Source organism: Hydrotalea sp. (genome assembly GCF_049968455.1).
In the GTDB taxonomy this organism is placed as follows: domain Bacteria; phylum Bacteroidota; class Bacteroidia; order Chitinophagales; family Chitinophagaceae; genus Hydrotalea.
The window spans coordinates 1-115,343 of sequence record NZ_JBMFQT010000010.1; the positions used below are offsets into that span (position 1 = coordinate 1).

The window sequence follows — 115,343 nt, forward strand, 5'->3', positions numbered from 1 at the left end:
GTCTGATCTTTCAAACAACAGTAACTTTGGTATTGACTTTGGTAACTATCCTGCAAACCAAAAAAACTTCAATATCGGAGTTAATGTAACATTCTAATTGTGATTTATAATCATTTAAAAATATGAATATGAAGAAGTTTCATTATAAATACATAATACCCACTACAATCTTATTGATTGTACTACTTGTGGCTTGTAAACAAAGTTTTTTGAATAAACCACCTATAGGAACATTAAACCAAAATATCTTGGCAAACCAGTCAGGTGTTCAAGGTCTTCTAATTGGGGCTTACTCTCTATTAGATGGTGAGGGTGGTAACAATACCGGTTGGGGATCTGCTGCCAGTAACTGGGTATATGGCAGCGTTTGCGCCGATGATGCTTATAAAGGATCAGACCCTTCTGACCAAGGTGATATTCTTTCATTAGAAACGTTTACTGCAACATCTACAAATAGCTATACTGCAAATAAATGGGCTGCTTGTTATGATGGTATTCAAAGAGCTAATGAAGTTTTAAGAGTATTAAAGATAGCAACTGGTATTTCATCTGCCGATGCAACTGAATTTACTGCAGAAGCAAGATTTTTGCGTGGGCATTATCATTTTGAATTGAAAAAAGTGTTTGGCAATGTTCCTTACATTGATGAAACTGTAACTGATACAACAAGTAGAAATACAGTAAATAACATTGATGGATCTGGTAATTATGTGAACATTTGGCCACAAATTGAAGCCGATTTTCAATATGCAATGCAAAATCTACCGGCAGTTCAACCACAAATAGGTAGAGCTAATAAATATGCAGCTGAAGCTTTTTTAGCCAAAGCATATATGTTTGAAGGTAAATATGCCCAAGCTAAACCTTTATATGATGATTTAATTCAAAATGGTGTTACTGCCGGCGGCACAAAATATGCCTTAGTAAAATACTATAGCAATTTTAATCCCGCTACCAGAAATAGTGCAGAATCTGTTTTTGCTGTACAAATGGCTGTAAACGATGGTTCAGGTACAAGTGCTGGTTCACCCAATGGCAATTACGGTGATATTTTAAATTTCCCTTATGGTGGTGGTCCTGGTGCTTGTTGCGGTTTCTTTAATCCTTCTCAAACATTAGCTAATGCCTATAAAACTGATCCAGTAACTGGTTTGCCATTATTGAATACTTACTTCAATGCACCTAATGTTAGCGATTCTACCAATTTATATACCGGAACCCTTGACCCACGGATTGACTGGGCAATGGGCAGACCAAGTATTCCTTACTTAGATTGGGGACCACATCCCGGTGCAGCATGGATTAGAAACGTATCTGCGGATGGTGTTTTTAGCCCTAAAAAGAATGTTTATGCACAAAGTCAAATTGGGGTTTATACAAGTACTGAAAATTATTGGGGTGCTACAGAGTTAGTAGCCAATAATGTTAATCTAATAAGGTTTTCAGATGTGTTGTTGCTTGCAGCAGAATGTGAAGCTCAATTAGGCAACTTAGGTACTGCACTTAATTATGTTAATCAGGTACGTGCACGTGCAGCGGATCCAACCGGATGGGTTTACAAAAATGCTAGTTATGATGCCACTAGTTCAACCTATTCTCCACAAACAACACCTGCTGATAATTATAAAGTTGGGTTATATCCTGCATTTGCTAATCAGGCAGCAGCTTTGCAAGCAATACAAATGGAGCGTTATTTAGAGCTTTCAATGGAAGGTCATCGCTTCTTTGACTTGGTTCGTTGGGGAATTGCTAAAAATGTAATCAACAATTATTTTAACACCGATAGAATTGCCAAAGCAACTTTATTGCCTGTTGGAGCTCAATTTGTAGCCGGGAAATCTGAATTGTTCCCAATTCCTCAAACTCAAATTGACATTTTAAATGCGGATGGTAAAATTCACTTAAAGCAAAATCCAGGTTACTAGTATTCAGAACACTAATCTTTAACCTTTCAATATGTAACCTATTGCTATAATAATGTTTATAGCAATAGGTTTTTTTATGCAGTTTTTAATAATACAAGAAAAGAGAAATGCATTCTTTGCCGTAAATTAACAGTCGCATATTTGGATTAGTTAACCAAAACTTTTTATGAGAAAACTTTTTTATTTATTTTCTATTATTACCCTTGTTGGCCAATATGCCTGCAACAAACCTCATACCTTGTTTGTACAAATGGATGCGAAACAAACAGGTATAGATTTTTCAAATACCATTGTTGAAAATGATTCCATTAATTCTGTTGATTTAGAAAATGTTTATAACGGTGGAGGCGTTGGTGTAGGTGATTTTAATAATGATGGTTTACCAGACTTATATTTTACCGGTAATTTGGTGTCGAATAAGCTTTACTTAAATAAAGGAAATTTTTCTTTCAAAGATATTACCAATGAAGCAGGTGTAACAGGAAATGAAAGATGGTGTAGAGGTGTTGCAGTAGTAGATATTAATAATGATGGTTGGTTGGATATTTACGTATGTGCAACTTTAACGAAAGATCCTGAAAAAAGGCGTAACCTTTTATATATTAATCAAGGAGCGGATAAAAACGGTGTGCCGCATTTTAAGGAAATGGCAAAGGAATATGGGTTAGACGATACAGCTCATTCCACACAAGCTGCTTTTTTTGATTATGACAATGATGGAGATTTAGATGTTTATATCGTGAACAATGAAATTAATAAAGATAAATATCCTGATGGATTTCATGTTATTCTAAAAAATGGTGAAAACCCAAGTACTGGTCAACTATTTAGAAACGATTGGAATGATAGTTTGCACCATCCGGTTTTTACTGATGTTTCTAAACAAGCAGGTATTCAAACAGAGGGCTATGGCCACTCAGTTGCAATTGCCGATTTTAATAATGATGGATGGAAAGATATTTATGTAAGTAATGATTTCGTTACTAACGATTTGTTGTGGATTAATAATCATGATGGAACTTTCACTAATCAGCTTTCGCACTATTTTAAACACACTGCCGCTAATGCAATGGGTTGCGATGTAGCTGATATGAACAACGATGGATTGCCTGATGTGATTACGCTTGATATGAATCCTAACGATAATTACAGAAAAAAAATGATGATGAACGCTAATAATTATCAGCGTTACCAGAATAGTGATCGTTATGGCTACAATTATCAGTATGTTAGAAATGTATTACAATTGAATCAAGGTTATCGTGTTACAGGAAATGATTCAATAGGCGATCCTATTTTTGGTGATGTGGCCTATTATGCAGGTATGGCTGAAACTGATTGGAGTTGGACCCCTTTATTGGCCGATTTTGACAATGATGGCAGACGTGATATCATTATTACCAATGGTTTCCCAAAAGATGTTACCGACCATGATTTTATTGCTTATAGAACAGAAGCCTTTTTATTGGCTTCAAAAAAAGACTTATTAGCGCAAATTCCTGTAGTGAAAATTCACAACTATGCCTTCAAAAATATTGGGGAAACTAAATTTGAAAATGTAACAGATAAATGGGGCTTTCAAATGCCTACCTTTTCAAATGGGGCAGTTTATGTTGATTTAGATAATGATGGTGATTTAGATGTTGTTATTAACAACATCAATCAAAAAGCATTAGTTTATAAAAACACAACTCGCGAAACTGATAGTGTGAACACTCATTTTTTGGATGTTGTTTTTAAAGGAGATAAAAACAATGTAAACGGAATTGGAGCATCAGCTACAATTTATTACAGCAATGGCGAACAACAGCTTTGGGAAAATGCACCATATCGCGGTTATTTATCTTCTGTTCAAACCAGAGCCCATTTTGGGTTGGGAAATCTAAATACCATCGATTCCTTAAAAATTATTTGGCCCAATCATTTACAGCAAACCATTCTTAAACCCACCATTAATCAGCAATTGATTGTTTATCAAAAAAATGCTACAATGCCTGTAATGTTTGGACATCCATTTATTGCTCAAAATGCTTTCTTTAAGAATATCACAGATGCGGTTCATTTAAATTATCAGCACCAGGAGCATGATTTTATTGATTTCAATATTCAAAAGCTTTTACCACACAAGTATTCTGAATATGGTCCTGCACTAGCTGTTGGAGATATTGATGGCAATGGATTGGATGATATAATTGTTGGTGGTGCATATAAATATAGTGAAGCCATATTGTTACAACAAAGAAATGGACAGTTTATTCAAAAGAACTTATTAAATGATGCTGCGGCAGCAAATAAAGTTGCTGAAGATATGGGCTTGTTATTGTTTGACGCAGATGGGGATGGAGATTTGGATTTATACATTGCCAGTGGTGGATATGAAAATGCACCCAATACCTCTGCCTATCAAGATAGATTATACATGAATGATGGCAAAGGTAATTTTACATCAGATAGTTTAGCATTGCCTCAAAACTTTATCAGCAAATCTTGTGTTCGGGCATTTGATTATGATGGCGATGGTAAATTAGATTTATTCATTGCGGGCCGTGTTGATCCTTGGCATTATCCAAAGCCAGTAAGCAGCATCATACTACACAATGAAAGTAGCAATGGTAAAGTTTATTTTAGAGATGTAACAAAAACAGTTGCACCAGACTTGAGTAATATTGGTATGGTAAGTGATGCCATCATTACTGATTATAATAACGATGGCAAACCTGATATTGTGTTAGCCGGTGAATGGATGCCCATTACTTTTTTGGAAAATAAAAATGGTACGTTTAAAAATGTTACAACACAAACCGGGGTACAAAACAATTTGGGCTGGTGGAATAGTATTGTTCCCGGCGACTTTAATAATGATGGTTATACTGATTACATTGTTTCCAATTTGGGATTAAATTCCTATTATAAAGCCACACAACAATATCCTATGCATGTTACTGCGGGCGACTTTGATAATAATGGTACTTACGATGCCTTTGTTTCATTGTATTTACCGGATAGTACAGGCAAAATGTTAGAATATCCGGCTTTAACTCGCGATGATGCCATTAAGCAAATGATTATTATGAAAATGCGATTTAAAAACTATAAATCGTATGCTACTGCAACTATGGATCAAATTTTAACCCCTGAAGAGCGTAAAACCGCTTTACGATTAACAGCTAATTATATGCAATCTGTTGTGTTAATGAGTAATGGCAAAGGTGGTTTTAATTGTGTTCCTTTACCTATGCAGGCTCAACTATCTGCGCTAAATGGAATGTTAGTTGATGATTTTGATGGTGATGGTAACTTAGATGTATTTGTTAATACAAACGATTACGGAACAGAAGTAGGAACGGGGCGTTATGATGCATTAAACGGCTTGTTTTTAAAAGGTAATGGCAATGGCAGCTTCAATGTAAGTAGTATGTTACAAAGTGGAATATTTATACCCGGCAATGGAAAAGCGTTGGTAAAACTTAGGAATGCTGAGAATAAGTATTTAGTGGCTGCCTCTCAAAACAGAGGACCATTGTTATTGTTTGCTGCCAATCATACATTTCAAAATATACCCTTATTACCCAATGATGCCTATGCTATGGTTTATTTTAAAAATGGTCATAAGCAAAAAATTGAATGTAATTATGGAGCCTCATTTTTGTCGCAATCAGGACGTTTTATTAGTATAAGTGGCTTGGTTCAATCGGTAGATGTTTATCAAAATAATGGTGGTCACCGAACTGTAACACTTAAATAGTGAAGGTATTAATTTCATTCAATGCAAAAAGTAAGAATTAAAACTGGTTTATTTATTATTGTAACTTTTTGTTGGGGGTGTTTTAGTTGTAAACAAACTCCCCAAAAAAATGCTTACGTAAATAATTTGGGCATACCACCTGCCGAAATGGCTATACTAGATAGAATTAATTATACACAAATAAAATGGATGGATTCAGTTAAAGCTATTGGAAATGTATTTTACGGTGATACGGTTTTACTGAATTACGTTTTTAAAAATATGGGAGAAACACCATTGTTTATCGTTGAAGTTAAGCCTTCTTGCGGTTGCACGGTAGCCAGTTATCCCAAGCAGGCAATTATGCCCGGTGAAACCGGAATTTTACAGGCTAAATATACTTCAGAAGGCTTTCCTGGAAATTTTCGTAAATTCATTACCGTTAAATCGAACACAAAAAATGGTGTTTATCATAATTTGCAATTCTTTGGTATTTTAAGTAAAGACAGTTTACCACACCAAAATAAAACATATTCAAAATGATTTTTATGAAAAAAATCAAACAGTTAATTATTGGTTGTTTTGTTTTTTTTATGGTTGCCTGCAATACCATTAAAAATCAAACTCCTGAACAGGTACAACAAAATTTAACCACTGCCATGCAAAATTTTTTACAAAAAACGCAGCAGCGCGATAGTGATAAAGTAATTTTTACTGTAAAAAGTGTAGCCTATTATGAAGAGGCGCAATATTATATATGCGATTTTAAAGTGCATATGCAAAATAATCCTAAAATAATGTCTAATATGCCTAAAATAGATACCGTCGGCACTATGCATTGCCGGATTACCAAAGATTTTCAAAATGTAACAAGGGTATATTAACATTTGGCCATTACCATCATATTAGTATATTTAGCACCCTTTTTGTATGAATATGATGGAATGGCTTTTTTGGATAGCTTTTTTATTGTTGTTGTATACTTATGTATTGTATCCAATCATACTTTTATGTATTGTAAAGTTGTTTGGAAAAAAATCGCTCAAGCATAATTCGTTTCTATCTTCCAACTACCCTTCTGTTGCTTTAATAATACCGGCATACAATGAAGCTAATTGTATTCGTGAAAAAATTGAGAATTCTTTAAGCTTATTATATCCATCTCCATTATCTATTATTGTGGTAACAGACGGTTCATCAGATGGAACTGAAAGCATTGTTGCTTCCTACAATCAGGTTTTATTATTACATCAACCCACACGTTTAGGTAAAATTGAAGCAATGAAGGCAGCATTGAATAAAGCTAAAGCTGAAATATTAGTGTTTACCGATGCTAATTCGCTTTTAAATGCCAACTGTTTACAACAATTAATTCCACACTTCTCAAATTCAAGTATTGCTGCAGTTTCCGGCGAAAAGAAAATTATTTTAACGAACATTGAAGATGCAATGTTAGGCGAGGGTATTTATTGGAAATATGAATCCTTCATTAAAAAAATGGAAGCCAGGTTTAATACCGTAATTGGCATGCCGGGTGAATTGTTTGCTATTCGTTCAGATTTATTTCCGCTATTGCAACAAAATACCATTACTGAAGATTTTGCTATTGCTATGCAATTAATTGAGAATGGTTTTATTATTGCTTATGAACCGAATGCTGTAGCTGCTGAAAAACCGTCTGCTTCTATTATGGATGAGTTTAAACGGAAAAAGAGAATTGCTGCAGGTAGTATTCAAACTTTACTACGTACCCTACATTTGTGTAACCCTTTTAAATATCCGGCCATTGCATTTCAATACATTAGTCATAAAGTATTGCGTTGGTTACTCATTCCTTTATTACTGCCGATTTTATTAATTACAGCTATTTATTTATGGCAAATTGCTCATTTCGCTTTCTTTAAATGGATATCCATCCTTCAAATTATTTTTTACGTTTTAGCGCTCATAGGTTGGATTGCCGAGTTGAAACATGTTGCTTTAAAATGGCTTTACATTCCCTTTTATTACTGTTTTATGAATATTGCCATGTTGGCCGGAATGATGAATTATTTATTGGGACGTCAACCGGCTTTGTGGGAAAAAGCCATTCGTAAATAAGCATTTATAGTAAGTTTATTGGGTTTTATGGTATTTACCTATGATTTGGAGTTTATATTCTTTAAAGCACACTAGTAAGACCAAAAAAAGGTACACTTAACTGTTTCAATATTCTGTAAATCATTATTTGCTTTATCGGCAAGAACAACATTTCTTCTTTAATCATGGCTTTTTTGTTTTAGATGTTGGCAGAATAGTAAATTGTTTAAATAGCAATCCTATAAATAAAAAAAACGAAACAGTATCTGTTTCGTTTAGTGGGAGTTGACGGGTTCGAACCGCCGACCCTCTGCTTGTAAGGCAGATGCTCTAAACCAGCTGAGCTAAACTCCCTTCTTTTTTCGTTGTTTGGGAGTGCAAAAATAGGTGCTGAAAAATAACTACCAAAAAAAATTTTTTAATTTAATTGTAAAGCAGGCAAACGGTATTGTGTACTATCATATAAAATCAAGTTTTCAATACTGTATTCCCAAAACTTATTTAAAGGCATTTTATGAATATACTTTATTACTTCTTCCTTATTATCTGCATTCATAGTAATCCAAACGGTTTGAGTTTCCATACTCACAGCATAGCTTTCAATAATACCTTTATTTATTAAATAATTTATGTATGAGCGGTGTGCCGTTAATAAAGTTAAAATCTCATCATCTAAAGTAAAGTGCACAATTATTTGAAATTTATTCATAACGCAATTTTTTCATTTTCACAATTAAATTCAATACTCAAACTACAACAATATTCATGCTTTTTTTGTTTTTTATGGCAATTTGTCAATAGTAGAATGCCAATGATGGCAGAACCATTAAATTGCATTATTATTTTGATGCTTAGTAACATTTATTTACAAAAGGTTTTTACTAATAATTCTTTAAAATGAAGACGATAGGACTACTCATTGTTTCAAACATTTTTATGACGTTTGCTTGGTACTGGCATTTAAAAGCAACGGGCGTGCCTTTATGGAAGACAATTTTAATTAGCTGGTCAATTGCATTTTTTGAATATTGTTTAACAGTGCCTGCTAACCGAATTGGTTTTTTAGAAGGGTGGAATGGCTTTCAATTAAAAATTATTCAAGAAGTAATAACGCTAATAATTTTTTCTTTTTTTGCAGTGTTATATTTAAAGGAACCATTGCGTTGGAACTATGTGGTGAGTTTTGGGTTAGTATTGGGTGCTGTTTATTTTGCTTTCAAAAAATAAATTTTAACATTCATAGTTCCCCCTCTTAAAGATTTAATTGAGCAATACGGCCTTTATTCCCGGCTAAAAAAATGTTATTGTTTGGGGAAACACTAATGGTATGAAAAGATGCTGAACTAATTTTTACCCAATGCATACCATTGTCGTAACTTATATCAACACCTGAAGTACCACAACAAACCCATGTATTATTTTTTACATGTTTTACACAAGAACGGTAACCACTAGGTAATTGTTTGGGAACTATTAATTGAATGTTAGGCTTTGTTTGAATAACTACTGCATTACCTTTTGCAATAGTATCATGCATAAAATCCCCACCAACTACTATGCAAGTATGCTTAAAGCAATCAATTGAATTAGCACCCTCGGTTGCGTTCCCTTTTAGCAATGGTAATGGATAAGCTTTTTGAGGAGTATATAAAGCAGATGCCATACCTCCGGTTACCATCCAAGGTTCAAACTGATTATTCAATACAAAAAGGTTGCTGTTACTTGCTGCAAAAAAGGCTTCCCCTTTCAATAATACGGGGATATGGTCAGTTTTTATTTGCCAGTTGTTTCCACCATCGTTGGTAAAAGCTAAAAAGGGTTGATAATTATCAATGGGATCTCCAACTACCCACCCTTGCTTAGCATTGGTAAAAAATAAAGCATCTAAAAACATTCCGGGCGTATTATTCTGCCATACAATTTTCCATTCTTTTCCTCCATTATTAGTTTTTAAAATAACAGCAGGCTCACCAACTGCTGCAATTATAGCTTCATTTGCATTAATGGCATATATAGATCTAAAGTCACGATTGGCAAAATCTTTTACTGTTATCCATGCCCAATGCCGGCCACCGTCTATTGTTTTGGCAATTTGGCCATTGTTACCTGCAGCCCAAACAACATTTTTTCCAACACAGCTTAATGCCCTAATGGATGTGTTTTTATTGCTTTCAGCTATTATTTTAATTTGTTGTCCGGTAGCAATATGTAGATAAAATAAAAAACAAGTGAACAAAATCAATTTTGATAAATGCATTTTTCATTCATTTTTGCAAACGGAAATTACTTTAAAATTTTGAGTATATGTTGCCTTATTGGATGAGTAGAACGAATTTGTTATTACAAGAAGAAGCAATTAATACGTTGCAAGCAAAAAAAATATTATTATTGGGTTTAGGTGGCGTAGGTGGAATATGTGCGGAAATGTTGGTAAGAGCAGGAATTGGTAATATAACAATTGTTGATAATGATAAAGTAGATGCCAGTAATATTAACCGGCAATTAATTGCTTTGCATTCTACCATACAACAGCCTAAAGCTGAATTATGGCATAAACGGTTATTAGATATTAATCCCAATTTACAAGTTGAATATTTACAATTGTTTGCCGATAAGCAATGGATACGAACTTACATTGAACCTGAAAAATTTGATTATGTAATTGATTGTATTGATACCCTAACTCCAAAAGTATTTCTTCTGCAACATTGCGTTGAAAACAAAATTAACGTTGTTAGTTCCATGGGAGCAGGTGGAAAAATTAATCCTTTACTGGTACAAGCATGCGATATTTCAGAAACCTATGAATGCAACTTAGCCAAGTATGTTCGAAAAAAATTAAGAAAAGTACACATTCGTAAAGGTATTAAAGTAGTTTTTAGTCCCGAAGAAACTATGCCGGGTAGTATAATGGTAACAGAAAATGCAAAGCCCAAAAAATCAATAATAGGAACTATTAGTTATATGCCGGCTATTTTTGGTTGTACCATTGCAAGTGTAGTAATTACCGATTTGTTAGGGCTAAAAATCCAGGATTAGTAGAGTAAATAGGGGTGTATTGCTTGCTGCCAAGCTTTTTCAACATTTAATAAGGTGCATATTTCAGTTATGAAGTTGCTTAATGTCAAATCAAATAAACTATCCGCATTTTTAATGCCTAGCAGTTTGTCCAAATGCTCAACTCCTGATGGATTTACATTGGTAACATAATTTTCCCATGCAAAATGTGTCGGATGTAAATCTTTAATAATTTTTATAAGTAATAATCCTATGAATACAGATTGGTATTTTTCTTTATCTATTATTTCCAACTGCACGCCATAGCATTGTTGGTTAGCAAATTTTCCTTGAGTTGGTATAAAGTCAATATTGTTGGTACGTACATAATTAGGTGATAATTGTTTAAATGTATTAGCAGTTGCTTTAGCATCCATCCAAGGTGCACCGGCAATTGTAAAGGCATAAGGTGTGCCGCGTCCTTCTGAAATATTAGTGGCTTCTAACAATGCCAAGCCACCATAACATAGTGCTGATTCAAAGGTTTGAATGGCCGGGGAAGTCGGAATAAAGGGCAATCCCCAATCAGTTTGAAAACTATTTCTTTGATAATTTACAATTTTAATTACTGACAAAGGGGCATTTAAGTTCAGCTTTTGGTTAAAATAATTTGCCAATTCACCTAAAGTGCAACTATGTCTAATAGGTATTGGCCATCGTCCAATAAAAGAGGCGCAACCACTATCTAGCATAGGGCCTTCCGACAAACTGATATTGCCTGAAATAGGATTGGGTCGGTCGGCAACAATCAGGGGAATTTGATAGGTTGCACTCGCTTCCAAAACATAACTTAAAGTCCATAAATATGTATAAAATCTGACCCCAACATCCGGGATGTCAAATAATAAATAGTCAATTTCCTTTAAATCATCAGCTGACGGTTGTAATTTTTTTCCATATAAACTAATGATAGGTAATTGGGTTAATGGGTCAATACCATCATCTATGAATGCCCCATCTGCACCTTTAACATGCAAGCCATGTTCAGGCGAAAATAATAGTTGAATATTAAATTGATGTTGCAATAATGCCTGCCGACCGGGTATTCCATCCTTATTTTTGGCTGCATGATTAGTAACCAAAGCAATTTTATGTTTGTGCCAAAATGGTGGGTCAGCTAATAATACATCTATTCCTGCAATAGGTGTTGGCATGGATTATTAATCATTTACAAACTTTAATACAATTTTTAGATGTTCTACCACATTAAAAATAATAGGGCATCGGCTGTAATGCATAAAGGTATTGAATGTACGCTTGTTAAACTCCGGAATATGTAATGCAGGAAATTCTTTGCATCCCTGAAAGCGATGCTCATAAATACTACAGCTTAAATTCTTTAAAAAAGGGCAGGGTATGGTGTTGATTAATAAAGTGGATGAACTTCCTTCTTCCACGTAGGCTTCATTAAATTCTGAACGTGGAATGTTAAGGTGCTTCGAAACAGCCTCAGCTTCAGCATCTGTGACATTAATTAACAAACTTTTGCAGCAATTGCCACATTGTCTGCAATCAATATAAGGTGTAATTGCCTCGTTTAAACTTTGTACGGCAGCATCAACTTGTTCTGAAGGAATTTTTTTGAGAAATGGTATAAATGCCTCATTTTCTGCTTCATTTTGGCAGGCAAATGCAGTAATAGCCTGCAAATTGGTTTCAATATGAAAATGTGGTGTTATGGGACAAACTTACTGTAATAAACCTGCAAAAAAGAGATCTTTCTGACCAAATTTTATCCACAATTTCTTTAAAAATTAAAAACTTGCTTTGTAAAGTGCTTTGCAGGCTTAGATTTGCGGCACACAAAAGTTTCGCATTATTCAATAATGTTGATATTTTTTTTTCACTACCGCACAATGTTCACCTTTATTTTGGCTTTTGTGCATATATGCTACATTTAATGACTAAAAATTGAGACCTATGGCAGCAGAACAATTTGGAAAATATACAGAAGATGATATTAAAAGCTTGGATTGGAAAGATCATATAAGACTTCGTCCGGGTATGTATATCGGTAAATTGGGCGATGGTACTGCTCCTGATGATGGGATTTATGTGTTGTTGAAAGAAGTGATAGATAATAGTATTGATGAATTTGCAATGGGCTTTGGGAAAAATATTCAAATTCAGTTAGATGGGAAGTCTATTCATGTGCGTGACTTTGGCCGTGGTATTCCTTTAGGAAAACTGGTTGATGTAGTAAGTAAAATTAATACAGGTGCTAAATATGACAGCAAAGCTTTTCAGAAAAGCGTTGGTTTGAATGGGGTAGGTACCAAAGCAGTAAACGCATTAAGTAGTCATTTTATGGTAGCTGCTTATCGAGATGGGAAAATGAAAATGGCCGAGTTTGAGCGCGGTAAATTAATTAAAGAAACGAAAGAAGAAAAAACAACTGAGCCTAATGGTACTTTGGTAACATTTACACCTGATGAACAAATATTCAAAAATTATCATTTCAGGATTGACTTCATTGAAAATCAATTACTGAATTACTGCTACTTAAATGCGGGATTGGTAATTCAATTCAACAATAAGAAATTTGTAAGTAAAAATGGTTTGTTGGATTTATTGCAACACAAAACCAACACCGATGAATTGCGGTATCCCATTATACATTTAAAAGGTGAAGACATTGAAGTAGCACTATCACACAATAACGACTATGGTGAAGATTTATATTCATTTGTAAATGGGCAATATACTACACAGGGCGGTACACATCAGCAAGGTTTTAGGGAAGCATTTGTAAAAGTTATTCGCGATTTTTTTAAGAAAGATTATGAAGCTTCCGATATACGTACCAGCATTGTTGCAGCTATTTCAATACGTGTACAAGAGCCTGTTTTTGAAAGTCAAACCAAAACTAAATTAGGTTCACAACACATGTTTGAAGGCGGGCCATCAGTAAAAAAGTTTATTGAAGAATTTTTAGCTAAAGAATTAGATAATTTTCTACATAGGAATGCCCCCATAGCTGATGCCCTTAAAAAAAGGATTGAGCAAAGTGAAAGAGAGCGAAAAGAGTTGGCAGGTATTAAAAAAATTGCAAATGAACGTGCCAAAAAAGCCAATTTGCACAATAAAAAATTACGCGATTGCCGAATTCATTTTAACGATGAACCGCCGGTAAAAAACCGTCAGGAATACATTGAAGTGATGAACCAAACTACTTTGTTTATTACTGAGGGCGATAGTGCCAGTGGTTCCATCACAAAATCTCGTAATGTTGATACACAAGCTGTATTTAGCCTTAGGGGAAAGCCTTTAAACAGCTATGGACTTACAAAAAAAATTGTGTATGAAAATGAGGAGTTCAATTTGTTGCAACATGCATTAAACATTGAAGAGGGAATGGATGGCCTGCGTTACAAGAATATTGTAATAGCTACCGATGCCGATGTGGATGGTATGCATATTCGTTTGTTGCTAATGACTTTCTTTTTGCAATTTTTCCCCGAACTGGTGAAGCAAAACCATGTATTCATTTTAGAAACTCCTTTATTTCGTGTAAGGAATAAACAAGAAACTATTTATTGTTACGATGAAGCAGAAAAACAGGCTGCAGTAGCAAAACTGGGTAATAAACCAGAAATAACTCGCTTTAAAGGGCTGGGTGAAATTTCGCCTGAAGAGTTTGGTAAATTTATTGGTGCAGATATGCGCTTGCAACCGGTATTGCTGGAACAAGGTGATCATATTCAGCAATTGCTAGAGTATTACATGGGCAAAAACACACCACAGCGCCAGGAATTTATTATTGAAAATTTAAGAGTTGAACTAGATTTAATTGAAGAAACCGTTTAAAAAATTTTTGAAGCATGACGCATATAGTTTTTAATGCTGCCGATGCAGAAGTTTTAAAAAAAGCTATGGAGCTTGATGAGTCGCTTTTGGGTGATGTTGTTGAGATAAAAGACGACTATGCCATTGGACCTGTTATTGATATTTATGAAACTTACGGCTATCAGGCAAGGAGAAATTGGTGGCAGGAAGTAGTTGAAAACTCACCTTATACAGGCCAGCTAGATATAGTTGATGACAAGTTAGCGGTACATAATTTGTGTAATAAATTAAAAGAAGATAGTAGTCTACAGGTTTGGATTTGGATGGGGCAAAACGCACACGATGTATGTGGTTATTATTGGTTAATGTCGCAATTGGGTGCTTTTCAGGGTCAGGTATTTGTGTTGTACATGAATAATCTACCTTTTATTAATGAAAAAGGAGGCATATTTTATCCTGCATACTTGTATGAAATACAACCTAAAGAGTTTTTGAAAGCAAAAAAGTTAGCCCGTCCTATTACTTTAAGTGAATTTGAAGTGGATCCTGATGAATGGAAAAGAATAGGATTAGAAAACGGATTAGTTAGAGTTTTGGAAGGAGGAAAAAAAATTGTAAGTAAAGATGCAAGTTTTTTTGATAAAGAAATTAAGGCATTCATTCAAAACGATCCTCAAAAGCTACCCAAAATGTTGCAACAAATTGCCAACAAATCAAAATTAAAAATAAGTGATGTATTTGTAGTTTGGCGAATACGTGAAATGGCGAATTTGGGCCTAGTAACATTTAAAGGCGATTGGGCAAAAGGCTGGAAAGATATGGAGGTTATGTTGAATAACACTGCCGCAATAGAGCAGGTATCGGCCCAGTAGTTAACCAAAGCAAGGAATACATTATTTTGTTTTAATTATTTAAAAGTAAGCCAGGAATTGAAGTTATGGAAAATGATAATTTAGAAAATTCAATATATCAAAACGAAAGTGGCATTCAGGGACAATACAAGAATTGGTTTTTAGAGTATGCCTCGTATGTAATTTTAGAAAGAGCTGTACCGGCTGTTGAAGATGGTTTGAAACCGGTGCAACGCCGTATTTTACATGCTATGAAAGAAATGGATGATGGTCGCTTTAATAAAGTGGCGAACATTATTGGCCAATCCATGCAATATCATCCACATGGCGATGCTTCAATCGGCGATGCATTGGTAAACATGGGTCAGAAAGATTTATTAATTGATACGCAAGGAAACTGGGGCGATGTTCGAACAGGTGATGCAGCAGCGGCACCCCGCTATATTGAAGCCCGTTTAAGTAAATTGGCACAAGAAATTGCTTTTAATCCTAAAACAACCAATTGGCAGTTAAGCTACGATGGACGTAAACAGGAGCCCGTTACCTTACCCATGAAATTTCCACTTTTATTGGCGCAAGGTGCCGATGGAATTGCCGTAGGGCTTTCAACCAAAATATTACCCCATAATTTTTGTGAAATTTGCGATGCATCCATCAAATATTTAAAAGGGAAAAAATTTGAATTATATCCCGATTTTCAAACCGGTGGTATGATGGATGTTTCTAACTACAATGATGGAAAAAGAGGCGGTAAAATAAGGGTGCGTTGCAAAATAGAAGAACTTGATAAAAAATCACTCATTATTCGCGATGTTCCGTATGGTGTAACAGTTTCTCAATTGTGCGAAAGCATTACTAAAGCCAACGATCAGGGTAAAATAAAAATTAAAAAACTAACTGAATTTACAGGGAAGAATGTAGAAATTCAGGTTGATTTAGCCCCGGGCATTTCATCGGATATCACTATTGATGCATTATATGCATTTACTGATTGCGAAGTAAGTATTTCACCTAATGCTTGTGTAATTGTTAACCAAAAACCTATTTTTACTAACGTTACTGAATTACTGAAGATTGCCGTAAACAATACACAAAATCTTTTACAGCTGGAACTTCAAATAAAACTGGCTGAATTAAATGATAAATGGCATTACACTTCTCTTGAAAAAATATTTTTCGAACAAAAAATTTATCAAGAACTAGAAAAAAAATATCCCACTTGGGATGATGTTTTACAGGCGATTGAAGCAGCCTTCAAACCTTTCTTGAAAAATTTAAAAAGAGGCATTACACGTGAAGATGTTATAAAGCTTACTGAAAAACCGGTAAGGAGAATTTATAAGTTAGATATTGATGATTTAATTCGTCAAATTAAATCCATAGAAGAAGAAATTAATCAGGTACAATATGATTTAGACCATTTAACTGAGTTTACCATTCATTATTTTGAAAACTTGTTGAAAAAGTTTGGTAAAGGAAGAGAACGTAAAACAGAAATTAAGCCGTTCGATGTAATTAAAGTTCAGCAAGTAGCCATTGCCAATACCAAGTTGTATATGAACCGAGCCGAAGGATTTATTGGTACTTCCTTGAAAAAAGATGAGTATTTATTTGATTGTTCTGATATAGATGACATTATTGTTTTCACTCGAAGGGGTATTATGAAAGTGATAAGAGTAGGTGAAAAAAGCTTTGTTGGTAAAGATATTATTCATGTTGCCATATTCACAAAAAATGATGAACGTACTACCTATAACATGATTTATGTGGACGGTGAAACAGGAATTTCATATGCCAAAAGGTTTAACGTAACCGGCATTACACGTGATAAAGAATATGATTTAACAAAGGGTAGCGATAAAAGTAAAATACTATACTTCTCAGCCAATGCTAATGGCGAGGCTGAATCAGTTAAAGTAATATTAAGTCCAAATTGTAGTGCTCGTAACAAAGAATTTGATTTCTTTTTTGAGACTATTGAAATTAAAGGTAGAGCAAGCCAAGGCAATATTGTTACCAAATATCCTGTTCGTACCATCAAGTTCAAAGAGGCAGGTAAGAGCACATTGGAGGGAAGGAAATTATGGTACGATGCTCAATTTGGGCGTTTAAATACAGATGAAAAAGGCATTTACTTGGGTAGTTTTGAAAACGAGAATATTTTGATTGTGTATAAGGATGGTAACTATGAAATTACCAATACAGAGTTAAGTCAACGTTTTGAAGCAGAAAAAATAATTTTAATCGAAAAGTTTGATCCTGAAAAAATTGTTACGGTAGTTTACAAAGATGCCGCAAAAAATCAGTTTACAGTTAAGCGCTTTAAAATTGAAACTTCCACTTTGCAAACCAAGTTCATGTGTATTAAAGAAGGGGATGATAATTTTATTGAAGCTATTACAACTGTAAATGAACCCGTTTTAGCCGTTGAAACAGGAAAAGGAGCGTTAGTACGAAAGGCCAAATTTAAAATTTCAAACATGGTTGAAGTAACGGGATGGAAAACTGTTGGTGCCAAACTAATGGATTATGCTAAAGCTATTCAAATGCATTGGGAAACAACAACGTCTTCTGACCAGCAGCAACCCGAGTTATTTAACGAATAATTTGTCTGACATTTAGATAAAATTACTAACGCTTGTTAGTAAAATGTATCTTTGCAAAAAATTGCTTTATGGATAAAAGAGTTGTTTGCATAGTTTCGGCAGTAAGAACGCCGATTGGAAGTTTTGGTGGTAGTTTAAAATCATTTACAGCTACACAATTAGGCGCTGCTGCTATTAAAGGCGCCATAGAAAAAGCAGGTATTGATGTAAATCAGGTACAAAATGTTTACATGGGTAATGTGTTGCAGGCGAATGTAGGACAGGCACCTGCAAGACAAGCTGCTATTTTTGCAGGGTTACCTGCCAATGTAGTATGTACTACTGTAAATAAAGTTTGTGCCAGTGGTATGAAGGCAATAGCACACGGTGTACAGGATATATTGTTGGGTGATGCTGACGTGGTAGTTGCCGGTGGTATGGAAAGTATGAGCAATGTTCCATTTTATGTACCCAACATGCGTTGGGGTAACAAATATGGCGATAGCACATTAGTTGATGGCTTAGCAAAAGATGGGTTGGTAGATGTTTATCATAATTATGCAATGGGCAATGCTGCAGAATTATGTGCCAAAGAGTATAATATTTCTCGTGATGCGCAGGATAGTTATGCTATTGAAAGTTATGAACGCAGCCAAAAAGCAATTAAAGAGGGATGGTTTAAAGAAGAAATTATTCCAATTTCTATTCCGCAACGTAATGGTGATCCCGTTATGATTGATAAAGATGAAGAACCATTTAACGTTAAGTTCGATAAAATTCCTTTTTTAAAACCCGCTTTTCAGAAAGACGGTACCGTTACTGCAGCCAATGCTTCAACCATGAATGATGGTGCTGCAGCAGTTGTGTTAATGAGTAAAGAAAGGGCAGAAGCTTTAGGAATAAAACCATTAGCCATTATTCGTTCTTATGCCGATGCTGAACAGGCACCTGAATGGTTTACAACAACTCCCAGCCTGGCGGTTCCCAAAGCTATGCAAAAAGCAGGTGTTGCAATGAATGAAGTAGATTTTGTTGAGATTAATGAAGCGTTTTCAGTTGTATCACTTGTGAATATTCAAAAAATGGGATTAGATGCTGCTAAGGTAAATGTGCATGGAGGGGCTGTGTCCTTAGGTCATCCCTTAGGTTGTAGTGGTGCCAGAATTATTGTTACCTTAATTAATGTTTTAAAACAACATAAAGGTAAAATTGGTGTAGCCGGCATTTGTAATGGTGGCGGTGGTGCAAGCGCAATGGTAGTTGAATTGGCTTAAGAATTGAATCACTTTGATTGATGATAAACCCTATACACCAAAAAGTATAGGGTTTTATATTGTCCAATCTACAATGTTATTCGCCCATTCTTTTCTGTAAGGTGTTTGAATGCGAATATAATTGTCAGTATAACCTTCCATAATGCCATTTTTATTGGCATCTTCAAATAATACTTTGCGTGTTGTTCCGTTATGCTGAGCAGTGAAATATTGCAATTTCTTAAAAGATAAATTGCGAAGAATCTTATTACGTTCATTTCTTATGGAAATAGGTACCGCTCCCGGCAAGTTTACAGCTAAAGTATTTGGTCTTTCGGAATAGGTAAATACATGTAAATAACTAATATCTAATTGATGTAAAAAATCATAGGTTTCCTTAAAATACGTGTCTGTTTCTCCCGGAAAACCAACAATTACATCAACACCAATAGCACAGTGTGGAATTTGAGACTTAATGGTAGCAACTTTTTGTTGGTATAATTCTCGTTGATATCTTCTGCGCATTAACCCCAAAATAGCATTACTGCCGCTTTGTAATGGAATATGAAAATGCGGCATAAACTTATTACTGGAAGCTACAAACTGAATAATTTCGTCTGTCAATAAATTGGGTTCAATAGAAGATATTCTAAAGCGTTCTATGCCTTGTATTTGATCTAATGCTTGAATCAGTTGAAAAAAGTTTTCTTTTCTTTTCTTGCCATCAGGCCCTTTTCCAAAATCGCCCAAGTTTACACCGGTTAGTACAATTTCTTTAATGCCATTTTGGGCAATTGTTTCCGCATTGTCCACAACTGAAGTAATAGTATCACTTCTGCTTATACCACGTGCCATGGGAATTGTGCAAAATGAACAGTTATAGTCGCAGCCATCTTGTACTTTTAAAAAAGTACGAGTTCTATCATTAATGGAAAAAGCACTGTTAAAGCCTGTAACATCATCAATATCACAACTGCAAATTGTGGCATTGTCGGTTTTTTTTGTTAGTTGTTGTAGATGTTTTACGATATTAAATTTTTCAGCGGCACCTAGAACCAGGTCAACTCCGGGTATTGCTGCAATTTCATTGGGTTTTAATTGTGCATAACAGCCTGTAATTACAATAAAGCTATCGGGGGCATTGCGCTGAATTCTTCTAACAATTTGCCTGCATTCTTTATCTGCATTGTCGGTAACAGAGCAGGTATTAATTACATAAACATCTGCTAAATCATCAAATGCTTTTTTCTCAAAACCCTCTTGCTCTAACAAACGGGTTAGGGTAGAGGTTTCTGAAAAGTTTAATTTACACCCTAAGGTGTGAAGTGCTACCGTGCGCTGCTTTGTCATATTCATCATGCGGCAAAGATACATAGCCGGAAATTAAAATTATTGATGTGCTTTTAAAGCTATTGGAAGTGCTAAAATTGCAATAATAACTTTTTATTAAATGGGTTATTCTTTATTTTGCTATATTCAAATAAAAGTTTGTGAGTAATAGAGAAAAATCACCTCATATATTAAATGCTTCTTCTAATCTATTAGGAATTTGTTTTATTCTTTTGGCTTCTTTAAAAGTTATGAAAATAGCTGAAAAAACTTTTATTGATGAAGTAACAACCATGGCCATTATTTTATTCATGTGTAGTTGTATTTTGTCCTTTATTTCTATTAGAACCAATAACAGCCGTAGTCATTTTTATGAAAATATGGCTGATATTATTTTTATGATGGGTCTTTCTTTGCTTTTTATAACCACTCTTTTGTATAGTTTCAATGTTATTAAATAGTATGATGTATTTCAAGTATAATGAATTAAGTTATGAAAAAATGCAATCAACAATGAAAGCTAAACTTAGTTTTGCTGCAAAGCGTTCCAGTATAATTTTATTGAATATTGCACGTAAACAATAAAGCATTTTAAATTTTCCTATTAAAAAGTTATGTTTGCTCCGCTCTAAAAAAAATAAAACCCATGAATTTTAAGAAAACCAATAATCTGGTAGGTTGGGCCGTGGCAATAATTGCCTGTACGGTGTATATTTTAACAACAGAAGCAAATGGCAGTTTTTGGGATTGTGGTGAGTTTGTAAGTAGTAGTTTCAAATTGCAAATTCCACACCCGCCCGGTGCTCCATTATTTGTAATGTTGGGTCGTTTATTTATTATTTTATTTGGCAATAATCCTTTAACAGCAGCAAAAGCTGTTAACGTAATGAGTGCATTAGCGAGTGGATTTACCATTTTATTTCTATTCTGGACAATTACACACTTTGCCCGCAGAATTGCAAAAGTGGGTGTGAATGATACTATCACTACTGCTCAAGCTTGGACCATTATGGGAGCCGGTGTGGTAGGCGCATTAGCCTATACTTTCACTGATTCCTTCTGGTATAGTGCTGTTGAAGGTGAGGTATATGCCATGAGTTCTTTTTTTAGTGCCATTGTATTTTGGGCAATATTGAAATGGGATAATGTGGCAGACGAGCCCGGTGCTGACCGCTGGTTAGTATTGATATTCTTTTTAATAGGCTTATCAATCGGTGTACACCTTCTATGTTTATTGAATATTCCAGCAGTGGTAATGGTTTATTATTTCCGTAGGAGAGAGCAATTTAATTACAAGGAACTACGCAAGTGGTTTTTACGTATAGTAATCATTGGTGGCATTTTGGCCTTTATTGGTGCTTTAATTGGTGCATCTTCCGAAGCAACAGACAATATTCCCATGGATAATACTGTTGCTGCTTTAATGATTGTTGGTACTTTGGTAACAATTGGTATTTTATATTTAATTGAGAAAATTTACAAAGATCGGAAAGATTACTATGGTGGTATATACATATTTTTTGTAATTGGTTGTGTGCTTACCGGTATTGTTCAAATATTTGTGATTCAATATTCTATTAAATATGCCGGTGTTTTTGACAGAATTTTTGTAAACAACTTAGGTTTGCCATTCTTCAGTGGGTTCACATTTTTCTTTATTGTTTTAGCCATTTTAATTTGGATAGGTTTACGTTTTGCAAACAAGAAAAAATGGCCGTATTTACGTTTAGCCTTGTGGTGCTTCACCTTTGTATTGGTTGGCTATAGCACTTATTTAACTACCATGATTCGTAGTAATGCCAATCCCTCTATTGACATGTACAATGTAGATAATCCAATGAGCTTGGTGGGTTATTTAGGACGTGATCAATATGGTGATTTTCCACTTTTATATGGACAAAAATTCACAGCTAACCCCGTTGATTACAAGGAGGGAGCAGAACGTTATCAAAGAGGAAAAGATAAATATATTGCCATTGGACGTGAAGGACATTACGTTTATATGCCTGAAGATAAAATGGTGTTTCCACGTGTATGGGATGCTAGTAATGATCAATACCATGCAGATTATTATGCCTCTTTTTTAGGCATTCAAAAATATCGTGATAAAAATGGGCAAGTTCAATATGATAGAACCCCTAATCAATTGGATAATTTTCGATTCTTGGTACAATACCAGTTCTATTTTATGTATTTCCGATACTTTGCCTGGAATTTCATTGGAAAGCAAGATGATGTTCAGGGGGTATTTATAGGCAATGTTCGTGATGGTAACTGGATTACCGGTATTAATTTTATTGATAGTATTTTCTATGGCAATCAAAGTTTATTGCCCGATAGCATAAAAAACAGTAAAGGTCATAACACATTATTTGCATTACCATTTATATTAGGGTTAATTGGTGTATTTTATCACTTTAAAAGAAAAGGAGATGATGCGCTCAGCAATTTCTTGTTATTCTTCTTTACCGGTATTGCCATTATTATTTATCTAAACCAAGCAGGTAATCAACCACGTGAACGTGATTATGCTTATGTAGGTAGTTTTTATGCCTTTGCTGTATGGATTGGTTTAGGTGTAATGAAGGTTATTGAATGGTTCGGTAAAAAACTACCTCAATCAAGTGCAGCAATTTTAGCAACACTTTTGTGCTTAGTAGCTGTTCCTGCAGTAATGGCTCAACAAGAATGGGATGACCATGATAGAAGCAGAAAGACACTTGCACGTGATTTGGCGAAAGATTATTTAGAAAGTTGTGCTCCTAACGCCATATTATTTACGTTTGGCGATAATGACACATACCCACTTTGGTATGCACAGGAGGTTGAAGGTATTCGTCCTGATATTCGCGTAATTAACTATAGCTTGTTAGGTATTGATTGGTATATTAATGAGTTACGTTACAAAGTAAACCAAAGCGATCCGATTGATGTAATTTATACTGCAGCACAAATTGAAGGTCGCAAACGTGATTATATTGTTTATCAACCCAAACCTAATATTCCGGAAGATCGTTACTATGATTTATACGATTTAATGAAGAATTATGCAGGTAGCGATGATCCTGATAAAATGGTTGACCGTGGAGGTGGTGATGTAATTAATACATTCCCGGTTCGTAAAGTGTCTGTACCTGTTGATACTGCATTGGTTCGTAAAAATGGTACGGTTAATCCAAATGATACCATTGTTCCTGAATTACGTTTTGAAATACCGCGTGGTACATTAATGAAGAATGATATTGCTATGTTAAACATTATTGCTGCGAACAAATGGAAGCGCCCAATTTACTTCACAGGATACTTTAGTGATTTAGGTTTCCAAAAATATTTGCGTAAGGATGGTTTAACATATCGATTAGTTCCTGTAGAAAACCAATACATTAATACAGACACCATGTTAAATAATTTATTACACAAGTTCTCATTTGGAGGTGCCGACGTAAAAAATGTATATTTTGATGAGGAAAACCGTAGACACTTATTAAGCATTCGTCAGGCCTATGCAGAATTGGCTAGCGATTTAGCAGATAAAGGAAGAAAAGCGGAAGCCCGTGAAGTATTGGAAAAAGCAGATAAAGGAATGTTACAGGAAAACTTCCCTTATGGAATGGTTAGTCGTGCTAATTATCACGATAGAGTATCATTACAATTCTTAGATGCATGTTATAGATCTGGTGATACAACCTTAGCGGCCAAAGTAAGTGCTTCCGTTAAAAAAGATTTGGAACAACAAATTCGCTTTTACAATGGTCTTTCCGGTACTAATGCTGAAAATATGGCTGATGATAAACAAACAGCTGAAAGTTATTTAAAAGCATTAGAACAGCTAAAAGAAATGTACTATCCAAAAGTACCGGTAATTGAAAATGGAAAAATTCCTGGAATGGATTCCGGAAAAAGTATTCAACTAAAATCAAAAGCCAAATAATTCAATTAAATAAAAGAAAACCGGAGTAACTCTCCGGTTTTCTTTTTTAACCATATTGCGTTATGATTGTTATAATAACATTGAATGAATTGATGCAACCATCAATTTAATTAATTATTCAATAACAATTTTTTTCGTAGTTTTCGTATTATGTTAGGACATCGTTTCATAAAATTTAATCCGGCGGATAATCAGCAATCTTTATTTGAGCAATTGCTGAATATTTTTACGCAGTTACTTACTTATACAAGTGGTGATGTTGCTGAAGCTTTACAATGGATGAATGAGTTAGATAAGCAATACCAATTAACCAATCCTGAATATGGAATGGGTGATTTTATTGAAGATTTAAAACAGAATGGATATTTACAGGAAAACACTGTTACAGGCAATTTTGACCTAACCGCCAAAAGCGAACAAACCATTCGTAAAAAAAGCTTAGAGGAAATTTTTGGTAAGCTTAAAAAAACAAAATCTGGCAACCATACCACTTTTAAACCGGGACAGGGCGATGAAATAAATCCTGAAACACGTCCTTTTCAGTTTGGCGATATGTTGGAACAAATTGATTTTACCCAAAGCATTCGCAATGCCCAAATTAATCATGGTATAGAAAGTTTTTCTATGCGTGAAGATGATTTACAAATACGCGAAACAGATTTCAAAACCCAAACATCCACCGTATTAATGATAGATATTTCACACTCTATGATTTTATATGGTGAAGATAGAATTACTCCGGCAAAGAAGGTAGCAATGGCTTTAAGTGAGTTAATTACTACCAAATATCCTAAAGACACTTTAGATATTGTAGTGTTTGGAAATGATGCATGGCCGGTTGAAATAAAAGATTTACCGTATTTGCAGGTTGGGCCTTATCACACAAACACTGTAGCAGGCTTAGAATTGGCCATGGATATTCTGCGAAGAAGAAAAAATCCGAACAAACAAATTTTCATGATTACCGATGGTAAACCAACTTGTTTAAAAATTGGGAAAAGGTATTATAAAAATAGTTTTGGTATTGATAGAAAAATTTTAAATCGTTGCATTAACCTTGCAGCACAGTGCAAAAAGCTAAAAATACCCATTACAACATTTATGATTGCATCCGATCCATATTTACAGAAATTTGTGCAAGAGTTTACTGAAATGAATCAAGGCAAAGCATTTTTTGCCAGTTTAGATAAATTGGGTGCATTCATTTTTAAAGATTTTGAAAGTGGCAAAAACAAAACCGTTTATTAGTTTATAGCAAGAAATAGAAAATAATTAGCAATGACAGATTATTCAAAAATTACAACTTTAGGAGCGTTAAAAAAATCGGGTTACAAGTCTAAGTCAGTTAAAGAAGAAATTCGCGACAATTTAATTGCCAAAATTCAATCAAAAGAAAATCCCTTTAGTGGCATATATGGTTATGAAGATACAGTAATACCGGATACTGAGCGAGCTATACTTTCCCGACACAATATTTTGTTTTTAGGATTACGTGGCCAGGCTAAAACACGCATTGCACGACAAATGGTTGAACTATTGGATGAATATATACCTGTAGTTGCGGGTAGTGAAATTAACGATAATCCATTTCATCCTATTAGTAAATATGCAAAAGATCAATTGGCTGAATATGGCGATGAAATGCCGATAACCTGGCTGCATCGCTCTGATCGTTATGGAGAAAAGTTAGCTACTCCCGATGTAAGTGTTGCCGATTTAATTGGAGATATTGACCCCATTAAAGCTGCCAATCTTCGCCTAAATTTTGCTGATGAACGAGTAATACATTATGGCATTATTCCCCGCAGTAACCGCGGTATTTTTGTAATTAATGAAATACCCGATTTGCAAGCTCGGATACAAGTTTCGTTATTCAATATTTTAGAAGAAGGCGATATTCAAATAAGAGGCTTTAAACTTCGAATGCCATTAGATATATTATTTGTTTTCACGGCTAACCCCGAAGATTATACCAATCGTGGTAGCATAGTTACACCATTAAAAGATAGAATTCAAAGCCAAATATTAACACATTATCCTAAAAATATAGAAACAGCATTAACTATAACAGAACAAGAGGCAACTATATTACCACAACAAGCAGAAAAAGTGAATGTGAGCGATTTGATTAAAAGACTAATTGAACAAATTGCTTTTGAAGCACGTAACAATGAATATGTTGATAAAAAAAGTGGCGTAAGTGCCCGATTAACCATTGCTGCATTTGAAAATGCCATTAGTAGTGCAGAACGAAGGGCTATTATTTTTAAAGAAAAACAAACACAGGTTTGGATTAGTGATTTAATGGGTACCATTCCTGCCATAACCGGAAAAATTGAATTAGTGTATGAAGGAGAGCAGGAAGGGCCATATCAAGTAGCACTGCATTTAATCGATCGTGCTATTAGAGCCCAGTTTGTTCAATATTTTCCCAACCCTGAAGCATTGAAAAAGAAAAAGCCGGTAGGCAAAAAGTCAGTAGAAGAAAAGCCCGAGGATAACCCCTATAAAGCCATTATACGCTGGTTTGATGCTGGAAATCACATTGATTTGATGACTGATATGCAAGACAATGATAAGATTGCTGCTTTATATAAAGTGGATGGCTTGTATGCATTAGTAAAAAAATATTTTCATTATGCGAATGAAAAAGAAAATGCCTTATTAATGGAATTTGTTTTGCATGGATTAGCCGGTTATTCTCTTATTAGCAAAAAAATGCTTGACGGTAAAATAGAGTTCAAAGACCTAATGGGTAGCATGATGAACCTAAATGCCATGAATTTTGATGAAGAAGATGAATTAAATGAGGATGACTTCAACTAAACATAGGCTATTACCCTTATAAGCAACCATGAACAAATACCCCATTTTTTTAATTATATTATTTTTTGCATACAATAATATAGCTAAGGGACAGTTATGTTCGGGAAGTTTAGGCGATCCTGTTGTTAATATTACTTTTGGAAGTGGCGGTGGCATAGGGCCTCCATTGCCTTATGGAGTAACTAATTATACATACGTGTCCAAAGATTGCCCTCAAGATGGGGCATATACTATTGCTTCTTCAACAGGTGGTTGTTTTGGCAACACATGGTTTGTATTACCGAAAGATCATACCCCCAATAGTGTTAATGGATACATGATGCTTATCAATGCTTCGTATGAACCAAGCGATTTTTATGTTGATACCGTAAAAGGATTATGTGCCAGTACTACTTATGAATTTGCAGCATGGCTTTTGAATTTAAATACACCTTCGGCATGTAGTGGTAATCCCATCTTGGCTAACGTTACATTTAGTATTGAAACCACTTCCGGTACTGTATTACAGCAATATTCTTCCGGAAATATTCCAAAAACCTCAACACCTACTTGGCGGCAGTACGGTTTTTATTTTTCCACACCTTTAAATACCAGCGATGTTGTAATTCGTATGCGTAACAATGCCCCCGGGGGGTGCGGCAACGACCTGGCGTTAGATGACATTACTTTTCGGCCATGTGGCCCATTGATTACCGTTTCAAATAACGGGCAAACTGCGAATACTAATATTTGTGATACAGTAAAGAATACAATAATATTAGATGGGAATATTTCTTCCGGTTTTTCTAATACACAGTACCAATGGCAAACCTATGTTAATGGAGGTTGGCAAGATATTAACGGTGCCACATCTTCCATTTATAGTAGGTTAGCTACGCCGGCTGGCGATTATCAATATCGTTTAGTGGTAGCACAAGGAAACAACATATCATTACCGGCTTGTAGGGTTGCTTCTAATGCATATACTATTCATGTTGAACCAAGACCATCCATTACAATTCGAACCAATAATGCAGGTTGTATAGGTGACAACTTGCAGGTAACTGCTACAAGTAATACTGCCAATCAGTTTGAATGGTATGGCCCTGCTTCTTTCCGGAGCAATCAATCAGGGTTTTCTATTGCAAATCTTACCCAGCAAAATGAAGGAAATTATTACGTTTATGCTAAATCTGATATAGGGTGTACCAACCATGATTCTTTATTGGTAAGTGTAAATGCAATACCGTTAGCCAATGCCGGTTCTGCTCAAACAATATGTGAAGGGAGTAGTGTAGTATTGCTTGGGAGTGGAGGAGAAAAATATCAGTGGCAACCTGCCAACTCCTTAACATCTGACACGATACCACAGCCAACTGCAACTCCAACAGATAGTACACTTTACCATTTAACGGTAAGTAATGGAAATTGTATTAGAACCGACAGCGTAATGGTGAATGTTTTGCATTTACCCAAAGCGAATGCAGGTAAAAGTTTCACAATTTTCGAAGGGGATCAGGTTCAATTAAATGGAACAATCGGTGGTGATGATGTTCAGTTTTTTTGGCTTCCCAATTACAATATTTCGAATTCCAATGTCTTAAATCCAATTGTTTATCCAACTTTTGATACGACTTATTATTTACATGTAGTATCGCAACAGGGGTGTGGCGAAGCTATTAGCAAATCATTCATAAGGGTGTATAAAAAAATATCTATCCCAAATGCATTTTCACCAAATGGCGATGGTATTAATGATTATTGGGAAATTAAAGATTTATATACTTACCCAACTGCTGAAGTAAATGTTTTTGACAGAGGTGGTCAAGTGGTATTTCATTCGGTGGGTTATAGCAATCCTTGGGATGGTACTATTAATGGAAGGCCGGTTCCCATTGGTACTTACTATTATGTTATTAATTTAAAAAATGGAACACCACCGCGTACAGGTTCAATTTTGGTAATTCGATAAAACAAATGCGATACCGCTACCAAACATTAACTTCACGCTCCAATACAATTCCAAATTTTTTTTGTACAGATTGAACAATTTTCTCTGAAAATTCAAAAACTTCTTTTCCTGTAGCCCCACCGTAGTTAACTATAACCAGCGGTTGAAGCGGGTTACAGCCTACATTACCTTCACGTACGCCTTTCCACCCGCATTTTTCAATTAGCCAGGCTGCCGAAATTTTAAAATGCATATCATCTAATCCAAAGCCCGGAATATCTTCATATTGTTCGCTTAAAACGTGTAATCGAAATTTTGAAATAGTAGGATTTTTAAAAAAGCTACCAGCATTGCCAATCTTTGCCGGATCGGGTAATTTACTGGTGCGAATTATATTAACTGCTTCAGCTAACTGTTGTATAGTGGGTTTTTCAATACCCATATGTTGTAACTGGTTTTGTAAACTTCCATAACCTATAATGAGTTTGGGAGTTTTACTAAGCTTTAAAGTAATGGAAATGACAATTGCTTTATTTTTATATGTGTTTTTGAAAATACTATCCCGATATCCAAAAGCACACTCTTTATTCGAAAAATGTTTGATGGTATTTTCATGTATTAAAAATGTTTCTACATTTTCTAGCACATCTTTTAACTCAACTCCATATGCGCCAATATTTTGAATAGGCGCTGCACCAACACTTCCGGGTATTAGGCTTAAATTTTCAATACCGGCATAATTATTTTGCAAACAATATTGTACTAAATCATTCCACTTTTCACCTGCAAAGGCTTTCACCCAAACATTTTCATTATCTTCTTTAATTACTTCAATTCCTTTCAATTGGTTAATTATAGTAAGGCCTTTAATATTTCCGGTTAACAATATATTACTTCCACCTCCTAAAACATAACACGGATGAAGTTTTTCACACATTTCAGATAATTGGGTAAGCTCATCTAATGATGAAAGTACAATGAAATTTTCTGCTTCTGCTGCAATACCAAAAGTGTTATAATTTAACAATGAAACGTTGTGGGTTAATGTAAGCATGAAAGAAGTTTAAATCAAAAAAATTAAAACCATTGTTGTAAAAAGTGTTGTATTGCTTTAGCTACACCATCATTATTATTAGTATCAGTTACATATTTAGCTACAGCTTTAACAGCATCGGGTGCATTTCCCATAGCAATTCCCGTACCAGCCATCGCAATCATTTCTTTGTCATTAAAATTATCTCCAATGGTAATAATTTCCTCAGGTTTAATATGATATTGTTGAATAATTTTTTCTACTGCTTTTGCTTTTGATACATTTAATGGCATGGCTTCTAAAAAAATAGGCTTTGATTTTGCCATGTTTAGCTGATTTGCAAATTGTGGTTGAACAGTTAATTCTAATTGCTGAATTGTTGCTTCATCTCCAATCATCATAATTTTATTCGGTCCAGTATTATCTTTTTCCCATTGAAGTACTGTTTCTGCAATGGGTTGTATAATAACCGGAACATCAGAAATTTTTTGTTCATTAATACTGTACTTACTTTGCTTTTCTGCGAACCATAATTCATCTTGATAATACAATGTAGTTAATGGGTATTGTTCAACTGCATTGTGTAGTGCAATTACAGTTGAAGTAGGTATGTTAGATTTGTATAAAACCTGATTGTTTTGTGCTATATAACCGCCATTTAATCCTATTGTAGGAGCAGATTCTAATCCAACAATTTTACTTATTCTACTTATTCCATGCACAGGCCTTGCTGACACTAATACAACCAGTATATTTTTTTCCTTTAATTGTTGAATTGTTTTAATTGTTGCATCGCTAACGGTATGATCTGATTTTAGTAAAGTACCATCAATATCAATGAAAACAGCTTTTAACATAGTATAAAATTTTTTTTTAATAATTCAATTTGTAAAAGTATTGTATCACTTTAACTTTAATAATGCGTGTGTTTAAAGAATAGGCAACTTAATTATTTTTTAATTCATATTACTTTTGTCATTTTTCTTAATTTAATAAGGATCTACATCAATTACCACTTGAATGCTTTTAAAAGGCTGTTGTGCTTTTAGGTTGTTTGTATTTTGTACAATAGCTTGTTTGCATTTTTGAACCAATGCATTGTTTTTAGGAAGTTTAATCAATAATTCCCATATATATAAATTTCTTATTCGTTCAATAATGGGCACAGATGGGCCATTGATGTAAGGTTTAAATTGTGTAGATAATAGTTGCTGAAATTTAATGGCAGCCTCTTCGGCAATGTTTTTGCTTTTGTGTTTAAATGTAATTTTTATGAGTCTTGTAAAAGGCGGGTAATTATAAAGCTTTCTGCTTTCTAATTCAAAATTATATAATGCTTTGAAGTCGTGGTTTTTAATAAAATTCAATACCGGATGTTGTGTATTATTCACTTGTATAAGTACAATGCCTTTTCCGTCTTTCCTTCCTGAACGGCCACTAACTTGTTCCATTAACTGAAATGCTCTTTCATTTACTCTAAAATCGGTAAAGTTTAAAATACTATCTGCATCTATAATACCTACCAATTGTACATTTTCAAAATCTAAACCTTTTACAACCATTTGTGTGCCAACCAACACATCAATTTTATGTTGTTCAAATTGTTGAATTAGTTTGTCGTGGTCATGTTTTCCTCTAACTGCATCCAAGTCCATTCTGGCAATTTGCGCATTGGGTAATGCTTCAACTAGTAGTTCCTCAATCTTTTCCGTTCCAAAATTTTTTTGAATGAAATGTTGACTACCACATGCCATGCAAGTTTGTATTACCGGATAATTTGTTCCACAATAATGACAAATTAATGTGTTTTTTGCTTTGTGATAGGTAAGGGTAACGGCACAGTGTTTACATTGAGGAATCCACCCGCATGTTTGGCACATTAGGTAAGGGGAATATCCTCTTCTATTTTGAAATAAAATAGCTTGTTTTTTTTGTTGAATGGTTTGTTGTAATTGTTGCATTAGCGTTTCACTTACTGCAACTTTCCCTTTCTGTTTACTATGGTTTCTTTTTAAATCTACTATTTCTATTGATGGCATAGCGGCATCGCCAAATCGTTGCAATAATTCTACTAAGCCATATTTTTCTGTTTGGCAATTATAATAGGTTTCAACTGAAGGGGTAGCGCTACCTAATAACACTTTGGCATGTGTTAATGTGCCTAAATAAATAGCAGCATCTCTTGCATGGTAGCGTGGTGCAGGATCTTGTTGTTTAAAACTATTGTCTTGTTCCTCATCAATTATAATAAGTCCTAAATTTTTAAATGGCAATAGAACTGCTGAGCGAGCACCTATAATAACTGCTGATTCTCCATCCTTCACTTTGTTCCAAATCTCAACTCTTTCATTAGCATTAAATTTTGAGTGGTATACCGCAACATATCCACCTAATGAATCTTGCAACCGTCTTATAATTTGAGTAGTTAAAGCAATTTCGGGTAGCAGGTATAATACTTGTTTACCTATTTCAATAGTTTCTTTTATTAACTGAATATATAGTTGTGTTTTGCCACTGGCAGTTACTCCATGTAGCAAACAAACTTGCTTTTGTTGCCATACTGTTTTTATTTGTTGCAATGCAGCATTTTGTATGTCGGATAGTTTAAAGTTGGGTTGAATATTTTTGGGTAGTTGTTTTACTCTGTCAACTATTTTTTTTTGAGCAACAAGCACACCTTTGTCAATCAATGCTTTTAGTTGTGCTGCACTAGCCCCTGATTTTTTTAGTAATTCACTTTGTATTACTTCACCATTTGTTTTTGCAAAATGTAAATAGGCTAAAAGCAATTCTAATTGTTTGGGTGCTTTATTCCATTGGTTTAACAATTTTTCTAATTCAGTTTCATTGGTATAGGGAGTTTGTAACTGTATGAATGTTTCAGTTTTGGGTTTATATTTATCTTGTAAACTTTCCCAAATAAAACAGGCTTTTTTATCTATTAATTTTTTGATAACTGGATATACATGATTGGAAGCTAAGATTTGTTGTACTTCTGTTAAACGAAGTTCTTTTCGTATTTCTAATGCTTCAGCCAATAAAAATTCATCATCAGATAATTCCACACCATCTATAATAAACCCCTCATTCCAAATAAGTATACTTTCGCCACTTAATTTTAAATGTGCGGGAAGGGCGGCTTGCATTACTTCACCTTCACTACATAAATAATATTGTGATAACCATTCCCAAAATTGTAGTTGTGTTTCATAAATTACAGGTAATTCATCTAAAACATTAAGTATGGGTTTGGGTTGAAATAGTTCCGGCTTTTGTTGATGCACCTTTTTTACTATTCCAGCATATTTTTTGTTGCGCAAAGCTACTTCAACACGAATGCCTTTTTTTACAGCTACCTGAAATTCCGGTGGGACTTCCCATGTGTAAGTATTGGGTAATAGAATGGGTATAATTACATCGCAATAAACCGAAGTGGTGGAAGAAGTAATTGAGGGGTACGATGTGAATGCTACTAAATTCATAAATCTTTATACAGGCAATAATCCCTTCAAAATGGGATGACCATTCTAAACATTAAAGTTAAGTTATTTACTTGAGTTATTGCTTGAAATGCTATTCTGGTTGTATTGTAAAATCGCAGCCTCCATTTTTTGATAAACTAGTTGTTTTAATGTTTTTACGCTAAGGTTTTTATCATTTTGATCAAAAATAACAGGTGTTAAAAAAACAGCTTCTGTGGTTCCGGGACTTAGTTGTAAAAAATACTCCGGTGGCATACGTTGTGCGGTTTTCAAAAATATGATTGGTTGTATGGGTGTATTGGTTTCAATAGCAATTCTGAATGCACCATCGTAAAAATCTTTTAAAGGTTGCCCTGTTTCATTAAATGTTCCTTCCGGAAAAATGAAAATTGACAAACCGGTTGCAATTGTTTTTTTTAACGCCTGATAACTTTTTGCTCTTTCTTCTGCACTACTTCTTTTTACCAATATAACTGCACATTTATAAATGTAACCAAATACTGGAATTTTTACCATTTCGTATTTGCCTAAAACTCTATATGGTTGTTTTAACGAATGGATGATGGTTGGGATGTCTATATATGAAGTATGATTGGCCACAAAAATATACTGATGTGTTTTAATGGGTATGGATTCGTAAATAATTTTGTGCTTTATACCAATTAAACCATACCAAATTTTACCCCATATTCTTGCAATAGCATATACTGCATTGCCTCCTTTTACACCAAATAAAGCTACAAAAGCAATAAATGGGAATGCAATGAGCATTAATATGATAAAAATAATTAGTGCATAAACTGAATATATAGTTTGTAAAATTTTTTTCATTTGAATTTTTCTAGAGTCATTTTGATTTAAAATATAAAAATATCTCTAGTAGACTAAATTATTTTTATAGTAATATTTTTCGGAAAATTAAGATTTGTCAGTTTTCTTTTTTCAAATATGCCATATAATGTGCTACCACTACCACTCATGGCTGCATACAAAGCGCCATTTGTGTATAACTGTTCTTTTAGCTTGGCTAAATCTGGATGTTGTTTGAAAACAGGGATTTCAAAATCGTTTACCAAATTATTTTTCCATTTTGTAATATCCTGTTCTACAATATCTAATAAATTCATCTTAGGCATTGTAGGTGTAATTTGTTGAAATGCCCAAGCAGTACTTATGTGTATGGATGGAAACAAAAGAACAAATTGATATTGTTGTAATGGCAATGTTATAGGCTGTAATATTTCGCCACGTCCTTTAGCTAGTGCTGGTTCATTTAGCAAAAAAAATGGGCAATCACTACCAAGAAACAAGGCGTATTTTTGTAGTTGCTGATTTGTTAACTTCAATTGAAAATATTCATTCATTAGTTGTAATACTGCTGCAGCGTCAGAACTGCCTCCGCCCAAACCTGCGCCCATAGGAATGGCTTTGTGTAAGTGCATTTTTATGGAAGGAATATGCGGAAAATCTTTTTTCAATAATTCATATGCTCTTACACATAAATTGGAATTCGTATTCCCGGGTATTGTTAGTCCGGTGGTAGTAAATTGAATATTAATGCTTTCGTTTTTTGTGGGTATTATTTCCAAAGCATCATGCCATGCAATGGGGTAGAAGATTGAATCAATTTCATGGTAACCATCTTCCCTTTTTTTAGTAATGTGTAAGCCTAAATTTATTTTACAATTGGGAAAAACTACCATTGAATTGGAATAAGGAATAATTATATAATTATAGCAAAATCATTTTCTTCTGTTAATTTCATCGCGTATAGCAATAGCTTTTATGTAATCTTCATGCTCTAAAACATCATGTAACAAGCGTTGTAATTCTTCTAAATTCATGCTGGCCAAATCAAGTTCACCTTCTTTATGAGGTTCTTCCATACCAACGGCCTCCATTTTTTGTGGCTCACCGGAAGGTTTATCATCCATTAATATACCGGCATTTTGTAAAATATGTTCATAAGTGTAAATCGGGCAGCCAAAACGAACAGCTAAAGCCAAAGCATCACTCGTTCTGCTATCAATTTCAACCGTATCATGCTCGGAATAACATACTAGGTTTGAGTAGAAAATGCCTTCTTGCAAATCGTTAATAATTACTTCTTGTAACTCAATGTTAAAGGCGTTCATGAAGTTTTTCATTAAATCGTGGGTTAGCGGGCGACTTGGTTTCATGTGTTCCAATGCAACTGCTATTGCCTGAGCTTCAAAACCACCAATTACAATTGGTAATCTACGTAAACCATTCACTTCTCCTAATACTACTGCATAGGAGTGTGTTTGGGTTATACTATGTGAAAGGGCAACAATTTCTAACTCAATTTTTTTCATATCCCCACGAAAATAAAATAATTTTTAAAATTTATTGCAGGCATAAAAATAAAACTTCCTTTTTTAAAAGCATTGTAATTTCTTTTCTTTACAAAAAATAACTTTTTAGTCTATTTAAATCATCTTTAAAATACTTTTTTTAAAGCGCCAATTGTAATATTGCAATATTTATCACTTTTATTAAAAAAATTAAACTTTTGAATCATAAACAATGAAAAGTATTTTGTAAAAAAATAAAATACGTAAAAAGGTTGTGATTAATCTGTTTCTTTGAGCATTCTATTAAATATCCTCTTATTATCAATTTAAAATCAATTGTAATTGTATAAGATAGTAATAACTTTATATATATTCGTAACCTTTTTTTATATAGTGTTTACGCGACAGCCTGATTATTTTGATAGTGAAACTACTTATGGTACTATTAGAATGAAAGATACTGCCAACCAGTTAATTCCTTTTGCAATTTTTCATGTTGCTTCAGATAGTTTTTCTGTAAAGGCTGCTTATCCATTTTTAAATTTAGTAAGTGGGCAAAGGGTAATGATTATTTATAACACTGCTAAGCCTAATAATGCGGCAGTTTATAGGAGCTGGGGTTATTGGTTTAAATGGGATGAAATATTGGGTTCTATTTTAATTGCACTTGTTTTTTGGGGTGTTGCTGTTTTGTTGAACAAAAACCCTGTTGAAGAAAGCTTAAGGGAACAGATGACTATACAGGAAGTAACTTCAAAGCGAAAATATGATTGATGGTTGAACTGACTTATCGTTTAAGGAATCGTTTCATATCGCGTTCAGCATCTTTTTGTTTAATGGATTCTCTTTTATCATGAAGTTTTTTACCACGGGCAAGTCCAATTTCTACTTTTACTAAATTATTTTCATTAAAAAATATGCGTAAGGGTACTATGGTATAGCCTTTATCTTTTAGTTTTAGTTCCCACTTTTTTAGTTCTCTTTTTTTTAATAGTAGTTTTCTGTCTTGTACTGCAATATGATTATTGTGTGTTCCTAATTTATATTCAGCAATATAAAGGCCACGTAGCCATAGTTCACCTTTGTCAAACAAGCAAAATGCATCATTAAAGCTCACTTTACCTTCTCTAATACTTTTTACTTCGGTTCCTAATAATACAATGCCTGCTACTAATTTATTTTCAATAGCATAGTTAAAAAAAGCCTGTCTGTTGTTCATTTCTTTTGCCATACAAGTACAAATGGTGAAACTTTACTGACAATTGGCTTTATTTGAAATAATACAACCAGCCAATAGTTTAATTGCCGAATAATGTAATTAAATCTGAAATTTTGTTTTTTAATTTCTTTCTGTCGATAATAAAATCTAAGAAACCATGGTCAAGCAAAAATTCGCTTTTTTGAAATCCTTCAGGTAAATCTTTTTTGATGGTTTCTTTAATTACTCTGGGTCCGGCAAATCCAATTAATGCGCCGGGTTCAGCAATATTTAAATCGCCTAACATACCAAAGCTGGCAGAAATACCACCGAAAGTAGGATCGGTGAGTAAAGATATATAAGGAAGTTTGGCATTACTTAATTGTGATAGTTTACCACTTGTTTTTGCTAATTGCATTAGGCTAAAAGCACTTTCCATCATTCGGGCGCCACCACTTTTTGATATTACCATGTAAGGTAAACGATGTTGTATACAATAATCAACAGCTCTGCTGAATTTTTCGCCCATAACACTGCCTAATGAGCCACCAATAAACTCAAAATCCATGCATGCAATTACAATTTTTTTACCATTAATAGGGCCGACAGCTACACGCATTGAATCTTTCAAGTTGGTTTTAGACCGAATTTCGTCTAATCGCTGCTGATAATTTTTTAAATCGGTAAAGTGTAAAAAATCCTTACTAATAATTTCATCAAACAAGGTTTGATATTCCTGATTATCAAATAAAAAATCAAAATATTCCTGGCTTCCAATACGATGATGATAGTTACATTTTGGGCAAACAAACAATTCTTCTTCTAAGTCTTTCGTAGTAGATATATAATTACAGTTAGGACATTTACTCCAAAGTCCTTCAGGGGTTTCTTTTTTATCGGCTGTAGAGGTTAAAATTCCCTTTTTGCCACGCTTAAACCAACTTCTTTTCTGGCTTTCCTCTTCTTTTTGGGTTTCCTCGTCACCAGTTAAATTATGTTCTATATTTTCTTCTAATTCTTTTTTCATGCTTATCATCATTTTTCAACTTGTTAAAATGTACCTACCCATGAAACGTACATATTCCATTTGAATAAGCAGAACAAGGGGTATAGTATACTATAAACAGATTATTGAAGGTAGCAAAAATAAGGTTGTTTACCTAAACAGCACTTATTTACTGCTTAACCTACTGCAAAATAAACAGATAATACTCCAAAAAACAATAGCCACCCATTATTTTGAGTGGCTAAATGCTTATTTTAGAAAAATTATGCATTTTTATTAATGCAATTCAAATCTTCGAATGCTTCAGTTAAACGCAAAATGAAATTTTCTTCTCCTTTTCTTAACCAAACACGAGGGTCATAATGTTTTTTATTTGGCATGTCAGGACCTTCAGGGTTGCCTAATTGGCTTTGTAAATACGCTTCATTTTTTTTGTAATTATTCAACACACCTTCCCAAAAAGCCCATTGCATATCTGTATCAATGTTCATTTTGATAACTCCATATCCAATGGCTTCATGAATTTGTGCTTTAGGTGAACCGCTTCCGCCATGAAAAACAAAGTTTACAGGTTTTTCTTCAGTATTTAAATGTTGTTGAATATATACCTGGCTATTGTGTAAAATTTCAGGACGTAAATGTACATTGCCCGGACTGTAAACACCATGTACATTACCAAATGCAGCAGCTATAGTAAATAAATTACTTATTTTACTTAGGGCAACGTAAGCTTGTTGCACCTCCTCGGGTTGTGTATATAATTTGTGGTTTTCAACATCAGAATTATCAACGCCATCTTCTTCACCCCCTGTAACTCCTAGCTCAATTTCCAAACTCATGCCTAAAGGCTTCATTCTTTTTAAATATTCTACCGAAGTAGAAATATTATAGTCTAAAGCATCTTCAGAAAGGTCAAGCATATGTGAACTAAATAGCGGTTGTTTTTTTTCTTTAAAGAATTGTTCACCCGCATCAATTAAACCACTTACCCAAGGCAACCATTTTTTTGCTGCGTGGTCAGTATGTAAAACTACAGGAACACCGTAATATTTTGCCACATTGTGAACGTGTAATGCACCAGAAATAGCACCGGAAATATTGGCTTGATAATTATCGTTAGGCATGCCTTTTCCTGCAATAAATTGAGCGCCACTATTTGAAAATTGTATAATAACGGGAGAGTTAACTTTTGCTGCAGTTTCTAACACGGCATTAATTGAGTTAGTACCAATACAATTTACAGCGGGTAATGCAAATTTATTGTCTTTTGCATCTTTATACAATGCAGCTAGTTCTTCGCCAAATAATACTCCGGGTTGATACTTTTTCATGATGAATTTTTTGTTGTGGTTAAATGGTAAATTATTGTGGTGAATAGTTTTTTGCTGTTTTTTTAACAGCTAATTCATTTTCGGTTGCAAAGATACTAATAGTTGATAAAAACATTTGTTAGTATTTGTTTTTATTAACCAACGATTAATTGTTTTTTTGAATATTTTCTATTAATATTTTGAAATAAGCAACACTGTGTAATAATCTGCTTCCGTACCAACTAAACATTTCACCATCAACCAAAATAATGGTGGAATTCGGAAGCATTTGCTGAAAATAATGGATGTGTTTTTCTTGAAAAGGAAAGGGTTCTGATGATAGTAAAATGAATTCTGGTTCGGTTGTAATGAATTCTTGTTCAGTTATGGATGGATAACGTTTTTTGTTTTCAAAAACGTTTAAAAAACCACACAGCGTTAGCATTTCATGAATGAATGTTTGAGCTGCAGCCACCATTAAAGGTTGTTTCCATATTATATAAGCTGCTTTTTTGCTTGGTTGCAAAGACTTTAATAATGAAAAATTATTTTGAATATTTGTTGCGCATTGATCGGCTAACGCATTCTTCCTGCATATTTCACCCATTTGATGAATCATGCTTAAGGCATCATCTAAATTATTAATATCAGTTACCCAAACCGGTGCAATGTGGCTAAGGGTTTCTATTTGTTCACGTACATTTTCCTCTTTGTTGGCAATAATAAGATCTGGTCTTAATGCTTTAATTTTTTCAATGTGTAGTTGTTTAGTGCCGCCAACAATAGTTTTACTATGTTTCCATTCGGGTGGGTGAACACAAAATTTAGTAATACCTACTACATAGTCTTCCATTCCCAACGTGTATAGTAATTCTGTTTGAGAGGGTACTAATGAAATAATTTTTTTGGGTGGATTTGAATAAGGTAATGGTAATTTAGAATGGTTAATAAAAAAATGCATATTTCAAATGTACATCATTTGCCTATGAAAGCATGATTGCAGTAAGTAAGAATGACATTGATTTGCTAATGGTATTTATACCAGCTTCCTGTATTCACAATGCAAACATTTTCGTGGGCATCAATCCAGTTTTTTTCCGTTAATTTTTTAAATCCTGCAAATGCAGCAGCCCCTTCCGGGGAAAGTAATAGCCCTTCAGTTTTTGCTATTTCTTCAATACTTTTTTGTATTTCTACTTCGCTAACATCAATACCCGTACCGTTACTTTCAATAATTACTCGTAACATACTTTTTTCTGCAAATGGTGTGGGTACCACTAGGCCATTCGCTATGGAGTATTGGGGTTGAAAATTGTTTTGCTTTTGTCCGTTTTTAATAATCTGTATCATGGGATTACAATTTTTTGTTTGTACAATTACCATTCTTGGTTTTTTATCGAATGTTATCCAGTTTAACTCTTCTAATTCATGAAATGCTTTCCATATTCCAATTAAGCCGGTTCCACCGCCGGTTGGGAAAATAATAACATCGGGCAATTGCCAGTTAAGTTGCTCTGCAATTTCGTAGCCTAAAGTTTTTTTTCCTTCCAATCTATAGGGTTCTTTCATAGTACTTAAATTGAAGGCACCGGTTTTTTGTGCAATTTCTTCGGCAACCTTACCACATTGCTGAATAAATCCTGGAATTTGAAGTAGGGTTGCACCATAAAGTTGAACCTCCTCTTTAATAATAGAAGCACTGCTTTCAGGCATAACTATGGTAGCATTTATTTTAGCTTTAGCACAATAAGCACTTAAAGCACCACCGGCATTACCGGCTGTTGGTATAACACAATGTTCAATACCTAATTCTTTCGCTTTTGAAATGGCAACACTTAAACCTCTGGCTTTAAATGAGCCGGTAGGATTTACCCCTTCATCTTTTAAATAAACTGTATTAACCTTATAACGGTTACTTATTTTGTTAAGGGTATGTATAGGGGTAAATCCTTCATTTAAGCTTACAATATTTTGTTCATCAAAAACCGGTAACATGTTGGCATAACGCCAAAGGCTTTGTGTTTTTGAATGAATTTTTATTGCAGGTAATGCATTGCTATTGTAAACGGTAAATAATGGCTCATTGCAGCAAGTAGCAAAAGTTTGTATAGTGTGAATATTGTATTGCTTGCCGCAGTTTGGGCAGGTTAGGAGTGCGGCTGCAGATATGGTTTTACTAAGTGTTTTCACACTGTAAAACTAAGTAGGCACTATAACTAATTTGTGTGTAATGTTGTTATATACTATAACTTTTAGTGATAAGCGTTTTGTGCAGTTTTTATGAATTGTTTATTCAAATTACTGATTTCGCCTTTACGTTGAATGAAATAGAAGTTGCGAACAATATTCAATCCGTCAAAACTTACTTGTTTTAGTTCGCCATATTTTAACTCTTTAATAACAGAGCGACGGGGTAGAAATCCCAAACAATCCGAAGCAATAATAAAATTTTTAAGTGCTTCAGTTCCTCCTAATCGAACTTTTATGTTTAAGTTATTGAATAGAATTTTATGTTTTTCCAATTGCTTTTTTAGTACTGCTAATGTACCACTACCACGTTCACGGATAGCTAATGGTATTTGATATAAATCTTGTACTTGATAATTTTTCTTTTTTGCCCACTTGCTTTGACTACTGCATACTGCAATTACTTCATCGGTAATAAAGGGTAAATAGCTAACATTGGTTAATTGACCTTTTTCTTCAATAATACCCAAATTAATTTCCTTATTCAGCAAAGCATCTAAAACAATTTCTGTATTTCGGTTTAATAAACTGATATTGATATTGGGGTATTGCTTGTGAAATACAGATAAAACTTTTGGTAGAATGTACAAAGCTACGGTTGTACTTGCCCCAAGTTTTAAATTGCCTTCAGCTTCTATGGCATTTGATAGAGCAGTTATATCAAACAACGTTTGTTCTTGTATGCGTTTTACTTCGGTTAATCTTTCATATAATAAATTACCGGCAGGGGTAAGTTCAATATACATACCCCGCCGGTCGAATAATTTAGTTTTATAAAGAAATTCAAGTTGCTTAATGTTTTTACTGATAGCCGGTTGAGACATATACATTTGTTCTGCAGCCTTTGAAAAACTTTTTTGTTTGGCTACTTCCAAAAATACTTCATGTTGCGGCGAAAGCATAAACAGCAATTTATTTGATTAACGTCCCAGACTTTGTAGTACATCATATTTTGTAATAATGTGGTAGTCGCCTTTTTCATCACACGCCAATACGGCACCGTTGGTTTTATTGATTAGAGAGCCTAATTTTTCAACTGGAGATGCCATATCAACAATAGGAAAGGCAGGCTCTAAAACATGGCTAATTGCTTGTGTTTTAATTTCAGGGTTAGAAAACATTTTAATAAATAGTCCTCCTTCACTTATGGCTCCTACAATTTTATTATTTTCCATTACAGGAATATATTCAATATCGTATTTTTCCATCAAAGCTACAGCTTCGGCAACTGATTGATTAGGGGTAACGCTAATCAGTTTTTTGTGTGCACGTGCATTAATAATGTCTTTGCAGGTTTTAACTTCTAAAAATCCGCGTTCAATCATCCACTGATCGTTATAAATTTTTCCGACATAACGACTGCCATGATCGTGAAAAATACAAACCACTAAATCATCTTTTTTTAATTTGTGTTTCAATTGTATTAAACCTTGAAAGCAACTTCCTGCACTATAACCACAAAATAAGCCTTCTTCCTTAGCTAAACGCCTAGCCACAATTGCCCCGTCTTTATCTGTTACTTGTTCAAAGTGATCAATAAAGCGCATATCATAATTTTTGGGTACAAAATCTTCCCCAAATCCTTCACTGATATAAGGGTGAACATATGACATATCCACCTCACCGGTTTGGTAATAGTGTGTAAGTAATGAACCATATACATCTATTGCCCAAACTTGTATGTTCGGATTTTTTTCTTTTAAATACATGGCTGTTCCTGTAATAGTGCCACCTGTACCGGCAGTGCAAACTAAATGGGTAATTTTCCCATCGGTTTGTTCCCAAATTTCGGGGCCGGTACTTTCATAATGAGCCTGACGGTTGGCTAAATTATCGTATTGGTTCATATAACAGGAGTTGGGTATTTCCTGACTTAAACGTTTAGCAACGCTATAATAACTGCGAGGGTCATCGGGCATTACATTGGTTGGGCAAACAATAACTTCTGCACCAACTGCTTTTAAAATATCAGCCTTTTCTTTACTTTGTTTGTCGGTGGTTACAAATATGCATTTATAACCTTTTATACAAGCTGCTAAAGCAAGTCCCATGCCTGTATTACCACTGGTTCCTTCAATAATAGTTCCGCCTGGTTTTAAGCGACCTTCTTGTTCAGCAACCTCTACCATTTTTAAAGCCATACGGTCTTTAATAGAGTTTCCTGGATTAAAGTAATCCACTTTAGCTACAACTGTACAAGGAAAATCTTTTGTAACGCGGTTTAAGCGTATCATAGGAGTGTTACCTATGGTTTCTAAAATGTTGTTTTTTATTTCCATCATGGCATTTGTTATGTTGCAAATGTAGGTTTTTCGGCATTTTTAGTATTAAAGAATAATAATATTATGTTATGCAAATAACAATTGTTTATGTCAAATTAGATGATTTTATTCATCAATTCTAACCGAAGTAAAAAACGAATGTTGCTGGTTTGAAGGAATTTTATAGTTTTTCCCCCTATTTTTGTCTACTTCATTTTAAATTTTAAAAACTTAGAACCAGAACTAATGATGAACAATTTGTTTTATGCTGTACCTATCATGGGTATTATTGGTTTATTGTATACACTGATACAATTTAAATGGGTGGCCAGGCAAGATGCCGGCAACAGCAAAATGAAAGATATTAGTACCTACATTGCTGAAGGGGCTATGGCCTTTTTAAAAGCAGAGTGGAAAGTATTGGGTTATTTTGTTGTTTTAGTGGCTATTTTATTGGCTTTTATGGCACAAAGTAATGCTAATAGCCATTGGAGTATTGCTATAGCGTTTATCATTGGTGCTGTTTGCAGTGCCGTTGCCGGTTTTATTGGTATGCGTGTTGCAACTAAAGCTAATGTGCGTACAGCACAAGCAGCTCGCAGTAGTTTAGCCAAAGCATTAAAGGTTTCATTTACCGGTGGTTCGGTAATGGGCTTGGGAGTAGCTGGATTGGCTGTATTGGGTTTAGGAGCTTTATTTATTATTTTAAAACAAATATTCGCTCCAGATAGTGCTTCTACAAGCACCGAAATGATTAAAACAATTGAGGTTTTGACCGGTTTTTCATTAGGAGCTGAAAGTATTGCATTGTTTGCAAGAGTAGGTGGTGGTATTTATACTAAGGCTGCTGATGTTGGTGCCGATTTAGTGGGTAAGGTAGAAGCAGGTATTCCTGAAGATGATCCACGTAACCCTGCCACTATTGCTGATAACGTGGGTGATAATGTAGGCGATGTTGCCGGTATGGGAGCCGATTTATTTGGTTCGTATGTGGCTACAGTGTTGGCTACAATGGTATTAGGTCAGGAAACGATTTCCAACGATAATTTTGGAGGCTATGGCCCCATTTTATTACCTATGATGATTGCTGGCATTGGTATTTTATTTTCCATTATTGGAACTTTCTTTGTTAGAATTAGTGAAAATGCCGGTATTAATACATCTAACGTACAAAATGCCTTAAATCTTGGAAACTGGGGAAGTATCATATTAACTGCGTTGGCTTGCTTTGGTTTGGTTACTTACATTTTACCAGATAATATGGTTTTAAGAGGACATGAATTTTCACGTTGGGGTGTTTTAGGTGCAATTGGTGTAGGTTTATTAGTAGGTACCCTTATGAGTATAATTACTGAATATTATACCGCAATGGGTAAAAAACCTGTATTAAGTATCATTAAGCAGTCTTCAACCGGTCATGCTACCAATGTTATTGGTGGATTGGCAGTTGGTATGGAAAGTACATTTTTACCCATATTGGTTTTAGCGGGCGGTATTTGGGGCGCTTATGCTTGCGCTGGTTTATATGGTGTAGCCATTGCGGCCGCTGGTATGATGGCAACTACAGCTATGCAACTAGCTATTGATGCTTTTGGTCCTATTGCTGATAATGCCGGTGGTATAGCAGAAATGAGTGAATTGCCAGGTGATGTTCGCGAAAAAACAGATGTATTAGATGCTGTGGGTAATACTACTGCGGCCACAGGTAAAGGATTTGCTATTGCTTCTGCAGCACTTACTGCCTTGGCTTTGTTTGCTGCATATGTAGGTGTAATTAACAATAATGGTTACGCCATGCACGGTATTGATATATATAAAGCAAAGGTTTTAGCCAGTTTATTTGTTGGGGGTATGATACCTTTTATTTTTTCATCATTAGCCATTCGTGCAGTTGGTCAAGCCGCAATGTCAATGGTGGAAGAGGTTCGACGTCAATTTAAAAATATACCCGGTATAATGGAAGGAACTGGAAAACCTGAGTATGATAAATGTGTGGCTATTTCTACTGCTGCATCCATTAAAAAAATGATGTTGCCGGGTGCTATTACTATACTTGCTCCTTTATTAATTGGCTTCATATTGGGCCCAGAAGCTTTAGGTGGGTTTTTAGCGGGTGCAACAGTAAGTGGCGTTTTAATGGGTATGTTCCAAAACAATGCCGGAGGTGCTTGGGATAATGCCAAGAAATCTTTTGAAAAAGGGGTAGAAATTAATGGAGAAACATTTTATAAAAAATCAGATCCACACAAAGCCTCAGTAACCGGTGATACCGTGGGTGATCCATTTAAGGATACTTCCGGACCTTCGATGAATATCTTAATTAAATTAATGTCAATTGTTTCCTTAGTTATTGCTCCAACTTTAGCCCATATTCACAAATCTGATGACGGAGTCGTTAAAGCCCAAACCATTGAAATTTCTGTATCTGATTCTACACAAAATTTACATGGGCATGGTACTTTTTCAATTGGAGACCCATCAACCAATCAACTTTTACAAGATTTGCGTAAGGATGGCATTATTCAGACCAATGATGCTAAAATTGAAATTCGAGATAGTAAAATTTTTGTAAACGGAAAAGAACTATCTGAAGATTTACAGGAAAAATATAAAGTGAACCTAAAATAAGTTTTCACTATTGTAAGAAAAGGCTATCTCAGAAAATGCTGGGGTAGCCTTTTTCATTTAAGTAAACAAATGGAATATTAATATTTTTAATAAAATGGGCTGTTATTTTACATTTTGAATACATCCACTTTGCTTTAAAATTTGTAAATTCGGATTTATAATATTTTGCTTGTCATGCCACAGTTTCCTAACATTTTATTACATGCTGTACCGGCGTTTATTTTGTTAATTATAGTTGAGGTAGTTTATGCCTATCATATACAAAAAGATTTGTATAACATAAAAGATACAGCTACCAGTATTGCATTGGGTTTGGGGAATTTGATAACAGGTATTTTTACCAAAGGGTTGATTTTATTATTCTTTTCTTGGTTATATACATATCGTTTTTTTACTATTCCGTATACAGCATGGTGGGCTTGGATATTATTGTTTTTTGCTGACGATTTTAGTTATTATTGGTTTCACCGATGCTCGCATACTATTCGTTGGTTTTGGGCCAGCCATGTAGTGCATCATTCCTCTGAGCAATACAATTTAGCAGCAGCATTACGTCAAACCTGGACGGGGAATTTAACCGGATCATTTGTGTTTTGGTCGTGCATGCCGCTGGTCGGGTTTCATCCTGCCATGATATTGTTAATGCAATCCATTAGCTTACTCTACCAATTTTGGATACACACTCAGGCCTTACAAAAAATGCCCCGCTGGTTTGAGTATATCTTTAATACTCCTTCTCATCATCGTGTGCACCATGGAAGTGATATTTTGTATTTAGATAAAAATCATGCAGGCACTTTAATTATTTGGGATAGACTGTTTGGTACTTTTCAAGAGGAAGTCTTTACACCCACTTTTGGGTTAACTAAAAATGTAAATACTTACAATCCTATTAAAGTTGCTTTTTTTGAATGGCTTAAAATATTTAAGGATATTCGAAAATCGCCCCGCATTGCACACATTTTGAGGTATTTATTTGCACCTCCCGGATGGAGCCACGATGGCAGTAGCATTACTACGAAACAATTACGTGAAAAACTAAAGCAAGAACAACAAAAATCTGAATAATCTTTTATCATTTTATTTACAAAAACCATCGTAATTTGCTTACGAATTTAATCGTATGAAATGACGATAATGTTATTGATGTTTTTTTAATATTTTCATATTAATGAATATGCTATGAAATCAATAAAACCCACAGAAAGTGAATTGGAAATTTTGCAGGTATTGTGGCAAAAGGGGAATGCAACGGTAAGAGAAGTGCATGAAGTGTTATGCTTGCATAAAGATGCGGGATACACTACCACTTTAAAATTAATGCAAATTATGCATGAAAAAGGCTTGGTAAGTAGAAATGAACAAAGCAAAACGCATATTTATAAGGCCAATGTGTCTAAAGAAAATACTCAACAGCAATTACTTGGTAAAATGATTAATAGCTTGTTTGAGGGTTCTGCATCCGCTCTTGTTATTCAAGCTTTAGGTAATACGAAACCAAGTGCTAATGAAATTGAAGCCATTGAGCAATTATTGGATGAGCTAAAAAATGCTGAATAAAATGAGTGGTTACCAATCATTTTTAATTCACTTGGGCAATGCCATTATTTGGAATTTGTTTATAGGAGCCATTCTATGGTTTTTGTATGTGCTTATTAAACAATTGCTGCCTAATAAAGTTATATTTCATTTTAATTTTTCATTTGCCGCTTTAATTTTACTAGGACTATTTTTTATTACTGCAAGTGTATACTTTTATTTCAATTCAAAGGATTTAAATCCACCTTATTTAGATGAAATAAGTGAGTTTTCTATTGCTCAAAACCTTGCATGGCCAAAAACAGTTATTCAATCCTATATAATATATTGCCTTAGTGTTATTTATATCATTGGACTTCTTTGGCAAATTATTAAATGGCCCTTTATTTTAAAGCACAAAAAAAAGCTTTACAGTATTATCAATCATCAAGTACCTGAAACTATTCATTTGTTCATTGAAAAGCAAAAGCAAGTTTTAAATATTCAAAAAAAAGTGATAGTTTACTTGGTTCAAGAAATTGTAAGTCCTGTAACGATTGGTTTTATAAAACCCATAATTTTATTACCTGTTGCTAGTATCACAAATTTATCTACTGCAGCTATAGAAGCTATTTTGGTACATGAATTGGCACATATTCGTCGCAATGATTATTTAATCAACTTTATTGCGAAAATTCTGCAATCCATTTTGTTCTTTAATCCATTCGTAAACTTTCTCCTACGTGAAATGAATACTTCACGTGAAATTATTTGTGATCAATATGTTCTGCAACAGCAATATTCGCCTATGTTTTATGCCAATTCATTGTTACAATTATCAAAACTAAGTAATATTCAATTATCGCCTGTGTTATCAATGCCTGCTGTTCAAAACAAAGGAGTATTATTATTAAGAATTCAACATATTGTACAGTTTGATAAAATGCCAAAACCTGTTTCAATTTTGCATAATGCCAAAATTTTTATGGCTGGCTTTTATGTTTTGTTGGCAATGGCAATATTCTATTTTATCACTTTCAATGTTAGTTTTAAAAATACTGTTGATTATAGTAAAAATAAGAATAGGGAAATCCTTGCTGCTACTAATATAGCAAGTGTTATTCCACTACAATCAGCAGCAAGCAGACCAACAAAAATATTAGCTCCACAAAAGCAATTATTAGCGAGCAAAAAAAAGCCCAATCCTGTAAGACTTAAAAGTATAAATCCAATTATTGATAAAGTAATTGAATCGAATCAGGATGAAGTAAACACCAACAATAATTCTCAAGATCTTTCATTTATACCGGTTAAACAACTTTTGTCATCTGCCATAAATGAAGATGAAGCAATACAATCTTCGTTTAAAATTAAACAAATAAGCGACATTCATTATAATCATTCAACAATAGGCTATCGGATGTATTTTATTCAAAAAGTAGATAAGCAAACGCATACTACTGAGCCTTACGGTTATATTATGGAAGTACAAAAACAGTTACCGGGTATAGATGGTGAAGTACATATTGTTCGCGACTATTATTGGCATCTTTATCCTAATAACGAAATAAAACTAAAACCGATTGTACCTGTAATTACTGATTCTACTATCATGAATAATGTTTTTAATTAGCCTTACCATAAACGTTGTGGGCAACGGCTTGCATAATGATTATTGAGTAACAATCCAATTACTATTTCATGTGTGCCACTACTAACGGTACCTAATATGGATGTGCTATAATCATATGAATATCCAACGTTTAACAAACTATTTATATTTACTCCAAGCATACCGGCAAAACCATTTTTATATCTAATTGAAAAGCCTGTCCACAAAAGGTCACGATATTGCACCTTCACATTCATATCAATACCAATCGGTAAGGGTTGTATGTATCTAAGCTGAAAGGAGGGAAGTGCAGAAACATCATCAGATAGCGGAAATTGATAACCGCCAGTAAAAAATAAATGAGGTACTAATTTTCCGGGGAGAATTCCTACCGGTTGTGTGGAAAAATAAATATCATCAGGCAGCAATTGTTGTACTGATAATCCCAGAAAATAATGTGCACTGTATAACCATAATCCGGCACTTAAGTCTGGTTTTAGTCGATTGATGGTATTGGCATTTGCAACTGCTGGATCTACAGGAACTGCAAAATTTAAATTGCCTGTATTTAAATTAAGTTGCGCAATACCTAAAGAAACACCTGCTGATAAATTGGTAGTAGCATTTAAACCTACGTGGTATGCATAGGTAGCAGCTGCTGAAAATCTATTTAATGAACCGGCTTTGTCATTCAATATGGTTAAACCAACTCCGGCATGTGCCGATGCACTGGTATAATTTCTCCAATAAGCTTGACCTAAAGGGTTTTCCCCTGGGGTACTGAAACTGGTTGCAGTAGTTTGCGGATAGTTTTGTTTATGTAAAGGACCTTGTATGGTAAAGTAAGTGGTAACTGGTGCATCCGTTAAGCCGGCCCACTGTATCCGTTCACTCAATTTTACATCTGTGTAATTTTCAATGCCTGCAACAGCCGGATTAATAATAAAATTATTTAAAATGTATTGTGTATAATAAGGTCGTTGTTGTGCAAATGCAGAAACAATGTTTAAAATAATTGATAGCAAAAAAAGGCAGCGCAGTTTCATTGTATTCAGTATCGAAAATATTGTATTTTAACCACAATTAATCGTGGGTAAAATATTTTCTGATATCTATCAATTTTAAAAACCCTTAAATTATTCCTCTACTCTTGAAGTATCAGAGGTTCCCGAGAAAACTGAAGTTAATTTTCTGGCACTGTAAATATTTCTATTGTATTTATTGCCTAGTATAATTAGGGTTGCAGTATCATTAATTAATCTTGTAAAGACAGTATTGTTGCCATGCCACCAACCGTTATGATAAATAATGGGCCCATTGGTGCCATCCAGCAGCATTCTCCAGCCTAATCCATAGTTATGGTTCGATCTGGTTTCGTGGCTTTGTGGCTCAAAGGCCATGCTTAAAGTTTGGGGACGTACAAAAGTGCCTTCATACAATGCTCTATCCCATAGCAACATATCTCTAACTGTGCTGTAAACATTCTTATCGCCATATATACAATCTAGCTTTTCTAATTTAAATGGCGCTTTATTGGCTTGATAAGAGGGAACATAATTAGCTGTATCGGCAATGTTAAACACAAATGTGTGCTTCATGTCCAACACATTAAATACACTATCTTTCATGTATTGTGGAAAAGGAATGTGTGTTACACGTTCTATGATAAGTGCCAATAAGGCATAATTGGTGTTACAGTAATGAAAAGTTTTGTTAGGTAAAGCTAAAATTGCAGGTTTGTATTTTACCATGTAGTTTAACACATCTTCATTGGTTTGAAAGCCTTTCACTTCATTGCCCGATGCTACAAAGTGTACCACTTTAACGCGCCTTCCGCGTTTGTTTCTTGTATAAGTAACAACGGCCTTCTTTTCATCCATAAAATAAACATAATTGGGTAAGCCGCTTCTATGCGATAATAACTCGGTAATGGTTATGTTTTGATAAGGAAATTGTGGAAAAAATTTTTGTAATGTATCAGTTAAATTTATTCTTCCCTGCTCCCATAAACGCAATAAAGTCATTGCAGTAAAAGTTTTTGAAATGGAAGCCAGGTGAAATGGATCATCCGCAGTTAATTTTTCATTGTTTTTAAAATTATAGTAACCATGGTAATCTTCAAATACCACTTCGCCGTTTTTGGCCATTAAAATGGCACCATTAAAACCTTTATCTAACAAATCTTTTTTGTATAAGGGTTCAATGGCATCAGCATAGGCCTGTTTTTGTTCCGGCGTTAATGGATTAAAATGAAAAGTTTCTGCCTGAATAGTAACGGGCTGATTTTTAGGCTCTTGTTGTGATTGACATGATGAGATAAAGCAAGAAAATATAGATGATAATAACAATAGTTTTCGCATGCGGTAAAGTTTCAAAAGGCGCAAATATAAAGTATAAAATATGGTATTGACGTTAATCAAAAACAAAAGTAAATTTTATGGCAACTGAACATTTGCTAAATATGATTTAATTTAGCACGCATGAGCAAGCAACCAACCAACCCAACAAGTTATCCGAAAGAAAAAATTAATATACTGCTGTTGGAAAATATAAGCGACAAAGCAGTACAATTTTTTAAACAAAATGGATACATTAATGTAAAAAAGTTAAATGGCGCTTTAAGCGAAGCCCAACTAATAGATGCTGTAAAAAATGTACATTTAATAGGCATTCGTTCCAAAACCCAAATTACCGAGAATGTTTTAAAAGCGGCCACTAAATTGCAGGCAATTGGCTGCTTCTGCATTGGCGTAAATCAGGTAAATTTAAAAGCTGCTACCGAAAATGGCGTTGTGGTATTCAATGCACCTTATAGCAACACACGAAGTGTAGCTGAATTGGTAATTGCATTGGCCGTTATGCTTATACGCAGAATACCCGATAAAAATAAAGCCGCACATGAAGGCATTTGGTTAAAAGAAGCTAAAGGCAGTTTTGAATTGCGTGGCAAAACCTTAGGTATTATTGGTTATGGCAACATAGGTTCACAAGTTAGTGTATTGGCCGAAGCAATGGGTATGAAAGTGCGGTTTTACGATATTGAAAACAAATTACCATTAGGCAATGCGTCAGCATGTAAATCGTTGAAGGAATTGGTAAGTACTGCCGATATTATTACGTTGCATGTGCCTGAAACAGCGCAAACCAAAAATTTAATTTCCAGGTCTGTAATTAAAAATTTTAAGCCGGGAGCCATTTTACTGAATTACGCTCGTGGTGAAGTGGTTGATTTGAAAGCTTTAGCAGAAGCCATACAGGCCGGATTAGTTGGCGGTGCTGCCATTGATGTATTTCCCTGGGAACCTGAAAAAAACGGCGACCATTTTGAAACACCTTTGCAAGGTTTGCCTAATGTAATTTTAACACCACACATTGGCGGATCAACCGAGGAAGCACAGGAGAATATTGGTGAGGATGTTAGTGCCAAGTTGTTTAATTATTTGGAACGTGGTATTACCAATGGCTCACATACCGTCCCTGCCATTAGTTTGCCGGCAGTTGAGGGTTCGCATAGAATTTTGCACATTCACTACAATAAGCCGGGGGTGTTAAGTGCCATTAATACGGCCTTGTCTGAACACCATATTAATATAGTTGGTCAATATTTAAAAACCAATGATACGATTGGTTATGTTGTTTTAGATGTAGATAAAAAATTATCTAAACAAGCTGCCGAATTATTAAAGGGCGTAAAAGAAACGATTAAAGTGCGCATGTTATATTAGTGCTTGTAAAGAGGTAGGTTACTTTTTTTGGCCAACTTCGAAACAATAAATATTATATGAGAATTTTATTGCATGAAAATAAATAAAGCGATAAGCCTTTGCATACTCTTTAGTACTTTTTTTGCAAATGCTAATGCCTATAACCTGAAAGGAATAGTGGTGGATGCTGCTACCAATAAACCATTAAGTGGAGTTTATATTTATATAAATCAATCGGAAAAGTTAGCAATTACTCAAACTGATGGCTCGTTTGAATTAAAAAATGTAACTGCACCCGAAGCCGATATTATTGCCACACAAAAAGGTTTTGAAACATTGCAGTATCATGTACAGTATCAAAAAATTCCTGCATTGCTCAAATTTGAAATGCAACCCATTGAAAACAAATGTTGGTTAAATTGGATAGGAAATAATACAGAAAAGGGAAAAGAATGGTTTCAGCTATTTCAAAACTTTTATATGGGTCATTCTGCTAATGCCGCGCAATGTGAAATGTTGAATGCTGATGTTTTACATTTTAATTGGGATGATTCAACACAAATTCTGAATGTTGTCACCGATGGGCCATTATTGGTTAGCAATGAGGCTTTAGGATATTTGCTCATTATGAATTTTGAAAGTTTTAAAATGAATAAGAACGGCGATTTGCTATATGATGTATCAATGGGTTTCAAACCGCTACATTCAGGCAATCCATCTATTTTGTATAAATGGAAAAATAATCGCATTCAAAACTTTGCAACCAGTCAGGTTTCGTTTTGGTATAGTTTATATGCAGATAGTTTAAAACAAAATGGATTTGCTGTTCAGTTTATTCAAAGAATATTTGAAGATGAGCCAGGTTATACAGCTGCCATTGCTAATAAAAAAAATACAACAGGCATTCAGTCGGTTAAAGCAGGTAATGCAATTGTAAAGAAAAAGTTTGTTGATTTATTACTTTCCGGCAAAGCAAACAGTTTGACTACTTACCTTAAAAAAATAAATGATTTTACCACATCTCTTACCGCACCACAAGTTATTTTACAAGTAAAATACAGAAGAGTGGATGCCTGGGGACTTAATGAACAAACCAATGGATTTAACCCATTTTTGGGAAATCAGGCTGAAAGTTATTCATACATTATCTTTTCAAACAATCCGGTTTATATTACTAAGAATGGATATGCATTTCCCGGTAATGATTTTTGGGTTACCGGCGATTGGAATTGGATGGGTTTATCAACCGCCATGCCTTATGATGCCGGGTTATAAAACTTCAGGAAGCATTTAATATTGTTTGTAAAGCAGCTATTTCATTGGCATCTGCAATAATTTTTTCTTTTGCATCATGCATGGTCGTAACCCAATATTCACTATTTGCAGGAACCAATTTTTTTGCACTGCTATGCCATTCATTTGAGTGAATGGTTTGCAATAATGCATTTAAATTATTGCTTCGAATGCCACCACCGGGAACAATAATGATATCATTATTAGCGGCATCTATTAATTGCTGTATTAAATCTTTTCCCTCTAAAGCCGAAGGTTGTTGGCCACTGGTTAAAATGCGTTGGCAGCCACATGCAATAATTTGTTGCAAAGCCATCATTGGATTATTGCAACGGTCAAAAGCACGATGAAAGGTAACTTCCATTGGGTAAGCCCATTCTACAATTTGCTGCATTCTTTCTTTATCAATACTGCCATCCGCTTTTAAAACTCCGGCTACTATCCCATCAAAGCCCATTTGCTTGCACAGAAGTATATCTGCTTTCATGGCAGCAAATTCTTCTTGGTTATAAACAAAATCGCCTGCACGTGGACAAATCATTACAAACATGGGTAATGATAATTGGTTACGTACTGTTTTTAAATATCCGTAAGATGGCGTTGTTCCACCATTATCATAATTTTCACAAAGCTCAAGTCTATTTGCACCAGCTTTTGCAGCAATGAAAGCAGATTCAATAGAGAAAACAGCAATTTCTAATAGTTTCATGCGGGCAGTAGATATTTAGCATCTTCTAAAATATTTTTATCGTCGGCATAACAAATTGCATAATTAAAACCTTTTTGTAATCCGTATGCCCCATAAACACCTTGTTTATTCAGTGCAATAAACCCTATTTGTATATCTTTTGCTTTGGCACCTTTAATTTTTGCAATACGTTCAACAGCCATTTTGCAAGCCTGTTCAGGCGACCAACCTTGACGCATTAATTCAACAACTGTATGTGAACCGCTAGTGCGAATAATATCTTCACCCTGGCCGGTGGCTGCTGCAGCGCCAACTTCATTATCAACATACAACCCTGCACCAATTAAAGGCGAATCCCCAACCCGACCATGCATTTTAAATGCCTGACCACTTGTTGTACAGCTACCGCTTAAATTGCCTGCACTATCTAATGCCAGCATAGCAATTGTATCATGATTCCATTCTCCGTTAGCCAATTTTGACGGTACCAGAGTTGGTGTGTATGCATTGCCACCTTCTGTACGTTCAATATTAATGATGGGTTTATACTCACTTTTTTTAAGCCAGTTTTCGTAAGCTTTTTTTGCTTCCGGACTCAACTTTTCCGGTTCTAAAGCAAACCCTTCCGCAATGGCAAACTGCTGGGCACCTTCTCCAACCAATAACACATGCGGTGTTTTTTCCATTACACGACGTGCTACTGAAATAGGATGTTTTATTCTTTGCAAACAGGCAACTGCACCGCAATTATAATTTTCATCCATTATGGAGGCATCTAATGTAACATAGCCATCACGGTCCGGATTAGCACCTAACCCCACACAGCAGCTAATAGATGATTCTATAACCATTACACCTTTTTCAACCGCATCTAAAGCACGACCATTGTTTTTCAATATGAGCCACGCAGCTTTGTTGGCTGCAATACCGGCATCCCAAGTTGCAATAACAATGGGCTTTTTCACCGGTCCGTTTATTAGTGGGAAGTTCAATTTTGGTAGAGTAAATGCAGTTAATCCAAATGAACTAAGCGATAAAAAATTTCTTCGTTGCACGTTATAGTTTTTTTGTTACGTAAATATGCTACATAATTAAAGATAATTAATCAGCCAAAATACAGCATTTCAATTGCTAAATTCTTTCCAAATAAAGTAAATGTAGCCTGATACTGTGATGTACCTTTATGCAGTTGAGTTAAAATTATAGCATAATGAAAATAGTATTAATTGGAGCAGGATTTGCCGGATTGAAAATTGCACGTACCCTAAATAACCAAAAAAATATTGAAGTTTGGTTATTGGATAAATATAATTATCATCAGTTTCAACCGCTATTTTACCAGGTAGCTACTGCAGGGTTAGATGCCAGCAACATTTCATTCCCTTTACGAAAGGTGTTTCAAAACAGTAAAAATATTCATATACGAATGGCGAATGTACAGGGGGTAGATATTCATTTGAAAGAAGTACATACGGATATTGGTAATTTTCAATACGATAAACTGATTATTGCAACGGGAGCTGATACTAATTTTTTTGGTAATACTAAAATTCAGGAAGCTGCATTAGCAATGAAAAGTACAGCAGAAGCATTGCAGTTACGCCATCGTTTTTTACACAATTTAGAAGAAGCATTGCAGATTACCAGCAGAGAAGCACTAATGAAATTATTAACCATTGTAGTGGTTGGGGGCGGACCAACGGGGGTGGAGTTATGTGGTGCTTTAGCAGAAATGCGAAATATTATTTTACCCAAAGATTATCCGGAACTTGATTTTTCATTAATGAAAATTTATTTGGTTGAACATAACCAACATACATTGGCTTCTATGTCGGAAAAAAGCAAAATTCAATCTGAACAATATTTGAAACAATTGGGGGTAGAAGTTATAACAGGTGTTTCTGTTGATGATTATGATGGGGAAGTGGTTAAATTAAGTAACGGAAATACCATTGCATCTAATACTCTAATTTGGGCTGCAGGCATAAAAGGAAATGTGCCTAAAGGGCTCGATGAAAGTTTAGTAGTTAAAGGCAACAGACTAAAAGTAAATCGCTTTAATGAAGTGTTAGGTGTGCCGGATGTGTATGCTGTAGGTGATGTAGCCTACATGGAAACACCTATATATCCGCATGGACATCCTCAGGTTGCCAATGTGGCCATAACACAAGGGTTTCGTTTAGCAATGAATTTATTGCACCCCGGTAAAGCTATTCCTTATGAGTATTATGATAAGGGGAGTATGGCTACTGTAGGCAGAAATTTAGCGGTGGTTGATATTCCAAAGCCCAAAATGCATTTCGGTGGTTTTTTGGCTTGGCTGGTTTGGATGGGGCTTCATTTGTTTTTATTGGTTGGCGTAAAAAACAGAGTACAAGTATTCATCAACTGGATTTATAATTATTTTACCAAAGACCCTAATTTACGCTTAATTTTCAGGGAATTTTACAAACCTAAAAAGACTGTATTAACCAATGCCGACAATTGAACTGCCAATTCAAATTCAACAACTGTACCAACTTCCTGAAATAAAATCAATAGAAGTATTGTCCAGTGGCTTAATTAACTACACTTGTAAAATATCTACTGTAGAAGAAGAATATATTTTTCAAAAAATTAATACAAATGTTTTTCCTCAACCAGAAAAAATTGATGAAAATTTACGTTTATTATCACAGTTTTTTCATAATTATTTCCCGGAATATTTATTTGTTGGCCCAATAGCAACGGTGCAGCAAAAAACGATGATTGAAATTGAAGGAAATTATTACCGATTGTTTCCTTTTATTAAAGGCACACATACCAATTCGATATTACTTTCTTCTAATGAAGCTTATGAGGCTGCCAAACAATTTGGTCAATTCACTGCTTTGCTGGCAACATTCTCGGTTAATAAATGTAATGTTTCTATACCTTTTTTTCACCATCTGTCGTTTCGTTATTGGCAGTTTCAACAAGCATGGGAGAACGCAAATGCAGATACAAAAAAGGCAGCAGCACCTTTAATGCAAAAAGTGACCGATAATTACAAAATTGTAGAACAATTTAATGATTTCATTCATAAAAACAACTGTAAACAACGTGTAATGCACCACGATGCTAAAATATCGAACGTTTTGTTTAATGCAAGGAATGAAGGTGTTGCTGTTATTGATTTTGATACCACAATGCCGGGTTATTTTTTTAGCGATATGGGCGATATGATGCGTACGTATTTATGCCCCGTTAGTGAGGAAGAAACCAATTTTTCATTGATTGAGGTGAGAAAAGAATATTGGCAAGCTATATATGACGGCTATTTAGTGTATATGAATGATGTGTTAACGCCTTTTGAAAAAGACCATTTAATGTTTTCCGGACAAATTATTACCTATATGCAGGCCTTACGTTTCTTAACCGATTATTTGCAAAACAATCAATATTACGCTTGTACTTATTCCGAACAAAATTTAAATAGAGCATTTAATCAGTTTCATTTGTTAGAAAAAATGCAATTGCAAAGTTTTAATTTATAGTTCCAGCATCTCAATATATTATTTTATTTTCATAACATAGTTCACAACATTTTTTATCTTTGTAAAAAATTTGATATGCCTTCATTTGATATTGCCAGTAAAGTTGATCTTCAAACTTTAGATAATACCATTAATACCGTTAAAAAAGAAATTCAAGGCAGGTTTGATTTTAAAGATTCACCTGTAGTGATTGATTTAAATAAAAAGGATTTTACTTTAATGCTTGAAGTAGAAAGTGAAATGAAGATGAAGCAGGTGATTGATATTTTAATAAGCCGAGGTATGAAGCAGGGTATACCTGCTAATGCATTTGATTTTAATAAAGATGCTTACCCAAGTGGTAAAATAATGAAAAAGGAAGTAACCGTAAAAAATGGCTTAAAACAAGATGTTGCTAAAAAAATTGTGAAAGCCGTTAAAGACAGCGGTTTAAAAGTGCAACCTTCAATAATGGATACTATTGTAAGAGTGACAGCTAAAAAAATTGATGATTTACAGGCTGTAATTAAACTATGTAAAGAAACTGATTTTGGCGTTCCTTTACAATTTGAAAACATGAAATCGTAATATTTAAGCTAATTTTTGGATTTTAAAGGTATACCCATCTCAAATAAATGCCAAATGAGTGCTAAATGGAGTGTTTTTTTTGGTTAAAATGCATTGAACCCCTATTTTTGCACCCTCAAAAATTTAATAATCGTACGGCTGAACCGTACAACCTAAATCATTCAGTATGAAGAAAGGTATCCATCCCGAAAAATACCGCTTAGTGGTATTTAAAGATATGAGTAACGGGCACTCATTTTTAAGTCGTTCTACTGCCGATTCTAAGGAAACTGTTCAATGGGAAGATGGCAATGAATATCCTTTAATTAAATTAGAGATTTCTAATACTTCACATCCGTTTTATACCGGGAAGAATGTATTGGTTGATACTGCAGGGCGTATTGATAAGTTCAAAAAGCGCTATGCAAAGAAAAACTAATTTACACGTGAGAATAGAGCAAGAACCCGGTCTGTTAATGACTGGGTTTTTTGTTTTATTTTGTTGAAATTTATTTTTATCATAACCAACTATTTTTTACAATATCTGTTTTTAGTTATAGTTAAAACAGTTGCATAAATTTTTAAAAGGTATGAAATTAGATATACTAGCTTTTGGCGTTCACCCTGACGATGTAGAATTAGGTTGCTCCGGAACAATTATGGCAGCTATTGCCGAAGGAAAAAAAGTAGGAGTGGTAGATTTAACTCAAGGCGAATTGGGTACACGTGGTACTGCAGAAACACGTAAAAAAGAAGCTGCCGATGCTGCAAAAATTATGGGCATTAGTATTAGAGAGAACTTAACTATGGCTGACGGATTTTTTACAAATGATGAAACACACTTACGTAAAGTAATTACAGTTATTAGAAAATATCAGCCTGAAATTATTCTTTGTAATGCGCCTGAAGATAGGCATCCCGACCATGGCCGCAGTGCAAAATTGGTAGCTGATGCAGCTTTTTTATCAGGTTTAAGAAAAATTGAAACACAATTTGAAGGAAATAATCAAGAAAAATGGAGGCCTTCTTATGTTTTTCACTACATACAAGACCGATTTATCCAACCCTCCTTTGTTATTGATATTTCGGCATATATGTCTAAAAAAATTGAAGCAGTTTTGGCTTACAGCACACAATTCTATGTTTCCGAAGTACAATTAAATGAACCTCAAACTTATATTTCTTCTCCACAATTTTTAGAAACAGTTAAAGCTAGGGCTATGATGTTGGGTAAACGAATAGGAGTAGAATATGCCGAAGGATTCATTTCAGAAAAAGTATTAGGCATTCGTTCATTCGATGCTATTGTACAAAACGTAACCTAGTTTAATGAGCAGGCATGCTTACTAATGGTTGCCTTTGAATGATAAATGCAATTAACTCATCTAATGGTATGCCTGCCATATCACATGCTTCTAAAATTTCATCGCGAGATACATTGGCTGCAAACGATTTTTCTTTGAACCGTTTCTTCACACCCTTTACGTCCATGCCTTCATAACCATTAGGGCGCATTAATGAATAGGCATGTATTAAGCCTGATAATTCATCAAAGGCATATAACATTTTATCCATTTTAGTTTCTGGCTGCACTCCAAAATGTGCCGGACCATGTGATGCTATGGCATGAATGATTTCAGGATCAATATTCCGTTGTTCTAATTCTTCAATAATTTTTTTGCAATGCAATTCAGGCCACTGATCCCAATCTGCATCGTGTAACAAGCCTGCCATTTCCCATTTCCAACTTTCTTCTACAGATAAATTTTCTTTTTCTTCAGCCCAGCACTTCATTAAATGCGCTACCTGCAACATATGTAATTGCAATTTCGGGTTTAATACCCATTGCTGCAGTAATTCCATTGCGGCTGATTTGCTCATTACATTATTCTTATTAGCAATATTGCCAAATACACTTCTTCCTATTTTTAGTGACATAATTTTTTTGAATAAAGATACAGGTTTGAATTTTTATAAATTGCACTTTTGTTAATGAACAATGCTTACATTTAAACCTCACATTTATATTTTTTTAAAATGCCTGCCATTAAAACAGTTATTTCCGGAACAGGATGTTATATTCCTGAATTAATTAAGTTGAATAAAGACTTTTATATTAATCAGTTTTACGATGAAAACAGTAAGCCCATTGCGCTACCATCGAGCGAAATTGCAGAAAAATTTAAAAAAATTACCGGCATTGAGGCCAGACGTTATGCGCCGGGTAATATGAATAATGTTGATATGGCTATTGCTGCAGCAAACGCTGCAATTGAAGATGCCGGTTTTGACAAAGAATCCATAGATCAAATAATTTTAGCACACAATTTTGGTAATGTTATTCAGCATACCATTCAAACCGATACCATGCCTGCACTTGCATCGCGAGTAAAGCATGGTTTACAAATACGTAATCCCCTTTGTGTACCTTACGATATTGTATTTGGATGCCCTGGCTGGTTACAAGGTGTAATACAGGCTCATGCTTTTATACAAGCAGGTGTGGCAAAAAACTGTTTAGTAATAGGTACAGAAACCTTATCAAGGGTTATTGATGTATATGATAGGGATAGTATGATTTTTTCTGATGGTGCAGGAGCTTGTATTGTAAGTGCAAAAGAAACAGATGAAGAGGTGGGTATTTTATCCTACAGCGTATTATCGCATGCTTTAGAAGAATTAGATTATTTGTATATGGGTAAATCTTATTTTCCTGAAGCTGACCCTCGCATTCGATTTATAAAAATGAAAGGAAGAAAAGTTTACGAATATGCTATGCGTTATGTTCCCGAAGCCATGAAAGCTTGCTTAGATAAAAGCGGAATTCCTATTGATCAACTAAAAATGATTTTTTTACATCAGGCCAATGAAAAAATGGATGAAGGAATTGTGAAAAAAATGTATGAATTGTATGGTATTCATCAAGTTCCTGCTAACGTTTTACCTATGAGTATTCATACATTAGGCAATAGTTCTGTAGCCACTATTCCCACCTTACTCGATTGGGTAAGAAAAGGGTTAGTACCGGAACATCATTTGCAAAAAGGGGATATTATTTTATTTGCATCGGTAGGTGCCGGAATGAATATTAATGCAGTTACTTACAAACTGTAATGCTTTATGAAAAAATTCTTTATTTTATTTATGTTTTTTATAGGTTTATATGCCTGTTCGCGTAATCCTTACTATGCTAGTAATAAAAGTTATAAAAAGCAAGCTGCTGCTTGGGCAAAGCAAATAAAAGCGCTACCGGAAGTTCCTATTTCCGATAGCATACAACAACCACCTTATTTTGTGGGTACCACAAATTTTAATTTACGTAAACCCAATTACGTTATTATACACCATACAGCACAAAATGGTTGCCCTATTACGTTAAAAACTTTTACGCGTCCCGCCTCTCAAGTAAGTGCACACTATGTAATTTGTAAAGATGGCACAGTATATCACATGTTAAACGATTATTTAAGAGCTTGGCAGGCAGGGATTAGTAGTTGGGGTAACGATAAAGATGTTAATTCATCATCCATTGGAATTGAATTAGATAACAATGGGTTTGAGGCTTTCCCCGAAGCACAAATAAATAGCTTGCTTAGTTTATTGCACCGATTAAAACAAACATACCGAATACCCTCTGCCAATTTTATTGGACATGGCGATATTGCACCTACTCGGAAAAGCGATCCAAATTATCGTTTCCCCTGGCAATTGCTATCCAAACAGGGATTCGGTTATTGGTTTGATACTGCCGACGTAAATGATACTTTACCCTCATCATTTAATACACTGGCTGCTTTACGGATTATAGGATATGATATAAAAGATAGTTCCGCAGCAATTGTTGCATTTAAACGCCACTTTTTGCAGGATACAACTCCCGGAATGAATATGGCTGCCCGTTTAATTCTTTATAATTTGCAAAAGAAATATATGTAACACTTTCTTGTAAAAAATTTACATACAACAATTTGATGTTACTAACGCTTGTTAGCTTAAATTTGCTGGTATTAAATATTACAATTATGGATTTTAATTTGAGTGAAGAGCATTTAATGATTCAAAAAGCAGCCCGCGATTTAGCTAAAAATACCTGTTTGCCGGGAGTTATTGAAAGAGATGAACACCAAAAATTTCCAAAAGAACAAGTGGAGCAATTAGCAGATTTGGGTTTTATGGGTATGATGGTAAAACCTGAATATGGTGGCGCTGGAATGGATACCATAAGCTATGTATTAGCAATGGAAGAAATTAGTAAGGTGGATGCCAGTACTAGTGTTTGTATGAGTGTAAATAATAGCTTGGTTTGTTATGGATTGCAGGAATTTGGAACTGAAGAGCAAAAACACAAATATTTAACCCCATTGGCACAGGGCAAAAAAGATGGTCAACTATATATTGGTGCTTTTTTATTAAGTGAACCCGAAGCGGGAAGTGATGCCACCTCACAAAAAACAATTGCTGAAGACATGGGTGATTATTATTTATTAAATGGAACCAAGAATTGGATTACCAATGGCTCTAGCGCTAGTGTTTATTTGGTTATTGCACAAACCCATCCTGAAAAAGGTTCACATGGAATTAATGCGTTAATTGTAGAAAAAAATTGGCCGGGTGTAACCGTAGGCGCTAAAGAAAACAAATTAGGCATTAGAGGTAGTGATACCCATAGTATTTTATTTAACGATGTAAAAGTACCTAAGGCCAATAGAATTGGTGAAGATGGGTTTGGTTTTAAATTTGCCATGAAAACGCTAGCCGGCGGTAGAATTGGTATTGCCGCTCAAGCTTTAGGTATTGCTAGTGGTGCTTATGAATTAGCATTGGCTTATTCTAAACAACGTAAAGCATTTGGCCAAGAAATAGCCAAACATCAAGCTATACAATTTAAATTGGCCGATATGGCTACCCGTATTGATGCTGCTCGTTTGCTTTGCTTGAAAGCTGCTTGGGAAAAAGACCATGGTTTGAATTATGATTTAAGTAGTTCAATGGCTAAGGTATATGCTAGCGAAACGGCTATGTGGGTTACAGTTGAAGCTGTACAAATACATGGAGGATATGGTTTTGTGAAAGAATACCATGTTGAACGTTTAATGCGCGATGCTAAAATTACCCAAATTTATGAAGGTACTAGTGAAGTACAACGGATTGTAATAAGCCGGAATATTTTAAAATAGAACTGTTAAAGCCGGCAGTTGTTAGTGATCCCTTTCAGTAACTGTCATGCAATTAAAAAAATTAATACTTATTTTGTTTTTGTGCAGCCATTTTTCCTCTCGATTAATGGCTGCTTCTGTTGATACAATTTCTATTAATGCTTTATTACAAATTTTAACCCATCAACAAGCATTAACCCATCAAAATAATAAATTTACAAAAGGTACTTTTCCAACTTTTAGAACCTATCATTTTAATGCTGCTAAACCTGATGACAATATATTTTATACCGCACTCATTGTATTCACCTTAAGAGATCTCTATTCAAATTTTAATACAAGTGATAAAGTTTTAGTCGATTCAATTATTCAAAATGCATTGCCTGCATTTAAAAAATTTAAAAATACTTCTGGAAGAAATACCTATAATTTTTGGCCTACAAAACCAAGTATTGTATTCCCAAATGGCGGCTGGCTGAATTTAATGAATACTTCTATGGCACTACCAGATGATATGGATGATACAGTAATCAGCCTAATGGCCTTGAATACCGATAGCACTGATGCACAAAAAGTACACTTGCTAATGCAACAATATGTTAACTTACGAAATGGAAAGAAAAATCGTTCAGCACCAAAAATATTGCGCCATTATCCTACCTATTCAACTTGGTTTGGTGATAAAATGCCTGTTGATTTTGACATTTGTGTGTTGAGCAACGTCCTGTACTTTGTGTACAAAAATAACTTACCCGTTTCAAAAGCTGATTCAGTTGCAATTAATTTAATCAAAACTTGTATTCGTAGTAATTATTTACAATCTAAATCTGCAATGATTGCACCACATTACCAACGATTACCTGTTATACTATATCATTTGGCTCGTTTAATGTCACTACCAAATTTTCATGGGTTAGATAATGAACGAAAAGAGTTAATCAATATGACACATCAATTATTGAATCAGGCTTCAACGCATGATTTCGATAAAATAATTTTATCTACTGCTTTATTAAAATGGCATGATCATCCATTTCAAAATAATATTATTACAACTCAAAGCTTTTCTGATTTTGTTTTCAATAATGATTTTGTTTTTTTTAAAGCTACAATGGGTTCAATTTTGCCAAGCGTAATTAAGAGTTTATTTAATTTTTTAAACATTGGTGTATTTAATTACAATTCTCCAAGCTACAACATTGTATTATTACTCGAATACCTTGTTTTACAAAATCAGAATACAATTTCTTAACCTTAATTTTGTAACATGGCAATTGATATAAATAAATATCATTCAATTCAACAAGCATTACAACCAACACACACAAACTTGGTTGCCGTAAGTAAAACCAAACCGGTTGAGGATATATTGACTTTGTATCATCTGGGACAAAGAGATTTTGGAGAAAATTATGTGCAAGAATTAATTGAAAAGCAGCCTCAATTGCCAGCAGACATAAGGTGGCATTTTATTGGTCATTTGCAGAAAAATAAGGTGAAATATATTGCCCCATTTGTACATTTAATTCATAGTGTTGACAGTTTAACATTGTTGGCAGAAATTAATAAACATGCACAAAAAAATAATCGGAAAATAGATTGTTTGCTCGAGGTGTTTATTGCCAATGAAACTACCAAGTTTGGATTAAATGATGAAGAATTATTTGAAATTATGTCGGTTATTAATAATAATGCTGAATATCAATCCATACAAATTCGCGGTTTAATGGGTATGGCTAGTTTTACGGATGATACAACTCAGTTACAAAAAGAATTTCAATATTTACATCAACTGTACGAAACCTGCCAAATTCAATTTCCTTATTTCACTCAATTTAATATTCTATCTATGGGCATGAGTAGTGATTATCGTTTAGCCATTGCCAATGGTAGCAATATGGTACGTATCGGCAGTTTATTATTTGGAGCTCGTTCTTAAATAATTATTTTATAAAAAAACGGTTCAAAGAAAAAACTTTGAACCGTTTTTCATTTCTTATAAAGTTTTAATGGGGTGCATTTTGGCGTATTGAAATACTATTTGGCAAAATGCTTTTACACCAACAGTTAGCATGCTATCATCAATATAAAAATCAGGTGTATGATGTGGGGGTGCTTTGGCCGGATCCATTCCCTTGGGCATGCCGCCTAAAAAGAAAAAGAAAGCAGGGGCTTTATCGCCATAGAATGAAAAATCTTCCGCACCGGTGGTCCAATCCATCGTAGATACATTATCTTTTCCTGCAGCCAATTCTAAAGCAGGTAAAGTTTCTTTCACAAGATCAGGATTGTTGTAGGTAACTTCAGTTTTGGTATCAATGCTAACGGTAGCGGTAGCACCGGAAGCTTCTGCAATTTTTTCTGCAGTGCGCTTCATTCTTTCATGAACATCTTGTTGCATTTTACTATCTAAAGTTCTGATGGTTCCTTCCATAGTTAATGTTTCAGGAATAATATTACTGCGAACACCACTATTTATTTTTCCAACGGTAATTACAACAGGTGCTTTTGTTAATTCTTCTTGGCGACTAACAATAGTTTGAAAGCCTTGAATGATTTGTGCTGCAATTACAATAGGGTCAATACCGCTCCATGGTTGTGATCCATGTGATGATTTGCCATTTACTTTAACCGTAAACCAATCGCTAGAAGCCATGGTTGAACCGGATTTGTATTTTATTTTTCCAATTTCTGTTTGTGAATTGATGTGCAAACCAAAAATGGCATCTACTTTTGGATTGCTCATTACCCCTTCTTTTATCATTAAAGGTGCACCTCCTTCCTCGTTATCAGGAGTACCTTCTTCAGCAGGTTGGAAAATAAATTTAACGGTACCGGGTAATACATTCTTCATTTTCGATAATACAGTAGCTGTACCCATTAAAATGGCTATATGCGAGTCGTGCCCACAGGCATGCATCACCCCAACTTTTTTACCTTCATATTCACCTGTAACTTTACTGGCAAAAGGTAATTGTACGCGTTCAAGTACAGGAAGTGCATCAATATCGGCCCTTATAGCAACAACGGGCCCGGGTTTACTACCTTTTAGTATAGCTACAACACCTGTTTTAGCCACCGGATATTGTACTTCTAAGCCTAATTTTTTTAAATATGAAGCTATATATGCTCCGGTATTGTACTCACGATTTGATAATTCGGGAAATTGATGAAAATGTCTTCGCCATGCTATCACGGAATCGTTTACAGCATTGCTGTAAGTGTTAATAATGTTGGTTTCATTTTGTGCCAATACCAATGATGGTAATAGCAGCAACAAAAAAAAGTTAGTCCATCTCATAGTTTGTAGTTTTGGTTTATTAGTAGAAAAAATAATCATTTACTTCCTTGTAAATAAATAGGGATCATATTCAACAAAATCGCTGGCTTTAATGGAAATACCTGTTACTGTATTGTTTTTTGTTAAAAATGATGTGGTAAAAATACCAAATGCCGGATTTGAATATGTTAACAGCCATTCATCATTGTCTAAATATTGTAAGTATGCTGTTAAATTGTTGTGGCTATTGAATTGTATGTGTAAGGTGCCTTGTGAATTGGGTTGGGCAGTTATGGTAATAGTACCATATAATTTATTTTCAAAAGTACCCGTGTACATCTTTAAAGGTAACGGTGGAGCATTGCCTTTAAATCTTTTTTTCCATCCTTCAATTTTTTTAATTTCATATTGTTGCTCATCCATAAAACCGGGTAAAGCAATATTGCTTAGGTTTTCATAGGGAACATTTAAATAAGCATTTAATATTTGATAGCGTAATAATTCAAAAAATTCCTGGTTATCCTGATTGGTTAATATGGTAATACCTAAATTTAATTCAGGTACAAAGCAAGTATTGGTAACAAAGCCAAATGCGCCTCCGGTATGCCAAAACACTTGCTTACCATGGTAATCAGTTTCAAAAATGCCCAGACCATAACCACTAAAATGCGATTCACCTCTTTTGCTACTTGAAATAATAGTAGCCATTTCTCTTGTAGTACGCAATACTTCCCAAGGTACAATTTGTTTGCTCTGGTATCTACCACTATCTAATTGCATAATAAGCCATTTTGCTAAATCTGCAACACAACTTACTAAACTTCCTGCAGGTGCTAAATTATCTACCTGATCGTATGGAATTGCAGTTAATTTCCCAGTAAATGCTGTAGTGTATGGAGTAGCAGCGTTGGGCATTCTGTCCATACTATAACCTAATGTGTGGGTATGTGTCATTCCTAAAGGTTGAATAAGACTATCATACACATATACTTCCCAAGGTTTTCCGGTAACTTTTGGAATAATTTCTCCTGCAGTTAAAAAGCAACTATTACAATACCCATAATCTTGTCTAAATGTGCCGCTCGGTTTTAGATAGCGCATTTTGTACATAATTTGTTGGCGAGAATTTTTACTATCCCAAAATGAAAAATCACCTTGAAAAGTTTTAGTACCCAAATGATGCGATAGCATATCGCGAATAGTAACCATTTTTGTTACGGCAGTGTCATACAATTGAAAATCGGGGAAATATTTAATGATTTTATCGTTTAATGAAAGTTTATGGTCGTATGCTAATTGTGATAATGAGGTTGCAGTAAATAATTTTGAGTTACTGGCAATCATGAACAAAGTGTTTTCATTTACAGGTTCATTGGTAGTAGTATTTGCTACTCCATAACCCTTCATAACCACTGTTTTCCCATCTTTAATAATAGCTATGGATAATCCCGGAATATTCCAGTTATGCATTCCGTTTTGAATATAATTGTTTAAGCTATCTTTTATGAATGTAGGTTGTGCTTGAATAATCGATAAACTAAAAACTAATAAACATCCTGATAAAATCAATTTCAATTTCTGCATAAATCATTTTTATTGCTGAAAGTTACTGCAATGTGGGAATAATGCAGTGATTGAAAAACAAATAAATTTTTCTTAAAGGCGTACTATTTTAAAAACTGATTGGAGTTACAGTATAGCCTGCCTTTCGTAATAAATTGATAAGTCCTTCTGTTCCTCCTAAATGTCCTGCACCAACAGCAACAAAACAAGCGGTGTTTTTCATTCTATTGATTAATATTTGTAGCCAGTTTTTATTACGTTGTATAACTAAATCATTTTCATATTGCAATAAATTGTCTTCACTTTTTAAGCTTTTTTGCAGGCTATCAATATTCATTCGTTTGTACATTTCAACCATTTTTTTTAATTCGTTTTGTGATTGATTGAAATGTAATAAAGTTGTTTGAAGCATTTTTGCTTGTTGCTCATAAGGAATTTTATCTAATATTTTAAATTGATAATCGGCTGTTTCTAAACCGGCCATGGGTTTTTTAAATTTTTCAGCCATGTTTTGAAGCATGGTTTCTAATGAAACTGGATTGCAACCCATTAAAGAGGGATATAAAAACGATGTAACTAAAATGGGTTTATAATATTGGAAGAAATTCAAGTTCATTTTGGTTTTTTCAAAAAATATATTATTCATTGAGTCATAGGTAGGAGGTGGAATAAATTGCTGCAATGATTGATGGTTTTGCATGGTCATTTGTTGCAGCATATTATTAAATAGAGAAGGATCGTTGAGTTTAATTTCAAAATAAACGGTATCCACTTGCTGTAGAATGGAATTAATGGTATCCGGTATTTGAAATTGATTAGGGCATAATAAATGAAATGTGCCAAAAATGTAGGAATTGTTTTTTATTTGATTGCTAGAAACACGCCATAATAAAGAAGATGTCTGAGCTTCACTAAAATTGAAGCTGATAAGTATCAAGGATACAATAAAATTAAGTTTATACAATAATCGCATGGTTCAAAAATTTTCATTATAACAAAAAAGCCGCTTCATGAAGATAAGAAGCGGCTTTTACATTTTAATTATTTAATGAGAATCATTATTGGTTTTCATTTTTTGAAGATTCATCATTATTTGTTGCTCGATGTTTTTGATCTACATTACGATAAGCCCAGCCAAATATGAGTGGGAATACCCATAACGAGAAAATCATGGCACATAAAATACCTCCAATAACTACTCGTGCTAATGGCCTTGAACTTTCTGAACCAATACCATGCGAAATGGCTGCAGGCAACAAACCTATAGCAGCCATTAACGCCGTCATCATTACGGGACGAATACGTGAGTTTACGCCCAACTTAATTGAAGTATATAATGTATTAGACGCACCCTTAATATTTTCAAGATTATGTTTGAATACAGTTATAAGTAGTACGCCATCTTGAATACAAATACCAAATAATGCTATAAATCCAATTCCGGCAGAAATGCTAAAGTTAGTACCTGTTATAAATAGTGCAGCTATACCACCCACTATGGCAAAGGGTACATTTAAGAATACAAGTGCTGCATCTTTTAAGTTTCCAAACATGGTGAACAGCAATAAGAAAATTAAAGCCAAGCTAATGGGGACTACTTGAGCTAAACGATTTTCTGCCCTTCTCTGATTTTCAAAATCACCTTGCCATGCCATTGTATAACCACGTTTTAAGTGAACAACGGCATCCACTTTGCGTTGTGCTTCTGCAATGGTGCTACCCATATCTCTACCACGAATTGAAAATTTTAATGCAGAATAGCGTTGATTATCATCACGGAAAATCAAACACGGACCCGTTTTTTGAGTAATGGTAGCAATTTCTTTAATTGGCACTTTAGAACCACTTTGTGTGGGGACCAACAAATTGCCAATATCTTCAGGGGTTTTTCTGAAATTTTCGGGCATACGAATTCTTATATCAAAAGTTTTAATGCCTTCATATAAAGTAGAAGCAGCTACACCTCCAATGGCCATAGCCACAACTGCATTTGCATCGGCAGTAGCTACACCATACATAGCCATTTTGTCCTGATTTAAATTCACATCTAATTCAGGTTGCCCAATATTATGAATAACCCCTAAATCGGTAATTCCGCGTACATTTTTTAAAATATTATATACATCTTGTATTTTTTCTTCCATATAATTCAATGAATCGCCATATACCTTAACACTAATGGAGCCTTTTACACCTGAAACAGCTTCTTCCACATTGTCCATAATAGGTTGTGAAAAGTTTAGATCAACACCCGGAATATTTTCCAGTGCTTTATTCATTTTATCTATTAATTCTTCTTTGCTAATGCGTGGTTTCCATGAGTCTTCAGGGTAAAGCATTACCGAAAATTCATTATTATAAAATCCAGCCACGTCGGTACCATCATCCGGGCGTCCTGTTTGTGACACAGCATATTTTACTTGTGGAAAGCCCATTAAAATTTTTCTAACCTGTGTAGAAATTTCAACAGATTTGTTTAATGATATACTATAAGGTGTTTGAACCCTTAACCAAATGGAGCCTTCATCTAATTCAGGCAAGAATTCTGACCCCAAATATTTAAAAGAATAAAGCCCGGCAGCCATAATTATTAAAGCAATGGGCACCACCCATTTTCTTCTTTTATAAGCACCCGCAAAACCTTTTATCATAAAGCCCGTTAAAGCCGCTACAAAAGGGTTGTGTTTTTCATGTACATTCTTTTTCAAAAGAATGCTAATTAAAACTGGTACTAAAGTTAAAGTGGTAATTAATGCACCTAGTAAAGCAAAGCCAAGGGTATAAGCCAATGGTGAGAACATTTTCCCTTCAACTTTTTGGAATGCAAAAATGGGTAATAAACCTGTTATAATAATTACCTTGGCAAAGAATATAGCTTTTCCTAATTGAGCGCCGTTTTTTCTTATTAATCCCAACTTGGCAATTTTATTAAATCGCTCCATACCCATGTCTCGTGCTTTGTGATCGAGCACAACAAACATTCCTTCCACCATCACCACCGCACCATCTATAATAATACCAAAGTCTACGGCTCCTAATGATAATAAGTTAGCGCTCATCCCCATTAAGCGAAGGCAAATAAATGCAAATAAAAGAGCCATGGGAATGATAATAGAAACAATTAGTGTAGTGCGCCAATTAAACATGAAAAGCGAAACCAGGAGGGTCACTAATAAAATACCTTCTACTAAATTATGTAAAACGGTGTGGGTAGCGTAATTGATTAAATCAGTTCTATCGTAATACGGAATTATTTGAGTGTCTGCCGGCAAAATGTAGCTATTCAGCTTGTCAATTTTGCTTTTAATAGCATTTAATACCTTAGTTGGATTTTCCCCTTTACGCATTAATACAATAGCCTCAACTACATCGGGTTCATCAGTAACAACACGTTGCCCATCTTTATTAATTAATCCGTTGGAACGTGCTACCCAACCAAGTCTTGGTAAATTTGAAATTTCAACATTGGCTACATCTTTCACTAATACAGGAACCCCATTAATGTTTTGAACAATAATATTTTTAATTTCATTAATGTCGTTCAATAAACCAATACCCCTAACAACAAATGCTTGGTTGTTTTGAATAATTACATCACCTCCAATATTGATGTTGGTTTTTTGAACTGCCGTAAATACATCAAGTGGAGTAATGCCAAGGTTGGTTAACTTTTCTGGATTTACTTGTATTTCGTAGGTTTTGGTTTTACCCCCAAAACTTACAATATCACCAACACCGGGAACGGAGCGCAATTGACGATCTATTACCCAGTCTTGCATGGTTTTTAGTTCTCGTACATCTCGTACATTACTTTTTAAAGTGTAGCGATAAATTTCGCCAGTAGGCCCAGTAGGGGGCTGAACACTGGGGGTTACTCCATTTGGTAGATTAGCATTGCCCAACAGGTTCATTACTTGTTGGCGAGCCTGTGGGTCTTTTACATTATCTTCAAAAATTAACTTCACATAGGAAAGGCCAAAGATGGTGGAGGAACGAAGACTAACTTTATCTTGAACCGGGTTCATAGCCAATTCAATGGGAATGGTTACAAACTTTTCTACTTCCTCAGCACTTCTTCCAGGCCATTGAGTTATAATACTTATTTCTGTATTGGTTACATCGGGAAAGGCTTCAATGGGCATGTTTTTAAAGGTAATTATGCCCACAATAATCATTGCCACCGATGCAAGTATTATAAAAAATTTATTTTTAAGCGAAAAACCGATAACGCTTTTTAATACTTTTATCATTGCTATGGTTTGTAATATTTTAAACTAATTGTTTAGTGTATCGTAAATTAAAATGGCTTGCGATGCAATAATTTGATCGCCAACATTAATGCCTGAAGCAATATAAGTTTTGTCGCCAATGGTATTAATTACCTCTACCGGTGTTATAACAGCTTTGCCATTGCCTTCATATTTTAAAACATAATAGCGGCTGTTATCGAAAACCAAAGCTTTAGATGAAATACAAATTGATTGCTTATTTTCTTTATTAGTAACCAAAATGCTGGCAAACATTTGCGGTTTTAATGCATAATCATTATTAGGCAGTACTACTTTTACTTTCATTACCTTATTGGTAGGATCTAACACATTCATCATTTTATCTATTCTTCCTTTAAATATTCGGTTAGGATATGAAATGGTTGTAACATCAACCGGATCGCCTAAATGGATTTTACTAATATTGGATTCGTATACATTAGCATAAATCCATACATCTTTTAAGTCGGAAATGGTGAATAAATTATTACCATTATCGGTTCGGATGGCCGTATTGTTAGTAATGTTTTTCTGTACAATAAAGCCACTAATTGGAGCTTTTATAATGTAATTACCCTGGGTGTTGTTGCTATTAATTTTTAAAATACGCTCTATCATTTCTAATTGTGCAACAGCCTGTTGGTAATTGGCTTCTGCATTATTTACATCGAGTGATGATGCAAGGCCACTTTTAAATAAATCACGTTGTGCATCTAAGTTCTTTTTAGCTACCGCTAAGTTAGTTTGAGCATTGACTAAGCTATTACTGTAACCGGCCATTTCACTACTTTTAATGACAGCTAATTCCTGACCTTTTTGAACATAATCTCCCAATTGTACTTTTATATCTTCTACATTTCCACTAACTAACGGATATATATTGACTTGTTTGTCCTGATTAAAATCAACCATGCCTGTTAATGTTATGGCATCAACTAATGGGCAGGTTTGTACTGTATCAATTTTTAGTGTTTTTAATAATGAATCGGGAATAACATATTGTTGTCTTTCCTCTTTTTTTTCAGCAGGTTCGTTGCAAGCCGTTAAGCTAAAAAAACTTACAATAATTAAAAATGCTGCTGAAATCCATTTTTTAAGCATAATATTTTTCATAATTTACTTGATTCAGGGTTTAAAAAAGTGATGTACCGGTAAAATAATTTAGATCTTCAAAAGCACTTATGCGATTAAATTTTATAGCATTTATTTGCAAAGTGTTTTGTTTATACGCATCATAAAAATCCAAGAAATCTAATAGACTTATGTTTCTTTTTTTGTAATTGTTTAAAACTTCATCCTTTAATCTGTCAAAATCTTTTCCAAATGAGGGGTCGATTTTCTGATATAGGGCAGTATTGTCATAAGCCTTCTGTAATGCTCGGTATATTTGTTCTTCAATAGTAGCCTCAGTACTTTTTTGTGTGGTAGTATTATAATCAATCATTGATTTTGCAGACTTGATATTTCCCTGATTACGATTAAAAATGGGTACATCAATACCAAAACCAATGCTATTAAAGTTGTTGATGTAGTTACCTTGTTGGTCATAACCTAGTTGTAAGGTTAAGTCTGGAACTGCTAAGGCTTTTTGTAAATCATAGTTTTGCTTACTCATATCGGTGTAGGCCCTGGCAATTTTTAAATCAGTACGCGCTTGATAAGCAGAATCAACTAATGTGGCTAAAGGATATTTATTTGGAATAATTTTAGCCAATTCCGCTTCATTAATTTCTGGTAGAATAAAATTATCTTTTAGTTGCAAAACCAATCGCAGTTCACTTTCAGTATCATTAATTTGATTGATTAGGTCGTTATACTCGCTTTGTAAACTATAAAGCTGTGCCTTAATACGAACTACTTCTTTTTCAGCAATGTAGCCTTTTGATTGTTGCTCTTCGAAAGCAGTAACTACTTGTTGTAATGCATTAATTTCTTGTTGATATACTTTCGATGATTGCGTAAGATAATAAATGTTATAAAAATCGATTCGTAAGGTATAACGTAAGGTGCGCATTAAATCGTAAAACTGGTATTCAGCTAATTTAGCATTAGTTTCTGCCAGCTTAATTTGTTTATTACGTTTGCCAGCTAGTATTATCATTTGTGAAAGTGTAGCTTGCAATTCACCTTCAGAACCAAAGGGTAATATTTTTTTTGATACTGGCTGCACCATCATTTGAGAAATATTGATGTTTGGATTGGGGTACAGCTTTGCTTGTATTATTAATGCTTTTTGTGCATCTACATTATAGTGCTGTGCTAGTAATAACAAATTATTTCTAAGAAAAATATTTTCTGCACTATCAATGGTTAAATGAATGGTATCACTAACGGGTGGTCGCCATTGAGCTATTGCTACTCCAAAACTGAATATTGAAATAGCCAATAAAACTCCTTGTTTAAGTTTTAGCATAAAAAAATGAGATATTCAATGAATAAATTATATCGGTTAAAATACAACGCAAATCGAATATTTTAACCAAAAATCCTAATAAAAATCCAAAAATTAAGATTAGCCAACCTTGGGAGGTGGAGGGATAATTTCTTTAGTAACTGTTAAAGAATAATACTCGTTTCTGTTATTGTAGGGTGTCTCTTGAATGATATAGTGCTCTGCTACAAGTTTAAAAGGAACTTGCTGACATATTTTTACATCGAAATGTTTAATGTTTTGCGATTCTTTGGCATTGTGTTTACAGTATTCAGGGAATGCATCTTTATTGCCCAAAATAATTTCATCAAAGTATTCTACAACTGAGTTTAAATAATTAAAATCGCTAATGGTATTTCTGTGTTTATTTGGATGGAAATCAATACTATCCATGCTGAAATTTAAAACCTGTAAAGCAACTAATAGTAAAAGAAGTTTTGTTGCAAAATTTTTAATTCCATTTTTCATTAATCCTATCACAAGTTCAAAAGTAAAATATATATGACCAGGGTATTGGAATAATTTGAAATTCATGCTATTTTAACTTAGTGATAACAAAAATAAAAAACTGTTGCAAATTTTGTATGCAACAGTTTTTATTTTAAAATGAAATTTTATTGATTATTTTTTTTCAGATGAATCGCCCAAAGGTTTGTCTTTGGCCATATCAACCAATATTGGCGCAGCTACGAAAATAGAAGAGTACGTACCGGTAATTACACCAATTAACATGGCAAATGAAAATCCACGGGTTACTTCACCACCAAATATGAATAATATTAACAATGTTAAGAATACGGTTAATGAAGTCATAATGGTGCGACTCAATGTATCATTAATTGATTTGTTAATAATGGCGCCTTTTGATGCACCTTTCATTAAGTGGCTATTTTCCCTAATTCTATCAAATACAATTACAGTATCGTTCATTGAAAAACCAATTACGGTTAGAATGGCCGCAATAAAATGCTGATCAATTTCTAATGGGAATGGTACAATCTTCCTAAAGAAAGAGAATACAGCTAAGGTTACACATACGTCGTGCATTAAAGAGAATATGGTACCCAATGAATAACGCCAATCTCTGAATCGAATAAAGATGTACAAACAAATTATGATTACAGCAATAATGGTTGCTTTCTTAGCACCGGCTTTCAGTTCATCTGAAATGGAAGGTTGAACTGTTTGTGAACTTTGTTTAAACTTCTTATCGAAATCGTAATAAGTTGTTCCTGCGGGCAAGAAATTCTTTAAACCCTCATAAATAGTGTGTTCCACAATAGAATCAGTATTGGGCTTTGCTTCCTTAATTAAATAGGCAGTGGTAATGTTTAACTGATTATTGGTTCCCACAGTTTTAATGATGGGTAATTCACCACCCAAAACAGGTCTTAAAGCATCAGCTAATTGTTGTTGATTAACTGTTTTGTCAAATTTAATAGTGTAGCTTCTACCACCCTCAAATTCTACCCCTTCATCAAAACCATTGAAATAAGAGGCAATACCCAAAGCAAATACAATTGCAGATATTACATAAGTAATTTTTCTGTATTCAATAAATTTAAATGCAGAGTGCTTAAATATTTTTCTTGAAATACCGGTGAAATAATTAAAGTGCCTTTTTCTGGTCATGTATATATCTGTAATCATTCTTGAAACCAGAATACCACAGAATAATGACAGTAGGATACCTATAATTTGGGTGGTTGCGAAGCCTAAAACAGGACCCAAACCAAAATAAGCAAGTATAATAGCGGTTAACAAGGTTGTAACGTGAGCATCTAATACCGGAGCTAAAGAACGTTTATAACCATCATTAATAGCATTTTGATAGCTTTTACCTTTAGTAAGTTCTTCTTTAATTCTTTCAAAAATAATTACGTTCGTATCTACCGCCATACCTACGGTTAATACTAGCCCCGCAATACCGGCTGCTGTTAAAGTAAAGCCTAATGCACTTAAAATACCAATTGTAAATAATAAGTTTAAGATAAGTGCAATGTTAGCCACCCATCCACCAGTATTATAATAAATTAGCATTAAAGCAAATATTACTAGGAATGAGATAAAGAAAGCTAATGCACCACCTTTAATAGCGGCAGTACCTAAGGTAGGACCAACAATTTGTTCTTGTACAATTTTGGCAGGAGCTGTTAATTTACCACTGGTTAAAATTTCAGCTAAGTCCTGAGCTTCTTTAACAGTATAGTTACCTGAAATTTGTGAGTTTCCGGTAGTTATAGCATCATTTACATTAGGTGCAGAATAAACAAAGTTGTCTAATACAATTGCAATAGGTTTATCAATATTTCTGGCAGTCATTTTTGCCCAAATATTGGTACCTACATTATCCATCGACATGCTAATCACTACACGTCCTCGTTCATCATTATCCTGACGAGCATTGGTAACGTGTTCACCTTCTAATTCGGCCTGACCATTATCTAAAGTTTTAATAGCATATAAATTCAAGAAGTTTTTAGCTTTTGGATCGTTGCTAACATTATCAGGCTTACCATACATAAATACTAGATTAGATGGGAATTTGCTTTTCACAATATCCATCTGCATGTATTTATTAAAAGTGCCGGTATCCTTCACTTGTATCATGGCAATTACACCTGGATATACAACTTTTCCAGCAGCATTGCGATAGGGTTGAGGGCCAGGTAATAATAATCTTCTTAATGGGTTCTCATTGTTTTTAAAAGTAGTAGAATCAGTAACGGTATTGCTGCTTTTGTTTTCACTAGCTGTTAATTGTGATAAAGTAGCAGTTTTTGTAGTATCTGTGTTTTGAGTTGCTGCTGTTGAAGCAGTTGGTTTCTGAACTTTAGCAGTATCAATTGCTTTTATGCCATTCAAATAATCTTGTAATGCTTTATCGGCATTCAGTAATCCATTCACCAATTCAGGGCTTTCGGCAGTATATACCTCAAAAAACTGAAGGTTTGCAGTTGATTGCAAGTAATTTCTTACCCTCTCAGGATCAGTTATACCGGCCAATTCAACGTTGATAATTCCTTTTGCGGGATCAGGATTGATGTTAGGAGATGATACACCAAACTTATCTATACGTGTTCTTAAAACTCGTAAAGTATTGTTGAAAGCTGAAGTAGCTTGTTCTCTTAAATAATTAATTACATCATCGTTTGATGAGTTGTATTTTAATTTTCCATTGCTTCTAGCAACAAAATAGGGTGCTAGTTGAACATTGGGATTAACTTTTTTGAATTCATCAACAAATAAAGTAATTAAATCAGCTCCGCTATTGGCTTTTTTGTTAACAGCAGCTTCTAAAGCCTGATTGAATTGAGGGTCTTTAGAATAGTCAGCCAATGACTTAATTAATGCATCTAATTGCACTTCCAAAGTAACACTCATACCTCCCTGTAGGTCTAAACCAAGTAGTAACTCTTTATCTTTTGCACTACGATAAGTTGTTAAACCAAAGGGGCCAATTTTAAAATCCTGAGTACTATCAATTAATCTTTTGTACTCAGCCTCTTTCAATTGTTTTAAAGTGTCAGCATATTGATCGCGTAAAGTAGGGTTGTCGGCATACTTTACCATAGGAGATGGGAAGGCCTGAATGTATTTTTCGGCCTTGTTTTCCATAGCACTTTCATGACTTTTTACAATCCATGTAAAAGACAGCTGATAAATACAAATTAAAATAAGAGCAATCGTAAAAAATCGCACTAAACCTTTCAGTTGCATACTAGTAAGGGTTTATTAAATTTTAGAGTGGGCAAAGATAGGGGAATGGAAATGATATTTAATTAGAAATTAACAATAGTAAACAGGTGTTAAAAAAATTATTGAACATCTACCAGGTTAATATCAAAAAAAAGTGGTGCATTAGGAGGAATTGGACCTGCTCCTGTGCATCCATATGCCAATGACGAAGGAATTACAATTTTAATTTCTCCCCCTTTTTTTATGAACGGTAACGCAATTTGCCAGCCCGGAATCAATGAATTCAATAACCAACCTGTTTGGGCTGCATTAGTTTGTGCGTCAAAAGTAGTTCCATTCAATAATTTTCCGGAATAGGTAATGAATACTCTTGAATTAAGCGTAGGAGCGGCGCCAGTTCCCGGATTAATAATTTGGTACATAATGCCACTAGTATCCGTTTGATAAGTTATACCATTAGCCGTGCAGTAGGCAGCCATAGCATTTTTTTCGGATGCTACTGAAGCAGGTTGACAAGGTTGAGTGCCTGAGTTAGATTTGGAACATGCAGCAAAAACAAAAGCGGTAATACAACAGTAGAAAAGTGTTTTAATCATTATGGAAATTTAAGGGTTATTCTCTATGGTGTTTAAATTGTTTGTTGAATTTTGGTTGTTGGGTGAATTGTTTTTATTGATTCTTTTTTGTTTCGCCAGTAATTCTAAATAGTACTGCTGGTTCATTTCCCATCTATAATTACGATATAAAAATGCCATGAATATGGCCAAAATTAAAATAATGAATAATAAAAAAAAGGGATTCAATTTGCTGTGCGCTTCCATGTCGGCTCGTTCGTACCAACCGGCTGCTATAAGTAAAATTATTGCGGCACCTATACTCATTCCTAAAGAAAAACCTTTCAATAGCGATCGGGCTCCATGCTTTTGCTTTTCACCATTTTCTGCCCAGTATTGAATAAATTTTTCTTCTTTATCGGTTAACATGGCGCAAAATTAGTAGTTGCCATCCAAATAACAGCTGCTGAATGGTTAAAACAATAGTCAACAGTCCTGAATCGTTTTAGTTATCAAAGTTTTTATTCTATTTCATAAAAAAGAGCCTTTTTTAATGAAACCACTTATTTTCGTAATACTCAATTACAAAAATTAACTGCATGCGCCTACTAAAAAAGCATGGCATATTGGTTTTTTGGTTTTTTCTATTAGCCGATTGCTATTTAATATTAACGGAAAAAGAGAGCTTACGATACCTTACCAAACCCGTATTAATACCTGTATTATTATTTTATATTTTTCTGAATGCTAAACCTCATTTATTTAAACACACCAAAAAGTTTGTGTTTATTGCTTTTATATGTGCTTGGTTGGGCGATGTGTTTTTAATGGGCAAAGGTACTTTTTGGTTTATAATTGGTATGTTGGCTTTTATTGCCGCTCATTTAATTTGGGCAGCTATTTTTATACGCTTGCATAGGCCAGAAATAAAACACAGCCAAGAAGTTGTTATTGGGCTGGCTATTTTAATATGTTGGAATTATGTCATTTTTCACTTTATAGGCCCCAATTTGGGCAGCATGAAAATGCCTATTCTATTTTATATGGTTATTATAAGTTTAATGGCATTATCAACTGTAAATTTATTAGGAAGTAGAAGTAAACAGAATTTGGCCATTAATTTCTTTATTCCTGGTGCAATTTTATTTATGATTTCAGATTCTGTCTTGGCACTTAGAATGTTTTTATACACCGATGTTTCATTTTTAAGCGTAGTGGTAATGGTAAGTTATGGTTATGCCATTAGCTTATTGGCCGATGGATTTGCTCATTATTTAAGAGGATAAAAAAAATCCTCATAAAATGAGGAAGGGGTTATTAAAGTCGTCATCTTTCTTACACAATAGTGTGTTTATCCATATTTTAAAATTTTCAATCCATTTCATAAATACTCAAATTTAGCGGCTTAAAAATCGAAAAAAAATCCCGAAACAACTAAAAGTAATCATTCCGGGATTTATTTTGTATTTATAATAAAATGTTACGAATGGATTAGTAACCCATACCACCCATATCAGGTGCAGGATGAGCAGCAGGAGCTTCTGGTTTAGGCTTGTCTGCAATTACACATTCAGTGGTTAAGAACATTCCTGCAATAGAAGATGCATTTTCTAATGCCACACGACTAACTTTAGTTGGGTCAATTACACCAGCCTTAAATAAGTTTTCGTATTGTTCAGTTCTAGCATTAAAGCCAAAGTCATCTTTGCCTTCTTTAATTTTTTGAACTACTATTGAACCATCAACACCAGTATTAGTGGTTAGTATGCGAATGGGCTCTTCTAAAGCACGGCGGATAATTGCCATACCGGTTTGTTCATCGGCAATTTGACCTTTGATTTTGCCTTCCAATACTTCAATAGCACGAATATAGGCAACACCACCACCGGGTACAATACCTTCTTCAACAGCAGCGCGGGTTGCATGTAAAGCATCATCAACACGGTCTTTCTTTTCTTTCATTTCAACTTCAGTAGCAGCACCTACATACAATACAGCTACACCACCTGCTAATTTAGCTAAGCGCTCTTGTAATTTTTCTTTATCGTAATCAGAAGTTGTGTTTTCTATTTGAGCCTTAATTTGGTTAATTCTTGCAGTAATATCTGTTTTTTTACCTTTACCGCCTACAATGGTAGTATTGTCTTTGTCAATAGTTACAGAAGCAGCCTGGCCTAAATAGCTTAAATCAGCATTTTCTAATTTAAAGCCTTGTTCTTCGCTTACAACTGTACCGGCAGTTAAAATAGCAATATCTTGTAACATTTCTTTTCTTCTATCGCCAAAGCCTGGAGCTTTTACAGCGGCTACTTTAATAGTGCCACGTAATTTATTTACTACTAGTGTAGCTAATGCTTCACCTTCTAAATCTTCAGCAATAATTAATAATGGACGTCCACTTTGCGCAACTTTTTCTAAGATGTGCAAAATGTCTTTCATGGCAGAAATTTTCTTATCATAAATTAATATATAAGGATTTTGTAATTCTGCTTCCATTTTTTCGCTGTTGGTAACGAAATAAGGAGAAATGTAACCTCTGTCGAATTGCATACCTTCTACCACTTCAACAGTAGTATCTGTACCTTTAGCTTCTTCAACAGTAATTACTCCTTCTTTACCCACTTTTAAGAAAGCTTCAGCAATTAATTTACCAATGGTTTCATCGTTATTAGCTGAAATAGTAGCAACTTGTTGAATTTTTTTAGAATCATTTCCTACAGTTTGGCTTTGTGCTTTTAAGTTTTCAACTACTAAGCTTACAGCCTTATCAATGCCCCGTTTTAAATCCATTGGATTAGCGCCTGATGCTACCATTTTTAAACCTTCGCTAATAATAGCTTGTGCTAAAACAGTAGCAGTAGTTGTACCATCACCTGCAATATCGGCAGTTTTAGAAGCAACCTCTTTTACCATTTGGGCACCCATGTTTTCAATGGGATCTTCCAATTCAATTTCTTTTGCAACGGATACACCATCTTTAGTAACCTGAGGTGCACCAAATTTTTTTTCAATAACAACATTTCTGCCTTTGGGGCCTAAAGTAACTTTAACAGCGTTGGCTAATATATCAACGCCTTTTTTCATTTTATTTCTTGCTTCAATATCAAAGAAAATTTGTTTTGCCATCTTTTAATTTTTTAAAAGTTTGGGAATTTTTTTTTGTGTAAGAGTGATTATTAACGGCAATGAATGCTTTTACAGCAATTAAACAATTGCCAAAATGTCGCTTTCACGCATTATTAATAAGTCTTCTCCTTCAATTTGAATTTCAGTTCCGGCATATTTACCATATAAAACGGTATCGCCAACTTTTACGGTTAAAGGTTCATCTTTTTTTCCAGCGCCAACTGCTACTACAGACCCTTTTTGGGGTTTTTCTTTTGCTGTATCCGGAATAATAATACCACCTGCAGTTTTTTCTTCAGCAGCAGCAGGCTTAACAATTACCCTGTCGTGAAGCGGAGTAACGTTTAATTTTTTAGCCATACGTTATTGTTTTTTAAGTTTTTAAAGAAAACTGATTTAGAATGTCCCACATCTAGCCATTTTTATGCCACTCAATAGAAGCAAGCCAAATTTGCAGGTTTTATGCTTCAATTGCTCAATATGGTTGTGAATGCTGGCAGCAGAATGTATAAATGAATGACAAATAAAATTGCTTGTGTGTCAAAATTGCACCTCTACAAAAAAAATTGAGAAAAGCTATTACCACAAATCCATATAATCAGCACATACGTATGTTTTATAAAATTTGTTGTTATGCGCAGTAAAACAGTTGTAAAAAGTGTTTTGATTACTACACTGGTTCTATTTGTAATATTGGTTGTGCATATAATATGGGTTACAAGGCCAACAAAAACTAATGTTCCAAATGTGGCTATGGCTCGTATAGATTTTCAAGCTCCATTAAATGATATTCAAGGAAAAGCAATAACAGCATGGCTTTATGCACAAAAAGGAGTTACGCATGTATTGTGCAATACTTCTTCAAAAATTGCTGTTTTCACTTTTTATCCATCTCAGGTAAATGCTACTCAATTGGCCAAGCAACTATCCGGGTACATGCAAATTCCGGCTACTCGGTACTTACCCGATAAAGAAGAAATTGACAATGGATGCCCGGTTGTATCCATTTCAACCCAACAAAAAATAGAACAATTAGCTCATTGGTTCTTTCATTCTGTCAACAATTAAAATCAAATAATATGAAAAAAGCAAAAATCACTTTATTAGTGGCATTTTTAGGTATCTTTTTGGCATTTGGCAGTTCGTGTAAAAAATCAAATAGTGCACCAAGTATGCCGCAAACATTGTACGACTCATTAGGCGGAACTGCCATGGTACCCGATCCGGCCATGCAAGGTGCCATGATTGAGAAAGGCCGTTTAGGTATTCGATCGGTTGTGGATAGTGCTATTTTTGTAATAGCTGCCGACACCAACATAAATGGTTATTTTAAAGTTTTATTGCAAGAAGTTTCTTCCGGAAACTTAAGTGGGTTTAATGCATTAAGTAAGAATTTAACCGACTTTTTTTGCGTAGCAACAGGTGCCAAAGATTTTTCCTATACCGGAAAGGATATGGTTTCAGCGCATAATCCAGCTACAAATCCAAGAATGAATGGGAAGGCCATGAATGACGATTTTGATTCTTTTGTGGCTGATGTCGTTATTGCTGCTAAAAAAAATGGGCTGCCTGATTATTTAATTGCCCGATTGGGAACTATTATAAACTCTGTTCGTTCTCAAGTGGTGCAAGCATAACAAATCCCTGCTTTTTAATAACACTTAAGCATTATAATGAATAGCTATGTTGAAAGTAAACATAGCTATTTTTATTTTAAATTGTATCTGTTTAAATGCATATCATTATAGTAATAATTTGCACTTGCATTTGGAAACTACGTATAAACCATTACTTTTGCTGCCACTAAAACAGTTCTTTTAGCAATGATTAGCAGACGAAATATACGTGTTAAAGTAATGCAATTACTGTATGTAATTGAAAGTTCTAAGGAGTCAGAAAACATTAAAAATCCCGTTCAACAATTAGAAAATAATTTTAAAAAAACAAGCGATTTGTTTGTTTACATTATTTATTTTTTAGGCGAAGTTGCTAAATACGCCGAACAGGATGCCCGCATAAAAGCTAATAAACATATAACTACCATTGACGATTTAAATGTAAGTACAAAAATTGCTGGCAACAATGTGTTATGGCAAATATTGGAATTACCTGCTATTCAACTTGCTATTAAAAGTTTGAATCCTGCTACGTTTATTGATAGTGAATTAGTACGTAAACTTTATTTACAAATAGTAAATACACCTGAATATAAAACTTATGTAGCTGAACAAAGTCGTGATATACGTAACGAGAAATCTATTTTACTTTTCATATTGAATGAATGCATTTTACCGAATGAAGATTTTGAAACCCATGTGGAAGATGTATTTCCAAATTGGCAAGATGATGGCGAAATGATTATGCAGTTTGTGGCTGAAATGATTCAAAAGCCGGCAGCCAGTCATTTTCCGGAATTATTGGGTGAAGAAAAATGGAAATTTGCTAAAGATTTATTACTAACTGCCATTGACAAAAAAGAAGTGACGTTTAATATAATAAAACCCAAATTAAACAATTGGGATATGGATCGCATTGCTTTATTAGATATGATTATAATGCGTTTAGGGGTTTGCGAATTTTTATTTTTTGAAACCATACCGGTTAAAGTTACCATTAATGAGTATATTGATATTGCCAAGGAATACAGTACACCACAAAGTGGACAGTTTGTGAACGGTATTTTAGATGCTATTCATAAAGATTTGGCCAATGAGGGTAAAATAGAAAAAGTAGCCTATAAACCCGGTAACTAAAAAGTTGCACACATGAATTTTAGTAAAATTCTGATAATAGGTTGTTGTTACTTTATTATATTCGCCTGCCATTCCGGTAAGGCAGATAGTAACCCTGCTATGGCAGCTGCGTTTGATACCAGCCACTATACTATGGTTAAATGGATTGATAGTATTGTGAATTTTGGAACAATTACAAAAGGTGAACAGATAACGGTTCATTTTCGTTGTAAAAATATTGGTGCCGAGCCATTAATATTGGTAAATGTTAGACCTGTGTGTGGGTGTACTGTTGCAGATTATACGAAGCACCCAATAATGACCGGTTCTGAAGGTTTAATTGAAGCTGCGTTTAATAGTAACCATGTATCGCCAGGCAGTGTTTTTAAAACAATCATTGTCAATACTAATACCAAAAATGGCACTGAACATTATTTATTTTTTAGAGGAAATGTAACAACCGATTCAACAAATTCAACAAAATAGAAAACGTATTTTTCAAAACAATCAATAAAACAAAAACACATGTTCAATTTCAACATCATTTTAATGGCTGGTAATCCTCAACAAGGTGGTGGCTCAATTCAATTGTTTTTAATGTTAGCCATTATTGCGGTATTTTATTTTTTTATGATTCGCCCACAGGCCAAAAAAGCAAAAGAACAAAAGAAGTTTATAGATAATTTGCAAAAAGGTGACAAAATTGTAACCTTAGCCGGCATTCATGCTACTGTTTATAAAATAAATGAAGATGGTACTTTGCAGATTGAAGTAAACCCCGGTAGCTATTTAAAAATTGAAAAATCAGCTATTAGTATGGAATGGACTGCTGCTTTAAACAAAGCAACTGCTACCGCTGAAAAAAAATAAGAAAATATTTTAAAATTTTATACCCGGCTTTTATATTATAAAGGCCGGGTTTTTTATGTTTTGTAAACGAGATGAAGTAATTTTAAACATGCTTAAAATTGGTCTTACAGGTGGTATAGGCAGTGGTAAAACTACTGTGGCAAAAGTTTTTCAGGTATTCCAAGTTCCGGTTTTAGATGCTGATTCTGTGGCAAAACAATTAATGGAAGAAGATGCTTTACTAATACAGGCAATCACTCAACAGTTTGGTGCTGATGCTTATATAAATGGGAAGTTAAACCGCAAATTTATTGCCAACATAGTTTTTAAGGATGCAAAAGCATTACAGCAATTAAATGCAATTGTGCATCCGGCAACAATAGCCTATGCGCAAAAATGGATTACACAACAACAATCGCCTTATGTAGTGAAGGAGGCCGCATTGTTTTTTGAATCGGGTACCGATAAAGAAATGGATTATATGGTGGGCGTTACTGCACCTTTAGAACTTAGAATTAGCAGGGTAATGCAACGCGATAATATTACCAGGGAGGCCGTTTTAAACAGAATGAATAAACAAATGTCAGAAAATGAAAAAATGGCGAGATGCCATTTTGTTATTCAAAATAATGAAGAAAAATTATTAATACCACAAATATTTCAATTACACAGCCATTTCTTATCACTTTCAAAATAATGAATGAACTGCGTAATTGAAATTAGCAATAACGTACCATTAAAATATGTACTTTGCTGCTCTTGAAATTAAAGGTATTACAATGGTAGCAAAACCACCGGTAATAGCTGCATAACCTTCAATTTGTAAACGCGCAGCATCATTATAAATTGGAATAGTGTAATGAAAATTTAAACCAGTGGCAGCAATAACCAGCACAATTGTTAAAATACCCATTAAAATTACATAGATAATTCCCCCTGCCATTTTAAAGTTGGCATAAAAGAAATGATAGATTAAGCAAGCAATCATCATAAATAACATGGAAGAAAATATGATGGAAGAAACATTTATTAATTCAGAATCGGTAAAGTTGGTTAATGAACGTAATAAGAAATCGAATAATAAGTTAAGGATGGTTAATAAATATCCGGTTAAAACGCCAACTGATAAATGCTTAGAAAGGGTAGTTTGTTGAAAAGCGTATTCCATACATGTGTTTTTATAATGTTATAAAACGAATTATTTTGTAAAATTAAAGAATGTGATGCTGGTTTTAAAATTAAAATGTCATAAGATTAGACATATTGGCTTTATTTGGTAATGCGGTAGCACCATCTTTTTAATTTGCCCTCAAAATCGAAAGGGGTGGTGGCATTGGTAATATTTTTTATGATGCTTGCCCTAATATTTTCTTCATCCATTACAAATTTTGTATAGTTGGTGCTGAAGTAAATGGTGCTACCCGGCGTTAAAGCATGTAAAGCATCATTTAGTAAAGCAACATGGTCGCGTTGAATGTCTAAAATATCCTTCATGCGTTTGCTGTTACTGAATGTAGGCGGATCTATGATGATTAAATCGAAGCTATTGGGTTGTAAAGTTTTTAAATATTGCTTTACATCGGCATGAATAAAATGATAGGCTGCATTATTTTTCAATTTATTAATGGTAAAATTATCCTGCGCCCATTGTAAATAAGTTTTAGAAAGATCAACTGTAGTTACTGAACTAGCTTGACCAGCGGCTGCATACACTGAAAACGAACCGGTATATGCAAATAAATTTAATACACGTTTATTCAAAGCCTCGCTGCGCACCATTTGACGGGTAATGCGGTGGTCTAAAAATAAACCCGTGTCTAAATAATCGGTTAAGTTTACCAAAAATTTTAGCCCATTTTCCAAAACGGTAAAATATTGTTGGGCATCACCGGTTTTTTCATATTGATCGTTGCGATTGGCCTTTCGTTTACGTTGTTTAACGTAAATGTTTTCATTGGGTACATCTAAATGCATACTTATTATCTGCAAACAAGCTTCCAACCATTGTGTATGTTCTTCTTCCGACATTTTGTGTTTGCGGTGGTATTCGGCAACATATACATGGTTTTCATATAAATCAATACAAAAGGGAAATTCGGGTAAATCGTGGTCGTACACACGCCAACAAGTAATTTGCTGTTTTTGGGCAATTTTCTTTTTTCGTTTAAATACTTTATTCAGCCGGTTTTCAAACATTTCGGCTTTTTGGGGGGATAAAACGAAATTAGATTCAGATGATGAGGGCGTATTTTCCATACTGTTCAAAATTAATAGCATAGCCGCATTCAGCCATAAAATATTATTGTATAACCGGTTGAATAGCGCTTTGAACGTACAAGTGTGCGACGCAAGCGGAGCTTAATAGTAGTAACGAAGCCGGTAACAAAATTATTAGCAAGGGTGTAACTTACTGCTAATATATATGTGCTACCTTTGCAGCTTCTATGAAGGCAAAAACATTAAAACAAAACAAAATAAACATTATTACATTAGGTTGCAGCAAAAACCTGGTTGATAGTGAAGTGCTGAGCGGACAATTAGCAGCCAATGCTATACCGGTGGTGCATGAAAATAATAAAATTGACCATAACATTGTGGTGGTAAACACCTGTGGTTTTATTGATAAAGCGAAAGAGGAAAGTATTGACACCATTTTGAATCAGATTGAATTGAAACGCAGAGGGAAACTTGATAAGGTTTATGTAACCGGATGCTTGAGTGAGCGTTACAGAAATGATTTGGAAAAAGAAATTCCGGAAGTGGATGCCTGGTTTGGCACAATGGAGCTGCCGCTTATTTTAAAGGAATTGGGTGCAGACTATAAATCGGAATTACTGGGCGAAAGGCTTTTAAGTACTCCCAAACATTATGCTTATTTAAAAATTAGTGAAGGTTGTAATCGTACATGCGCTTTTTGTGCAATACCCTTAATGCGTGGTGCCCATGTTAGTAAACCAATTGAAGCAATTGTTGCCGAAGCCGAAGCGTTGGTGAAAAAAGGGGTGAAAGAAATTATGTTGATTGCGCAAGAGCTAACGTATTATGGTTTGGATTTATACAAAAAACGGTCATTACACAACTTATTGGAAAAATTGGCTGATGTGCAAGGGCTGGAATGGATTCGGTTGCATTATGCTTACCCCAATAAATTTCCTTTAGAAGTTTTAAAAGTAATGCGTGAACGAGATAATATATGCAAATATTTAGATATGCCTTTGCAGCATGCCAGTAACAATATGCTAAAGGCTATGCGCAGGAATAGCACCCGTGAAGAAATGAGTGCTTTAATTAAAACCATTCGGCAAAAGGTTCCGGGTATTTGTTTGCGTACTACTTTAATTGCCGGCTTTCCCGGCGAAACGGAAGCTGATGTAGAAGAATTAAAAAGTTTTTTAGAAGAACACAGGTTTGATAGGGTAGGTATTTTTACCTACAGCCATGAAGAAAATACAAGTGCCTATCGTTTAGAAGATAATATTCCTGCAGAGGTAAAACAGCAACGTGCTCAGGAAATTATGGAAGTGCAGCAGGAGATTAGTTTGGAAAAAAATATGGAAAAGGTAGGGAAGGTGTTTAAAGTTATTATTGATAAGAAGGAAGCCGGCCGATTTATTGGTCGCACGGAGTTTGATAGTGTAGAAGTTGACAATGAAGTAATTATTTCAACCAATAAAAAACTTTCTATTGGGCAATTTGTTAATGTTCGCATTACCAAGGCGTATGATTATGATATTGAGGGCGAATTGGTTGATGAATAAATAGATTAAACTTTAGTGTTTGTATTTTTAAATGGATTAAGTTTTGTTGCATGGAAGACTATTGCTATTATTTGCCAATAACTGAAACAGGATTTTTTTCAGCTATTGCTATGGATTATGTTACAGAAAAACCTGCCATAAGGCCTTTTTACGAACATAGTGTATCATTAGATGGCATAAAAGCTGCAATTGCCGCCAGACAAAAAACTAAAAATCATAGAACAGTTTTACAGGCTGCTTTACTAGAGCAATACAGCCAAACTACCCTAACTGAGGTTCAACAAAAAAATTTAAACGCATTGTTGTTGGATAATACGTTTACCATTACAACAGCACATCAGCCCAATATTTTTACAGGCCCATTATACTTTATTTATAAAATAATTCATGCCATACAGCAGGCTCAATTTTTACAACAACAGTTGCCTGAATACAATTTTGTGCCGTTTTATTACATGGGTAGTGAAGATGCCGATTTAGAGGAATTGGGTAATATAACGTTACAGGGTAAAAAGCTAACCTGGTTAACCAACCAAACGGGCGCTGTAGGCAGAATGAAAGTTGATAAACTTTTTTTATCATTAATTGAAGAAATAAAAGGACAGATTAATGTTTTACCCTATGGTGAACAGTTATCGCATCTTTTCGCCAATGCATACACGTTAGGTAAAACCATTCAGCAAGCAACTTTTGAATTGGTAAATAATTTATTTGCCGACTTTGGATTGCTAATTTTAATACCCGATAATGCTGCTTTAAAAAAAGTGTTTGAACCGGTGGTTGAAAAAGAATTACTGGAACAGTTTTCGCATAACGCAATAGCAAGCACAATTAAAGCATTACAGGAACATTATCCCATACAAACGCAAGGTAGATCTATTAATTTGTTTTACTTAACCGATACTTATCGTGAAAGAATTGAATGGGATGCTGCCTTAGAAAAATTTGTAGTGAAAAATACGCAGTTGCAATTTACTAAAACAGAAATGTTGAACGAGCTGCGTCAGTACCCTGAACGTTTTAGTGGCAATGTAATTTTACGTGGTTTATTTCAAGAAACTATATTGCCCAATATTATGTTTATTGGTGGCGGGGGCGAATTGGCCTATTGGTTAGAATTGAAAAATGTATTTGCCGCTGCTGCTATCCCTTATCCTGTTTTGTTATTGAGAAACTCATTTGTAATAGCCGATTCGAATAGTTTAAAACAATGGAAACAAATGCAGTTTACTATTGCCGATTTGTTTAAGCCTATTCTGACATTACAACAAAACTATGTATTGAAGCACAGCAACTACAATGTATTGTTAGACTCGGAAATAAAAGCCCTAAATGAAGTGTATGAACAAATGCGGCAACATGCTGTAAAAGCAGATGCTACATTAGAAAAGCATGTTTTAGCATTGCAACACAAGGCCGTAGAAAAAATAAATGTGTTGCAGAAAAAAATAATAAAGGCTGAAAAACGAAAACATGAAATTGAAATGCACAGATTAGAAAGAATTAAAAACGCTTTATTTCCCAACAATCATTTGCAAGAACGCGTTGAAAATTTTTCTGTGCTTTATGCGCATTATGGTCCCAACTTGTTGCATTCTATTTTGAAAGCCAGTAAACAATTTGGGCAAAAAATGGGGGTTATTGAATTGTCTTAATTATCAAACTGATTGGGCCAATTGCTTTTTACTTTCCCAATTTTTTCTTTTACATCATTTTCCAGTTGCATTTTATATTGTGCCACTTGAATACCAATTTCATTGTTAAAGGCGCCTAATATTTGTGCTGCTAAAATGCCTGCGTTTTTGGCTGCATTTAATGCAACGGTAGCAACAGGCACCCCATTAGGCATTTGTAATATGGATAAAATTGAATCCCATCCATCAATTGAGTTAGAAGACTTAATGGGAACTCCTATTACTGGTAAAGTTGTAATAGATGCTAGCATACCCGGCAAGTGAGCGGCACCCCCTGCACCTGCAATAATTATTTTCAAACCCCGTTCTTTGGCTTTTTGTGCATATTCAATCATGCGTAATGGAGTTCTGTGTGCAGATACAATAGTTAACTCAAATGGAATATGCATTTGTGTAAGTATATCAGCAGCTGCCTGCATTACCGGAAGGTCGCTATCGCTGCCCATTACAATGCCTACTTGTATGTTTGTGATTGTCATAAATTATGCTTCAGTTTGCAATTGACGTTTGTAAAGTTGTATGGTATTTTCAAATCCCAAATAAAGTGCATCACTAATAATTGCATGGCCAATACTTACCTCATCTAAATTTGGAATATGTTTTTTAAAATAGGCTAAATTATGCAAATCTAAATCGTGGCCAGCGTTAATACCTAATCTAAGTTTATTTGCCAGTTCGGCTGCGGCAACATAGGGTTTAATAGCTTTTATTGGATTTCCTGCTGCAAATAGTCGAGCATATCCTTCTGTATAAAGTTCAATTCTATCGGTAAAAGTATTGGAAGCAGCCTCTACCATTTTTAAATCTGGATCAACAAATATTGAAACCCGAATACCAGCTTTTTTAAAAGTACTAATTACATCTATTAAGAATGCTTTATTTTTTATGGTATCCCACCCATGATCACTGGTAAGTTGTTGAGAGGCATCGGGAACCAATGTTACTTGATGCGGCTTTACTTCTAATACTAAATCAATAAATTTTTTTTCTGATGGGTTCCCTTCAATATTGAATTCGGTGGTAATAATAGGTTTTATTTCTCGAACATCTTTATAAGTAATATGCCTTTCGTCGGGGCGTGGATGCACGGTAATGCCTTCTGCACCAAAAAGCTGTGCATCAATGGCTGCTTTCAAAACATTGGGATTGTTACCTCCTCGGGCATTACGCAATGTGGCAATTTTATTAATGTTTACACTTAAGCGGGTATGCATGATGATTGATTATATAATTATGCAAAGTAATTGTAAAAATGGCAAAAGTATTCATTCATTTTCTATTCCTGTTTTGCTATTAAACCCGTTAGGGCAAACAGGTATCTTTCCGTAAAACAGCACTACCTTCGCAACAACAATTTTAAAGCCTAAGTGTTTCATTATTATGTCGTATAACAGTTTGGAATCTTGTTTAATTGATTTAGAAAAGCATGGCCATTTAGTAAGGGTAAAAGAAGAAGTAGATCCTTATTTAGAAATGGCTGCCATTCATTTAAGGGTACATGCGGCAGGAGGCCCGGCTTTATTGTTTGAAAATGTAAAAGGAAGCAAATTCAGAGCTGCATCAAATATATTTGGAACAGTAGAAAGAAGTAAATTTATTTTTAGGGACACTTTTAAATTGGTTCAACAATTAATTGAGCTAAAAAATAATCCAATCAAGGCTATTCAATCGCCCATTAAAAATATGCGTACAGGATGGGCCGCTATAAAAGCCTTCCCTTTAAAGCATCCAAGCCATAAACCGGTTTTAGCCAATGAAATTGCCATTAGTGATTTACCACTAATTCAACATTGGCCCAAAGATGGAGGTGCATTTGTTACCCTACCCCAAGTTTATACAGAGGATATTGATGCACCAGGTATTATGCATGCCAACTTAGGCATGTATAGAATACAATTAACGGGTAATGATTACATCTTAAAAAAGGAAATAGGATTGCATTATCAATTGCATCGTGGAATAGGCGTGCATCAAACAAAAGCAAACGCAAAGGGATTGCCGCTAAAAGTAAGTTGTTTCGTAGGCGGACCACCTGCCCATACTTTAGCTGCAGTAATGCCTTTGCCGGAAGGAATGAGTGAAATGGCTTTTGCCGGTGTGTTAGGAAATCGCCGTTTTAGATATACTTATGTAGATGGTTTTGCGGTAAGTACAGACGCTGATTTTGTTATTACAGGAGAAGTATTGCCCGGTGAATTAAAACCTGAAGGCCCATTTGGTGATCATTTAGGTTATTATAGTTTACAACACCCATTTCCATTAATGCATGTGCATAAAGTTTATGCACGTAAAAATGCTATTTGGCCTTTTACGGTAGTGGGAAGACCACCTCAAGAAGATACTAGTTTCGGGGCTTTAATTCATGAGTTAACAGGGAATGCCATTGCCAAAGAAATACCCGGTGTAAAAGAAGTGCATGCCGTTGATGCAGCCGGTGTACACCCTTTATTGTTAGCAGTGGGAAGTGAGCGTTATACACCTTACAATCCAACACAGCAACCCGCTGAAATTTTAACCATTGCAAATCATATATTAGGTACGGGGCAGTTAAGTTTGGCTAAATATTTATTCATTACTGCTGAATATGATGCACCAGTAAATGCTCACAACGTACCCGCATTTATGCAGTATATATTGGAAAGGATAGACTTTAGCCGGGATGTGCATTTTTATACAAACACCAGTATTGATACGCTTGATTATAGTGGTACCGGATTAAATAAGGGTAGTAAAGTAGTTTTGGCTGCTTATGGAAAACCCATACGTAGCTTATGTACAGAAGTCCCTTCGAGTATGCATGAATGTTTGCCTTTTTATAATGCACAATTGGCATTACCCGGTGTTGTGGTTATTTCAGCACCGGCTTATAGTAGTGAGGCAGAAACTTTACAACTAATAGAATGCATTAACACAGGATTGTCGGAAGATGCATTACAAAATGTAGCATTAATTGTGTTGTGCGATGATAGTGGATTTACTGCTAAAAATCTTCAAAATTTTTTGTGGGTTACATTTACTCGTTCAAATCCTTCACACGATATACATGGTATTCATGCTTTTGTTGAGCATAAGCATTGGGGTTGTAAAGGCCCCTTGGTTATTGATGCTCGTATTAAACCATACCATGCACCGGCAGTTGAAGTATTACCCGAAACCAATAAAAAGATTGATAAATTATTTGCGAAGGGTGGAAGTTTGTACGGTATTGAATAGGAATTGTTACAGCAGAATGCCTTGTAAAAACAAATATGCTACACTAAAGTAAATAATCAGTCCTGTAACGTCAACTAATGTAGCAACGAATGGTGCGGAGGATACTGCCGGGTCGGCCCCTAATTTTTTTAATAAAATGGGTAGCATAGAGCCGGATAAAGTTCCCCATAATACAACGCCAATTAAACTTACACCTACGGTAAAGCCAATTAATAACCAATGTTCTCCATATAAATTTTGAATAATGCCATGTTGCATTAACACATGCCAACTGGCAATACGGACAAAACCAATAAATCCTAAAATGCTTCCTAAAACCACACCACTGCTTATTTCTCGCCTCATTACACGCCACCAATCACTTAATGATACATCTCCAACAGCCATTGCTTGAATGATTAAGGTTGACGCTTGTGATCCGCTATTGCCACCACTTGACATGATTAGTGGTACGAAAATAGAAAGCACGACAGCTTTTTCAATTTCATCAGCAAAAAATGCCATAGCAGTAGCGGTAAGCATTTCACTTAAGAATAAAACAATTAACCAGCCAACCCTTTTCTTTATTAATTTAAAAAACGAAATGTCAAGATAAGGTTCATCTAATGCCTCGGTTCCACCAATCTTCTGAATATCTTCACTAAATTCTTCATTGGTAACCCATAAAATGTCATCAATAGTTACAATACCTAACAAAATATTATTATCGTCCACAACCGGCAATGCCACTCTGTTATTCATTTTAAATACCTGATTGGCATATTCTTGATCATCGTGAACATTTAAGGTAATTACCCTTCCATCCATAATTTCCGAAACAAGGGTGCTAGGCGATGCTAATAAAATATCTTTTATGCGTAAATCATCTAACAGTTCACCATTTTGGTTAATTACATAAATCACATCAATGGTTTCGCTGTTTTTTGCATATTTTCTTATAGTTGCGAAAACTTCTTCAATTGTATTGTATTCATAAACATACACATAGTCGGGTGTCATTAAACGACCAACCGAATCTTCCGGATATCCCAACAAGGAAAGGGTAATTTTTCTTTCTTCCGGGTTTAAAAGTTTAATTAAATCGCGAATTGTTGCATTGGGTAATTCCGATAAAAAAGAAGTTCTATCATCGGGCGGTAATTCATTTAGTAACTCGGCTGTTTTGGCGACGGATAATGATTTGACAATATTTTTTTGTTGCGTTAAATCTAATATTTTGAATACATGAATAGCCCGATGCATTGACATTAGGTTGATAATGTATGCTTCATGCTCCGGATACTGGTTAATTAATTCAACTACGTCGGTAATGTGCAAATTATTCAGAAAATAGGATAGGGCATCTTGATTCCTTTCTTGAAGGTAATGTAAAAATTGTTCCTCTATTGCAGTATGGTTTACATAATTTCCGGCCATAATGCAATTTAATATTTTCAGTTAGCACAAAAAAATACAGAATGATTAATTCCTATTAACTTCGTTTTCTTCTTACCTACTATTATTATGATTCTACCTTGTTTAACCATTGCACCATCAATAAAGGGTGGTAGAGGTGTTTTTACAACTATTCATTTAAAAGCCGGCACTGTAATTGAAATTTCTCCGGTTTTGGTACTTAACAAAAATGAAAGGGCTATGGTAGAACAAACATTATTGTATAATTATATATTTGAATGGGGTAAAACAGGAAAGAAAGCTGCCATTGGTTTAGGTTATTTATCCATGTACAATCATGATTATAATGCTAATGCCGATTATACAATGGACTTTGAACACGCCACTATGACCATTAAAACTGTAAGAAAAATTGCTAAGGGAGAGGAAATTTTTATTAACTACAATGCGAATCCAACCGATAATACCCCAATTTGGTTTGATGCTAAATAAAAATGGGGTTGTAAGAATACAACCCCGTAATTCACCAAAACCCAACTATAAAAAATGTTACCAATATTGATAGCCTAGTAAACGGGCTAATTCAACTTTTGCTAAGCATAACTGATATTGGTATTGTAATCTGGTTAATTCAGCTCTTTGAACATTAGTGCTGGCATTAGTTAATTCTAAGTTAGTGCCTGTACCATTTAGGAAGCGAGCAGCAGCCAATCTTTCGGCATATTTTGCTTCATCAATTTGCCCTTGTGTATTTTGAATTCTTTCCATATTGCTTTTAATATCGGTCAGGGCTTGCTGTATATCTTTTTTATAATTATTATTCAATGTTTCTTGTGCTAATTCATTTTGCTTAACAATGTTTTGTGCCAGTTTTACTTGTTGTTTTGTTTTACCGCCATTATAAATAGGAACAGTAATACCAATACCCGCTAAATAATTAAAACGCGGATTTTCTACTTCGGGTATATAACCATTTTTGTATCCTGCAGAAGCTTGTAAACCCACCATTGGTTTGTTCGCTAATTTGGCAATATTTACATCGCTTAAAGCTTCTTTAATTTTATCTTTCATAATCACAAAATCCATGTTGGTTGCCTGAGCAATTGCAATTAAATCGTCAATGTTGTTGGTGGCTGTTAAATCAAAATCGAACTGAGTACCATTGGCTAAACTTATGCCGGTAGTGTAATTCAATAAGTTCAATTGTTTTTGTATATTATTTTGTAAATCAACTTTTCTGTTTTGCTCATTATCAATTGCAGCTTGAATATTTAATACATCCACCTTTAATGCGTCGCCATTTTGCAATTTAGCATCAACAATTTTTTTATTATCGTTTAAGAATTTTAAAACGCTATCCTGAATGGCAATTGCTTTTTTCAGGTATACAATATTGTAATAAATAGTAGCAACTTGATTGGCTAGTTGTGCCTTAACATAGGAAAGACTGTGTGTAGCAGTTTGTAATTCATCTTTCGATTTTTCGATGTTTGCTTTTAAACGTCCAAAATCTATTATTGCATATTGTGCGTTAATGCTGGCGTTTACACTATTCACGGGTGCAAATTGAAAGTCTGTACCTCCTAGTGGAATAGTAATTTTTGGTTGAATATAAGCGTAGCTTGCATTACCTGTAACCTCAGGCATATTATTCAACTTTGTTAATTCTAATTTTTGTTGTGCGGTGCTGATGGTATTATTAACCTCTTTTACTTTTGGGTAGTATGTAAAAGATTGATTGATTAAACTTTTTAGCTCAGTATTGATCTGTACTTGTGCGGTTCCATAAACTGCATACATACTAAACAATAAAAGCAAAATATTTTTTTTCATTTTCATTTATTTTAATTATTGCTTTTTTATATATATTTAATGGGCTTCACTAGCAGCCTTCAACATAGCGGCTTTTTCTGCATCACTTTGTTTTTTTACTCTTAAAAATGCAACTAGTGGAATTACCAAAATAAAAAATATAGCCACTAATCGGAATGTATCTAAATAAGCTAAATAATAGGATTGTCGTTCAACTGATGCATTTATAAAACCGTAAGCTTGGTGGGTAGCATCTTGTAAAGTAGCGCCTGTTTTACTCATTAAACCACCAGCTATGGTATGTACCCGCTGATTTAAGAGAGGGGAACCTTCCGGCATTTTACTAACTAAGTCGGTTCGGTGTTGTGCATATTGGTGTGAAATATAGTTATTGGCCATTGCAATACCAAATGCTCCCCCTAATTGACGAATCATATTGTTTAAAGAAATGCCCGCTGCATAATCTTTAGGTTCTAATCCTGCAACTGCTTGATTAATCAATGGTAATTGCACCATTGATATACCAATGGCTCGAAGCAATAGTGGGAAAAAGAAATCCCATTTGCCTACATCAGGACTAACTTGTGATGTAAGAATACTATATGCTGCAAATAATAAGAATCCAACTACTACAAAAGGAATAGGTGAAACTCCTTTACTCATAATTTTACCAACAATGGGTAACATTACTACTGCCATAAGGGTAGGTGGCAATAATGAAATACCTGTTTCGTAAGCCGTAAATCCTAAAATACGTTGTGCTAAAATAGGATAAACAAATACCGAAGTGAATAGCCCTAATCCGGCTACAAAAGTAAAAATGGTTGTAAATGCTAAATTACGATTGCCAAGTACGCGTAAGTTTACTGCCGGCTCATCAATACTTAATTCATAAATAATAAAGCCGATAATACCAACAACTGCAATTATAGAGCAAATTCGAATGGCATCGCTGCTAAACCAATCATCAGCTTCACCCCGTTCCAATACAAATTGTAAACAACCAATACCGGCTGCCAGCAATAGTATACCGTTATAATCAATATGAATTGATTTTTTCTTTTTCCCTTCGCCTTCCTTTTTTTCAATAAAATAAAAAGTAAGCATTGTAGCAATAATACCAATGGGTATATTAATCATGAATATTAATGGCCAAGAAGCATGGTCAATAATGTATCCTCCCAAAGTTGGACCTAATGTTGGACCTAGTACAATACCCATACCAAATAAGCCAGAAGCAATAGGGCGGTCTTTTGGCTCAAATGCATCGAATAAAATTGCTTGCGAAGTTGATAATAATGCACCACCTCCAATACCCTGAACAAAACGCCAAGCAATTATTTCAACCAAAGAAGTAGACTGTGCACACATGTATGATGCAGCCGTAAAAATGATCATTGATACCAAGTAATAATTTTTACGACCAAAATATTCAGCTAAAAATCCGGTTAATGGAATAATAATTACATTGGCAATAGCATATGAGGTAATAACCCAACTAATATCTTCAATGCTTACGCCCAAACTTCCACTCATATCATTTAAAGCCACGTTTACTATTGATGTATCAATTAGCTCCATTACTGCAGCAGTAACTGTAGTTAATACAATAATAAATCGGGCAAATCCTTTTGGTGTCGCCATGTTTTTTTAATTAATCTTTATTGTTTGCAACTACATATACACTGAGTCCTGCACGCATCAAATCTTTAATCTGATCAAGATTGTCGAAATTAATTTTAACTGGAACACGTTGAGTAACTTTTACAAAGTTACCACTAGAATTATCGGGCGGTAACAATGCGAATTTAGCCCCGGTAGCATCACTTAAATTGGCTACTGTTCCGGTGAATTTTTTATTGGGATAAGCATCAATTTCAATTTCAACTTTCTTACCGGTATGTAAATGTTGTAATTGATTTTCTTTAAAATTGGCTACTACCCAATAATTGCTGTCATCAACAATTGAAAATAAAGGTGTGCCTTCCTGAACAAATTGGCCTTCACTGATATTTCTTTTTCCAATTTTTCCTGATTGAGGAGCAAAAATTTTGGTGTAAGTAAGTTTTAATTTTTGTTGATCAATTTTTGCCTGCTGAACGGCAATGGAAGCTTCCGCTTTCTCTACTGCAGCTTTTAAAACAGCAATTCTACTGTCGGCTGCGTTATAATCACGATGGCTGTTTTGATATTGTTGTAAAGCAGTTTCATAATTGTATTGCGAGTCATCTAATTGTTTTTTGGTAATTGCTTCGGCTGCAAACAAATTTTTGTCTCTATTCAAATCTTGCTCTGCTTTCTTTAAGCGAATTTCACTTAAATCAATATTGCCTTTATTAACTTTCAACGATACCAAGGCATTGTTTAAAGAAGCTTTTGCGTTTACAATATCAATTTTTGTTTGTGCTAATGATGCTTCCATTTCCTTTAATTGCAATTGTAAATCAGCATCATCAATTTCTGCAACTAATGCACCGGCTTTCACGCTATCATAATCTCTTATGTATAGTTTTTTAATGTAACCTGAAACTCGGGGTAATACCGGTGTAATTTGTCCTTCAACCTGTGCATCATCGGTAGTTTCGTGGGTTAGCGCAAATTTTATTTTATCGAAAATAAAATACCCTGCTATCAACAATACAACTATTAGTACGATTAATCTGACAGGTGATTTTTTCTTGGGTTCTTTTGCTTGCTGTTCCATGTATTTTTCTTGGTTTATTTTGTTTCGGAGTTTAAAAGAGAGGAATGAACAATTTGTTGAATGTGTGTAACAAGTCTTTTTCGAAAATGTTCATCAATGTAAGGGTCAAAATCTGTTTCTGTATTTTTTACAATAAATAAACAACAAACCGATTTTGATTTTAGTACCTGATTAATGGTACCAACAATAGTGGCAAAAAGTAAGGGTGCATCTACCTTTTTAAATATTTTTTTTCTTATGCCTTTCTCAATGGTTTTTGAAAAGAAATTAATTTTCTTGTTAATTGATTCAATAAGAATTTGATGTAGTTCATGCCTGTTCGATACCAACATTTCCTGTTCCATAACTTTATGAAAGTCTGGATTTGAGAAGAATCGGTCTACATAATATTCAATGATTAAATCAATTTTTTCAATTTCATTCAGGGTTTTATCGTTTTCTAATTCGTCAAACTTTACCTGTAATTTATTAATCCGTTCCTCTACAATGGCTTCAAATAATTTTTCCTTCGAGCCGAAGTAATAATTAATCATGGCCAAGTTTACTTCTGCTTTTTGTGCTATGTCGCGTATGGATGTGCCTTCATAGCCTTTTTCGGAAAACAAGGATAAGGCAGTCTCCATAATCACTTCACGCTTATCTAACTTATCTGCACACATACAAAATAATTTACGCTGCAAAGTTAAACAAGTGTTTGATTTAAACAAACGTTTGATTTATTTTTATAAAAATTTAATGTAGAATTAAAATTAAAGCCTCAATTTTAGGTTTCATATGTCTATAAACTCGGTGTTAAGAAAGCAAGATTTCGGACCAAATTTTCAATGGGGCATTGCTATTGCTGCAGCGCAAAATGAGGGTGCAGCTAATTTGTACGGTCGTGGGCCTTCTATTTGGGATGATTTTGCACAACGTTCGGGTAAAATAAAAGGGCATGCTAAACCAACAGAATGCTGTGATTTTTATCATCGTTATAAAACCGATTTGTTGCTCGTAAAACAAATGGGATTTAATGTTTTTCGATTCTCAATTTCCTGGAGTCGTATTTTACCGAATGGTACCGGGGCTGTTAATAAAAGTGGCATTGCTTTTTATCATCAGTTAATTGACGCTTGTTTAGCTTTAGACATTACACCATGCATTACTTTGTATCATTGGGATTTGCCTTTAGCCCTGCAAAAAGAAGGTGGGTGGACTTCTCACTCCATGTTGAAATGGTTTAGTAAATATGTTACACTTTGCATGCAAGAATATGGGCACAAAGTAAAGCAATGGATTATACTGAACGAGCCTATAGGTTTTACATCTTTAGGGTATATGTTGGGCAAACATGCTCCCGGAAAATCTGGCATTCAGCAATTTTTTGCTGCTGTTCATAACGCTGCATTGTGTCAGGCTGAAGGCGGACGAATTGTTCGCGCTTTAGTAAAAGATGCAAAAATTGGTACAACTTTTTCCTGCAGTAAAGTCAATCCCGCTTCCGAAAAAAAAGAAGATCAATTAGCTGCAGAACGCATAGACATTTTATTAAATAGACTGTTGATTGAGCCTACTTTAGGTTTAGGTTATCCATCTTCAGAAAATTTTATCTTAATGGATCGATTACATTTGTTTACAAAGGCTTGGAAATATACTGAACGTATGCAATTTGATTTTGATTTTATTGGCTTACAAAATTATTTTCCTGTAACAGTAGCATATCAATCGCTCATTCCTTACCTACAGGCAGTAGAAGTTAAAGCCAAAAAAAGAATAGTGCCTTGTACCGATTTAGGATGGGAAATAAATGCTACTGATTTTTATAAAATTTTAAACCAATTTGCTGCATACAAAAAAATTAAATCAATCATAGTAACCGAAAATGGCGCTTGTTTTAAAGACAAGTTGGTGAATGGAACCATAATGGATACCAAACGCATTGATTATTTTAAAATTTATCTTTCTGCATTATTAAAAGCTAAAAAAGATGGCTTACCTATTGATGGTTATTATGCATGGACTTTAACCGATAATTTTGAATGGGCAGAAGGATTTAAAGCACCTTTTGGTTTGGTGCATGTTGATTTTGAAACACAACAGCGTACCATGAAAGCATCGGGTATTTGGTGGCAACATTTTTTGCACAATCAAAATATATAATTTACTTATGATAATTAGAAAGTTTGTATCGTTTTTTTTACTTGTAAGTTTTTTCTTGATAGTTAGTTATGGTAATGCTCAAAAAGTATGGACGGCAAAATTATTACGCCCCGATGGGCATGCAATTGTATTTAATTTTGAATTAACTCAGTTGAACAAAAAACCGGTTTTGTATTTAATAAATGGGGCAGACAAATTTTTAGTAGATAATGTTCTGTTTAAAAATGATTCGGTACTTATTCAAATGCCGGTGTTTGAATCGCAATTCAAGGCTAAAATTGTTAGCCCCACTGAGTGGCATGGATTATGGAAAAAAGGTACTTCCGGTGCACCTGTATTATTGCCTTTTGAAGCAAAAGTGCAATCTCAAAAATTTTCTGTTACACAACCTGCAGTTGCTAATTTATCAGGTCGTTGGCAAGTTACGTTTATTCGCCCCAATGGTACGCCACGTCCAGCTATTGCAGAATTTGTGCAACACAATAATACCATAACGGGCACTTTTTTAACTCCTAGTGGCGATTATCGATATTTAAGTGGAATTGTAAATGGCGATACATTAAAGCTATCCACCTTTGATGGAGGACATGCCTATTTATTTGAAGGAACCGTGCAACAAGATTCTTTATTGAAAAATGGATTTTTTTATTCTGATGCTACTGGGTTAGAAAAATTTTCAGCCTTTAAAAATCAGAATGCACAATTACCCGATTCAATTGCTGCTACCTATATGAAACCAGATGAAACTACTTTGCATTTCACGTTTCCCAACCTTAATCATCAACCTATTTTGTTTCCTAATGCAAAACTTAAAAATAAAGTAGTTATTCTGCAAATAATGGGTTCATGGTGCCCTAACTGCATGGATGAAACACAGTTTTTAAGCAAATTTTATCATCAATACAAAAATAAAGGGGTAGAAGTAATGGCATTGGCCTATGAACTAAGTACAGATTTTAATCGTTCTAAAGCCAGTTTGGAAAAGTTTAAGCAACGGTTTAATGTGCAGTATCCCATTCTGATTACTGGTGTTGCTGTAAACGATAGTTTAAAAACTGAAAAAACACTTCCTCAATTACAAGCTATAAAAGTGTTTCCTACGCTAATTTTTGTTGGGAAAGATGGAAAGGTTGCTAAAATTGATGCCGGTTTTTACGGGCCCGGATCAGGTGAGCATTATAAAAAATTTCAAGAGGAATTTTATCAAACTGTTCAGTACTTACTACAACAAAAAAATAATAACGAATAAACTTTATTTACTAAATTACGCTGGTTGAGCAGTAAGATTAAATACTAACGTACTACATTTTATATTCTTAAATAGCCAAAACTTTGCCACATGAAAGCTATAAGACAGTTCGTAATATTTATTTTAGTTATAGTTGCCATCGTTGCTTTTTTTATAGGTATTCAATTAATTAACGACTCAAGTGGGCGAACATTAGGTTTAATGTATGATGATTTGCAAGGAACACCCTTTAGTTCATATGCCACTCCCGGATGGTTGTATTTAATTTTTATCGGAGTAGGAAGTATGGTTACATTGATTTTAACTGTAAAACATACAAAACATTATGCGGCTATTGTAATCATTATGGGAATTATTTTAGCAATTTTTATCATTGCCCAAATTACGCTAATCAATAGCATTAATTTTTTAATTGTTATATTAGCTTTTTTTGCTTTCGCACTTATTGTTTTAGGTAATTTTATGCGCAGAAATTTAAAACATCCGCATCATGCACCTGTTCAACAAAAAGCATTTCATAAAAACAAGAAGCATCACTTACATAAAAAATAAAAGCATGGAATATACAGTATTCCATACTTTTAATAATCAATCAATTTTTATTTTAGATAACTACGAATAAACCAGGCATATTTTTCATGCAGTTCCATTAATCCGGTTAAAAATTCAGCGTTGCCTAAATCTTTGTATTCGTCAGTAAATGTATTTACATCATTTCGTAAATTTCTAATTAAAGTTTCATGATCGCTCAACAAGTTTTCTAATTGTTTTTTTTGATTGTTACTGTAATCTTCTTCTAATAAGTTAGTTAGTGACAAAAAATCTTTTAACCTGCCTTCTGCATAATGTCCCAACATTCTAACGCGTTCCGCAATTTCATCAATTTTTTCATCAATGGCATTGTACATGTCTTCATAAAACTTATGCATTTCCATAAAGTTGCTGCCTTCAATGTTCCAATGGCAGTTGCGTACTTTAGTGTACAAAACATATTCGTCTGCTAAAATTTGATTCATTCTTTTGGCAGCCAATTGGGCATGCTGTTCATTAATTCCAATATTTGCTTTCATAAAATGAAATTTTTAATTCATTACAAATTTAATTTATTCAATTTGATAAGCTTGTTATTAAACTGCTATAATTTTAAATATTAGTACATATTCATGCTTTAGTGTGATGAAAAAGAAAGGGGGAAAATTTTTTTATTGATTATGAATATAGCCTTACATTTGCACAATAATTTCTAAAATGACATTCATACATTCACATATTTATCATCATTCAATGCCCTCGCGGTAAGCGATTGATGTTGCTATGTGTATCAACATAACATTAAAAGCTTACCTCGGTAGGCTTTTTTTATTTTATAACCATAATAAATAAGTAAAATGCAAACTGAAAAGTTGAAATTGGCAATACAAAAAAGTGGTCGCCTGCACGATGATTCCATTAAACTTTTAAAAGAGTGTGGTATTGATGTTGCCAATGGCATAAACCAGTTAAAAACAGAGGCTAGCAATTTTCCATTGGAAGTGTTTTTTTTAAGAGATGATGATATTCCCCAATATGTTGAAGATGCCGTGGCAGATATTGGTTTTGTGGGTGAAAATGTGGTGTATGAAAAAAATAAAAAATTAAAAATAGTTGAACAGTTGGGCTTTGGAAAGTGTCGTCTTTCTATTGCAGTAAAAAAGGGAGAATCATATAATGGCCCCGAATATTTACAAGGTAAAAAAATTGCAACAAGTTATCCGGTTATACTCCAACAATATCTGCAACAAAAAAACATAAAAGCTGAAATACATGAAATTAGTGGTAGTGTTGAAATTGCACCCGGTATTGGTTTAGCTGATGCTATATGCGATTTGGTGAGTAGCGGTTCTACTTTGTTTATGAATGGTTTAATAGAGGCAGAAGTAATATTGAAATCGCAAGCTGTTTTAATTCAACACCAACAATTGTCTGCAGAAAAACAACAATTACTGGAAAAGTTGGTTTTTCGTATTCAGGCGGTAAAAAAGGCGAAGAATAATAAATATGTGTTATTAAATGCGCCAAACGATAAACTTTCAGAAATTATAGCGCTGTTACCGGGCATGAAAAGTCCTACAGTTCTACCTTTAGCACAACCAGGGTGGAGCAGTGTTCATAGCGTTCTAAGTGAAAATCAATTCTGGGAAATAATTGAGCAACTAAAAAATGCCGGTGCGCAGGGAATTTTAGTAGTACCTATTGAAAAAATGATTGTTTAAAAACTATTATCATGCAAATTTTTAATAACCCATCTATCAACGATTGGCAGCAAATACTGCAAAGACCGGCTATTAATAACGATACGTTACAAAACACTGTTTTGCACATATTAAAAAGTGTACAAACAGAGGGTGATGAAGCAGTAAAGTCTTTTACAAAAAGCATTGATTATATTGAACTAAAGCAGTTACAAGTTACTCCGGAAGTAATTAAAAAGGCCGGCGAGAAAGTAGATGCAGCTTTAAAAAATGCCATTGATATCGCCATTCAAAATATTCGTCTTTTTCATCAAAAACAAGTGCAGGCTATTGAAAAAGTTGAAACAATGCCGGGAGTATTATGTTGGCGAAAATCTGTACCAATAGAAAAAGTGGGTTTATATATTCCGGGTGGAACAGCACCATTATTTTCTACTTTAATTATGTTGGCAATTCCTGCTAAAATTGCCGGATGTAAAGAACTGATTGTTTGTACTCCGCCACGTAAAGATGGAACCGTTAGTGAAGTTATCTTATACACTGCATCTGTTTTGGGCATTGAAAAAGTATTTGCTATTGGGGGAGTACAGGCTATTGCAGCAATGGCCTTTGGTACAGCTTCCGTACCTCAGGTATATAAAATTTTCGGACCTGGAAATCAATATGTAACAGCTGCCAAACAATTCATTCAACAACAAGGGGTAGCCATTGATATGCCGGCAGGACCAAGCGAAGTTTGTGTATTGGCCGATGAAAGTGCAAATCCCGATTTTATTGCTGCAGACTTACTTTCACAAGCTGAACATGGCCCCGACAGCCAGGTTGTTTTAGTAACAAACCAAATGATAATAGCGGAAAAAGTAATAAAGGCTATTGAACAACAGCTAAATAATTTACCACGGAAGACAATTGCAGAAAAAGCCTTACAAAACAGTAAGTGTATTATTATAGATGATTTAGAAGATGCTATTGCTTTAGTAAATACCTATGCCGCAGAACACTTAATCATTCAATGTGAACATGCTGAAGCAATTGCAGAAAAAATTACCAATGCCGGTTCTGTATTCTTAGGCAATTATTCACCTGAAAGCGTAGGTGATTATGCCAGCGGTACAAATCATACTTTGCCTACTAACGGTTTTGCTAAAGCATATAGTGGCGTTAGTGTTGATTCGTTTGTGAAAAAAATTACTTTTCAACAAATTTCACAACAAGGCTTGCAACAAGTTGGCCCCGCTGTTATGCAAATGGCAATTGCCGAAGGATTAGAAGCACATAAAAATGCAGTTCAGATAAGATTAAATCAAACAATTTAAACAACTTAATATGTCATTTTCTCTTCAATCATTAATACGAAAAAATATTGCTGCTTTAAAGCCCTATTCATCTGCAAGGGATGAGTTTAGTGGCGAAGCTTCGGTGTTTTTAGATGCGAATGAAAATAGTTTGGGTTCACCTACTATAAAATGGTATAACCGTTATCCTGATCCTCATCAAAAAAAATTAAAAGCTGCAATTAGTGCTGTAAAAAGTGTTCCAGCTGATCAAATTTTTTTAGGAAATGGCAGTGATGAATGTATTGATATATTATTCCGCACTTTTTGTGAACCAGGAGTTAATAATGTTATTGTTTGCCCGCCAACTTATGGCATGTATGAAGTATCAGCAGCTATTAATGATGTTGCTGTAAAAAAAGCCCCTTTAACACCGAATTTTCAACTTGATACTTTAGCAATTGAAAATTTAGTGGATGGTAACACAAAAATAATTTGGCTTTGTTCACCTAACAATCCTTCGGGAAATTCATTAAACAGAACGGATATAGAAACAATTTTAAATAATTTTAATGGCATTGTTGTAATTGATGAAGCATACATAAATTTTTCTCGCCAAAAATCGTTTATTCAAGAGTTAACTGAATATCCCAACTTAGTAATACTTCAAACATTTAGTAAAGCATGGGGCCTTGCAGGTTTGCGTTTGGGTATGGCATTTGCTCAGCAGCCCATTATTTCAATAATGGATAAAGTAAAGCCTCCTTATAATATTAATCAGCTGACACAAGAAATAGTAACAAATGCATTACAAGAGGTGGGTATGGTTAACGATATGATTAAAGAAATTGTGGCCATGCGTGAGGCTTTAGCAAAAGTTTTTTTACAAATACCTGTTGTAGAAAAAGTGTATCCATCTGATGCTAATTTTTTATTAGTGAAAGTTAAAAATGCACAATCGGTGTATAATTATTTATTAACAAAAGGCATAGTGGTGCGTGATAGGAGTAATGTTATACTTTGTAATGAATGTTTACGTATAACCATTGGTACGGAGCAGGAAAATACTATGTTGGTTGATGCGCTAGCTGCAATTGAGTAATATCAATTATTGAAGTGCCACATACAATCTTTAATTACCTTTAACTCGTCAAACAAATTTTTTTTAAGTTTTTGCATTACTGCAAAAACATTCCTGTATCTCAAATAATACTTGTATGAAAAAGAAATTGATTGTTTTTATGTCGCTATTGTGTCTTTATCAAATGGCCAATGCTAATACAATTCATTCTAATGATTCTGTTATCGTTCATTCCGGTTCAATACAACCCGATGCCGATAATGCAGGTTTAATTTTACCTAAAGGTTTTGGTGCATTAATTGTAACCAGTTCTTATGGTAAACCAAGACACATTGCCATTACTCCTGAAGGATATTTATATGTTAAGTTAGCGCAACCCTTTAATGGGAACGGCATTTATTTGTTAAAAGATAAAAATGGCGATGGTAAAATAGATGATGCCATTGGTTTTGGTAATTATGGTGGTACCGGTATTGCATTAAAAGATGGTTATTTATATGCATCATCCGATGAAAATGTATATCGTTATAAGTTGAACAATCAACATGAAGTAAGCAACCCAAATGATCCTGATGAAATAATTCATGGATTATTGAATAGGCGGGAGCATGAATCAAAATCAATTACATTGGATAACAGTGGTAATATATATGTTAACATAGGTGCTTATTCCAATGCATGCCAGGTACAAGATAGGGTACCGGGAAGTCCGGGTTTGAAACCATGTCCAATATTAGATTCTGCCGGAGGTATTTGGCAATTCAAAGCCAATCAAATGCATCAAACTTATGGTGACGGCATTCATTATGCTTCCGGTTTAAGAAATGTTGTAGGTTTAGATTGGAACACACAAACCAATTCATTATTTGTAATGCAACATGGTCGCGATCAGTTACACGATAATTGGCCTAAGTTGTTTACAGTTCAACAAAGTGCTGAATTGCCTGCTGAATGTATGTATGAAATTCATAAAGGCGATAATGCCGGATGGCCTTACATTTATTACGATCAAATTCAACACAAGAAAATATTAGCACCTGAATACGGTGGTGATGGGAAGAAAACTGCCGGTGAAGATGCTATTAATCCTGTTATGGCTTTTCCCGGCCATTTGGCACCCGATGGTTTATTATTTTATACTGGTAAAATGTTTCCTGAAAGATATAAACATGGTGCATTTATTGCATTTCATGGGAGTTGGAACCGTGCTCCCTTACCTCAAGAGGGTTATTACGTAGTATTTGTTCCTTTTAAAGATGGAAAACCTACAGGTGAATGGGAAGTTTTTGCCAATGGTTTTGCCGGAAAACCACCTATTACATCAGCCAGAAATGCACACCGTCCCTGTGGTTTGGCACAAGGGCCTGATGGTTCATTGTACATAACAGATGATAATAAAGGTGCTATTTACAGAATTATTTATACGGGAAAATAATAGATCGATAAAAAATATTTAAACTCGAATTCATCCATTATGATAAAGTTTTTTTCTTTTGTTATGGCTATTGCAGTTATAGCAGTAGCCATAACTGCTTTCACTCCTTCACAAATAAATGATGTAAAAGCATCTGTTAAAAGGGGAGAAAAAGTTTATACAAAAGTTTGTTTGCCTTGCCACATGGCTGATGGAGGGGGAGTCCCTAATATGAATCCGCCTTTAATTCAAACTTCATATGTTTTAGGCGATAAAACAAAATTAATTAGCATTGTTTTGCACGGAATGAATGAAAGAGTACCGATTGACGGTGATTATTATTCAAATAATATGGCTCCACACAATGACTTAACCAATCAGCAAATTGCTGATGTATTAACCTATGTTAGAAACAGTTTTGGAAATAAAGCCAGTGCCGTTACTCTCATTGAGGTAAAGCAAACCCGTTCTAAAAAAAATTAAATTAAAGACTTACATATTTGCATGAAAAAAATTTTATTCATAGATAGAGACGGAACCATCATCAACGAAGTACCACCTACTTATCAAATAGATACTTTTGAAAAATTACAATTCTATCCGCAGGTTTTTAGATACTTGGGCTTAATTGCTGAAGAATTAGATTATGAATTAGTAATGGTTACCAATCAAGATGGATTAGGCACAAGTTCATTTCCCGAAGAAACTTTTTGGCCGGTACAAAATTTTATAATGGATTGCTTACAACAAGAAGGAATTTATTTTAAAGAAATATGCATTGATAAAAGTTTTCCGGAGCAACATTTGCCAACGCGTAAACCGGGTACCGCCATGCTTCAAAACTATATGAATAATCCTGGATACGATTTGGCTAATTCTTTTGTAATTGGCGATAGAATTACCGATGTACAACTGGCAAAAAATTTAGGTTGCAAAGCAATTTGGCTTAATAGTGATGAATTGCTTGGAAGTGCTGAAATTTCAGACGAAATGAATGTTTTAACTTCAACAATTGCTTTAAAAACTTTAGAATGGCGTGAAATTTATAGTTTCCTAAAACTGTCCAACCGTTGCGTAAAACACAACCGTAAAACCAATGAAACCAATATTGATATTGATTTGAATGTTGATGGTAGTGGCGTTGCCAATATTCACACTGGCTTAGGTTTTTTTGACCATATGTTGGAACAAATTGCCCGACATGGTAAAATGGATATAAGCATTACTACTAAAGGTGATTTACATATTGATGAACACCACACTATTGAAGATACAGGAATAGCATTGGGTGAAGCATTTGCTATAGCACTGCAAGATAAAAGGGGTATGGAACGTTATGGTTTTGCCTTGCCCATGGATGAAGCAGAAGCAAAGGTGCTAATTGATTTTGGCGGAAGAAGTTGGCTGGTTTGGGATGCTGAATTTAAAAGAGAAAAAATTGGTGATATGCCCACAGAAATGTTCTTTCATTTCTTCAAATCTTTTTCTGATGCGGCTAAATGCAACTTAAACATTACATGTAAAGGCAGCAATGAGCATCACAAAATTGAAGCTATTTTCAAAGCATTTGCAAAAGCAATGAAAATGGCTGTTAAGCGTGATCCATTTACTAATTATTTACCAAGTACTAAAGGGGTTTTATAAAATTTGCAATTGAAAATTATTTAATGTAATTGCTGTTTACTTTGCTTTAGTAGTAATAATTGGTTTACTATTAATTTTTAACCAAAAATAGCCTAACATCATTGCAATAATTGTAGCAATTAATACTGAAATTTTAGCAATGTCTTGTTCATTTTCACTTTTAAAGGCAAGTGTAGCAATAAAAATACTCATGGTAAAACCTATACCTGCCAACATGCCGGCTCCAATCATATGATGCCAGTTTACTTTTGCAGGCAGTACTGCCCAACCTCTTTTCACCATTAAATAAGCCACACCGCAAATACCCAACGGTTTACCAATTACTAATCCTGCAATAATGCCCCAGCTAAGTGATGTATCTAAAGCTTCGGCAAAATTTTGTGGTAAAACAATGGCTGTATTGGCCAAAGCAAAAATGGGAATGATGATGAAGTAAACCGGTAAATGCAGTTTAACTTCAAAATTTACAATGTCTTTTAAAGGAATAAAAAAAGCAAAAATTACTCCGGCTACGGTGGCATGTATGCCGGAATTAAACATAAAATACCAAAGTAGTACACCTAAAATAATCTGTATCCATGCAAATTTTTTATGCATTTTTTGCAACCACCATAATAATACAATTACAATAGCACAACCTAACAGATAGATGAAATGCAGTTTTTCTCCATAAAATAATGCAATTACAATAATGGCACCTAAGTCATCAATAATTGCTAATGCTGTTAAAAAAATTTTTAGATTAACCGGTACTTTATTTCCCAGTAATGAAGCAATGCCCAAAGAAAATGCAATGTCAGTAGCCGTGGGGATGGCCCATCCGCTCATAAATGCTGAATCACGATTGAATTGAATAAACAATATTGCCGGTACAAGCATGCCTCCAACAGCACCTAGTGAAGGAAGTAACGCCTTTTTAATAGTGTTTAATTCTCCTTGAACCACTTCTCGTTTAATTTCCATTCCGGCTAAAAAGAAAAAAAAAGCCATCAAAAAATCATTGATGATAACCAGAGGCGAATTGGGTAAATGCAATCCAATTACATTGAAACTATGTGCTTCATTTGCATTAAAATGATAATGCCATAAATGCGTGTATGCTTCACCTATGGCAGGAATATTACTGATAATAAGGGATAATGCTGTACATGCTAATAGTATTATACCGATAGAACGGCTATCGTGCATAAATGCCAACAAAGGATAAAACCATTTTTGTGTTTTATTATTCTTAAGCGTACTCATATACAAACTATTATTGCAACATGAACAAATTATAGCCCTGCAGAAATGGCAATGACCGTTACAGGATTATAAGCTGCAATATAGTTTAAAAAAAATTATTAGTTTTTGTGCATGGTGTAGAGTATGCCACCTAATAAGTGTCCTAAAAATAATGGGTCACTATATGATGCATCTGTATGGCCTAATGCTGTATAAAAAACTCTTCCACCTTCAAATGAATGATACCAACTCATGGGATGGTAATCACCATTTTCACCACCATGGTATGATTTTTCATCAATAGTTAGTAATACATGAACACTGTCCCAATGTGTATTTTTAAAATTGTACCATTCGTCCCAACGCGTCCAAGTTTCGGGTAAATTCTTGGTAGCAATAAAATGGTTATCAACTACATGCAGATTAGCATTTTGTTGTTCCGGATGGCTTTTGAAATAAGCACCAATCATTCGGTTATACCATGGCCAATCGTATTCTGTATCGGTAGCTGCATGTATTCCCACAAATCCACCTCCGTTATGTATATATTCTTCAAAAGCTACTTTTTGTGCGTCATCGAAAACTTTACCGGTAGTGCTTAAAAAAATAATAGCTTTGTATTTTTTTAAATTTGATGTGGTAAAAAAGTTGCTGTTAGTAGTAGTATCTACTATGAAATGATTTTCTTTTCCCAGCTTTTGAATTGCTCCTATGCCTGCAGCAATTGACTCATGGTGATAACCCGCAGTTTTGCTAAATACTAAAACCTTATCTTCTTTTTTGTTAAAGGATACCAATAATACCACTAACAAAATTGAAGCAGCTGTTGATAATATTTTCATAAGGCGATTTGTTAGTTATAATTTGAAATAGAAAGCAATAATCGTTTTATGCTTATTGTAATGGAATAATTTATTTTATTTGGATGGCGATACAGAATCAAAAACCACCACTTTCTCCCATAAATGGCCGCAGGTTTCAATAAAACGTAAATGAATAGGGTGGGTTTGGTATATTTCTTCGTCGGTTAAATTTTCAAAAATAGCCAGCCATGAAAAATGGTAACTTCTTTCAATAACATTCCTATTGGTTGATGCCAGCACACCAATATGAAAACTTTTAATTTGAGGAACTTTGCTTAAAGCTTGTAAACCTTCATGCAATGCTACATGTGCTTGTTGATTATTGGGTTCTTTTAACCAAAAATAAACGTGATGAATA

101 protein-coding genes and 1 tRNA gene (1 of these 102 running past the window's edge) are annotated in these 115,343 nt (G+C 34.4%); 53 read left to right on the top strand and 49 right to left on the bottom strand.

All coding sequences use genetic code 11. The annotated features are described in order from the left end of the window. Positions 1–128 precede the first annotated feature (128 nt). The 5 genes from ACP5P5_RS08430 (at position 129) to ACP5P5_RS08450 (ending at position 7,749) form a co-directional block, all read left to right on the top strand. Positions 129–1,925 (top strand): RagB/SusD family nutrient uptake outer membrane protein, encoded by a 1,797-nt coding sequence (locus tag ACP5P5_RS08430; protein WP_428285665.1) that lies wholly within the window; start codon positions 129–131, stop codon positions 1,923–1,925. A 166-nt stretch (positions 1,926–2,091) separates the two neighbouring features. Continuing rightward, entirely contained in the window at positions 2,092–5,670 is a 3,579-nt protein-coding gene (locus tag ACP5P5_RS08435) for a VCBS repeat-containing protein (protein WP_428285666.1), read from the top strand. Between the two features lie 21 nt (positions 5,671–5,691). Further along, positions 5,692–6,192 carry a DUF1573 domain-containing protein gene (locus ACP5P5_RS08440; RefSeq protein WP_428285667.1) on the top strand — a complete coding sequence of 167 codons (501 nt, stop codon included), beginning with the start codon at positions 5,692–5,694 and terminating at the stop codon, positions 6,190–6,192. Positions 6,193–6,197: 5 nt separating this feature from the next. Then, positions 6,198–6,533 (top strand): hypothetical protein, encoded by a 336-nt coding sequence (locus ACP5P5_RS08445; protein WP_428285668.1) that lies wholly within the window; start codon positions 6,198–6,200, stop codon positions 6,531–6,533. 52 nt (positions 6,534–6,585) lie between these two features. Next, on the top strand, positions 6,586–7,749 hold the full coding sequence (locus tag ACP5P5_RS08450; RefSeq protein WP_428285669.1) for a glycosyltransferase family 2 protein: 1,164 nt from the start codon (positions 6,586–6,588) through the stop codon (positions 7,747–7,749). A 258-nt stretch (positions 7,750–8,007) separates the two neighbouring features. Here ACP5P5_RS08450 and ACP5P5_RS08455 read toward each other — a convergent pair. Further along, positions 8,008–8,082: transfer RNA gene (locus ACP5P5_RS08455), tRNA-Val, on the bottom strand. Between the two features lie 64 nt (positions 8,083–8,146). Continuing rightward, on the bottom strand, positions 8,147–8,437 hold the full coding sequence (locus ACP5P5_RS08460; protein WP_428285670.1) for a hypothetical protein: 291 nt from the start codon (positions 8,435–8,437) through the stop codon (positions 8,147–8,149). 188 nt (positions 8,438–8,625) lie between these two features. Between ACP5P5_RS08460 and ACP5P5_RS08465 the strand changes: the two genes are divergently transcribed. Further along, positions 8,626–8,955, top strand: a complete 330-nt coding sequence (locus ACP5P5_RS08465) for a DMT family protein (RefSeq protein WP_428285671.1) — start codon at positions 8,626–8,628, stop codon at positions 8,953–8,955. A gap of 25 nt (positions 8,956–8,980) precedes the next feature. On the opposite strand, the gene ACP5P5_RS08470 is transcribed toward ACP5P5_RS08465, so the two are convergent. Next, positions 8,981–9,985, bottom strand: coding sequence for a WD40/YVTN/BNR-like repeat-containing protein (locus tag ACP5P5_RS08470; RefSeq protein ID WP_428285672.1), 1,005 nt, complete (start codon positions 9,983–9,985; stop codon positions 8,981–8,983). Positions 9,986–10,032: 47 nt separating this feature from the next. On the opposite strand from ACP5P5_RS08470, the gene ACP5P5_RS08475 reads away from it, so the two are divergent. After that, on the top strand, positions 10,033–10,767 hold the full coding sequence (locus tag ACP5P5_RS08475) for a tRNA threonylcarbamoyladenosine dehydratase (protein ID WP_428285673.1): 735 nt from the start codon (positions 10,033–10,035) through the stop codon (positions 10,765–10,767). Here the strand turns inward: ACP5P5_RS08475 and ACP5P5_RS08480 are convergent. Both ACP5P5_RS08480 and ACP5P5_RS08485 read right to left on the bottom strand, forming a co-directional pair. After that, a complete protein-coding gene (locus ACP5P5_RS08480; RefSeq protein ID WP_428285674.1) occupies positions 10,764–11,939 on the bottom strand; it encodes an exo-beta-N-acetylmuramidase NamZ family protein in 1,176 nt (391 codons plus the stop codon). The genes ACP5P5_RS08475 and ACP5P5_RS08480 overlap by 4 nt on opposite strands. Positions 11,940–11,945: 6 nt before the next feature. Then, entirely contained in the window at positions 11,946–12,434 is a 489-nt protein-coding gene (locus ACP5P5_RS08485; RefSeq protein ID WP_428285675.1) for a YkgJ family cysteine cluster protein, read from the bottom strand. Positions 12,435–12,705: 271 nt separating this feature from the next. Here ACP5P5_RS08485 and ACP5P5_RS08490 point away from each other — a divergent pair, with 271 nt between their 5' ends. The 4 genes from ACP5P5_RS08490 (at position 12,706) to ACP5P5_RS08505 (ending at position 19,281) form a co-directional block, all read left to right on the top strand. Beyond that, entirely contained in the window at positions 12,706–14,592 is a 1,887-nt protein-coding gene (locus ACP5P5_RS08490) for a DNA topoisomerase IV subunit B (RefSeq protein WP_428285676.1), read from the top strand. Between the two features lie 14 nt (positions 14,593–14,606). Beyond that, on the top strand, positions 14,607–15,443 hold the full coding sequence (locus tag ACP5P5_RS08495) for a DUF1835 domain-containing protein (RefSeq protein ID WP_428285677.1): 837 nt from the start codon (positions 14,607–14,609) through the stop codon (positions 15,441–15,443). A 65-nt stretch (positions 15,444–15,508) separates the two neighbouring features. Beyond that, positions 15,509–18,028: a DNA gyrase/topoisomerase IV subunit A gene (locus ACP5P5_RS08500; RefSeq protein WP_428285678.1), complete on the top strand. Its 2,520-nt coding sequence runs from the start codon at positions 15,509–15,511 to the stop codon at positions 18,026–18,028. 68 nt (positions 18,029–18,096) lie between these two features. Next, on the top strand, positions 18,097–19,281 hold the full coding sequence (locus ACP5P5_RS08505; protein WP_428285679.1) for an acetyl-CoA C-acyltransferase: 1,185 nt from the start codon (positions 18,097–18,099) through the stop codon (positions 19,279–19,281). 54 nt (positions 19,282–19,335) lie between these two features. Here the strand turns inward: ACP5P5_RS08505 and mtaB are convergent, their stop codons facing one another. Next, a complete protein-coding gene (gene mtaB / locus ACP5P5_RS08510; protein ID WP_428285680.1) occupies positions 19,336–20,610 on the bottom strand; it encodes a tRNA (N(6)-L-threonylcarbamoyladenosine(37)-C(2))-methylthiotransferase MtaB in 1,275 nt (424 codons plus the stop codon). A gap of 140 nt (positions 20,611–20,750) precedes the next feature. On the opposite strand from mtaB, the gene ACP5P5_RS08515 reads away from it, so the two are divergent. From ACP5P5_RS08515 to ACP5P5_RS08535, 5 genes are all read left to right on the top strand, one after another. Then, on the top strand, positions 20,751–21,050 hold the full coding sequence (locus ACP5P5_RS08515; RefSeq protein ID WP_428285681.1) for a hypothetical protein: 300 nt from the start codon (positions 20,751–20,753) through the stop codon (positions 21,048–21,050). A gap of 185 nt (positions 21,051–21,235) precedes the next feature. Then, positions 21,236–24,520, top strand: coding sequence for a protein O-mannosyl-transferase family (locus ACP5P5_RS08520; protein WP_428285682.1), 3,285 nt, complete (start codon positions 21,236–21,238; stop codon positions 24,518–24,520). A gap of 150 nt (positions 24,521–24,670) precedes the next feature. Further along, positions 24,671–25,768, top strand: a complete 1,098-nt coding sequence (locus tag ACP5P5_RS08525) for a vWA domain-containing protein (RefSeq protein ID WP_428285683.1) — start codon at positions 24,671–24,673, stop codon at positions 25,766–25,768. A gap of 30 nt (positions 25,769–25,798) precedes the next feature. Then, on the top strand, positions 25,799–27,346 hold the full coding sequence (locus ACP5P5_RS08530) for a sigma 54-interacting transcriptional regulator (protein WP_428285684.1): 1,548 nt from the start codon (positions 25,799–25,801) through the stop codon (positions 27,344–27,346). Positions 27,347–27,374: 28 nt separating this feature from the next. Next, the gene (locus tag ACP5P5_RS08535) at positions 27,375–29,297 is read left to right on the top strand and encodes a gliding motility-associated C-terminal domain-containing protein (protein ID WP_428285685.1); all 1,923 of its coding nucleotides are present in this window, start codon (positions 27,375–27,377) and stop codon (positions 29,295–29,297) included. Between the two features lie 16 nt (positions 29,298–29,313). On the opposite strand, the gene murB is transcribed toward ACP5P5_RS08535, so the two are convergent. The 6 genes from murB to ACP5P5_RS08565 form a co-directional block, all read right to left on the bottom strand. Then, complete coding sequence (murB, locus tag ACP5P5_RS08540; protein ID WP_428285686.1) at positions 29,314–30,330, bottom strand: UDP-N-acetylmuramate dehydrogenase; 1,017 nt, start codon at positions 30,328–30,330, stop codon at positions 29,314–29,316. Between the two features lie 23 nt (positions 30,331–30,353). Next, on the bottom strand, positions 30,354–31,166 hold the full coding sequence (locus ACP5P5_RS08545) for a Cof-type HAD-IIB family hydrolase (RefSeq protein ID WP_428285687.1): 813 nt from the start codon (positions 31,164–31,166) through the stop codon (positions 30,354–30,356). A gap of 132 nt (positions 31,167–31,298) precedes the next feature. Next, positions 31,299–33,791 carry a replication restart helicase PriA gene (gene priA / locus ACP5P5_RS08550; protein ID WP_428285688.1) on the bottom strand — a complete coding sequence of 831 codons (2,493 nt, stop codon included), beginning with the start codon at positions 33,789–33,791 and terminating at the stop codon, positions 31,299–31,301. Between the two features lie 63 nt (positions 33,792–33,854). Beyond that, entirely contained in the window at positions 33,855–34,622 is a 768-nt protein-coding gene (locus tag ACP5P5_RS08555) for a lysophospholipid acyltransferase family protein (protein WP_428285689.1), read from the bottom strand. A 53-nt stretch (positions 34,623–34,675) separates the two neighbouring features. Continuing rightward, the gene (gene ispE, locus ACP5P5_RS08560; protein WP_428285690.1) at positions 34,676–35,494 is read right to left on the bottom strand and encodes a 4-(cytidine 5'-diphospho)-2-C-methyl-D-erythritol kinase; all 819 of its coding nucleotides are present in this window, start codon (positions 35,492–35,494) and stop codon (positions 34,676–34,678) included. 39 nt (positions 35,495–35,533) lie between these two features. Next, the gene (locus tag ACP5P5_RS08565) at positions 35,534–36,127 is read right to left on the bottom strand and encodes a bifunctional nuclease family protein (RefSeq protein WP_428285691.1); all 594 of its coding nucleotides are present in this window, start codon (positions 36,125–36,127) and stop codon (positions 35,534–35,536) included. Positions 36,128–36,499: 372 nt separating this feature from the next. Here ACP5P5_RS08565 and ACP5P5_RS08570 point away from each other — a divergent pair, with 372 nt between their 5' ends. After that, positions 36,500–36,880, top strand: coding sequence for a hypothetical protein (locus ACP5P5_RS08570; RefSeq protein ID WP_428285692.1), 381 nt, complete (start codon positions 36,500–36,502; stop codon positions 36,878–36,880). Positions 36,881–36,893: 13 nt separating this feature from the next. Here ACP5P5_RS08570 and smpB read toward each other — a convergent pair whose 3' ends face one another. The 7 genes from smpB to ACP5P5_RS08605 form a co-directional block, all read right to left on the bottom strand. After that, complete coding sequence (smpB, locus tag ACP5P5_RS08575) at positions 36,894–37,337, bottom strand: SsrA-binding protein SmpB (protein ID WP_428285693.1); 444 nt, start codon at positions 37,335–37,337, stop codon at positions 36,894–36,896. 67 nt (positions 37,338–37,404) lie between these two features. After that, complete coding sequence (gene accD, locus ACP5P5_RS08580) at positions 37,405–38,331, bottom strand: acetyl-CoA carboxylase, carboxyltransferase subunit beta (protein ID WP_428285694.1); 927 nt, start codon at positions 38,329–38,331, stop codon at positions 37,405–37,407. 242 nt (positions 38,332–38,573) lie between these two features. Continuing rightward, the gene (gene fbaA / locus ACP5P5_RS08585; protein WP_428285695.1) at positions 38,574–39,641 is read right to left on the bottom strand and encodes a class II fructose-bisphosphate aldolase; all 1,068 of its coding nucleotides are present in this window, start codon (positions 39,639–39,641) and stop codon (positions 38,574–38,576) included. A 145-nt stretch (positions 39,642–39,786) separates the two neighbouring features. Further along, positions 39,787–40,581, bottom strand: a complete 795-nt coding sequence (locus tag ACP5P5_RS08590; RefSeq protein ID WP_428285696.1) for an ABC transporter substrate-binding protein — start codon at positions 40,579–40,581, stop codon at positions 39,787–39,789. 65 nt (positions 40,582–40,646) lie between these two features. Further along, entirely contained in the window at positions 40,647–41,810 is a 1,164-nt protein-coding gene (locus tag ACP5P5_RS08595) for a threonine synthase (RefSeq protein ID WP_428285697.1), read from the bottom strand. 62 nt (positions 41,811–41,872) lie between these two features. Further along, complete coding sequence (locus ACP5P5_RS08600; protein WP_428285698.1) at positions 41,873–42,769, bottom strand: LysR substrate-binding domain-containing protein; 897 nt, start codon at positions 42,767–42,769, stop codon at positions 41,873–41,875. 18 nt (positions 42,770–42,787) lie between these two features. After that, complete coding sequence (locus ACP5P5_RS08605; RefSeq protein ID WP_428285699.1) at positions 42,788–44,149, bottom strand: pyridoxal-phosphate dependent enzyme; 1,362 nt, start codon at positions 44,147–44,149, stop codon at positions 42,788–42,790. A gap of 228 nt (positions 44,150–44,377) precedes the next feature. Here ACP5P5_RS08605 and ACP5P5_RS08610 point away from each other — a divergent pair, with 228 nt between their 5' ends. From ACP5P5_RS08610 to ACP5P5_RS08625, 4 genes are all read left to right on the top strand, one after another. Next, positions 44,378–46,756 (top strand): sodium-translocating pyrophosphatase, encoded by a 2,379-nt coding sequence (locus tag ACP5P5_RS08610; protein WP_428285775.1) that lies wholly within the window; start codon positions 44,378–44,380, stop codon positions 46,754–46,756. A 174-nt stretch (positions 46,757–46,930) separates the two neighbouring features. Then, positions 46,931–47,824 carry a sterol desaturase family protein gene (locus ACP5P5_RS08615; protein ID WP_428285700.1) on the top strand — a complete coding sequence of 298 codons (894 nt, stop codon included), beginning with the start codon at positions 46,931–46,933 and terminating at the stop codon, positions 47,822–47,824. A gap of 114 nt (positions 47,825–47,938) precedes the next feature. Beyond that, a complete protein-coding gene (locus ACP5P5_RS08620; RefSeq protein ID WP_428285701.1) occupies positions 47,939–48,316 on the top strand; it encodes a BlaI/MecI/CopY family transcriptional regulator in 378 nt (125 codons plus the stop codon). A 1-nt stretch (position 48,317) separates the two neighbouring features. Continuing rightward, the gene (locus tag ACP5P5_RS08625) at positions 48,318–49,907 is read left to right on the top strand and encodes a M56 family metallopeptidase (protein WP_428285702.1); all 1,590 of its coding nucleotides are present in this window, start codon (positions 48,318–48,320) and stop codon (positions 49,905–49,907) included. A 2-nt stretch (positions 49,908–49,909) separates the two neighbouring features. Here ACP5P5_RS08625 and ACP5P5_RS08630 read toward each other — a convergent pair whose 3' ends face one another. Together ACP5P5_RS08630 and ACP5P5_RS08635 are read right to left on the bottom strand one after the other, a co-directional pair. After that, positions 49,910–50,932: a PorP/SprF family type IX secretion system membrane protein gene (locus ACP5P5_RS08630; protein WP_428285703.1), complete on the bottom strand. Its 1,023-nt coding sequence runs from the start codon at positions 50,930–50,932 to the stop codon at positions 49,910–49,912. Between the two features lie 90 nt (positions 50,933–51,022). Further along, positions 51,023–52,246 (bottom strand): serine hydrolase domain-containing protein, encoded by a 1,224-nt coding sequence (locus ACP5P5_RS08635; protein ID WP_428285704.1) that lies wholly within the window; start codon positions 52,244–52,246, stop codon positions 51,023–51,025. Between the two features lie 120 nt (positions 52,247–52,366). Between ACP5P5_RS08635 and serA the strand changes: the two genes are divergently transcribed. Both serA and ACP5P5_RS08645 read left to right on the top strand, forming a co-directional pair. Continuing rightward, on the top strand, positions 52,367–53,611 hold the full coding sequence (serA, locus tag ACP5P5_RS08640) for a phosphoglycerate dehydrogenase (protein WP_428285705.1): 1,245 nt from the start codon (positions 52,367–52,369) through the stop codon (positions 53,609–53,611). Between the two features lie 72 nt (positions 53,612–53,683). Next, on the top strand, positions 53,684–54,865 hold the full coding sequence (locus ACP5P5_RS08645; protein WP_428285706.1) for a carboxypeptidase-like regulatory domain-containing protein: 1,182 nt from the start codon (positions 53,684–53,686) through the stop codon (positions 54,863–54,865). A 4-nt stretch (positions 54,866–54,869) separates the two neighbouring features. Here ACP5P5_RS08645 and ACP5P5_RS08650 read toward each other — a convergent pair whose 3' ends face one another. Together ACP5P5_RS08650 and ACP5P5_RS08655 are read right to left on the bottom strand one after the other, a co-directional pair. Further along, entirely contained in the window at positions 54,870–55,592 is a 723-nt protein-coding gene (locus tag ACP5P5_RS08650) for a copper homeostasis protein CutC (RefSeq protein ID WP_428285707.1), read from the bottom strand. Further along, on the bottom strand, positions 55,589–56,626 hold the full coding sequence (locus ACP5P5_RS08655; RefSeq protein WP_428285708.1) for a N(4)-(beta-N-acetylglucosaminyl)-L-asparaginase: 1,038 nt from the start codon (positions 56,624–56,626) through the stop codon (positions 55,589–55,591). Before ACP5P5_RS08655 ends, ACP5P5_RS08650 begins: the two co-directional genes overlap by 4 nt. Positions 56,627–56,781: 155 nt before the next feature. Here ACP5P5_RS08655 and ACP5P5_RS08660 point away from each other — a divergent pair, with 155 nt between their 5' ends. The 5 genes from ACP5P5_RS08660 to bshB1 all read left to right on the top strand — a co-directional run bounded on the left by ACP5P5_RS08660 (position 56,782) and on the right by bshB1 (position 60,957). After that, positions 56,782–58,059, top strand: coding sequence for an NAD(P)/FAD-dependent oxidoreductase (locus tag ACP5P5_RS08660; protein ID WP_428285709.1), 1,278 nt, complete (start codon positions 56,782–56,784; stop codon positions 58,057–58,059). Next, positions 58,046–59,086, top strand: coding sequence for a phosphotransferase enzyme family protein (locus tag ACP5P5_RS08665; protein ID WP_428285710.1), 1,041 nt, complete (start codon positions 58,046–58,048; stop codon positions 59,084–59,086). Before ACP5P5_RS08660 ends, ACP5P5_RS08665 begins: the two co-directional genes overlap by 14 nt. A 75-nt stretch (positions 59,087–59,161) precedes the next feature. Beyond that, the gene (locus ACP5P5_RS08670) at positions 59,162–59,653 is read left to right on the top strand and encodes a YajQ family cyclic di-GMP-binding protein (protein WP_428285711.1); all 492 of its coding nucleotides are present in this window, start codon (positions 59,162–59,164) and stop codon (positions 59,651–59,653) included. Between the two features lie 166 nt (positions 59,654–59,819). Beyond that, positions 59,820–60,071, top strand: coding sequence for a type B 50S ribosomal protein L31 (locus tag ACP5P5_RS08675; RefSeq protein WP_428285712.1), 252 nt, complete (start codon positions 59,820–59,822; stop codon positions 60,069–60,071). A gap of 151 nt (positions 60,072–60,222) precedes the next feature. Beyond that, complete coding sequence (gene bshB1 / locus ACP5P5_RS08680) at positions 60,223–60,957, top strand: bacillithiol biosynthesis deacetylase BshB1 (protein WP_428285713.1); 735 nt, start codon at positions 60,223–60,225, stop codon at positions 60,955–60,957. Between the two features lies 1 nt (position 60,958). Here the strand turns inward: bshB1 and ACP5P5_RS08685 are convergent, their stop codons facing one another. Then, a complete protein-coding gene (locus ACP5P5_RS08685) occupies positions 60,959–61,570 on the bottom strand; it encodes an HD domain-containing protein (RefSeq protein WP_428285714.1) in 612 nt (203 codons plus the stop codon). A 99-nt stretch (positions 61,571–61,669) separates the two neighbouring features. Here ACP5P5_RS08685 and ACP5P5_RS08690 point away from each other — a divergent pair, with 99 nt between their 5' ends. From ACP5P5_RS08690 to ACP5P5_RS08710, 5 genes are all read left to right on the top strand, one after another. Next, positions 61,670–62,746, top strand: coding sequence for a 3-oxoacyl-ACP synthase III family protein (locus ACP5P5_RS08690; protein ID WP_428285715.1), 1,077 nt, complete (start codon positions 61,670–61,672; stop codon positions 62,744–62,746). Positions 62,747–62,752: 6 nt separating this feature from the next. Further along, positions 62,753–63,568: an N-acetylmuramoyl-L-alanine amidase gene (locus ACP5P5_RS08695; RefSeq protein WP_428285716.1), complete on the top strand. Its 816-nt coding sequence runs from the start codon at positions 62,753–62,755 to the stop codon at positions 63,566–63,568. 86 nt (positions 63,569–63,654) lie between these two features. Then, the gene (locus ACP5P5_RS08700) at positions 63,655–64,809 is read left to right on the top strand and encodes an acyl-CoA dehydrogenase family protein (RefSeq protein ID WP_428285717.1); all 1,155 of its coding nucleotides are present in this window, start codon (positions 63,655–63,657) and stop codon (positions 64,807–64,809) included. 46 nt (positions 64,810–64,855) lie between these two features. Then, positions 64,856–66,040, top strand: coding sequence for a hypothetical protein (locus tag ACP5P5_RS08705; protein ID WP_428285718.1), 1,185 nt, complete (start codon positions 64,856–64,858; stop codon positions 66,038–66,040). A gap of 15 nt (positions 66,041–66,055) precedes the next feature. Continuing rightward, on the top strand, positions 66,056–66,727 hold the full coding sequence (locus ACP5P5_RS08710) for a YggS family pyridoxal phosphate-dependent enzyme (protein WP_428285719.1): 672 nt from the start codon (positions 66,056–66,058) through the stop codon (positions 66,725–66,727). 57 nt (positions 66,728–66,784) lie between these two features. Here the strand turns inward: ACP5P5_RS08710 and ACP5P5_RS08715 are convergent, their stop codons facing one another. The 10 genes from ACP5P5_RS08715 to ACP5P5_RS08760 all read right to left on the bottom strand — a co-directional run bounded on the left by ACP5P5_RS08715 (position 66,785) and on the right by ACP5P5_RS08760 (position 81,012). Next, positions 66,785–68,089 (bottom strand): amidohydrolase, encoded by a 1,305-nt coding sequence (locus tag ACP5P5_RS08715; protein ID WP_428285720.1) that lies wholly within the window; start codon positions 68,087–68,089, stop codon positions 66,785–66,787. Between the two features lie 39 nt (positions 68,090–68,128). After that, on the bottom strand, positions 68,129–69,652 hold the full coding sequence (locus tag ACP5P5_RS08720; RefSeq protein ID WP_428285721.1) for a serine hydrolase: 1,524 nt from the start codon (positions 69,650–69,652) through the stop codon (positions 68,129–68,131). Positions 69,653–69,740: 88 nt separating this feature from the next. Beyond that, a complete protein-coding gene (locus tag ACP5P5_RS08725) occupies positions 69,741–70,604 on the bottom strand; it encodes a TraB/GumN family protein (RefSeq protein ID WP_428285722.1) in 864 nt (287 codons plus the stop codon). 85 nt (positions 70,605–70,689) lie between these two features. Continuing rightward, positions 70,690–73,881 (bottom strand): efflux RND transporter permease subunit, encoded by a 3,192-nt coding sequence (locus ACP5P5_RS08730; RefSeq protein WP_428285723.1) that lies wholly within the window; start codon positions 73,879–73,881, stop codon positions 70,690–70,692. A 24-nt stretch (positions 73,882–73,905) separates the two neighbouring features. Then, on the bottom strand, positions 73,906–75,012 hold the full coding sequence (locus ACP5P5_RS08735; protein WP_428285724.1) for an efflux RND transporter periplasmic adaptor subunit: 1,107 nt from the start codon (positions 75,010–75,012) through the stop codon (positions 73,906–73,908). Between the two features lie 19 nt (positions 75,013–75,031). Further along, the gene (locus ACP5P5_RS08740) at positions 75,032–76,312 is read right to left on the bottom strand and encodes a TolC family protein (protein WP_428285725.1); all 1,281 of its coding nucleotides are present in this window, start codon (positions 76,310–76,312) and stop codon (positions 75,032–75,034) included. Positions 76,313–76,411: 99 nt separating this feature from the next. Next, positions 76,412–76,864: a hypothetical protein gene (locus tag ACP5P5_RS08745; protein ID WP_428285726.1), complete on the bottom strand. Its 453-nt coding sequence runs from the start codon at positions 76,862–76,864 to the stop codon at positions 76,412–76,414. 87 nt (positions 76,865–76,951) lie between these two features. Beyond that, positions 76,952–80,050 (bottom strand): protein translocase subunit SecDF, encoded by a 3,099-nt coding sequence (gene secDF, locus ACP5P5_RS08750; protein ID WP_428285727.1) that lies wholly within the window; start codon positions 80,048–80,050, stop codon positions 76,952–76,954. A gap of 98 nt (positions 80,051–80,148) precedes the next feature. Then, positions 80,149–80,625, bottom strand: coding sequence for an FKBP-type peptidyl-prolyl cis-trans isomerase (locus ACP5P5_RS08755; RefSeq protein WP_428285728.1), 477 nt, complete (start codon positions 80,623–80,625; stop codon positions 80,149–80,151). Positions 80,626–80,634: 9 nt separating this feature from the next. After that, positions 80,635–81,012, bottom strand: coding sequence for a hypothetical protein (locus ACP5P5_RS08760; protein ID WP_428285729.1), 378 nt, complete (start codon positions 81,010–81,012; stop codon positions 80,635–80,637). Between the two features lie 170 nt (positions 81,013–81,182). Between ACP5P5_RS08760 and ACP5P5_RS08765 the strand changes: the two genes are divergently transcribed. Then, positions 81,183–81,869 carry a lysoplasmalogenase gene (locus ACP5P5_RS08765; RefSeq protein WP_428285730.1) on the top strand — a complete coding sequence of 229 codons (687 nt, stop codon included), beginning with the start codon at positions 81,183–81,185 and terminating at the stop codon, positions 81,867–81,869. A 205-nt stretch (positions 81,870–82,074) separates the two neighbouring features. Here the strand turns inward: ACP5P5_RS08765 and groL are convergent, their stop codons facing one another. Together groL and ACP5P5_RS08775 are read right to left on the bottom strand one after the other, a co-directional pair. After that, positions 82,075–83,709 (bottom strand): chaperonin GroEL, encoded by a 1,635-nt coding sequence (gene groL / locus ACP5P5_RS08770; protein ID WP_428285731.1) that lies wholly within the window; start codon positions 83,707–83,709, stop codon positions 82,075–82,077. Positions 83,710–83,787: 78 nt separating this feature from the next. Continuing rightward, complete coding sequence (locus ACP5P5_RS08775) at positions 83,788–84,069, bottom strand: co-chaperone GroES (RefSeq protein ID WP_111293270.1); 282 nt, start codon at positions 84,067–84,069, stop codon at positions 83,788–83,790. Between the two features lie 273 nt (positions 84,070–84,342). Here ACP5P5_RS08775 and ACP5P5_RS08780 point away from each other — a divergent pair, with 273 nt between their 5' ends. From ACP5P5_RS08780 to coaE, 6 genes are all read left to right on the top strand, one after another. Beyond that, positions 84,343–84,777 (top strand): hypothetical protein, encoded by a 435-nt coding sequence (locus ACP5P5_RS08780; protein WP_428285732.1) that lies wholly within the window; start codon positions 84,343–84,345, stop codon positions 84,775–84,777. Positions 84,778–84,788: 11 nt separating this feature from the next. Further along, the gene (locus ACP5P5_RS08785) at positions 84,789–85,346 is read left to right on the top strand and encodes a group 1 truncated hemoglobin (protein ID WP_428285733.1); all 558 of its coding nucleotides are present in this window, start codon (positions 84,789–84,791) and stop codon (positions 85,344–85,346) included. 186 nt (positions 85,347–85,532) lie between these two features. Continuing rightward, positions 85,533–86,462 (top strand): transcription antitermination factor NusB, encoded by a 930-nt coding sequence (gene nusB, locus ACP5P5_RS08790; RefSeq protein ID WP_428285734.1) that lies wholly within the window; start codon positions 85,533–85,535, stop codon positions 86,460–86,462. A 12-nt stretch (positions 86,463–86,474) separates the two neighbouring features. After that, complete coding sequence (locus ACP5P5_RS08795) at positions 86,475–86,927, top strand: DUF1573 domain-containing protein (protein ID WP_428285735.1); 453 nt, start codon at positions 86,475–86,477, stop codon at positions 86,925–86,927. Between the two features lie 39 nt (positions 86,928–86,966). After that, positions 86,967–87,311, top strand: coding sequence for a preprotein translocase subunit YajC (gene yajC, locus ACP5P5_RS08800; protein WP_428285736.1), 345 nt, complete (start codon positions 86,967–86,969; stop codon positions 87,309–87,311). A gap of 88 nt (positions 87,312–87,399) precedes the next feature. Next, on the top strand, positions 87,400–87,987 hold the full coding sequence (gene coaE, locus ACP5P5_RS08805; RefSeq protein ID WP_428285737.1) for a dephospho-CoA kinase: 588 nt from the start codon (positions 87,400–87,402) through the stop codon (positions 87,985–87,987). Positions 87,988–88,026: 39 nt separating this feature from the next. On the opposite strand, the gene ACP5P5_RS08810 is transcribed toward coaE, so the two are convergent. Next, on the bottom strand, positions 88,027–88,458 hold the full coding sequence (locus ACP5P5_RS08810) for a hypothetical protein (protein WP_428285738.1): 432 nt from the start codon (positions 88,456–88,458) through the stop codon (positions 88,027–88,029). Between the two features lie 101 nt (positions 88,459–88,559). Further along, on the bottom strand, positions 88,560–89,546 hold the full coding sequence (locus ACP5P5_RS08815) for a class I SAM-dependent methyltransferase (protein ID WP_428285739.1): 987 nt from the start codon (positions 89,544–89,546) through the stop codon (positions 88,560–88,562). A 188-nt stretch (positions 89,547–89,734) separates the two neighbouring features. On the opposite strand from ACP5P5_RS08815, the gene rimO reads away from it, so the two are divergent. Beyond that, positions 89,735–91,048 (top strand): 30S ribosomal protein S12 methylthiotransferase RimO, encoded by a 1,314-nt coding sequence (gene rimO, locus ACP5P5_RS08820; RefSeq protein WP_428285740.1) that lies wholly within the window; start codon positions 89,735–89,737, stop codon positions 91,046–91,048. A gap of 50 nt (positions 91,049–91,098) precedes the next feature. After that, positions 91,099–92,703 (top strand): bacillithiol biosynthesis cysteine-adding enzyme BshC, encoded by a 1,605-nt coding sequence (gene bshC / locus ACP5P5_RS08825; protein WP_428285741.1) that lies wholly within the window; start codon positions 91,099–91,101, stop codon positions 92,701–92,703. Here the strand turns inward: bshC and purE are convergent. After that, positions 92,700–93,221: a 5-(carboxyamino)imidazole ribonucleotide mutase gene (purE, locus tag ACP5P5_RS08830; protein WP_428285742.1), complete on the bottom strand. Its 522-nt coding sequence runs from the start codon at positions 93,219–93,221 to the stop codon at positions 92,700–92,702. The two genes, bshC and purE, sit on opposite strands and share 4 nt — an antisense overlap. Before the next feature lie 3 nt (positions 93,222–93,224). Then, entirely contained in the window at positions 93,225–93,956 is a 732-nt protein-coding gene (locus ACP5P5_RS08835) for a pyridoxine 5'-phosphate synthase (protein WP_428285743.1), read from the bottom strand. 166 nt (positions 93,957–94,122) lie between these two features. On the opposite strand from ACP5P5_RS08835, the gene ACP5P5_RS08840 reads away from it, so the two are divergent. Further along, the gene (locus tag ACP5P5_RS08840; protein ID WP_428285744.1) at positions 94,123–95,955 is read left to right on the top strand and encodes a UbiD family decarboxylase; all 1,833 of its coding nucleotides are present in this window, start codon (positions 94,123–94,125) and stop codon (positions 95,953–95,955) included. A gap of 6 nt (positions 95,956–95,961) precedes the next feature. Here the strand turns inward: ACP5P5_RS08840 and mgtE are convergent, their stop codons facing one another. After that, positions 95,962–97,371: a magnesium transporter gene (gene mgtE / locus ACP5P5_RS08845; RefSeq protein WP_428285745.1), complete on the bottom strand. Its 1,410-nt coding sequence runs from the start codon at positions 97,369–97,371 to the stop codon at positions 95,962–95,964. Positions 97,372–97,458: 87 nt separating this feature from the next. Between mgtE and ACP5P5_RS08850 the strand changes: the two genes are divergently transcribed. Then, entirely contained in the window at positions 97,459–97,842 is a 384-nt protein-coding gene (locus tag ACP5P5_RS08850) for an SET domain-containing protein (protein ID WP_428285746.1), read from the top strand. Positions 97,843–97,899: 57 nt separating this feature from the next. Here ACP5P5_RS08850 and ACP5P5_RS08855 read toward each other — a convergent pair whose 3' ends face one another. Genes ACP5P5_RS08855 through ACP5P5_RS08870 form a run of 4 tightly spaced genes read right to left on the bottom strand, consistent with a single transcriptional unit; the run spans position 97,900 to position 102,525 of the window. Continuing rightward, positions 97,900–99,183 carry a TolC family protein gene (locus ACP5P5_RS08855; RefSeq protein ID WP_428285747.1) on the bottom strand — a complete coding sequence of 428 codons (1,284 nt, stop codon included), beginning with the start codon at positions 99,181–99,183 and terminating at the stop codon, positions 97,900–97,902. 36 nt (positions 99,184–99,219) lie between these two features. Further along, positions 99,220–100,806, bottom strand: a complete 1,587-nt coding sequence (locus ACP5P5_RS08860) for a DHA2 family efflux MFS transporter permease subunit (protein ID WP_428285748.1) — start codon at positions 100,804–100,806, stop codon at positions 99,220–99,222. 10 nt (positions 100,807–100,816) lie between these two features. Then, entirely contained in the window at positions 100,817–101,866 is a 1,050-nt protein-coding gene (locus ACP5P5_RS08865) for an HlyD family secretion protein (RefSeq protein WP_428285749.1), read from the bottom strand. 14 nt (positions 101,867–101,880) lie between these two features. Beyond that, positions 101,881–102,525: a TetR/AcrR family transcriptional regulator gene (locus ACP5P5_RS08870; protein ID WP_428285750.1), complete on the bottom strand. Its 645-nt coding sequence runs from the start codon at positions 102,523–102,525 to the stop codon at positions 101,881–101,883. Positions 102,526–102,640: 115 nt separating this feature from the next. On the opposite strand from ACP5P5_RS08870, the gene ACP5P5_RS08875 reads away from it, so the two are divergent. From ACP5P5_RS08875 to ACP5P5_RS08885, 3 genes are all read left to right on the top strand, one after another. Then, positions 102,641–104,005 (top strand): glycoside hydrolase family 1 protein, encoded by a 1,365-nt coding sequence (locus tag ACP5P5_RS08875; RefSeq protein ID WP_428285751.1) that lies wholly within the window; start codon positions 102,641–102,643, stop codon positions 104,003–104,005. Between the two features lie 7 nt (positions 104,006–104,012). Next, positions 104,013–105,254, top strand: coding sequence for a peroxiredoxin family protein (locus ACP5P5_RS08880; RefSeq protein ID WP_428285752.1), 1,242 nt, complete (start codon positions 104,013–104,015; stop codon positions 105,252–105,254). A 90-nt stretch (positions 105,255–105,344) separates the two neighbouring features. After that, positions 105,345–105,806, top strand: a complete 462-nt coding sequence (locus tag ACP5P5_RS08885; protein ID WP_428285753.1) for a hypothetical protein — start codon at positions 105,345–105,347, stop codon at positions 105,804–105,806. A gap of 47 nt (positions 105,807–105,853) precedes the next feature. On the opposite strand, the gene ACP5P5_RS08890 is transcribed toward ACP5P5_RS08885, so the two are convergent. Continuing rightward, entirely contained in the window at positions 105,854–106,324 is a 471-nt protein-coding gene (locus ACP5P5_RS08890) for a Dps family protein (RefSeq protein WP_428285754.1), read from the bottom strand. Between the two features lie 318 nt (positions 106,325–106,642). On the opposite strand from ACP5P5_RS08890, the gene hisG reads away from it, so the two are divergent. The 6 genes from hisG to hisB all read left to right on the top strand — a co-directional run bounded on the left by hisG (position 106,643) and on the right by hisB (position 112,898). Then, entirely contained in the window at positions 106,643–107,506 is an 864-nt protein-coding gene (gene hisG / locus ACP5P5_RS08895; protein ID WP_428285755.1) for an ATP phosphoribosyltransferase, read from the top strand. An 11-nt stretch (positions 107,507–107,517) separates the two neighbouring features. After that, positions 107,518–108,801, top strand: coding sequence for a histidinol dehydrogenase (gene hisD, locus ACP5P5_RS08900; protein WP_428285756.1), 1,284 nt, complete (start codon positions 107,518–107,520; stop codon positions 108,799–108,801). A gap of 10 nt (positions 108,802–108,811) precedes the next feature. Continuing rightward, positions 108,812–109,861, top strand: a complete 1,050-nt coding sequence (hisC, locus tag ACP5P5_RS08905; protein ID WP_428285757.1) for a histidinol-phosphate transaminase — start codon at positions 108,812–108,814, stop codon at positions 109,859–109,861. Between the two features lie 115 nt (positions 109,862–109,976). Next, entirely contained in the window at positions 109,977–111,275 is a 1,299-nt protein-coding gene (locus ACP5P5_RS08910) for a PQQ-dependent sugar dehydrogenase (protein ID WP_428285758.1), read from the top strand. 39 nt (positions 111,276–111,314) lie between these two features. Next, on the top strand, positions 111,315–111,737 hold the full coding sequence (locus ACP5P5_RS08915; protein ID WP_428285759.1) for a c-type cytochrome: 423 nt from the start codon (positions 111,315–111,317) through the stop codon (positions 111,735–111,737). A gap of 21 nt (positions 111,738–111,758) precedes the next feature. After that, positions 111,759–112,898, top strand: a complete 1,140-nt coding sequence (hisB, locus tag ACP5P5_RS08920; RefSeq protein WP_428285760.1) for a bifunctional histidinol-phosphatase/imidazoleglycerol-phosphate dehydratase HisB — start codon at positions 111,759–111,761, stop codon at positions 112,896–112,898. A 36-nt stretch (positions 112,899–112,934) separates the two neighbouring features. Here the strand turns inward: hisB and nhaA are convergent, their stop codons facing one another. From nhaA to ACP5P5_RS08935, 3 genes are all read right to left on the bottom strand, one after another. After that, the gene (nhaA, locus tag ACP5P5_RS08925) at positions 112,935–114,143 is read right to left on the bottom strand and encodes a Na+/H+ antiporter NhaA (protein WP_428285761.1); all 1,209 of its coding nucleotides are present in this window, start codon (positions 114,141–114,143) and stop codon (positions 112,935–112,937) included. A 98-nt stretch (positions 114,144–114,241) separates the two neighbouring features. Next, positions 114,242–114,964 (bottom strand): ThuA domain-containing protein, encoded by a 723-nt coding sequence (locus tag ACP5P5_RS08930; RefSeq protein ID WP_428285762.1) that lies wholly within the window; start codon positions 114,962–114,964, stop codon positions 114,242–114,244. Between the two features lie 75 nt (positions 114,965–115,039). Further along, positions 115,040–115,343, bottom strand: the 3' portion of a protein-coding gene (locus ACP5P5_RS08935; protein ID WP_428285763.1) for a Dabb family protein. The gene runs 20 nt beyond the window's last position; the window shows 304 of its 324 coding nt (coding positions 21–324); its start codon lies off the right edge, out of view — the gene reads right to left on this strand; its stop codon occupies positions 115,040–115,042.

Coding starts and splice junctions, on each gene's coding strand:
- ACP5P5_RS08630 (WP_428285703.1), bottom strand. CDS start 50,932: ATGAAACTGCGCTGCCTTTTTTTGCTATCAATTATTTTAAACATTGTT.
- mgtE (WP_428285745.1), bottom strand. CDS start 97,371: ATGGCCGGAAATTATGTAAACCATACTGCAATAGAGGAACAATTTTTA.
- ACP5P5_RS08460 (WP_428285670.1), bottom strand. CDS start 8,437: ATGAATAAATTTCAAATAATTGTGCACTTTACTTTAGATGATGAGATT.
- hisB (WP_428285760.1), top strand. CDS start 111,759: ATGAAAAAAATTTTATTCATAGATAGAGACGGAACCATCATCAACGAA.
- bshB1 (WP_428285713.1), top strand. CDS start 60,223: ATGAAATTAGATATACTAGCTTTTGGCGTTCACCCTGACGATGTAGAA.
- ACP5P5_RS08605 (WP_428285699.1), bottom strand. CDS start 44,149: ATGATGGAAATAAAAAACAACATTTTAGAAACCATAGGTAACACTCCT.
- fbaA (WP_428285695.1), bottom strand. CDS start 39,641: ATGAAAAAGTATCAACCCGGAGTATTATTTGGCGAAGAACTAGCTGCA.
- ACP5P5_RS08565 (WP_428285691.1), bottom strand. CDS start 36,127: ATGAAAAAAATTGAGTTAGAAATTGTTGCCCTTTCACATAGTATAACC.
- ACP5P5_RS08435 (WP_428285666.1), top strand. CDS start 2,092: ATGAGAAAACTTTTTTATTTATTTTCTATTATTACCCTTGTTGGCCAA.
- purE (WP_428285742.1), bottom strand. CDS start 93,221: ATGACAATCACAAACATACAAGTAGGCATTGTAATGGGCAGCGATAGC.
- ACP5P5_RS08720 (WP_428285721.1), bottom strand. CDS start 69,652: ATGCAGAAATTGAAATTGATTTTATCAGGATGTTTATTAGTTTTTAGT.
- accD (WP_428285694.1), bottom strand. CDS start 38,331: ATGAAAAAAGAATTAGAAGAAAATATAGAACATAATTTAACTGGTGAC.
- ACP5P5_RS08430 (WP_428285665.1), top strand. CDS start 129: ATGAAGAAGTTTCATTATAAATACATAATACCCACTACAATCTTATTG.
- ACP5P5_RS08765 (WP_428285730.1), top strand. CDS start 81,183: ATGCGCCTACTAAAAAAGCATGGCATATTGGTTTTTTGGTTTTTTCTA.
- ACP5P5_RS08735 (WP_428285724.1), bottom strand. CDS start 75,012: ATGAAAAATATTATGCTTAAAAAATGGATTTCAGCAGCATTTTTAATT.
- coaE (WP_428285737.1), top strand. CDS start 87,400: ATGCTTAAAATTGGTCTTACAGGTGGTATAGGCAGTGGTAAAACTACT.
- ACP5P5_RS08715 (WP_428285720.1), bottom strand. CDS start 68,089: ATGAGATGGACTAACTTTTTTTTGTTGCTGCTATTACCATCATTGGTA.
- ACP5P5_RS08915 (WP_428285759.1), top strand. CDS start 111,315: ATGATAAAGTTTTTTTCTTTTGTTATGGCTATTGCAGTTATAGCAGTA.
- ACP5P5_RS08660 (WP_428285709.1), top strand. CDS start 56,782: ATGAAAATAGTATTAATTGGAGCAGGATTTGCCGGATTGAAAATTGCA.
- ACP5P5_RS08740 (WP_428285725.1), bottom strand. CDS start 76,312: ATGCTAAAACTTAAACAAGGAGTTTTATTGGCTATTTCAATATTCAGT.
- ACP5P5_RS08615 (WP_428285700.1), top strand. CDS start 46,931: ATGCCACAGTTTCCTAACATTTTATTACATGCTGTACCGGCGTTTATT.
- ACP5P5_RS08705 (WP_428285718.1), top strand. CDS start 64,856: ATGCAATTAAAAAAATTAATACTTATTTTGTTTTTGTGCAGCCATTTT.
- ACP5P5_RS08450 (WP_428285669.1), top strand. CDS start 6,586: ATGATGGAATGGCTTTTTTGGATAGCTTTTTTATTGTTGTTGTATACT.
- ACP5P5_RS08670 (WP_428285711.1), top strand. CDS start 59,162: ATGCCTTCATTTGATATTGCCAGTAAAGTTGATCTTCAAACTTTAGAT.
- ACP5P5_RS08860 (WP_428285748.1), bottom strand. CDS start 100,806: ATGGCGACACCAAAAGGATTTGCCCGATTTATTATTGTATTAACTACA.
- ACP5P5_RS08650 (WP_428285707.1), bottom strand. CDS start 55,592: ATGAAACTATTAGAAATTGCTGTTTTCTCTATTGAATCTGCTTTCATT.
- ACP5P5_RS08495 (WP_428285677.1), top strand. CDS start 14,607: ATGACGCATATAGTTTTTAATGCTGCCGATGCAGAAGTTTTAAAAAAA.
- ACP5P5_RS08525 (WP_428285683.1), top strand. CDS start 24,671: ATGTTAGGACATCGTTTCATAAAATTTAATCCGGCGGATAATCAGCAA.
- ACP5P5_RS08930 (WP_428285762.1), bottom strand. CDS start 114,964: ATGAAAATATTATCAACAGCTGCTTCAATTTTGTTAGTGGTATTATTG.
- ACP5P5_RS08690 (WP_428285715.1), top strand. CDS start 61,670: ATGCCTGCCATTAAAACAGTTATTTCCGGAACAGGATGTTATATTCCT.
- ACP5P5_RS08440 (WP_428285667.1), top strand. CDS start 5,692: ATGCAAAAAGTAAGAATTAAAACTGGTTTATTTATTATTGTAACTTTT.
- ACP5P5_RS08480 (WP_428285674.1), bottom strand. CDS start 11,939: ATGCCAACACCTATTGCAGGAATAGATGTATTATTAGCTGACCCACCA.
- ACP5P5_RS08465 (WP_428285671.1), top strand. CDS start 8,626: ATGAAGACGATAGGACTACTCATTGTTTCAAACATTTTTATGACGTTT.
- ACP5P5_RS08780 (WP_428285732.1), top strand. CDS start 84,343: ATGCGCAGTAAAACAGTTGTAAAAAGTGTTTTGATTACTACACTGGTT.
- ACP5P5_RS08500 (WP_428285678.1), top strand. CDS start 15,509: ATGGAAAATGATAATTTAGAAAATTCAATATATCAAAACGAAAGTGGC.
- ACP5P5_RS08645 (WP_428285706.1), top strand. CDS start 53,684: ATGAAAATAAATAAAGCGATAAGCCTTTGCATACTCTTTAGTACTTTT.
- ACP5P5_RS08620 (WP_428285701.1), top strand. CDS start 47,939: ATGAAATCAATAAAACCCACAGAAAGTGAATTGGAAATTTTGCAGGTA.
- serA (WP_428285705.1), top strand. CDS start 52,367: ATGAGCAAGCAACCAACCAACCCAACAAGTTATCCGAAAGAAAAAATT.
- ACP5P5_RS08530 (WP_428285684.1), top strand. CDS start 25,799: ATGACAGATTATTCAAAAATTACAACTTTAGGAGCGTTAAAAAAATCG.
- yajC (WP_428285736.1), top strand. CDS start 86,967: ATGTTCAATTTCAACATCATTTTAATGGCTGGTAATCCTCAACAAGGT.
- ACP5P5_RS08910 (WP_428285758.1), top strand. CDS start 109,977: ATGAAAAAGAAATTGATTGTTTTTATGTCGCTATTGTGTCTTTATCAA.
- ACP5P5_RS08665 (WP_428285710.1), top strand. CDS start 58,046: ATGCCGACAATTGAACTGCCAATTCAAATTCAACAACTGTACCAACTT.
- ispE (WP_428285690.1), bottom strand. CDS start 35,494: ATGGTAGTTTTTCCCAATTGTAAAATAAATTTAGGCTTACACATTACT.
- ACP5P5_RS08810 (WP_428285738.1), bottom strand. CDS start 88,458: ATGGAATACGCTTTTCAACAAACTACCCTTTCTAAGCATTTATCAGTT.
- ACP5P5_RS08850 (WP_428285746.1), top strand. CDS start 97,459: ATGATTCTACCTTGTTTAACCATTGCACCATCAATAAAGGGTGGTAGA.
- ACP5P5_RS08880 (WP_428285752.1), top strand. CDS start 104,013: ATGATAATTAGAAAGTTTGTATCGTTTTTTTTACTTGTAAGTTTTTTC.
- ACP5P5_RS08775 (WP_111293270.1), bottom strand. CDS start 84,069: ATGGCTAAAAAATTAAACGTTACTCCGCTTCACGACAGGGTAATTGTT.
- ACP5P5_RS08695 (WP_428285716.1), top strand. CDS start 62,753: ATGAAAAAATTCTTTATTTTATTTATGTTTTTTATAGGTTTATATGCC.
- ACP5P5_RS08710 (WP_428285719.1), top strand. CDS start 66,056: ATGGCAATTGATATAAATAAATATCATTCAATTCAACAAGCATTACAA.
- nusB (WP_428285734.1), top strand. CDS start 85,533: ATGATTAGCAGACGAAATATACGTGTTAAAGTAATGCAATTACTGTAT.
- ACP5P5_RS08890 (WP_428285754.1), bottom strand. CDS start 106,324: ATGAAAGCAAATATTGGAATTAATGAACAGCATGCCCAATTGGCTGCC.
- nhaA (WP_428285761.1), bottom strand. CDS start 114,143: ATGAGTACGCTTAAGAATAATAAAACACAAAAATGGTTTTATCCTTTG.
- ACP5P5_RS08745 (WP_428285726.1), bottom strand. CDS start 76,864: ATGAATTTCAAATTATTCCAATACCCTGGTCATATATATTTTACTTTT.
- mtaB (WP_428285680.1), bottom strand. CDS start 20,610: ATGACAAAGCAGCGCACGGTAGCACTTCACACCTTAGGGTGTAAATTA.
- ACP5P5_RS08675 (WP_428285712.1), top strand. CDS start 59,820: ATGAAGAAAGGTATCCATCCCGAAAAATACCGCTTAGTGGTATTTAAA.
- hisG (WP_428285755.1), top strand. CDS start 106,643: ATGCAAACTGAAAAGTTGAAATTGGCAATACAAAAAAGTGGTCGCCTG.
- ACP5P5_RS08885 (WP_428285753.1), top strand. CDS start 105,345: ATGAAAGCTATAAGACAGTTCGTAATATTTATTTTAGTTATAGTTGCC.
- ACP5P5_RS08725 (WP_428285722.1), bottom strand. CDS start 70,604: ATGCGATTATTGTATAAACTTAATTTTATTGTATCCTTGATACTTATC.
- ACP5P5_RS08875 (WP_428285751.1), top strand. CDS start 102,641: ATGTCTATAAACTCGGTGTTAAGAAAGCAAGATTTCGGACCAAATTTT.
- ACP5P5_RS08545 (WP_428285687.1), bottom strand. CDS start 31,166: ATGTTAAAAGCTGTTTTCATTGATATTGATGGTACTTTACTAAAATCA.
- ACP5P5_RS08445 (WP_428285668.1), top strand. CDS start 6,198: ATGAAAAAAATCAAACAGTTAATTATTGGTTGTTTTGTTTTTTTTATG.
- groL (WP_428285731.1), bottom strand. CDS start 83,709: ATGGCAAAACAAATTTTCTTTGATATTGAAGCAAGAAATAAAATGAAA.
- ACP5P5_RS08855 (WP_428285747.1), bottom strand. CDS start 99,183: ATGAAAAAAAATATTTTGCTTTTATTGTTTAGTATGTATGCAGTTTAT.
- ACP5P5_RS08625 (WP_428285702.1), top strand. CDS start 48,318: ATGAGTGGTTACCAATCATTTTTAATTCACTTGGGCAATGCCATTATT.
- ACP5P5_RS08520 (WP_428285682.1), top strand. CDS start 21,236: ATGAATTTTAAGAAAACCAATAATCTGGTAGGTTGGGCCGTGGCAATA.
- ACP5P5_RS08730 (WP_428285723.1), bottom strand. CDS start 73,881: ATGATAAAAGTATTAAAAAGCGTTATCGGTTTTTCGCTTAAAAATAAA.
- ACP5P5_RS08685 (WP_428285714.1), bottom strand. CDS start 61,570: ATGTCACTAAAAATAGGAAGAAGTGTATTTGGCAATATTGCTAATAAG.
- ACP5P5_RS08590 (WP_428285696.1), bottom strand. CDS start 40,581: ATGCATTTTTTTATTAACCATTCTAAATTACCATTACCTTATTCAAAT.
- ACP5P5_RS08700 (WP_428285717.1), top strand. CDS start 63,655: ATGGATTTTAATTTGAGTGAAGAGCATTTAATGATTCAAAAAGCAGCC.
- ACP5P5_RS08475 (WP_428285673.1), top strand. CDS start 10,033: ATGTTGCCTTATTGGATGAGTAGAACGAATTTGTTATTACAAGAAGAA.
- murB (WP_428285686.1), bottom strand. CDS start 30,330: ATGCTTACATTAACCCACAACGTTTCATTGTTAAATTATAACACTTTT.
- ACP5P5_RS08555 (WP_428285689.1), bottom strand. CDS start 34,622: ATGAAAAAAATTTTACAAACTATATATTCAGTTTATGCACTAATTATT.
- ACP5P5_RS08795 (WP_428285735.1), top strand. CDS start 86,475: ATGAATTTTAGTAAAATTCTGATAATAGGTTGTTGTTACTTTATTATA.
- ACP5P5_RS08815 (WP_428285739.1), bottom strand. CDS start 89,546: ATGGAAAATACGCCCTCATCATCTGAATCTAATTTCGTTTTATCCCCC.
- ACP5P5_RS08835 (WP_428285743.1), bottom strand. CDS start 93,956: ATGCATACCCGCTTAAGTGTAAACATTAATAAAATTGCCACATTGCGT.
- ACP5P5_RS08870 (WP_428285750.1), bottom strand. CDS start 102,525: ATGTGTGCAGATAAGTTAGATAAGCGTGAAGTGATTATGGAGACTGCC.
- bshC (WP_428285741.1), top strand. CDS start 91,099: ATGGAAGACTATTGCTATTATTTGCCAATAACTGAAACAGGATTTTTT.
- ACP5P5_RS08490 (WP_428285676.1), top strand. CDS start 12,706: ATGGCAGCAGAACAATTTGGAAAATATACAGAAGATGATATTAAAAGC.
- ACP5P5_RS08610 (WP_428285775.1), top strand. CDS start 44,378: ATGAACAATTTGTTTTATGCTGTACCTATCATGGGTATTATTGGTTTA.
- ACP5P5_RS08755 (WP_428285728.1), bottom strand. CDS start 80,625: ATGATTAAAACACTTTTCTACTGTTGTATTACCGCTTTTGTTTTTGCT.
- rimO (WP_428285740.1), top strand. CDS start 89,735: ATGAAGGCAAAAACATTAAAACAAAACAAAATAAACATTATTACATTA.
- ACP5P5_RS08785 (WP_428285733.1), top strand. CDS start 84,789: ATGAAAAAAGCAAAAATCACTTTATTAGTGGCATTTTTAGGTATCTTT.
- hisD (WP_428285756.1), top strand. CDS start 107,518: ATGCAAATTTTTAATAACCCATCTATCAACGATTGGCAGCAAATACTG.
- ACP5P5_RS08505 (WP_428285679.1), top strand. CDS start 18,097: ATGGATAAAAGAGTTGTTTGCATAGTTTCGGCAGTAAGAACGCCGATT.
- ACP5P5_RS08635 (WP_428285704.1), bottom strand. CDS start 52,246: ATGCGAAAACTATTGTTATTATCATCTATATTTTCTTGCTTTATCTCA.
- ACP5P5_RS08840 (WP_428285744.1), top strand. CDS start 94,123: ATGTCGTATAACAGTTTGGAATCTTGTTTAATTGATTTAGAAAAGCAT.
- ACP5P5_RS08865 (WP_428285749.1), bottom strand. CDS start 101,866: ATGGAACAGCAAGCAAAAGAACCCAAGAAAAAATCACCTGTCAGATTA.
- ACP5P5_RS08600 (WP_428285698.1), bottom strand. CDS start 42,769: ATGCTTTCGCCGCAACATGAAGTATTTTTGGAAGTAGCCAAACAAAAA.
- ACP5P5_RS08535 (WP_428285685.1), top strand. CDS start 27,375: ATGAACAAATACCCCATTTTTTTAATTATATTATTTTTTGCATACAAT.
- ACP5P5_RS08470 (WP_428285672.1), bottom strand. CDS start 9,985: ATGCATTTATCAAAATTGATTTTGTTCACTTGTTTTTTATTTTATCTA.
- secDF (WP_428285727.1), bottom strand. CDS start 80,050: ATGCAACTGAAAGGTTTAGTGCGATTTTTTACGATTGCTCTTATTTTA.
- ACP5P5_RS08760 (WP_428285729.1), bottom strand. CDS start 81,012: ATGTTAACCGATAAAGAAGAAAAATTTATTCAATACTGGGCAGAAAAT.
- smpB (WP_428285693.1), bottom strand. CDS start 37,337: ATGGCAAAAGAAATGAACAACAGACAGGCTTTTTTTAACTATGCTATT.
- hisC (WP_428285757.1), top strand. CDS start 108,812: ATGTCATTTTCTCTTCAATCATTAATACGAAAAAATATTGCTGCTTTA.
- priA (WP_428285688.1), bottom strand. CDS start 33,791: ATGAATTTAGTAGCATTCACATCGTACCCCTCAATTACTTCTTCCACC.